The following is a 115,343-nucleotide window of genomic DNA, read 5'->3' as shown; positions in this document are numbered from 1 at the left end:
TTAACCATAATGATCAGGCATTAACACTGACCATTATTCCAAAAGATGATCATTTTAGGATTGTTTATTTAGAAGAGATTTTAGGCATTTTAAAAAAACAAGGATCTGACTGGATCTTAATGAAAGCAGAAGAGATCGATGCTGAAACATTAGTCACTGAGAATAAACTGACTGGAAGCGGTCACCACATTTCTTTAGGCGTAGCCGAGATCAACCAGATTTCCGGCGCAATAGAAAACCATCTGCAGTAATATATCCAATCCAATTTTCCTAACGATGAGTTGGGAAAGTCTATACATATTCCCCACCTCCCTAATTTAAATGTAGATTTTACTTCACCAGATGATATAGCCTGTTTACGTTAGCCAACAATTGTTAACATTTATTTTCGCCACGTTTAAGCGGCTTTTTACCAAGTTAATTCGGAAAATGAAAATAAAAAAGCTAGAATTAGGCAATTGGCTTTTGGCAAATGATGTACGAAATTCTAAGCTTCAGGGAATTGATTTTAGATGTTATTAAGATTAAAGTGGCAGGGCAATGCCATGACAATGAATCGCAACACAAAATTATAAAAGAAAGTAAACGGATAATGAGTTCCATACTACATCATGCAACGCTGGCTGAGCCTGATAGAGCGAAGGCTTACATCAGGCAACATCAAAGAGGATTGATGCAATTAATTGATGAGGCAGAAGCGCTAACGAATGAAAACGAGCCTTACGCTAATCAAAAAAGTAGAGACGGAATGATTAGTAGTTTAGTAAAGCTACTTAATCAAATGGTAATCGATCTTCAGCAGCATTTGCCATATTATTTTGACTTCGATTGCCCCATTTCAGCGGCAAGCCAGAAACAACTCATTTTAGATATTACAGCAAATTCCGGCCAGATCCTGAAAAAAGTTGAAGAATTGCATGCAGACAAGGAAACCATTAACCTGTTTAAACAGCTCTTTAAAAACCTGAACGACTATACAGGACGTTTCACTTTTGAACAGGCTAAATACCTGTACGCTTTTTTTGATTCCATAAAGATGGCTTTAAATACTTTTGTGCCACCTTTAGATTTTTCTGACATTATTCTTCTACTCGTATCATTAAATTTTAATCATCCCTTCTTTTATCACTCCTGCTGCAGCCACCTTAATCGCGAGCTTCAGAATTGCGAAAACATAAGCGAGCAATATAGATTAATCCATTTCTTTAAAAAACTGATTGGACAGGTTTTTAAAACCATCAGTTTACCATACCATAAAAATTTGCCCGATATTGATGAAGCCATACTCAGGTATATTGAAAGTGAAATCAGCTACCTGCAATCAATAGATACTATAGCCGAAGATCTGACGCGCGGTGGTATTCTAGAAAGCAATTTTAAGGTAACCTTCACGGTTAGGCAGCTTGCCCTATTTATCAACTTGCAAGTCGAGGCGGGCATTATTACAACAAAGAGTCCAAAACTGCTGCACCAATACATTACTAAACATTATAGCACGACTGAAAAAGAGGTTATATCAGAAAAAAGCTTCAAAAATGCATACTATGGCAATGTGGATAAGGATATCCAAAAGGTGATCGAAAAAATCGTTGTCATGTTGAACATTGCCCAGGATAAATGCTAACCGAGAAGATCTAATAATTCTTTCCTGTGTAAGAAATCTACAAATTCAAAATACCAGTGTTCTGAATAATCCTCAAGCGTAGATAATTCTTTTTGTTTTACGCCAATAATATCCTGTAGGGTAAAAAAGCCCATTAATTTACTTCTAAGCTTAAAATTCTCAGATAGTGGAAGTTCTGCAATGGGCAGATTGAGAAGAAAGTAATTTGACTGGGAGAAACTGTCCATAAAAGCGTGGGTTGACCCGATATCCGTTTTAGGGGCACCGCAAATGCCCAGACACAAGATAAACAGGCACCCACGCATAGCGTAGGCAACCATCTATTTTTTCCTGTGTCTTTTGAAGTTTTGCGGTTTTCTAAAACAGTGAAATAGCTAGTGCTACAATATCAATATGTAATTAGTTTTTATTTCATGGCTCAAATATAACAGATCTAAGGCTTTTATTTTCCTAAAACGAAAAAATAACGGGGTTGCTGAGGGTTGCTGGAACAGCAACTTGACAAACGTTGAAATATCCATTTCTTTACCTTCAAAAAAATGGTTATGGAAAAAGAACAATACCTCGCTAAATTATCATCCTATCAAAAACTTTCGGTCGGCCTCCGCGCCTACATTAGTTACGCGATGTACCAAACCGATTTCATGAAACTCGAAAAAATCGCACTCAACAACACAGCGCTTGGCCATTTTTGCTATCTGGCCAAAGGCGGTGGAAGAATATTTACTAATGACACCGAGAATGAGCAGGAAATCACCTTGATGTTTTTCCAAGCAAACGATATTTTACCAGACTTTAAATCCATCTCCAGATATGCAAAAGGGCAGTTTTTTATACAATTTTCAGAAGACACTACTTTGCTTGCCATACCCGTAAAACACGGCAATAACATGCACAGGCTATTCCTCGAATCGGCCATTTTAAGTGCTGAAATAAATGCTGAATTATTGGCCAAAGTAATCGTAATGATGATTGGATTAAAAACTCAAAGTGCCGATCAAAGGCTGAATAAATTACTTGCATCTTTTCCGGTGGTTTTTAGCCAGACTGCGGTAAAAGATGTGGCATCATACCTGGGCATTCATAGCAGTACGCTGAGTGCAATGAGAAATAGAAATTACAAACATACGCCATAATTTACTCAACCTATCGATCAACAGCAGCATGATCAACCCACATCTCTTTAGTCATTTTTGATTAAGATATTAGTTTTTCCCATGTAGATGTGAGGCGGTTTAGCAGAATATAATTCAATTTCGAAATAGCAAAGAAAACGGATATGAAAACATCGATAGTACAGGTTATTTCCGCAGCATTCATTTTACTTTGGGTATATACCGCGGGGAGCAAATTGACTGACTTCCAGGCTTACCAGCAGCAAATGAGTCTGCAAGTTTTTAGCCCGGGTGTAACAGTGGTGCTATTATACTTAATCCCATTCCTGGAAATAATTGCTGCTATACTGTTATTGATTAAAAAAACCAATAAGCTGGGTTTAGCCTTATCGCTCTTACTCATGTCGATTTTTACCGGATATATCATACTCATCATTTCAGGATACTTCCCGAAAGTACCATGTAGCTGTGGTGGCGTAATTAAAGCCATGGGCTGGAAAGCTCACCTCATTTTCAACATTTTTTTTATTAGCGCCGCAATGCTCTCACTATTTATTAAACTAAAGCCGGAGGTACGTGACAAAGATTAAGGTTAAATAATGGAACTGGCCAAGCCAACAGATCAAAAATTACAAGCTGTATTAATGGCCAAGAAAAACAAACAGCAGGGCTAGCTGCTTAAGCCTTATTTGATAAGCAGTAAATATCAAACTTAAAAAACATGTTAAAAAAAATCAACTTAGGCCTAGTAGCCCTCGTATTGGGGTTCGGCCTTATCGCAACACAAAGTGCTTTCACTACTAACAGAGCAACTACTTTCTGGGCTTATCAACCAAATCAAGACAATAATTTAAGAGATTACTCAAAGTATATGCATACCTCCGAGCCTTCGGCACAATGCACTGATGATAATGCGCCATTACCATGTGTTATCGAAGTTCCGGAAACAGTTACCACCCAATCAGATCTTCAAGCTTTTTTGGCGGGAAAAACTGACAATGAGATTCTTGCCTTATCGGCTCAACGTACACCAGAACAATAATTATAAAATTAGTGGGGAAACTCTTCCCCACTAATTTTATCTTGGATTTTGCTCAATACCACTTATTGCAATCACATCTTGCGGAATTTCCAGGGCATACCTCTTATCATTTGGTTTAAGTTCATAATTAATTCCATTGGCGATTCTTCTCAACGTAATGTTCGCACCTTCAAGATTAAACCGCTTTAAATCAGTCCAGCGCAAGCCTCTCATTACCAATTCCTTTCTCCGCTCTTTTAAAATCAAACCTAAAATATCCGGTGAATTGGCCGTGTAAGGAATGTAAGTACCACTTTTAAAACGTTTGATCAATAGCGTATTTAGATCATCTACCGCAATTTGTGAATTTCCTAAACGCGCATTACATTCCGCCCTGATGAGGTATTGCTCATCAACCGTAATACCCGGAAATGCACCCTGCCCTGCCCTGTAACTTCCCCTCCAGCCAAAGGTTCCGTTATTGTTATTCTTAAAATACAGGATTTTCCTTAGGTCGTTAGCCGCATATTGGTTAATCAAATCTGCAACAATCTTTGCCCTTGAATTATTCAGAATCTGCGGGATAGCAGCAGCAGATTCATAAATAACCTCAGCATTGAACCTGGCAAAGGGAAATGTAGGCGTAGCACTGATCTGGTTATAATCCAATAAAACAGCTTTAATCTTAAGACATGAATCTGCATATAAGGCTGCTTTTTCATAATCTCTCATACTTAAATAAACACGGGCAAGCAAGCCAAAAGATGCCTGCCTACCAGGGCGGAGCGGATGTACCGATACATTTGGCAGCAAGCGTTTGGCTTCAAAAAGATCAGCAAGAACATAATTGTAACCCCTGGCTACCGATGATCTGACTGAAGTTTTGTTAAAATCAGTAGATTCTCTTATCACAGGACCCAAATCACCATTTGCAGTACTGCTATTATAACCTACAGACCAAAGTTGCAAAACATTGTAATAAGCACGTGCGCGATTAAAATATGCCTGCCCTTTTATATTATCATATTGGGCAGCGTTTGATGAAGTCCGCTCGATTTTCTCCAGATTCTCTAAAACGGTGTTAGCGGTATAGATTAATGCATACAGGTACTCCCAATCGTTGGGAAAGTTTGCACTGGTAAATAAATTATCTTTTTCCCATGTATATAGCCTTCTATTTTGCTCATTTGATAAACTGTTCAAGTCTGCATCAGTCACAAAATAGTCATCAGCACTAACTTCAGCGGCGCCAGGATCTACCGCATTGTTTAAATTTTCGTTATTCAGCAGTGCCTGCAGATCGTCAAGTCGTTCTGGTACGGCCAACTTCATATCAGATTTTTCATCCAAAAATTTTTTACAGCCAGGTAATGACATCGTCAGCACAATAGCTACTAGATATAATATTTTCATATATTTTATTTAAGATTAAAAGCCGGTCCTTAGGCCAATTGAAACTGTTTTAGGAGGTACCAGACCATTTAAACCGATTTCATAGTCAGGATCTAAACCCTGTTTGTTTGCCACCCATATCAGGCCCAAATTTGAAATTGTAGCATAAACCGTTAAACTTCTGAATACTTTCGACTGAAGCTTTGGGCTGTAACTCAGATTAATGTACTGCAGGCGGATATGGTCGCCTTTTGAGATCAGCACTTCTGATCCCCTGTAAAAATTGTCTCTGGCACTAACTGTGGGATATATTTGAGAAGGTACATCCGTGTTAAGTTCATCGCCCGGCTGTTTCCAGCGCAAGCTATAATCAGCATGACCCTGTCCCGTAGTATTCAGGTTAGCATATTGGATGGAATTTCTTCTAAAAAAATAATCAAGCTTAAAGCTAAACTGAACATTAAGCTCAAGGTTACCATATCTAAACCCGTTGCCTAAGCCACCAAATATCCTGGGCACAGCAGAACCATAATAAACCAGATCAGAAAGCTGTGTACCTTGCCCTGTAATCAGGTTATAATCCTCACTTGCGTTGCCGTTAAGGTATCCGATGGGATCGCCGTTAGCAGGATCCAGGCCGCCCCACCTGTAACCATATATCGAGTAAACCGGACTTCCAATGATACCCGAGATGGATGGTCCCCCTGCAATTCCCAAAAAGTTGCTTCCCTGGTAATTTGACAATAAATATTTATCGATCTTATCTCTGTAACCGCTTATATTAAAACTGCTTTTCCAGATTAACCTGCCATCTGTATTGATAGAATTAAGCTGAATCTCCCAGCCATTCCCGCTCATCTCCGCCACATTTTTAACAATTGATTGTCCAACACCACCAGAATAATCTAAACTAGCAAAACCAAATAAATCTTTTCCCTTTTTATGGAAATACTCCAGGGAACCTGACAAGCGGCCTTTCAACATCGAGAAATCGACGCCCAGATTTGTCATTGCAGAAGTTTCCCACTTTAAGGAGGGATTTGAATAGGTATTGAATCTGGCATATGGCAGTCCGGTATTGGTAGAATTCCCTACATAAACAATCGTTGATACTGCAGTCATGGTAGGATCAATATTACCAGTAAGCCCATAAGTTGCCCTGGCCTTTAGCGAACTAAACAGGTCTTTATTGAAAAAAAGCTCATTTAATACATCCCATAATAGCCCTGCAGACCATAATAAATTCCATTTATCATTGGTGTTGACACCAAAAAGATTTGAGGCATCCCTTCTACCGCTTAGTGTAATAGTGTATCTGGATTTATAGGAGTACGAAAGATTTGAAAAAGCCGAAACGAATCTTGTATTTGTAGCTGTTATCCCATTTCTGTCCGTTATAAAAGAATTGTTTCCGGAGATAAGCGAAGGATAGGCGGTCGTATAGTCAACCACCCCGGCAGAAATAATATCATCTCTAAAACCATATAACCTGGAAGATAAACCATTAACCGACGATTGCCTTGTTTCTGCACCAATAAACCCTGCGATAACGTGTGCCGGTGTATTTAAGCCATAGTTAAGCTGACCTCTTATATTATGAACCTGCAAAGAATTGAGCGAATTATCCAGAATTCCTCCTTTCGGCACCTTATAGGTTACAACGTTATTTGCATATTGGGCAAAATCATTAACCAGGTTGCGGGCAAAATAACTTTGCCCATCGCTAAGCACCGAATTTTTCCTTTCCTGATTTTCATATTGGTATTTTAATGTTACAGAAAACCCAAAGGGCAATTTTTGCATTAAAGCGGCATCAAGAATCAGATCTCCTGTCTTAGTCTGGTTTTTAACATGTTCATAATCTGTTAACGGATAATACTTCCAATCGCCCAAAAGGCCACCCGCCAATCCACTTAAATATGATGCGCGCCTATCCTTTGGTATAGCAAGTGCATTGCCATCGGCATCAGCAAATTCTGCATACGGATAAAGATTGCCTGATACAGAACTGATACTTCCATAATCTGGCTTTCCTGTACGCGCAGTGCTATTGGTATAATAAAATCCGGTGCTAACCTCCATGCTTTTATAGGGCTTGTAGGTCATGCTCATTTTTGCATTTAACTTCCTGAAAACAGCATCAGTTACTGATCTGTTGTCGTCAACGCTTACTGAAGAATACCATTTGAATAATTCCTGCCCACCGGAAATATTTACAGAAGCCTGATTGTTCAATCCTGCTGAATAAAAATACTTTTTATACTGATCTCTTACATCCAGCGATTTTAACCGGTCAATCTCTGCCTGCGCGTCATTACCGGATACCGTTCCTTTCTCTTTTTTCAGCAACAGTTCTACAATGGGGCTTAAGGCCGGCTGTTGAGCATTATTGACCTGAGATTGATAAAAACCTTTAGAAAAAAGAAAAATTTCATTATCAATATATTCTGCCGGGCTAATCTGCTTTAACCTTGAAAGGTTGGGGCTTTGAACGACACTGGTATTGATATTTGCATCGATCTTGACTTTCGAATTAAACCGCCCGTTTTTAGATGTGATAACCACCACTCCGTTTCCAGCACGTGCGCCCCATATACTTGAAGCAGCTGCATCTTTCAAAATTGTGATACTTTCCACATCGTTGGGATTTATATTGTTGATGTCGCCCTCGTAAGGAAAATTATCCAGCACAATCAGTGGCGCTTTTGGCCCCTGTATCGAACTTAATCCGCGGATCATCAGCCTTCCACCGCTGTTGGTAGACCGGTCAACAATCAGCCCTGATGAAACTGCCTCTAATCTGGAGATAATGTTAGGCCCCACCTGTTGCGACAATAGTGTATTGTCTAAATTGGTAAATGAGCCTGTAGAGCGTTCCTTCGGCAAGGTCTGGTAACCTGTATGTACCTCTACATCATCCAGAAGCCTTACCACAGGTTGCAAATAAATTTTCAGATCAGCTTTTAAAGGTAAGCTCAGCTTGACTAAAGTTTTTTCATATCCCATTTGGCTTACTTCAAGGGTATATTCTCCAGCATATCCCTTTACCGACACTTTACCTGTGGTATCGCTAAAAAGGATTTTATTAATGGATGTAAATTTCAGCATCACCCCTTCAAGAGGTGTTTTTGTTTCTGCATTGAAAATCCATACCCCGGCTGACCTATCCTGGGCAACTGTGTTTAATGAGATGAGGAAAGCAGTTAAAAATAAGATGTACTTCATATTAGTTTGTTTTATCGGTTTTACTAACTACAAGCATTTCAAGTTCCTGGTGATCGGCCACCAGCGATAAACCGTAGGGGTTTAGCAATGCATTTAACGCTGCGATATCCTTTACTTCCGAAAGTTCCAGATCAACTAAAAAAGTAATTTTAGTATCATCAAAAACCGGGTTTTTAACAAAAGAACAGTCCTGAATATCATTTATCAGGTTGGCTATGGGTTGGTTGATTAATTTCGATCCTTTATGGAAACCCAAATTAGCTGGCCGTCCGCCCTTTGTTTTCAGCTGGCGGGCAGCCTTTGATGGTGAATACTTTAGCTTGTATACTGCGGTATTGATTACTTTTACCGCTGCAGAGTATCCTGAATTTTCGTTCAGGTAATTCAGGGTTAGTTTTTTTAATATAGCCGATTTTCGGCTTGGTACCCAAAAATCTACAGTCCAAAGGTCATCTGGCTTTAAAGATGGATTATTAAATCCGTCTGTATCATCGAAATCAAGCTTAAACCGCTGATCAGAGAACCAAGGGAATTCTGCCCTCGCCAGCACACTATACAGCCATCTTAGCGGATGGTTGAAAATGATCATTCCGGTATTTGGTCCGTTAGAACGGACCGTGGAACTCGAAATACCCGGTATTCTACCTTTGATTAACAGGTTAAACGATTGCATTCCCTCAGGATTCCGCTTCATCATTAAAACCGTATTTGGGTAAATGTAATTTACGGGCGTTAAACTTAAATTTCCGGATAAGACTGCCCTGATATTTTCTTCAGTTAATGCATCACCCTCGGTGGTATTCTTCACTATTCCCTGGTTATCGATCCAAACCAGATGAGGAATCTTGTTGTGTAGAAAGAGCCGGTTTAACGCTTTATCATCTACAATTGAAGTAAAATCCCTGCCAATAGGATTTCTTGCTGAAGAATAAAAAGTGGAAACCAGTTTCTCGTTATCTGTCGTTACGCTTAAGATATTGATCTCTCCACGAAACAACCTGGCAAGCCTTTCCTGTTCTGGCATCCCTTTAATACATGGAATACAAAAGGTAGCCCAAAAATCGATAACCAACGGTTTGCCTCTAAATTCCTGCATATCCTTCCGCACTACCTTACCATCCACCATAAAATTTCTGGGGCTGGTCCAGAAAGCATCTGGCACCCGATCACCCACTTGTAAGGCCATTTGGGACCCCTGGGCATGTAAAAAAAGAGAAAAAACAAGCATCATGCCTGTCGTAATAAATACTTTCATAAAATTGAGTTAATTAGCCTGAATCGGAATTTTTAAAAGGCTTTAGGCAGTTTAAAACTGCGCTAAAGCTTGCCGTACCTGCTTTGCGGATCAGGAGTACCGGCATCAGATAATTTGTTAATCCGCTTAACATTTTAAGGATAAAAATGCTACACCGAAATCGTTGCTAATGGTTTTATGGGTTAGTTGATATGTAAATAAAAAAGTCCTGCCAGCAGATTCAATTCTAAAAGATTGAATTTTGGTGAAATGTGAAAAGCAAGACTACAATTTTCGTTTGGCTTGAACTTCACAACATACAGCAATCAAGCAGAAACCACCTAATTTTTCCTATACGCTCCGCATTGATCAACTTTATAAAAAATAAATGGAATATGGCTATCGCTAAAATTGCAGCCTTGATGATTATGCCCCATGATCAACCAGCACGATGTGTAGGTAAAAGGCAGACATTCAAAATCCCCTGCCTCATCCATCTTATCAGTATGTGTATCCTTCGGAACAGCCGTGTTCAAATTTTCATTTTGTTCAAAAACATACCATATCGCCAGTGGACTGTACAACAAAGCCCAGCAAAAGAAAAAAAGCGGCAAATAAGCATTGTTGAATCTCATCGTTTAATTGGCGTGATCCGGTTAATTTGAACTTTAAAAATTAGCCTTATCGGATATTGATTTAAAAGGAAAAAAAGTATTTAGGCGAAAAATCTAGACATAACAATCCCATTGCAGCATAAGCCACTTAGTTTTTATAAAATATTCCGTCTAAACCAAAGTTTAACCGGCATATCAATAATCTCTGCAAAAAGGAATAAGGCAGGCCATCATCATTAAAAAACCTAAATTTCATTAACCTTTAAGGTTAGCCTGCCTTATCAAAAAACTATTCGGGATTTTTAGGTTTCAAGGCATAAAGCCTATCGAAAGGACAACTTAACAGGGATTGATATAGAAATATCTGCAAATAACAAACAAATAAACAAACATACTGGCGTACACCTACTTCGGTAAGCAACAACCTATTCATCTTATTTATTTTTTGCGTTCCCATAACTATATGTTATGAGTCTTGCCGGAGAGAAAAAAAAGTGGGCTTCCCAAACCATAACCTCATAATGTTTCTCACGCCTTACGTTGAAATGGAATTACAGCAGAAGCCCACTCTTATGTTGGAAAGCTAAAGATAGCAATTCCGCTATAAGAAATGGGATAAAATCTGCTGTCTTGCTCCAACGGCGTGAGATTTGAGGTTGCAAGACTCTTAATTTTACCTTTTACTGGTCTATTTTTTTTTGTTACGTAAATGTAAATAAAAAAAAGACAAATGTCAAGTAATTGCATGACGATTTTGAATAAAATATAAAAGACATTGCCAATTGTATTTTTATTAGCAATGAAATGATCAGTGAGAAAGAAAAAATAATTCTGAAAAGCTTTGGCGAGCATTTAAAATCCTTAAAAGAGAAACAGGAACTTTCTTATCGCGAATTTTATAAAAGAAGTGGGGTAAACACCGGCGACATCATTAAATATGAAAATGGCGAAACCAGCCCAAATTTTATTACTATTATGCGACTGGCCATCGGTTTAAAAATCCATCCGACAGTACTGCTTGATTTTGACTTTGGAATAGATTTCAGCGCTGGACTGGAATAAAATATACAACGGTAATTGCTGGAGTTTTTGATGGCAACCTCAGGATTGACACTGATATTAAATCAATCCAACCTGCATTGGCAAAGCATCCTCGGCTTCCTTCCTTATTTATAACAACCATTAGAAACAGCTGTCTGCAACCTGTAGCAGAAGAACGTTAAAAATATTTGCGGCTAAAATAACCCTGATAGTTGTGAGGTCAGCACACTAGTCCGCTCTCCATAGGTAAATGAAGATATTCACCCGCAAAAATAAATAGCTAAATTCAGCCTGCCAGTAGCGTTTTGAGATTCATCTGCGTATAAGCTGCAAATTAAACTTTATGAAAAAAATTTTATTCTTTTTGGCGGCTGTAGGCATGATCAATGCATCGTGCAAAAAATCAGACTATAGTAATGATGGCAAAGGCGAAGTTTACGGAAAATGGAAACTGACCGAAACCTTGTTCGATATTGGTAATGGACAAGGGAAATACACAAAGGTTTCAGGTGGTGCCAAATATTTGATTCTGGAGAAATCAGTAGATAAAGCCGGAATAATTAAGGGTGATGCAATCCCAAATCTGTTTTCCTTTAAAATATTGGACAGTGTACAAATGGAGGTTTATAGCGACAACAATAAAATGCCGGCAATTTTCCGATACCGGGCTTCAGCAAAATCGCTGGAACTTAACCCACCTTGTATTGAGGGTTGCGGGTATAGGTTTATAAGAGAATAATAATTTGGGGTCAAGGTTTAAAAAAGTATAAAAATACACATTGTCAGTCTCAGGGGTAATCTAATGGATAACATAAATATGAATGCCAGATAAAATTTAATTAGTAATATCCCCGGGGAATCGTCATTCCCAACTTGAGTGGAATCTTAAAACGTTTGCTTTAAGACGCCCAAATGCGCGGGAATCACGACCCTGCTAACAGACTCTGTTAATGGTAGACTGTCAAAGACTTTTCCTGGAAACAAAAACTAATTGCCATTCTACGTGCACGTTGATTGATACCTTAGAAAAAGTCGTTATTATAAAAAGGAATGACGAAGCTATCTTTCTTGGAGGCGATCTTTGCGATAAAAGATTGCTTCCAAGAAAATTCGGGGCTAGCTGTCGGCTGAAAAAGGCTTCTCGCAATCACGATTTTTTTTACAATATCATTGCTCAAAATCACAAACCCTAGCTGATCCGATTGCGATCGGATCAGTAGAATGATTACCTTTTTAAACCGTTAAACTATCCCAAATTACCTGATAAATATCAGGTGCCTGCAAGGTCTTATCAATTGCTTTTGAAGTAACCAGAACAGGTTTATATTGATCAGCGGTATTGATGCCGCCATGCGACCCTTTAACCAGCGTAGCGTCAAGCGGAATGACATCCATCACATAACGAAAGCCGGCCTTTTTTCTCAAAAGTTTATATCCTGCCCTAAATTTTGAGGTCATAAACATCTCTACCGGATCGTATCCAGGTTTTTTATGAATATCTACTACCCTGGCGTAATCCGGTGCCTTCGCATCATCTAACCAGAAATAATAAGTAAACCAGCTGTTCTCTTTTGCAACCAGTACCAGATCGCCAGAACGTTTATGGTTAACATGGTATTGTTCCTGCTCTTTTTTATCAAGTATCAAATCAATACCAGGTACATTTTTCAATAGCGCTTTAACCTGTTCGGTAACACTTTTATCATTAATATAAACATGTGCCACCTGATGATCGGCCACAACAAAGGCTTTTGAAGCTCCCGCATCAAGCAATTCCAGTCCTCTTTCTTCACGGATCTGGATCAGGCCATGTGTTCTGAACAAACGATTCAGATGAATGGGCTGATTTACAGGCGCAATACCATATTCAGACAGTAAAATGATGCGTGCACCCCTGCTTTCATAAAAATGCACCAGTTCTTCTACCACCTGGTCAATTTCTTTCAGCTCGTCGCTGATTTTTTCCAGCTCAGGGCCAAACTTTTGCAGGCAATAATCTAAATGAGGCAGATAAATTAAGGTAAGTGTCGGATTATGCAGTTTTTCGGTTTCCATCGAAGCATCTGCAATCCACTTTGTTGATTTGATATTGGCACCTGGTCCCCAGAACTGAAACAAAGGGAACTGGCCCAGCTTAGCCTGCAAATGATCGCGAAGTTCGGCCGGTTGCGAATAGCAATCAGGCAATTTACGTCCATCGGCCAGGTAATTAGGCCGTGGTGTTACCGAAAAATCAGCTGTAGAATACATATTGTACCACCAGAACATATTGGCACAGGTAAAATCTGGATCTTCCTTTTTAGCCTGATCCCAGATTTTTTCAGCATTAACCAGTTTGTTAGACTGTTTCCAGAATTTGATTTCCGCATCCTCATGGTCATACCAGCCATTGCCCACAATCCCGTTTTCTGAAGGAAATTTACCCGTCAGGTAACTCGACTGTACCGCCGTGGTAACCGCTGGCAATAAAGGTTCAATCGTACTGAGGTGGTGTTCAGCGATGTATTTCTGAAGAAAGGGTGTATGTTTTCCTATCACAGAATTAGATAAGGCTACAATATCGATAACAACGGTTTTATGCATATGCTTCACTTATAATATTTTTTTTACCCAGTCCAGTTCTCTGATAATGGAATCGTTAAGGGGCGCTTTTAACGCTGTAGGCAAAACTTCCCAGGTATAGGTTTCTACTTCTAAATGATCGGTAAACGGATTAGTTTTCTGAAGGTTCAGCACGGCTGTAATATCCGATTGCGTAGATTGGATCAGGCCCATGTCTTCTACAAAAATAGGCACATGGAAATGCGCCCGCCATTCCTCTACTGCATAGTTTTTACTTTCTGCCAGTGCTTCTTTAAGATCGGGATAACGAATTAAACTGCCATCATTTTTTTTGGCGATTACCTGATGAAGATAAACAGGTTCATCAAATCGGGCAAGCTGATCCAATACCACGGTTCTTTCTACCTCAGAAGAGGGCAATTTAGCTTTTAGCGCCGCACTGATCTGGATTTTCCCAATTTTGATACCTTTTTGCTGCAATTCTTTGATAATAGCGGTATGTGGTTCGTAACCGATTGCAAAATGGCAAACATCATAACATAAACATATGTGTTTTTTGATCAGGCTTTCATCTTTTCCGGCAGGTAAAAGTATATCTTCGTACCACTCAATAAATTCCCGTCCAGATTCAAGAAAACCATCCGGTTCGGGTTCAATATCCAAATGAATAACCTTGCCCCTCTGGCTAAAAATACGATGTAGACCTTCCGCCACTTGTATAATATTGGCCGTTGCACTTAATGTGGCGTTTTTTCTCGCCCCTATATCATTAAACCAGGGCTTATAACTTAATGGTGAGGTTGAAATACCACCTTCCATATCATCAGGAAGCAGCCTCGACAGGATTTCTGCTAAACGAAGCGTATATTCAACACGCTCTACCGTTGTCCAATCGGGCGCATGTACCTGATCTTTCACCCTGGTATGGTGAAAACCGCCGTATGGAAATCCGTTCATGGTAAAAACGTAACCACCTTCCTGTGCAAGCCACTGCTTAAATGTTTCAAGATGATTTCCCTCCAACAGTTCGATGCTGGCCAGGTTGGAAAGGCGTAAACCGATCCCCATGGGTGCATCTGGAGATAATTGTGCTTTTAGTATTGGGAAACTAGATTTTAACACATCAAAATGTGCCGCCCAGTTTTCGCCCGCGTAAATATTGGTACAGAAGGTTAAGTGCCCTGAAGTTAATTTCATAGCTTAAAGTTGAATACCAGCGGTCTGTTGATTTAAAATTTCTGCGGCCTGTTTTAAAATGTCGGCATCAATTTCATGGACTTCTTCGCCACTGCCCAGTCCGGTAAGCAAAGTAATGGTAAGCTGCCCGCCAAGATGCTCACGGAATTCTTCCAATCCATCCAAAATCAGACTGCTGCCTTCCTTAACCTGCAACAACGGGTGCGTGAGTTCAAAACCAAGTTGCTGAATCAGGTTAATCACCCGTTGTGCGTCTTCAGCACTGATCCTACCCGATAAATTTGAATATACAGTATCTAAAGCAATGCCCATGGCAACCGCCTCCCCGTGTCTCACTTCAAAATTGGTGAGGTATTCCAGTTTATGTGCACTCCAATGGCCGAAATCCAGTGGACGGGCCGAACCGTTCTCAAATGGATCGGCACTGCGGATATGTTCCATATGTAATTTCGCGCATTTCCAGATCTGGTAGTTCATCGCGGTGGTATCGCGATTTGCAAGTGCAACGGCGTTTGCTTCCAGCCATTCAAAAAATCCGGCATCTTTAATCAGCGCCACTTTAACCGCTTCGGCAATACCTGAACGCCAATCGCGGTCAGATAAAGTATTTAAAAATACTTCATCGTTAAAAACAGCAACGGGTGGTGAAAAAGTGCCCAGAAAGTTCTTTTTATTGAAATAATTGATTCCGTTTTTTACCCCAATACCCGAATCGTTCTGCGAAAGCACGGTACTCGGAATCCTGATGTGTTTAATGCCCCGGTGTGCAACGGTAGCCGCATAACCCACCATATCAAGTACTGCCCCGCCACCAATGGCCGCAACAAACGAATGCCTGTCTATACCATATGTATTAATGGCTTCTAATACCTGATCAAAATATCCCGTGTCATTTTTCACCTGCTCTCCACCTGGGATGACCAGCATATCCTGAACCAGTTGAGTTTGATGATACTGTAAAAAATAGGCTTTAATTTGCGTAGTAAGTCCTGGGTGTGCATCTGCTACCCCCTTATCAATCACAAATAAAATTTTCTTTATTGCAGCAGCCGGATTTAAGTTAACCAAAAAACTGTTCAACAATTCGTTTTCAGGCGAAAAAAGCGAAGAGGTGAAGAAAACGTTATAATGATACTGTACAGTAAAGGATTGATGTAAATGTTCCATAACAATTGCGAAGGTGTGTTTGATGGTTAAGTAACGGCAAATAATTTAGAAAGCCAAATGGATAAAGGCAATAAAGCTGCTATGATAAAAGCCAGAATCAAAGCATCAAAGGTTACCGCCCAGGCAGCATCCATCAGAATAAGTGAAATGACGCCGGCTTTTACTGCGCCACCGATATTTTTGCCAACAGGCTCTTTTATGGCTTTTATAAGTGGCCTGAAAATCATAAAGGCAAAAGGAACCAGGAACAGCAGCGACCATGCCAGCCTGTTGTTTACAAAAGCAAAATAACCAATTGCGAAAATCACTATGGCATACAAAAAGGCTGCTACATATAAATTTTTAGCACAGCCTCCATGAACTTCGCCACGGCTGGTCATGGTAATGGAAAAAATATAGATTACCGGAACAATAGCCAGATAATAATGGCTCCATAACATTTCTGGCACCACACTAAGGCCCAACAACAGGTTAAATCCACGGCATAGGCCCATATTCAACGGTCCGAAAAAAGAATGGTGTTTCCCAAATTTATTATAAACTAAGGCAAAAACAGCTACCAGAAGGGCCAATAATCCCGAGGTCAGACTGTTTAAAGCCGCAAAAGCAATTCCCGCAAACAGTAGCAGGCCTCCTAATAAGGTTGCATCCCGTAAACTGATTATGCCACTGGGAATAGCCCGTTCCGGACGTTCTATTTTATCCAGATCTGCATCAAAAACATCGTTAAAAACGATCCCTCCGCCATATAAACAGGCGGTTGATGCTGCCAATAACATAATAGACAGCCATGGGATAGGAAAGCCAATGCTTAAAACCCCTGAAATGGCAATCCCTGCCAGAATATCGGCTACCGAAGTAACGATGTTGGCCGGGCGCATCATGCGCAGATAGACAGTTATTTTTTTCAATACTTTAACTAATAATGATAGAAGATTTATCTGGTCTGGGCTGCTGTCCGCCTCTTAAGATGGTATTACCTTCAAACTTCTCTGTAAGGTCTATCTGTGCGTTAAAATCACTTTCATCAAGTTGTCCACTCTGTGCAAAAGCCTTTATGGCATTGTTGTAGGTAACCAATTGAATATCCTGATCGCTTAGTCCACGCATTTTCATCAGGGCGGCAGTTTTCGGTACCGCCAGGGAGTCGCTAATGCCCCAATCGGCAGCAGAATTGACCATAATACGCTCCGAACCATATTGCTTTACAATTTCTACCATACGCTCGTTACCCATTTTGGTAAAAGGATAAATGGTAAAAGCTGCCCAAAAACCTCTGTCTAATACCTCTTTTACCGTTTCTTCATTATTGTGATCGATAATCACGCTATAAGGATCAAGGCCATGCTCCAAAGCAATATCCATGCTGCGCTGGGTGCCCTTTTTCTTATCGCGGTGTGGGGTATGTACCTGAACAGGCAAACCTGCTTCCTTAGCAAGTTCCAGCTGCAAACGGTAATACTTTTCTTCGGCAGCAGTCTGATCATCAAAACCAATCTCGCCAACACCAACCACACCTTCTTTATAAAGAAACAAAGGCAGGATTTCCATTACCTGTTCGGCCAGGCTCTCGTTATTGGCCTCTCTGGAGTTAAGACCAATGGTGCAATAATGTTTAATGCCAAATTGAGAAGAACGGAAACGCTCCCAACCGATCAGGCTGCTGTAGTAATCCCTAAAACTATCCAATCCGGTACGGGGCTGGCCTAACCAAAATGCGGGTTCTATCAAAGCAACAACACCAGCATCGGCCATAGCCTGATAATCGTCTGTTGTTCTCGAAGTCATGTGCACATGTGGGTCGAAGAATTTCATTCCCTTTACCGCACTGATATCGAAAGCTTCAGGCTCGCCCATCATGGCTTTATCTCTTTCTATTGAACTGCTACAACACATATCTTTATCTTAGATTTTTTATAGGTTAAAATGAATTCCAGTTTAAGCTTCCATCGGCCAGGGCCAATTTAAGTTCAGGAAAAGTATTGATATAATCTTTTGCCGGTTGGTAATCAGACTGCGAAATGGCCAGCGCAATGGCGCGTTGTTCCATCTGGTTATAATGCTGCAAACCCGTTTTAAGGGTCTCAAAAATTTCAGGATTGATAAATCTACCCACCAGGCGCCACAACTGTGGATGTACTTCCCTACCCGCAGCCCAGCGTTCCTGAGCGTAATCTACCAGCGTTAAAGCAAGCTGCAGATTGGCGCGTTGATCTAACCCCACTATCAGTTTAATATTCTTCTCGGTAAAAAAAGCTTTCAGCACCAGCTGGTTCCATGCGGCTTCATCCAGGTTTGCTGCCGGATAAGGATTATTTTCCATAATGGCTTCGAGTACAGAACCAATATTGCTCCTGATCCCTTCAGCACAGCGTTTCGCCCAGATTTCGGGATGGGGTAAAAACGGAAGAGCCGAATATAAAGCCACAGCTTCGTTTACTTCTGCCGACAAAAATAAGCGGTTAATGGATGAAAATAAAAGTTCTTTATCTCCCGGATCCAAACCTGCCAATAGCCACACCCGGGCGAGCCTGTCTATTGTCCAGCTGTTGATATACCCAAAACCTGCCGCATTCAGCACTGCTTGCTGCTCATCAGAAATAGCAACCGGTAATTTACCCGTTTTGCGGGGCAGCATCACAAATACCTTGGCCAACAGTGTAGCTTGGTCTTTAGCTTGTGAAAATTCCTCCAGCCACTTTTCGGCTTCTACACTGATGTTATTTTTAACAACAGCTCCTATAATCTCATTCACGGCCTTCATATGCTCATTTCTCATAAATAAATGTCAAAAAAAGCTATTAGGCGGTAATACCTGCAGAAACAAAATAGTTGATCAGCAGCGCTCCTGCAATAATCAACAGGCCAAAAAATTCCCTTGTTTGCTCGATATAAGGTTTGGTAGCCTGCATGCTCTGCACCAGGCTCTCACGCCTGTACTTGGTGATCCAGTCGCGCACGCCATCTTTCGCAAAGAAAAGAATAACCGCATAAATTAAATAAAAAGCGGTTAAAAACAGGTAAGCAAACGGATAATACTTACCGGCAGCAGCCAATCCACAGCATATTGCAGCACTTAAATAAATAGACACCCATAAAAAAGCGTCGTTATCATTAAGGTTTACATAGGCAAAACCCAAAAAGGAGATACAGAAAATAATGTTGAGAATAAGTAAAAGCATTTTAATTATTTGGTTTAAACAAATCGATTCACCGATTTTTCAATAAAAAACAAAGTTATTTAAACTGGATGCTTTTTTTGCCTATAAAATGTAAATTATATACTGCAGTAAAATATTTTTTTGATTAATAACTGGAATCATAAAGCTGAATCTAAGTAGAGACCTATTTAACTTAACGAAGGGAAAATAATATCAAACATAATATTTGCCTGTTCCTTAAAGCGTCGTCACCCTGGCCAGCAGCGCTACGACGTAAACCGAGCCTTAAGCGAGCTCACCGAAGGTAATTCATTTCAGGGTCTTTCCAGCCTAAAAAAATGATGACCACCAAGGCTTTTAAAACAATAGAAAACGACTAATAAAATAAATCCGACAGCAATCGGATCAGCACGACGGATCGATATGATAAGGGTCAGTTAAAAACACTTTTTTTGTTTAATATCGATTAAGTTCGGGTCGGATCTTTATACTGGGCACTAAGATGGAATTATCTTTTATTCCTCAAAAACAAGTTTCAAAATATTGGCCAGTACAGGATTGTGATCATCGGAACGCCAATTAATCCATAAATCTGTTTTAAATGGTAGTGGGATAAAGCGCAAACCCGGACTTTGATGGTGCATATAGGAATCGGGTAAAATGGCTATGCCCAGGCCCTTTCTCACTAATGCGATGATGGCAGAACCAAATTCAGAGTGTAAAAACACATCCGGAACAAAATCGTAAAATTTAAATAATGCCTGGATGATCTCGCCATAACTGCTTCCCTCATCTTTGGTGGGCAGTATAAATTTTTGCTTTTTCAGGCTTTCGGTAGAAAGGTCTCCGAACACGTTAAAAGGATGTTCTACCGGAACCACCAATGCAAGGTGATCGGAATACAGTTTTTTAGCCCTTATCCCCGGTTCGCTGTTGATATCTCTAGTGATGGCCAGGTCAATCTTATAGTTTTTTAAAAAATCCAGTTGATTTTCAAATAAAACCTGTACCAACTTGATCTGAAGCCGGGGAAGTACTTGCGTGATCTTAGCCAGCATATCAGGCATGAGCGAAGCCGATATGGAATCGGGATGTGCAATGGTAATGGTTCCACGCTCGCCTAAGTGGAGCTGCTTAGCAAATTGATGGATATATTCCAGTTCATTTAATTCGATTTCCCACTTTTCTTTCAGGAATTTGCCTGCCGGCGTAAGTTTCACATTACGCTTATTACGCTCAAACAGCTGCAGGCCCAATTCATTTTCGAGCGATTGGATCTGGCGGCTGAGTGCTGACTGCGTAATGTTAACCTTCTCTGCAGTTTTCCAATAATGAAGCTGCTCTGCAAGGGCTAAAAAATATTTGATTCTTTGGAGATCCATTAATGCAAAATATGCATTAATAAATGAAATAATAACATTTTAAATCATTTAACAACTCATTACATTCGTAACATGAAAATCAGCATTGAAAAGGTGACCACAAACGACATCCCTAAACTTCAGGAAATTGGGAGAAGCACATTTTATGAAACTTTTGCCAGTGTAAATACGGAAGACGATATGAAAGATTATCTGGAAAAAAGTTTTTCGGAGGAGAAATTGAAAACGGAACTGAATAACAGGGATTCGCAGTTTTATTTTGCGATGGTAGATGATAATGTTGTGGCCTATTTGAAAATCAATTCTGGTGAAGCACAAAACGAAAAAATAGAAGATGCCATTGAAATTGAACGGATTTACGTACAACAAGCATTCCATGGCAAAAAAGTAGCCCAGGCCCTTTATCAAAAGGCTATTGATATAGCCTGCGAACAAGGGGCAAAATGGGTGTGGCTTGGAGTATGGGAAGAAAACCACAGGGCTTTACGGTTTTACGAAAAAAGTGGTTTCAAAGCATTTGGAAAACATGCGTTCTGGCTCGGTAATGATGAGCAAACCGATTTGTTAATGAAAAAAGAACTGGATCATCCAAACGAATTAAAGACATTATAATGGAAAAAAGAACCCTTTTCCTGATTTTACTCATCCTGGGCACCGCTTTCTGGGGCATTTCTTTTTCAGTTACCAAACTGGCCATTGGCCATGGTCAGCCACTTTTATTTTTATGCTATCGTTTCCTTTTAGCCACTATGGTTTTATCCGTAATTTTCTGGAAGCACGTAAAGAATCTTAATATAAACACGATTAAAACGGGTGCGGGCCTTGCAATATCGCTTGTATTGGGCATTTACCTGCAAACCCTCGGTATTACACATACTTCAGCATCGCAATGTTCCTTTGTAGCCGGCATCACCGTGGTGATCATTCCCGTAATCAAACTGATCATTTACCGAAAAGCTGCGCCACTGAAAATATGGATTGCGGCCTGCGTAGCGCTTACTGGCCTTTTCATCATATCGCTTACTGATAAATTGAGTATTGGTATCGGCGATTTGTATACCATTACCGGGGCTTTTTGTTTCGCCGTATATTTAATTCAGGTTGAAAAGAAATCGAAAGAAGGTGATATTGTACCCAGCATAGTGCCCATGTTTGCCACCTGTGCTCTTTTCACTTTTTTATTGGCCTACTTACAAAACAACACGGTCTGGATTCCCGACACGCAAACTTTTTGGTTCGGTATCATATTCTGTGCATTATTTTCTACTGCATACATGTATACCATATCAAACATCGCTCAAAAATACATCAGCGCCGAAAGGGTATCGATCATTTATCTTTTCGAACCGGTTTTTGGTGCTATTGCCGCACATTTTATGCTGGGTGAAGCCATTACCTCCCGCTTATTAATAGGAGGAGGATTGATTTTTACAGCCACGCTGATTTCGGAGCTTAAATGGAGGATACATGGCGAGATGGCAATAGCAAACTTATCCAAACAGAAAAAGGGTTAAGCAATATTTGATGCCTGATAAATGATCAATATCTTAGCACAATGGAAGCTATTGAACTTAGCAGATCGCAGGCACGGAGAATGATTTTACACGCAGCAGGACTCTCCGGAAAAGCGCAGTTTGGTACTGGTATTGACGCCGTTAACCGGGTAATTGACCATTTGGGTTATGTACAGTTAGATACCAACTATGTTGTAGAACGTGCCCACCATCATGCCCTGTTTACACGGGTTCCGGATTATCAAACAGAATGGCTTGCAGCCTTATGTAATGATGGTGATGTTTTCGAATATTTCACTTCCGATGCAGGATTTCTGCCCATGCACGATTTCCGATTTTCGCTTCCGGTAAAAAGAGCATTTGCAACGCAGGGTGGCCCCTTAACAAAAGTGCAATCGGATTTAATGACACAAATTCTAGATCAGGTTGAGCGGGATGGGGCGGTGATGGTTGGCGATTTTGAGAACGACCGTATAGAAGCCAGCTCGGGCTGGTGGGATTGGCGCCCGGCAAAGGTTGCATTAGAAAGGCTTTACCTGGAAGGCAAACTGATGATCAGCCGCAATAGCGCATTTCAAAAAGTTTACCAGCTTCCTTTGGATGTAATACCACATGATACCGACCAAACAGAACCTACTGACGAAGATTATGCACGTTACATAATTAAACGCACCCTCGGTGCACTGGGCATTTCATCGGTAAAAGAAATGGCCTGGCGTGCCCGCCGCGTAAAAGGCAACCTGGTAAAAAAAGAACTGGAAAAGATGCTTCAGGCGGGAGAAGTTAAAACGGTAATAGTAGATGGTGTGAAAGGACCGCTATACATACTTTCGGATACCGATGTTAATGTTAATATAGAAGACGAAGTTTTCATCCTCTCGCCTTTTGACATCCTGAATGTTTTTCGCGCCCGTTTAAAAGATTTTTTCGACTTTGATTATCAGATTGAATGTTTTGTGCCCGCACCTAAACGAAAGTTCGGCTATTTCTCTCTACCGATTTTGGCCGGAGAAAGATTTATTGCCAGAATGGATGCCAAAGCCGACCGGAAAAAGAAAACACTGATCGTTCAAAACCTCCATTTTGAACCTATTGAAATTGATGACATAACGATCGATAAACTTATCGGTCATTTAAAGGAATTTACTTTATTCAATAAGTGTAATGATGTGATCTTTAAAAAATCAAACCGTAACGATCTGCTTAAATTCATCAGTAAAGCATTTTCGGATGGATATTAAGTTTGAAAGATCTACATCTGAAAAAAACTAAACTCTTGCAATGTTAACGACCGTTTGGTAAAACCTAACCAAACAATATTTCAGCTTACTAAAGAATGTAAGTTAATTTTAGTAAAAAGAGTTTGTATAATACCAAACCCTTTTTACCGAATAGAAGAATTAAATACCTGGATAGCCTCTCACTGCGAAAGCATCCTACTTAAATTTAAGGTTTAGTGATAAGATATTGGAAACCAAACTTGTCGATCGCGAATAATGCCCGTATCTCAACTCCAGCATGTTAAGTCTTTGCCAGCCAAAAACACCTTTGGGCGGGGCAAAACGAATACCTGCACCATAAAAGTCGCTTGTTAGTGTAGACAGATCATAATCACTGGTAAAATATTGTTCAGACGGCGCATGCTGTCCGTAAGGTGCAAAATATTTGGTACCCACCTGGTTATTATAACGGTAGAAAGGACTGATCGAAAAGAAAGAATTGATCTTCACCGGAATCTCCAGTTCAGCTGTATGCGCCCTGATGCCCCAGTTATCCATATAGTAACGGTAAAAAGTGCGGATTACAAAATGATCATCCAGGAAATAGTTCATCCTTAAGCCGATGGGAAGTTTATAACGCTTATCGGGTAATGTTTCGGCACGGAGCGAACCATCCGTAAAATAATTACGCTGATATTTAGTCGCCAGCAATCCCTTCTGATAAGATGGCTCCAAAATCAAAGCGGCCTGAAACTTTTGGCTGATAACCTGAGACAAGGAAAAAGATGTACTGAACGAATTTCTTGGTGCGGTATCGTACTGTTCGTGCCCCCTGCCAGTATTGCCCGTTCGTAACTCTATCGGGAGGATTACTGTCCACTGATCCAAAAATGCCTGCAATTTAAAATCAAACTGGGTATTTTTATCTTTTGACAGGCGGGTTAAATTAAAAGCTGCACCCAGCGACTGGTAATCAAATTCCGTTGAGTATGAACCTGTGAAACCGAATGAATTACCGGTCTCCTCGTTGGAATGTGTCCAGTTTAGTGACGGATAAATACGGGTATCTGCAGAAGAAGCGGAAGAAATAGTATTCGGATCAATTTTATCTGAAGAAGCCGAGGTATAATGGTCAACACCAAGCTCAAAAAGAAAAGTATTTTTTTTGCCTCTTTTGTTGAACTTGGACATTTGAAGATCAATCGTGTTCGCAAAATCACTTAGTTTCTCGGTACCAATACCACCGGTTACCGCAGAATTATTGCCATCCTGATGATAATAAGCTGAAACCAGATTAATCTCATCTACTTTTAGCTTTCGAGACTGGTATTTGCTGCTATCTGCTTTTGCTGGTTCCGGTCTGCTTTGTGCATAAGTGCCTAATATACCGAAATACATAAAGAGCACATGGAGATATATTTTTTTCATTTCCGATCATTCATTAATTACAGCCGCAACCTCCACCGCTTTTGCCACCGTTGGCACCAGATGCACCTTCGCGGTAAAGCTGAAAACTCTGTTCAAATTTCTGCACCTTTCGGGCCGATAGGGTCATATCGGCATCGTTAATCTTATTTTTTTGATAAGGCTTTACGCTACTGCAGGCACCGAGCATACTGATTAGTGAAACAGCGCTAACCGTTGCAAGGAAAATTCTGGAAATTTTCATCTATCTATGATTTATTTTATTGACGATAGTTTATGTTTTTTATGGTATCAATGAGCTCGCAAGCTCGGTTTAAAGGTGATGAAGCGATCATGATTTTAAATATTGATTCCCGTTCGGGTTTTGGTAAAACATGATGGTTTCATATTATATCACATTAATATTTTTTGTGGTAAAAACCCGATCATCATCATCAATAACAATACAGGCTACTTGTTTAATCTGGTTAATGAGTTCGAGCCCCACCTTTACCCCCATTACCACAACAGGTGTGGCAAGTGCATCGGCCAGTTCAGCACTCGGGCAAATAATGCTGACACTTTTCACCCCGCTTACCGGAAGTCCGGTTTTAGGATCAATGGTATGCGAGTAACGCTTCCCATTAATGGTCACATATTTTTCATAACTACCCGAAGTTGCAATCGCCATATCACTAATTTTTAGTGCAGAAAACGGCCTGTCGGTTTGTTCAGGATCGGCAATGCCAACTGTCCAAGCGTGGCCCCCTATTTGCGTACCCCATGTTATCAAATCGCCGGCTGCATTTACAATTCCGCTTCTAATACCCAGTTGTTGCAGCACTAATTTTGCCCTATCGGCTGCATAGCCCTTTCCAATACCACCAAAGCCGATCCTCATCCCTTTATTTTTCAACAGTACAGTTGATTGCTTTTTATCGATGATCACATTCCGATAATCAATCAGTCCGACAGATTTGAGCGCAGTTTCTTCATCAGGAAGGCTGGTCATGCCCTGATCAAAGTTCCACAATCTTTTATCTATAGAACCATAGGTAATGTCAAAAGCGCCATCGGTAATTTCAGAGATCCTTATTGAACGCTCGATCAGGTTAATCACTTCTTCGTCAACCTTTACCGGCTTTAAACCCGCGTGCCTGTTTATCAAACTCGTTTGGCTAAGTTCGCTGTAAGTAGTAAGCAGCTGTTCTATCCGCTGCACTTCTTTTATGGCTGCATCTATTGCCTCATTTCCCACCTGCTCATGTTCGGCAATCACCGTAAACTCAAAGCGGTTTCCCATGAGTTTTAGTATCCGGTTTACAGAAACAGGTATAGCCATCTTGTTTAGGTTATTTTTTTAGCTTATCCAACTCAGATACAAATGCTTCAGGACTTTCGTTAGGAAATCCATCCCACGTTTTAAGCACCTTTCCATCTTCGTCAACAAGAAGGGTATATGGAAATTTACCGTCCTTATTGTATACCTCGGCTAAGGCCTCGTTAAGTTTAACCTGCTCTTTTGCCAGCTGGTTTTTCTTCTGCCTTGGAAAATCTGCCCTTACCAAAACCAGGTTCTTATCTGCATATTGCTCAAAACTTTCAGATTCGAGGATTTCTTTGCGCAGGCGGATACATGGACCGCACCAGTCTGAGCCCGAAAAATTAATTAAAATCTGTTTATGCGTGGCTTTAGCCTGCTGTTGTGCTTCCGAAAAGTTCTCCATCCATAATGCAGGAATGGTAAACAGCCCCAATAGGGCAACAAAAAGTAATTTCATTCTTCTTTTATAATTAAATCAGCAATACGATAAGATGATCCAACAGTGGCATGATAGCCAGGCTTTTATGATCAATAAATACAGCTTGAAAAATCTTTGTAAAATTGTTCATATAAAAACTTCTGATTTAAGTATGTCCTCAACTTTCTGTTTTGCGCAATAACAAAATCAGAAGGTTGATCTTTTAACAAAAGTATAAATCAAGTCTGAAGACATTCTGAAGTTCTGAAAGAAAATTGTTAAACATCTGTTAAAAATAAACCTTAAAATGCAAAAAAGCTTATGCAATCCATCTCGCAATCAAAAAGGCGGCACCTGCCGCAATGAGCCCGATAGCGGTAACTTTGAAGGCACCCTTCACTGCTGGCTGGCCGGTTAACCTGCTTTTAAAATAGCCAAATACGAACAAACAAATGGTAGTGAGTAAGGCAGATAACAGCAGTCCATCCTGTGGTTTTGACGTAAAAAAATAAGCTGAGAGGGGCAACATGCCGCCCACACAGTAAGATAAACCTATGGTAAGCGCACTGTTTCTGGCCCTGTTGATATCCGGTTTTTCAAGGCCAAGCTCAAATTTCATCATAAAGTCTACCCATTGGTCTTTGTTTTTACTCAATTGATCCACCAGAAGATCTTGTGCGTGATGATCCAGTCCGTATGCGGCAAAGATTTCTTTAACCTCTTTCTTTTCCATCTCCGGAACTTTTTCAACCTCCAGGTATTCCCGCCTCAGCTCGCTCTCATAATGTTCCTGTTCAGTCTTGCCAGACAGATAGCCGCCCAACCCCATGGCAATACAACCTGCAATGATCTCAGCAATACCGGCCGTAATAATGATCGAATTGCTACTTACTGCAGCACTTAAACCTGCGGCAAGTGCAAATGGTACGGTAAGCCCGTCACTCATCCCGATCACGATGTCGGATATAAATGCGGAACTTTTTAGATGTTCTTCTTTATGTGACTTTCTCATTTTTTAAAAAATAATGTCTGTCATGATGTGATGTTGCTCACCCCCCGTTGATCATATCTGAAACAATTCCTTTTCCATCTTTTCGTTCTGCCAGAAAAATGCCCGCCAAATGAAGAAAAATAAAGGCAAGGATCAGGTACATGCAGAAGCCATGGAATTCCTTGATGCTGTGATTTACATTTCTGGGAATGCCGGTATAATCTTCAAAGGCCAGCAATAAGCCCGTGACCACCATAATCGCTAACAAAACATAAAAAACCAGATAAAGCCCTTTTACTACCAATTCGTGCTTTGCTGCCTCCCGTTCTTTTTTTAAGATAAAATAAGCCAGGTAAGCTTTTTTAATTTTTGGAGAAATTCTCTGGGCAGCAGGCAGAAAAAATTCAGCAATCAACCTGAATAAAAAAAGCGTAGCAAGGGCATAGCCAAAGTAGATGTGGATGCCCCAAACCAGGTCCTCAAGCCCATGTGTTACCGCGCCTGCCTGCTTATCACTTACAGGTGCGCCGGCATTCATTAGCGCTGTTTTGACAAAACTGCGTTGCGCATGATCAAAAAGCGTAGCGTTGATGAGTACCGTAAACAGTGACCCGAAAAGCACAATAACATTTACCCAGTGCCAAAAGCGCAGGCTGGCCGGGTATTTCTTTCCGGTATTGATTTCCCCGATTTCCTGATTGATAGGTTCGATAATAGCCATATTAACTCAATGTTTAAAGGTAATAATAAAAGTATGCATGTCGTGATGATAGGTATAATCCAACAGGAAGTGCTGCCGGTTGCAGATCTGCTTCAGTATGGCAAGCCCCAGGCCTGTACCTTCAGAAGCATGATCTTTATAAAAACGATCAAATATTTTTTCAGGATCGAGCGCCGGATGATGGCTGGTATTGGCAAATACAATTTTCTCCGGGTCTAAACGGATCTCAACCTGGCCTCCATCATAATTATGCCGGATAACATTACTAAATAAATTGTTAATTAATATCTCCAGAAGTTGCTGGTTTGCATAAATGCTTACGTCGGCTAAAACAGATTCCACATGTATGTTCCGGCCATTGATAAGTTCCTGGAAATAAACGTATTTTTCTTCGATAAGCGACTTCAGGTTAATTTTTTCTTTATCCTGGAGCAAATTATTATCAATTTTAACCAACAGCAGCAAAGATTGATTAAGCTTCGTTAGGCGAGAGGTAGCCTTATACAATTCAACAAGGGCTTCTCCGTGCTCTTTCTCCAAAACATTTGACTGGAGCATATTATCAAGCTTGGAATTGATCACCGCCAGGGGTGTCATCATCTCATGCGATGCATTTTCAGTAAACAGCTTGATCTCATTATAGTCTGATTTAACTTTACCCGAAAGCTCCACCAATACTTTATTCAGCTGCCTGAATTCGGCAACAGGCATTTCTACCGGCTGATAGGGCACTTCATGATTAATATTGAATGCCGTAATATTTTTCAGCAGCTGTTCAAATGGCGTCCAGATTTTCTTAAGCAAAATCCGGTTCACCAGCAAAACCAAAGCAAAAAGCAGCATCACGGGGATGAGAATGATTAAGCAGATGTTCTGGATCTGCTCCTGGCGTTCAGCTTTTGAGGCGATCACCAGGATCTGATAGGGCTGGCCCAATAGTTCAAGTTCTGTTTTCAGGTATCTTGCGGTCTCCGTATGATGCTTTACCGGGTTGTAAAAAACGGTATCGGCATAGCTGCTGGAAGGATTGGCTTGTTTTATTTTTTTGTATTGAACAACCAGATCCTCAAATTCGTGCGGCTGGTAAAAATTTCCTTTTGAAGCATATTCTTTTACTTCCATAATCTCTTCTACCAGATCATGATCAATCTGCTGATCCAGGTAATAACCCAGCAACCGGTAAAAAAGAGAGCCAATCAACAGCAACCCGAAAAGGCTGATCGCAATCAATATGATATTATACCTGGTAAACAACTTCATATTTCCATAAATTTATAACCCACACCATATACAGATTGAAAATAATCGCCACTCCCGGCATCCGTTAATTTTTTTCTGATGTTTTTGATATGGGTATAAATGAAATCGAAACTATCTGCCATGTCTGAATCATCACCCCAGATATGTTCTACCGCCGCAGATTTAGAAATTACTTTTCCTTTATTGGCAACAAAATAAAGCAGGAGATCAAACTCTTTTTTGGTCAGGTAAACCAACTTACCTTTCACCAGAACCTCCTTGGCGTCTAAATCAATGCGAATTTCTTTAAACTCGATATGGCGTTCTCCATGCGCACTTTTCCGGCGTACAACAGCAAGTATCCTGGCATTAAGTTCAGAAAGATGGAAAGGCTTGGTCAGGTAATCATCAGCCCCCAAACGCAAACCTTCTATTTTTTGATCAATCGAATTTCTCGCCGAAATGATGATTACGCCCTCTGTCCTGTTCAGTCTTTTTAAATAGTTTAATAATTGAAGTCCTTCTCCATCCGGCAAACCAAGATCAAGCAGAATACAATCATAATCGTATAGCCCCAGGCGCTCAAGCGCCTGGGCATAAGTTGAAGCCATACTGCATTGGTTGCCTTCAGACATCAGGTATTGCACAATACTTTGTTGCAAACCCGGCTCATCTTCAATAATCAGAATCTTCATGATAAACAAATATGGTATAAGATACTGAAGACATGTTGAAGTTTTACATAAAAAACAAAGCTGGTGTAATTTATTTGGAAGATGTTATAAAATCAAGACGCATAAAATACATTAGAGCAAGCGCTGACCGCTGTTAAGTAAAATGGTTTTTCCAGATATCCTTTGCGGCGGTAGTGAGTGGTTATTTAAATTTACACCAAACGCAAAAGGTTTATATCCGGATGATGTATTGATAATGCAACGTTTATAACGCATACCTGTCTTATACACAAATCCATTACAACAATATGAAAAAAACAATTTTTAGCCGGTTGGCAGCCATAATTATTCCATCGCTGATTGGTATTTCATCCGTTTTTGCACAGCACAATCAAAATTTATCTTCAACAAAATCATATTTCCCTCAACAAAGCACAAAAGTGTTATTTGTCGGGACTTTTCATTTTCACTATCCCGGATTAGATGCCCATATAACCGCAAACGGTGATCAAGTGGATGTACTTTCAGCATCCAGGCAAAAAGAACTTACTGATCTGGTAAGCTATATCAAAAAATTCAGGCCTACAAAAATTGCAATTGAGGCTTTTCCTGAATGGAAAGCGGCAGAGAAATTAAAAGCATACAAAAACGGAGCCTACAGGCTGGAGCGGGATGAACGCTACCAGCTTGGTATGCGGCTGGCAACTGAACTGAAGCTGGATACCATTTATTCAATTGATGATAACTCAATGGTTTCTGCATTGAGCAAAATCGATCCGGAGTATTTTAAAGCTTTGTTTAAAGATTATGACTATAAAAGTGAAGACCCTTACTCCAAAATGTATGAGCAATGGTATAAAGCTGAAGACAGTTTACGCGCTAAAACTTCCCTTTTAGCATACTTCAAACATACAAACTCGAAGCGCTATCACCAGCTTGGGCATGGTGCTTACCTTGTGGGTGATTTTAAGTTAGATGATAAAAGAGGTGCAGATGCCCTGGCAATAAACTGGTACAGCCGGAACCTGCGGATTTTTAGAAACCTTCAGGAAATTACCGAAAGTCCAAAAGACCGGATTCTGGTCATATTCGGGAACGGTCATGGTGCTATCCTCCGGCAATTACTGGAGAGCTCGCCGGAATATGAGTTCATCGAATTCGACAGCCTGAAATAGAGCCAATGGATTAACTCCTGAAAAGCCAGGGTTTATACCAGTAGATAAAGGGCTGTGCCGATAATGAAACCAAGCAACAAAATGGTGGCAAAAAATATGGCCAGCAACCTTTCAAATGAATCTAAACTTTCCATGCAAATTAAATAACGTAATGGTTTGTAAAAATCAGATGAAAAATTAAGCCAGCTTAGCTAAGGTCATGCCGAGAATGGCGCTAACGACCAGACAAATGAAAAATACGTCTAAAATAATTGAAAGTAGCCTCTTAAAAGTTTCCATGTCGAAGAAACGGAATCTTAAGCATTTGGTTTTTGAAAATTTTAAAAAAATTACTTCCAATCCCTGTGTGCTGAATTGATGAACAGTTAAATTGTTAAAAAAATAAACGAGGCGCTATAAAATTTGAAATTTCACCTCTAATTTGTCAAGTTGAGCTCAGCCTGTACTGAGCATGTAAAAGTATCAAAACGCCTTTGAAGCATTTAAAAACATTGTTTTTCGAAAAGCTGCTATAGACACAGCCCGTAAAAAAGTCGTCACTGCGAGGAGGAACGACGAAGCAATCTTTCTTGCGAATGCCCCTCTTGCTATAAATATTGCCTGCCTGCAGCAGGCAGACTTCGTCGGCTGAAAAAGCCTTCTTATCATGACGATCTCAAGGAGATTTATTTCTATCAAATCTACTGTCATTTATATTGAGTTTTATTAAATAAATTACCCCTACCATTGAAAGACTCCAATAGAAAAATCGTCATTGCGAGAAACTAAGCAATCTTAATGCGCACGCTAGTAGCGATCGTTGCAAGATTGCTTCCCGGAAAAGTCGGGGCTAGCTGTCGGCTGAAAAAGCCTACTCGCAATGACGATGCCTCTTGGCCTTTCAATTTGCTAAATTAGCTGTCATTGTTATTGATTTTTATCCAATAAATTATCCTTCAGGATTGACAATTTTAACTATGATACAGCCCTTCTCATACCGATCTGCAGGCGTATTTTGAATATTTAAATTGCATGATTTGGAGTGGAAACCATTAATCACACTCCAAAACTTTACTCACTAAGACTGAATAAACGCTAAAATATCTTTATTAATGGTTGGCGCTTCGGTTGTAGGCATACCATGGGGGAAACCAGGATAAGTAATCATCTTTCCATTTTTCAACAGTTTGGCAGATTTTAACGCAGCATTTTGGTAAGGAACAATCTGGTCATCTTCACCATGAAGCACCAGGACCGGAATATCAACAGCTTTCAGATCTTCATTGAAATCAGTTTCAGAAAACGCCTTGATGCCATCATAATGCGCAACAATTCCGCCCATCATGCCCTGCCTCCACCAGTTTCTTTGCACACCTTCTTTTATAACTGCGCCCTCCCGGTTATAGCCGTAGAACGGAATGGTTAAATCGATATAAAACTGTTGCCTGTTGTTCAATGTTTGTTCTCTGATACCATCAAAAACAGACATGGGTACACCATCCGGATTGCTTTCACTCTGAACCATAACCGGTGGAACAGCACTAATCAATACTGCTTTTTTTGCTCTGCCATTGGCGTATTTATGAACATAACGAATCACTTCGCCACCACCCGTAGAATGGCCGATGTGAACCACATCTTTCAAATCCAGAAACTCTACCAGCTCGGCCGCATCGGCCGCATATTGTTCAATCGTATGGCCATAAATATCCTGGCTGGAACGGCCGTGGCCTCTCCTATCGTGCGTAATTACGCGATAGCCTTTCTGTAAAAAGAAAATAACCTGTGCGTCCCAATCATCTGATGATAAAGGCCAGCCGTGGTGGAACATCAAGGTTGGGCCCTGCCCCTGGTCTTTGTAAAAAATCTCTGTTCCGTCTTTTAATTTTAGTGTACTCATGGTTTTTAGTTTTTAGTTGGTGATTTAATGGTTATTATGGTGTTTTTTTATTTTGCTTTACCAAAGGTAGTCTGGCAAAAGGTAATCCGTCTTGACCTATGGTAAAATCATTTGTTTTTTAAAAGAACGGAACCGGATATATGGTGATTTACAGGGATGTTATTGGTATTCCGGAAAAATCGGCCGTCCTGTAGCTTTGTTTTTATATTTTATTTAAGAATAAGAAATATCTACTTTGCTTACATTATAAATGAGATTACCTCACACGTTAGCGGCACATTAATATGTCGTCAAGGTTTTTATAGCTAAGAAATGATGCCATCCGCTATCGTTTTTTCCCATATTCACCAGCTAACAATTAGGGTATTCCCCATTATTAAGGACTAGGATCGATGGGGCAAAATTAGGTAACCTTTACAAAAGGTAAAAAATAACGAATTGATTGCCACTACAAAATTCTTTATCGGTATAGATGTTTCCAAACCACACTTTGATGTTGCACTGATCGCTGTTGTGGATCATCTAAAACGGGAGGTAAATAGCACTTAGAGTTCCTGCAGTGATAAAAAGTCAAACCAGCTATAAAAATAACTAAAATATAGCCGCTGCAACCAGAATAATTAATATTTTCTTTGAGATTTGTGATTTTATTTCTAAATTGCCTATGCGAATTACTAATTAATATCATCATTCACTTAAACACAGGGTTAAAATTCAATTAAATTTCTTTAACAATATTCCTGGTCGAGTGGTAGCCCCACATTTTCAATCTCTCTGTGAAGAGTTATTTGGTAGTTCGCAGCGACCAGGATACTTTATTTACGGTTATGCGAACTACCAAAAGTAAAAAACAAAACATACAGCTCCCTGCTCAGGTTGCAGCTGTAACCAACAACATGAATGTATTACCTGCTATTTGCACGGTAAAGGCTACTCTACATCACATTGATGGGCATGTTTCAGAAATCACGATGACTTTGCCACGTTACAGCGGTTGGGCAGAATTTTTAGAAGATGGGCAAAATGCCGTTAGGGAATATGTGTATCAGCTTACCCGGCATTGGATCAAGATTACCCATTTCTTTATCGAAACCGGAACCCTCAACCCCAGCGGTACCATAGCTTCTTGTTTTTTGCCACGCCGGTTTGATATTCCTTTAGGCAAATTTTATAAACCGATGGTACCCGGCGCCTGGGTATCGGCCAATCAACACCCGCACCATCCAAAGTATCACCAAAAAGGATCAAGCAAAAGTTTATCCGCATTGATGGCTATTGCAAATAGTAGAAATGATGTGGTTTATCATCATGTGGAACCCAATACCATCCTTTGCGGCATTCCGATAGAAAGTCAGTCAGTCTACTTTGAAAAAGGTGATATTCCTATAGAACATTTTCAAAAGAACGGGATCGAGTATGTAGTGATTTATAGTTATGTAGTTGGGAAAGGGAGTTTTGAATGATAGATGGATAGTAAAATAAATTTAAGCCCTTGCGGATGTGAGGGCTTGAATTACTTACTAAGTAAAAGTTGAAGATTCTTTGAAATGTAAATTGATTTTAAAGTTATATTTATAGAGCCTTATTTGACAATATCATGTTCAAGAAAACAATAATAGCTGTAGGGCTTTCCATAGTAGGGCAGTATATCCACATCATCAACATCTTCCGAAACCTTATCAAGTAACATCAACTGTTTCCTGAAACGCTTCAGCTGATTAGCCCTGGTTTTATCCAGTCCCCTGAACTGGTTTCGGGTAGAATGGTTATTGCTAACCGCCCTGAAACCATTTGTCCAGCACATGGTCGGATCTGCAGTCCCGTAATTATGCAATTTTATCCGGCCGGCCGACATAGAAATCAACCTGTGATTAAGTGCAAACTCGAGTGCAGCGAGTGATTTCCGGGAATTCAGATTTAAATCTTCAGGATTCCTGAAGTCAATAGCGTTCAACACCCTATCGGTTTCTTTTTTCTGCTTTTCCTTTTCCTTATCAATCGAGCTTTTTCTTACCCTTATGCAGCCATCATACCGGATCTGATATCCAACAAAGGCAAGCCATGGAATTCCACCGGAGCTAACGGTAGACCATAAATAAGGTTTTTTCGACTTGGTTGCCTTTTCACCCCAATACTCGGTTGAATAACTGACCTCCTGCGGATCATGGATCAACAGCATCTTATGACCGATCGCAATGCTATAGCGGTCGAGTGCTTCTTGGCACCCGGATTTGTCCTTATGCAGGATAACCATGTCATCACAATATCTCACATATACCGAATCCGATCCCGCTTTATACACCTCCATGTCAACTTCATGGAGAAAAAGGTTCGAGATGAAGCAGGAAAGTGCTCCACCCTGTGGTACCCCTAACCTAAGGTTATCTATTCCGCCGGGATAAAACCGGTCGACCAGTGAATCCTTCTCCCATTTGAAAAAGCCATTTTTAATCTGGAACAGATCGAAATAGGACGTTCCATTGAGTGAGTATACATCGAAATTAAATGCATAGGAATTCAGATAAGCATAGAATATACACCTTGACCGCTTATCGACAAAAATGCCTTGGTGTTCAAATTCCAGCACATATCGGTCAAAAATTGATATCAGCAGTTCATGATTTACGCAATCAAAGAATTTTTTGATATCGCATTCAGCAGACCACAATTCTTTTCTGTTTACGGTACGGAACTTTAAGATATGATCGACAGCATCGTGATGGGTCTTTACCTTGGTAAAAAGCCCTGATCTGAACGCATAGGAGCAATCTGGTTCTTGAAAAACAGGATCAAAGAGATCCGTAAAATACTTTGAACAGAGTCCGATGATAATCTTATCCCGGTAACCATACATGGCGATTGGCCTGCATTCCCCTTTTGGAGAACGCTTAATCTTTTCTATGGGGACAATATCAGGCTTATTGAGCACAATATCTTCACTAAAAAGGGCGTCATGCCTAACCTTTTCAACAAAAAATCGAAGGTTCCGGTACCATTTAGGTGCCCTGACTAGCAGCCCCGAGGCTAAAAATGTTTCTGTTTGCTTAACCTTCCTGAGAATTGAAGCCATCGTGACCTCATGAGAAGATTTCAGCTTGCTCCGCTGATACCTGTGTGGCCGTATCCATTTTTTTCTTGGGGGCAGAATGGCAGAAAGATCTGTTGGGCACATGAACCGCTCATTCCCAATAAGATTGGTCTTTTCATGATAACTGATATCACGGATAAGATGGATCTTATGTCTTTTCTTTGCAGTGGCCATACGGAACTTGACCACCATCTTGATGATATTGTCCTCGCTAAAATACTCATCGAAAGATTTCATTAAAGAAAGGGTTGAGAGTAGTGGTTAAAATATACAAATATTCTATCATTAGATAATTGCGGGTTAAACTGAGATCGCAAGTCATTTTTCGGTATCAAATACCTATATTATAGTGCTTGCCCTATAATAGCCAGCTTACATGAGTGACATAAAATACACACTCTCACTACTCCCCTTTCTTAATTCTCTAAGTTATATATATATTTATCATTTTTGTAAAATAATTATAAATGATGAACCTCGGCGATATAATAATATCTAAATACGAAAATACTTTCGCGATGTCCAATACAGAGGTTTCGTTACTAGAGGAACTTGAATTGATCAGGAACGGTAAATATAGCGCTGAGATCCAGAAATGCCGGTCATTTATCGCTCAAGGAAATACCGAAAGCTACAAATTGGCAAAAAGAACACTTCCCGCGATCACCTTTTCGGGTACATTTGATGGTCCCCACAAAAAGGACAAATTAAAAAGGTACAGCGAACTGATAGTAATCGACATCGACCATATCGACGGTGATATTGATTCAGTAAAAAGAACACTGATAGATGATGAGCATGTTATTGCTGTCTGGGTTTCTCCATCCGGAAAGGGACTAAAAGCCCTTCTCGCCATACGAATTGCACCGAGTGAACATAAGGCCGCATTTGACCAGATCCTGGAGTATTTCAAAACAAAACATTACCTAGACATCGATAAGACCGGCAGCGACCTATGCAGACTATGCTATGTTTCCTACGATAGTGCACTGAAGATAAATGATCAATTCCGGGAATTTGAGGTATTGCCGGTTGAACAAACTATATCGTCTAAGAATAGCGCTATTAAAGCCAATCCGATCTTTGAGGACACCAAAGAGCCAAAATTTAACGCGGCATACAATAAGAGGCTTTTTGCAAGGCTGCTCAAATACCTTCAGACCAGAAAGCTATCCATCACTACATCTTATGACGATTGGTATAGAGTCGCCCTTGCTATTGCAAATTCGTTCAATGCTGATCTGGGAAAGCGTTATTTCCTTCAATTATCCGTCTTGGACGAGAATTATGATGAATATAAGTGCTTGGAACTCCTTGATTATTGCTACAGGCATAAACGAGTGGGAGCTATTACATTCCGAACAATTGTCCATATGGCTAAAGCACATGGATTTAAAGAATGATTATCAATACGTTACATATAAAATTCTGTTAAAATTGCTGTAAAACCTTATTGGGCTTTTAATGTCATATTGAACAACAATTTAAAAATAGCGAGCATGATATGCTTTTGAATTTAACTAAATGATAATCAAACAACTGCAATAACTAATAAAACATAATTAAGTCTGTATATGTCTTCCATATATTTATCGGACCGAACTACCCCGCCATTCCCAACTCCTGTAAAAACAAAAGAGTTTGGTAAAACCCAAACTCTTTGTACCCAGAAGCAGATTCGAACTGCCACGCCGTTGCCAGCGCCACCCCCTCAAGATGGTGCGTCTACCAATTTCGCCACCTGGGTATTACTATTTGATCATTCCCGAAGGCGTCTACCATCCCGATATTTATCGGGGTTGCCCACCTGGGTTTGAAGTTTGCAAATATATAAATTAACCCTAGTGCGCTGCAACATTCATAAAATATTTTTTGAACTAAATTAAAGAGATCAAATTTTTGACATCTGAAACTTATTCCCGTATCGGCAAATGGTAAACTTATTCCAGTATAGGACATAGCTAACTTTTTCAACGGACTTTCTCCGCACTTAAGCCGGGCTTTCGTCGGACTTATGACAATTATACCCGTATAAAAACCGATGAAAATCAAAAGTAAATATAACTTATTTGTTTATTAATCAGCCGTTTGCTATTTTGCATTACATAAATTAATACAATCATGGGAAAAATAGAAAACGGAATTAACGGCGGCTTCACCGGGACGGTGGGCGCCGTAACCGGTTATTACCTGAATGGTAAATGGGTGATCAGGAGTAAACGCAGAAAATCGATTAAAAACAAAACCGGTAGTGCTGATCAAAAGGCCTGCAGATCCCGTTTTACCATGATGCAGACCTTCTTAAGCCCTATTGTTGCTTTTATCCGGATTGGTTTTAACCTGGAGTCGAAAAAACGGATGATTACTGCCCATAATGTTGCGAAATCCTATAACATGCTGAATGCCCAAAATGCCGCCGGTGAAATCGACTATGCGGCTGTGCGTTTAACCTTTGGAAACCTCAGCGGTGCGGAGGAGGTTCAGCTGGAACATGACGATGCGGGTGTACACTTCAGCTGGATCGATAATTCAAAAGGCAATCACACCAGAAAATATGATCAGGCAATGCTGATGGTCTATGATGTGGACAACAAAACGGCTATCTTCGAAACAAGCGGCGCCAGGCGATTTAAAGAAAGAGAAAGCCTGGAAATTCCTGCTTTTTATAAAGGAAGAACATTTCACACCTGGATGGCTTTTATTTCAGATGACAGAATGGAAATATCAATGAGTAGCTACTGTGGCAGTTTTGTTTTTTAATAAAACAATTGACCACTAGCTTTATGATTTAACATTCAAAGACAGCCCATCATAAGCCAGCCTGATGTTGGATGGTAAATCTTTTTCTACCTCTGCATGTAAGCCTAAATTATGGCTGATATGCGTTAAATAAGTGGTTTCGGCACCTACCCTTTCGGCAAAGGCAATGGCTTCGCCCAAGGTAAAATGAGAAATATGAGGTTCTTTCTGCAATGCATTTAATACCAATATTTTTGATCCCTTTATTTTTTCAAAACTCTGTGCTGAGATGGTTTTTGCATCGGTAATGTAGGTAAAATCACCGATCCGGTAACCTGTAATGGGCAATAAATGGTGCATCACTTCGAAAGGTGTAATGGTGCTATCGCCAATTTTAAAATCTTCGCCATTGGTTACCGTATGCAGGTTAATCTGCGGCAAGCCATGGTATTTGGTTTCGGCAAAAATGTAGTAAAATTCCCTTTTTAAAGCAGTTTGTACCCTTTCGGTAGCATAAACATCAATTACCTTATGGAGCAGATAATTAAAGGGCCTGATATCATCTAAACCCGCAATATGGTCTTTATGTTCGTGGGTGAATAAAACCGCATCCAGGTCTTTTACCTTCTCGCGCAAAAGCTGATAACGGAAATCCGGTCCACTATCTACTACAATGGTTTTATCAGCCGTTTCCACCAATATAGAAGTCCTTAAACGGTTATCTCTTTTATCAGCAGATCTACAAACCTCACAATTACAAGCAATTACAGGAACGCCTTGTGATGTACCGGTACCTAAAAAAGTAACTTTCATCTGCTTAAACTTTCCTTTCTAAATAAGTAATCCCTGCTTTGTATCTTCATTAAAATAATTCGGTTTGTTGTAAAGATTGATAAAACTGGCGTCGCTTCTCGTCCAGCAGGTTTTCCTCGGCATTGGTCTGTTTTACCAATGTAACTAACGCAGCAATTTTGCCTTCCAGATTGGAGAACTTATTGACTACAACAACCTTATTATGTTCGAGCAGACAGGAACCTGTTTTAAAGTTCCCTTTCTCATAACGCACCTTATAACCCATGGCCAAAAGCAGGGCTTCTAATTTCTCTAAAGTATGGTTTGTTAGTGGCAATGACATTGGAAACAAACTTAGATAAATCTGCGCAGCATTCATAAATACGGGAGGAAAAAAATGTAGGGGTAATGTTCATTTCTAAAACAATTAGAAAATCAGGGCTATGGATCAATCGGTTGCGAAAGTCTTGCATCTGCTTTACTTATGCCCTTTCATTGACAGATTTAAAAAATCGTCGTCATTTCGACTGAAGCGAAGCGAAATGGAGAAATCTTTGAACTATGTTAAAAGATTTTGCTTCGCAGAGCCTTAGGGTTTTCGGCTATGGTCGAGATGATTCATTGTAAGCCTTTGATCCAAATCCTCTGGTTTGGCTAATAAAAACCTGTACGAATATCTTTCGTGAAAAGCTCTTTTTAGTAACAATTTTAGGCGTTTTGCTAGCTTCCTTAAATAAAAGCACTACGCTAACCGAAGAACGCAGTCAATCCGAGGAGCCAGAGAAATCAAAAAAACAGTTGTAGGAAAGAACAAATAGTACTGCCAAACCTAAGCGTAGTGGTTTTTTTTAATAGATATACCATTGTTGACAGAATCCATTAGTGCGGTCGTCATTCTCGCGAATGCGGGAATCTTAAAGCACTTGCATTACGATTCCCATCCGATAGCAATCGGATCAAGTTGGGAATGACGATCCCTATAAGAATCTGTGCTAAAAAAATAATCACTAGTATAAATATTTCCATACGAAAGATAAATATCGGGAACCATTTTCTCTCCTACCTATTTTTACTGAAATACGCTAACACATCCCGAAGAATTTCGATTTTAAGTGTTGGCTAAAAACCATTGTTTCTTAACACGACCAAGCCACTTAAACCCGACAGCAGCGGCAGCGCCCGATTTTTCATTGGGCCTATAGCGAATGGCGGGACTGCAACAACCTAAGAATTGCTGCAATTGCTTTTCAAAATAAGGCGATATATACCCTACGCTATACCTAAAAATCTAACTTCAATAAAACAAAAAAGGTTCAGCTGTTTTCCAGCTGAACCTTTTTACGGGGAGAGCAATTTTAGTAAATTCGGTTAAAAAGACCTTTTACATTACCAGAGCCACCGCTGCCTGTGGTAGTAATATGCCCCATGTTTCCGTTACCGTCGTAACCGCTTCCCTTGTTATTGCTGGCGGTACAATTGGTCACAGTATGTGCAACATTTTGGCCTGCGCTGCCCAGCTTAAAGCCATTTCCATCACCGTTTGTACTGTAACCATTATTGGTGGCCGTACAATTATTGATGACAACGGTATAAGGTTGTCCGTACAAATCCCATCCGTCATCAGAATTGTGGTAGGCATTGCAGGAATTAAACTGGTTACCAGCGCCTGCAGATAACTTACAGGCATAACCATCAGCGTTTTCACCTCCGTTGGCTACGTCATAATTGTCGTACGAAGTGGAATTATTGATGCTGTTGTGGTGGCCCCCGTTGTAGATCTGTAACCCGGAATCCTTATTTCCATGTGTAATAACCTTATTCACGTAGTTGTAACCGCCTGTCTGGAAAACGATCCCGCAGTCTGGTGCATTTCTAATGGTCATATTGGTGATATTCCAATAGCTTCCATTTACTTTTACCCCCCAGTTGGCACCAGAAATACCTGAACAATCCAGTATACCACCGGTAAAATTGATTTTAGAACTTGATGTACCACTTTTAAGCAACTGAAGGGTGCTGGTTAAGTAAATGGTACCGCTTACCGTAATCACGTCACCCGGCTGCGCATTTGCTATGGCCGTTTTTAAAGCAGCTTCTGTGCTTACTGTAGCACTTACTGCCGCTGTAGCAAGTTCCATTTTGTTTGGCTGTACGGAAGACTGACCATCTGCAAGATCAGCCGCTGTTGTATTGTCTTTCTTGCATCCGAACAATGCAATAGCCATCCCGAGTAGGAGAATACCTGATTTTTTTTTCATGTCTGTAGAATTATATTTGGTTAATACTGAGCATGAAATTAACAACTAAAATACAATTATGTATGATAAATCATATATATCTATGCAATCGTTCCCGTAATTAAATAAGGAATAAAAAATACAGCGTAAAATTCATGCTTGTAAGTAGTACTCATAAATCGTAAAAATCCGAAGGTAATTATTTCAGGGTCTTAGCAGCAGGAAAGATGAGGCTATACCAAAATAACAGATTTAGAGCTGGCAAAAGAATTAAATTTGGCAATGTCGCCATGCTCAGCTTGACTGGGCATCTTAATGATTTGGTAAGGAATTACTTATTTGCCGTTCTATCGTATTGAGATTAGCTTCGCTGAGCACTCCGTGGTTCCCATTTTAAGCTACCGTGTGAACACAATTAATTATGATATTTTTCTTCCGCTCTATGCCGCGGTGGCATGGCAGTTTTTCACAGTTAATATTGTTTTTAGTGGTGTTCAAGAATGCTGCGCATTTTGACGCGCCAAAGTACCCAAAGCGCTTTGTCAATCCAGCAATGAGCCTTTTGCACAATCTCATACGCATCAAAAAAACAGCGGCACTTCGTTTAATCAGTTGTGTTTGCGTCCTTTTTGGTCTGATTGAGCCCTGCGGGGTTTGTGTTCAATTCTTTCAAAAGCTTCGAATCATTTCTGATGAACACAAAACCACTGCGTTTCAGGTTTGTAAGTGCTAATTTGCCTGAACTGCAACTGTTTTTTTGATTTCTCCGGCTCTTGGGATTGACAGCGTCCTTCGGTAAAACCTGTGTGGTTATTAAAGCGAGCTAACATAATGCCGAAACTACGTTCAAAAAAGATCTCTCCCCGCCTGTACGGGCAGGCGCTACGGAGATGACGATTTCTTACTAAATAATCACTGATCTAAATTTGCCAACACGAAAGATAAACATCGGGAACAAATTTCGCTCTTGCCTATCTTTTTGAAGTGAGCTAACCTCATGCTAAGAATCTCTATTTTATAAATGTTGGCTAGAAAACGTTATATCTTAAAAGAACCAGGCCACTTAAACCCGACAGCAGCGGCAGCGGCCGGTTCTTCATCGGGCCTATAGCGAATGGCGGGACTGCTGCAAACCAAGCACCAATGCGATTGCTTTTAAAAAAAAAGACACCTTACTAACATAATTTAATCAAAGTACATCAATAACTAGCTAATAGATACAAATATCAATTCCAATTGAAGTTCCGTAAACAAAAAAGGTTCAGCTGTTTCCAACTGAACCTTTCAGGTTTCACGCCGCCCGGGCGGCAATAACGATTATCTTAAATCTACCACTTCAACACCAGGATATTTTTTGGCATCAAAAGCGAACGTAGTTTCCGGTACATTTACGTTAGGCGAAAATGTTTTCACATTATAAGTGTATTTGTTTCCGTTTTTATCAAACAACACCACATTTGCAATTTGCTTAGCGGCTTTATCAATACTTAAACGTACTTTAAAAATCGATTTTTTAGCATCTACAGGAGTTAAATCAATCATCTGATAAGTTTTAGCGCCTGCTTTTTGTTCTCCTGTATACACGTATTTAAATCCTTTTTCGTAAACCGTGAAAATCTTGGCTGGATTAATCGCATCACCACTGTTATCTACATTGCTTACCTGTACTTCTTTATCTTTTTTAAGGTAAGTCCACTGGCTTTTACCATCACTAAACAATTCCTGGTTAGTCATGGCTACTTTATACTTGTTAGAATTGGCTTTAACGTACAAAGTACCTTGCTGGGTTTCTTTAACCTTCGCTTTCGGATTATCCAGCGTGAAGGTGAAGTCTGTTTTCACTACATTATACGATTTGTATTTTTTACTCACTTCTGCTAAAATGGCTTTAGCTTTCGCATCAGTTTGAGCATAAGTTGAAGTTGTAAAAGCAACTACAACCATTAATGCCGAAATTAATTTCTTCATCTTTTCTTTTTTAAATTTTTCCTTTGAAACGTTAGAGTAGATTTATTGCTATTGGTTTAATCTAGTCTTTGTCATCCATACTATTCAAGAACTGTTCCAAAGAGTATTCGTCAGGATATAAAACTTCACGTGCTTTACTTCCTTCAAATGGCCCCACAATTCCGGCAGCCTCCAGCTGGTCAATAATACGGCCAGCGCGATTGTAACCTAATTTTAGTTTGCGCTGAATTAACGAGGTTGAGCCCTGCTGATGCATCACGATCAGCCTGGCTGCATCTTCAAAAAACTTATCGCGCTCGTTGGGATCAAAATCAGCTTTGCTTCCCTCTCCTGCTTCATCTATATATTCTGGCAGCTGGTAAGCATCTGCATAACCGCGTTGATTCCCGATATATTCAGATATGCGGTCTACCTCAGGTGTATCAACGAAAGCACACTGTAGCCTGATTAAGTCGCTGCCTGTAGATAAAAGCATATCACCACGCCCAATTAACTGATCGGCACCACCACTATCCAAAATGGTCCGCGAATCGATCTTTGATAATACCCTAAAAGCCAGCCTGGCCGGGAAGTTGGCTTTAATGGTACCGGTAATAATATTTACCGACGGTCTTTGGGTAGCCAGTACCAGGTGGATCCCGATGGCACGGGCCAGTTGGGCCAAACGGGCAATCGGCGCCTCAACTTCCTTACCGGCAGTCATCATTAAATCGGCAAACTCATCTACCACCAACACGATGAAAGGCAAAAAGCGGTGACCAAGATTCGGGTTAAGCTTGCGTTTAACAAACTTATCGTTGTACTCCTTTAAATTCCTCACCTGTGCATCTTTCAACAGGTCATAACGCTGATCCATCTCTATACAAAGCGAATTTAGCGTATTCACTACCTTTTTGGTATCGGTGATGATGGCGTCAGCCTCTCCGGGCAACTTAGCCAGGAAGTGCCTTTCAATCCTATTAAACAGGGTCAACTCTACTTTTTTAGGGTCAACCAGTACGAATTTAAGCTGTGCCGGGTGTTTTTTAAACAGCAGTGAAACCAGAATGGAGTTGATCCCTACCGATTTACCCTGACCGGTTGCCCCTGCCACCAATAAGTGGGGCATTTTAGCTAAATCAGCAATAAAAACCTCATTACTAATGGTTTTACCTAAAGCAATGGGCAAATCCATGGTATTTTGCGCCCATTTTTCGGTATTTAAAATACTGCGCATCGGTACCATTTCAGGATGCTGGTTTGGTACCTCGATACCAATAGTACCTTTGCCCGGCATTGGCGCAATGATCCGGATGCCGAGGGCCGCTAAAGAAAGTGCAATATCATCTTCAAGGTTTTTAATTTTAGAAATCCTCACGCCCGGGGCCGGAATAATTTCGTACAGGGTAACTGTCGGACCAATGGTTGCCTTAATCTTATCAATTTCGATATTATAATGATTAAGCGTTTCTACAATTTTATTTTTATTGGCCTCTAGTTCCTCCGCATTTACCGAAATTTTATTGGTGCCGTAATTTTCCAACAGATCAACTGTAGGGTATTTATAACCCGATAAATCCAGTTTTTCGTCATAATTGCCAAACTGTTCAACCAGGTCTTCCGATTTTTTTTCTTCTTCAGTTTTTTCGATCGTAAAGGCAGGTTCCTTTTCTACTTCAACCGCTGGCTCTACCGTTAAAGGCAATGAAGCGGCCGCAGCAGTAGCCAATGGCAAATTTGTCGCCAATGGAGAGAGCACTACCGGTGCTACCGTTTCCTCTTCCTCTTTTTCTTCAAAACGGCTTGGCTGTAATACAACATTCTGTTGCTTACGTTCGTTACTTACCGGCTTATCACGTACCGGAAATTCAATAGGTGCGGCAGGCTCTTCATAGGTTTTGTTTTTTACCACCTGCTCCCTGATGTCGTTTACATAATCAGGCGTTTCATTATCCAGGTAAACTTCCTTTGCTTTACCCTCCGGAAACTTAAAATCGATATTATAGGCAATGATTAAAATGGTTAATCCGGCAAAAGCGATTAATCCGGCAACACCGGCAGCGCCAATCTGGGCACTTAATAGTTTATTGCTCCAGTAGCCAAATTCACCTTCCAGATAATGTGGCGATTCTGACCAGAAACCATGTGCAAAACCTAAGGTCAATGAAATAAACAACAAAAAGAAAAAGCTATACCCTAATGTTTTAGAGATAGAAAGAATTTTTACCTTGAATAATAAACGGTAGCCGATAATAAAAAAGGCCAGAACGAACAGGAAAGATGCAATCCCAAACCATTCGTAAATAAACTGGTGCGATAACAGCGCGCCGAATTTACCCAGCCAGTTTTGAACCACCGGAATGGAAACACCCGCCTCTTTCAGTTCTTCGGATGTTTTAAAAAGATTGCTCCATCCCCCATTTGCATCAATTACATAACTCTGGTCATCCTGCCAGGTAAACAGATAGGAAGTAAAAGCAATTAAAAAATATAATGATAATATGACGAAAAACAGTCCTATAATTTTAACTGCACGGCCATCTGCCAGATCGAAGCTTGGCAAAAAATCCATTTTTCGCTTTGGCTGCCTGCCCAATGATGATCTGCCGGGTGCACTTTCTGCACCTTTATCCCTGAATGTATTGGCCTTAAACTGGTTACCCCTTACCGACATTTTCTATCCTTAATAATTTATTATTGAACAAACTTAGATAAAACTGCGCAGCATTAACGAAAGCCTGACAAAAAAAATAATCACATCTTGCAACCACCATTTATACACTTTCTGTTACGCTCCTCCGGTTAACAACAATAAATTAACCAGTAGTAGTATCCATTTCTTTTTTATAACATGCCTTAAATTAAATAAAAATTATTCATCAGACATTAAACCTTAAACAGAAATTCCTGTCTATTATTTTAACAACACACAAGTTGTAACGTTTTGTCAAATGAAACGGATTTTGTTTTAGGTTTTATCCCGTTTTGCCTGGAGAGGTGAAACGGATTTTTTTTGCGCTAATCTATTTTTTTCTCCATATTCCATGCTGAGGAATAATTTATGGTATAAAATCAGTATGAGGAACACTAGTCTTTAATGGAAATAAGGCTCTTCGAGAATCGTTGCGAGAAGGCTTTTTCAGCCGACAGCCTGCCCCGATTTTACGGGGAAGCAATCTTTATAACAAGGATCATTAGCGTTAAAGATTGCTTCGTCGTTCCTCCTCGCAATGACGACTTTTTTTAGGGAGTCTGTCAATGGTAGCCAGTCGAAGCACCATACAAAAGAATTATATCTTCAATATTTAAAAAAGTAGGTTCCTGTTCGTTTCGGTTACGGCAATCCAGCTATCCCTTCAAGTCCTCGCTACGCTCCGGGCTTTCCGTTTTATCAGGTTTGTAAAGCGATGATCAGGCGTTTTATATCACCATGCTCAACCTGCCACATTTTACTGCGATAAATACCGCGTTGGGGATTGTAAGGGTTCAGTACCGATCCTTCATCGGTACCGGAGCGAAGCGGAGCCCTGAGCCCGACTCTCTCCCGTATTTAACGGGATTGGGAACGCCCAAATTAGTTAACAGTCAAAGATTCTCAATATAAACCCATCTTTTAAAGATACTTCACTACGTTCAGGATGACAGTAAGCTAAAACAAGACAAATTTTCAGTATAAGCTATTAAAAATCAGTCATTTATTCATTTAAAACAACAACTTCACGACAAAATTTCCGATTTGAAAATCAAAATTAACATGGCATTTGTTTTGATTTAAAAGGGATATGAACTTCAACAATTTTACCATAAAAGCCCAGGAAGCAGTTCAACAGGCTTCTGAAATAGCCCAGGGCAACCAGCAACAGGCTATTGAAACGGCGCACCTGCTTAAAGGTCTGCTTACTGTTGATGAAAACGTGGTTTCTTATGTTTTAAAGAAATTAAACGTTAACCTAAATGTATTAAATCAAAATCTGGATGCAGAGATTGCCAGGTTCCCGAAAGTGAGCGGAAGCAATGTATATCTATCATCTAATGCCAATAGCGTTTTACAAAAGGCGCAAACATTTTTAAAAGAGTTTAAGGATGAATTTGTATCTGTAGAACATCTGTTACTAGGTGTCTTATCTGTTAATGATAGCACCGCTAAGTTGTTAAAGGAACAAGGCGTTAACGAGAAAGACCTTAAAAAAGCCATTGTAGCGTTACGTGGCGATAACCGGGTAACCGATCAAAATGCGGAAGCCACTTATCAGGCCTTAAGTAAATATGCACGCAATTTAAATGAATATGCGGAAAGTGGGAAGCTGGATCCGGTAATCGGTCGCGATGAGGAAATCCGCCGTGTGATCCAGATTTTATCGCGCAGAACCAAAAACAACCCGATACTGATTGGTGAACCTGGTGTTGGTAAAACCGCCATTGCAGAGGGTATTGCCTTTAGGATTATAAAAGGCGATGTGCCAGAAAACCTAAAAAGTAAAGTGGTTTATTCACTTGATATGGGTGCATTAATTGCAGGCGCTAAATATAAGGGAGAATTTGAGGAACGTTTAAAGGCCGTGGTTAAGGAGGTTACCCAGAGTGATGGCGATATTATCCTTTTTATCGACGAGATCCATACTTTGGTGGGTGCCGGTGGCGGTGAGGGTGCAATGGATGCGGCAAATATCTTAAAACCTGCCCTTGCCCGTGGAGAACTCCGCGCTATTGGTGCAACTACTTTAGATGAATATCAGAAATATTTAGAAAAAGACAAAGCTTTGGAACGCCGTTTCCAAAAGGTAATGGTTGAGGAACCAGATACCCAGGATGCCATTTCGATCCTCCGTGGGTTAAAAGAACGTTACGAAACCCACCATAAAGTAAGGATTAAAGATGAAGCGATTATTGCAGCCGTAGAAATGAGCCAGCGCTATATTTCTGATCGTTTCTTACCGGATAAAGCCATCGATTTAATGGACGAAGCTGCTTCTAAACTACGCATGGAAATGGATAGTGTACCTGAACATGTAGATGCGCTAGACCGTGAAATTATGCGATTGGAAATTGAACGCGAAGCGATTAAACGCGAAAAAGACGATAGAAAAGTTGCAGATCTTTCAGCAGAAATTGCTAACCTGTCTGCAGAGCGTGATGAATTTAAAGCGAAATGGCAAGGCGAAAAAGACCTGGTAGATGCAGTGAATAATGAATTGGAGCAGATTGAGCATTACAAATTAGAGGCCGAACAGGCAGAACGTGCCGGAGATTATGGCAAGGTTGCCGAAATCCGTTACGGTAAGATAAAGGAAGCCCAGGACAAGGTTGAAAAACTTAAAGCCGATTTAGAAAGCCAGCAAACCGATAGCCGCATGCTCAAAGAAGAGGTTACGGCAGATGATATTGCAGGTGTAGTTGGCCGCTGGACCGGTATACCGGTTACCAAACTGATTGCCAGCGAGCGCGAAAAGCTGTTGCACCTGGAAGAAGAACTACACCAGCGCGTAGCAGGTCAGGATGAAGCCATTGAAGCCATTTCTGATGCCATCCGACGTTCGCGTGCCGGTTTGCAGGATAAACGTAAACCTATTGGTTCTTTCATCTTTTTAGGTACTACCGGTGTGGGTAAAACAGAACTTGCCAAAGCCCTGGCTGAATTTTTATTCAACGATGAAAATGCACTTACCCGTATTGATATGAGTGAGTACCAGGAGCGTCATGCCGTGTCGCGATTAATCGGAGCGCCTCCGGGATATGTGGGTTATGATGAAGGCGGACAGTTAACCGAAGCCGTTAGACGCAAACCTTACTCAGTAGTATTGCTCGATGAGATTGAAAAAGCACATCCGGATGTATTTAACATCCTGTTGCAGGTATTGGATGACGGCCGTTTAACCGATAATAAAGGCAGAACGGTGAATTTTAAAAACACCATCATCATCATGACCTCTAACATTGGTGCACATTTAATTCAGGATAACTTCAAAGATTTGAGCGACGAAAACCGCGAAGAGGTTATTGCGAAAACGAAAAACGAACTATTTGAGGTATTGAAGCAGACCATTCGTCCGGAGTTTTTGAACAGGATTGATGAGCTGATTATGTTTACCCCATTAAACCGCAGCGAAATCAGAAATATTGTAAGCTTACAGTTTAAACAGGTACAGCAAACCTTAGCCGAAATGGGTATAGAGATGGATGCCAGTGATGAAGCTTTAGATTGGCTGGCACAACTGGGTTACGATCCGCAATTTGGTGCAAGACCGTTGAAGAGGGTCATCCAGAAAAGAATCCTGAACGAGCTATCGAAAGAAATCCTGGCAGGAAAAGTTGACAAAGACAGCAAAATTAAATTAGACATGTTCGATCATAAATTTGTGTTCCTGAATCAAAACGTTGATTAGTACATTCCGGTCAAATCCCGTCTCAATGAAATTGGGGCGGGATTTTTTGTTTTAAACTTTAAGGACTCAAAGAAAACAATTGAGGGACTGTATCATTAATTACAATTCAATAGGGTTTGTCACGTTGAGCCTGGCCTGTGCTGAGCTTGACGAAGTATCGAAACGCCTTGCAAGACATTTAAATAGGTCCTTTGACAAGCTCAGGATGACCATTCTATATTGATGCAACAGCCTCTTTTTTTTTACCAATATTATCTATAGAACTTAAAATATGATTTATTTAGCGTTTTTTAACATAAAGTGTGTTGCAGCAATAGTTTTAGATACTTAAAATTGCAGATATAACCGCCTGAAAATGAATCTAAAAACCACGCTTCTTCTTATTTTGGCCTGTCTTGCCATCCAAAGTTTCGCTCAAAAATTTCAAAAATCAGCACTTTTAAAAGGCATTAATACCTTACCTATGCCTGATACGGGAAAATTTGTTTCTGCGTTCTTTAGCACTAATGAACAACCTCAGATCATAGCCACACACAACCTTGCCCCACAAGTAGAAGTTTCGGCTACAGTAATCATAACAAGTAGCCTGGGTAAAGGACAGATTTTTGCCATAGGCTCATCCGAGTATTTTGAAAGCAAATTATTGGGTGATCAAAATGTTCAACATTTGTTAAAAAACATTATCCAATCGGCAAGAAACCATCCTAAGAAACTTAAAGTAGCCGTCACTAAAACTGCCGATGCATCATTGATCAATGCATTGAAAGCCAACAATGCTCAAGTTTACATCGCTGATAGCAGTAAAATACAACCAAATACCGACATTTACTTTTTAACCAATGATGTGAAGGATACGGCAGCGCTTAAAGTCATTGAAAAATATATCGCTAATGGTGGAAGTTTGGTTTATGGCTCCCCCTATCCATATATTTTCAAAGACAGAGATCCCAATAAATCATATTTAAATGATCTGATAAAAATAAATGCTTTATTAAGTAAGGCAGGAATATTTAATGCCTACACCATGTTTACGGCTGAGCATGCCAAAGATAGTTTGACGTTAACAAAAGAACCATTTTATCTTCATTTAAGGAATATTTTAACTGAGCTGGCAAAACCTTCTCCTAAACAGACCAGCCCCACCGAGTATGCTTATGGAATAGAGCCTACATTAGAGCTGGCTTTTTCGAATAATGCAGATACCAGTATTTTGATCAGGAAAATAAAATCGACACTTTCCATCAGCGATTCACTTCCGATACCAACACTAAACAAACCACTGGATATTTCCACTGCCGCTAAAAAAGCGGGCTATCAATTTTCAAAATATATTTATGAAAAATCTCACAATAAAGAAAATTCAAGCGATTTTGTCTATCCGGAAAGTAAGTCGTTTCCTGGAGAGGTACCCAAAAACGCCAGACGTAGCACAGAATTGATTGATATAGCCGTACAGGTAGGTTCGCAAGGCTTAGCTGATCCTTATCCAAATTATTTCAGGTTACACAGTACAGGCGTTTATGTTCCGGCCGGCGAAAAAGTGAGGATCGTGATCAACCCAAAATATAAAAGCCAATATTTAAAGGCACAGATCGGCATTCATAATGATGATTTAAGACATCTGGATCAGCTTGTAAGATCGGGTTTTGACCTAACCAGATCATTTGAACTGGAAAAAGATACCACAACCATTTTTTCACCATATGGTGGATTATTGTATATCAGAATTCCTGATAGTTCTACATTTAAATCGATCAGCATTATCGCAAAGGGTGTGGTAAAAGCGCCCTATTACAAACTGAAAAAAAATAAGCTGACAGAGTGGGCAAGCATTAAAAATAATCCTGCACCATGGACAGAACTAGCGACGGATAAAATTATACTTACCGTACCCACCTATCGCATTAAAAATTTGGAAAATCCTGACTCCTTACTAAATTTATGGGACCAGATAATGGATGCAGATGCCGATTTAGCCATCATTAGCCGTACCAGAACACATCCTGAAAGGATAGTCATTGATAATCAGGTTGCCTATGGCTATATGTTCACCGTCTGGGATAAAATTGTGGCCCCCAATGATGAAAGTTGCGCATTAATGCTTAATGAAAAAATGCTGAAAGAAAAAGGAAGCTGGGGCCATTTCCATGAGCTCGGCCATCGCCATCAATTTTGGGGGCTTGATATGGATGAAGTTGGTGAAGTAACCACCAACCTTTATACCATGTATGTATATGATAAGGTACTAAAAAAGGGCCTCTACAATCACGAGGGAATGGAAAGTAAAGATGAAGTAAAGCAGAAAATTGATAGTTATCTTCAAAACCAGCCTACCTTTGAAAAATGGGGAAAGGAACCCTTCACCGCTTTGTGCATGTATATCCAGCTTATTGAACATTTTGGATGGGAGTCTATCATCAAAGCCAATAAGATATACCGTGATATGGATCCGAGAAAATATTACGAAAACGAATTGAGCAACAAAGAACGGATAGATCTTTGGTTTACATCCATCAGTAAAGCTACGAATTCAGATTTATCATCGTTTTTTAAAATATGGAAAATACCTGTAAGTGAAAGCGTAAAAAAAGAGGCTAAAGTATATAAAACCTGGATTCCTGAAGAGTTCGCCACTTATCTGCCGTACCACACTGGCAATCATTAAATAACAACTCCCACAGCACTTATTTCTGTGGGATTTTTCGTTTAAAAATTAACTAACACAGCAGTTCATTTTTCTTGCTTTTTGTTTCGATAATGATTATTATTGATTACACACAAAAACACAAATAAAATGAAACCTAAATTAATCATTATGGCACTGCTATGCGCCATTAGTTGGCGCAGCTATGCCCAAACCGAAAAAGGCTCCGGCTTTATTGGCGGAAGCCTGAGTTTTGGAACCTCCAGACAAAACAACTCATCCCCCAGCTTAAACACTTTTACCTTAACACCAAGGGGCGGCTATTTTTTAGCCAATAATTTAGCCATTGGGTTGGAACTCCCCTTAAATCTTTCGAAGCTCAGGGGCGAAAACTATATCGCATGGAATAGTGAATACGGATATTACGAAGAACAGCGCGGCGTAAAAGAATTCAGCTTTGGTTTTTCTCCCTTTGTACGCAAATACATCGATGTTAAAGATCGTTTTAAGTTTTTTATGCAGGCCAACCTGCTCTTACAGATCAATACTTTTAACCGCATTGATGATGAAGGTTACCTGATCCGCACCGATGCTAAAATAAAAGGATGGGGTGCGAGCATTAGTCCTGGTTTTAGCTATTTCATATCTAAACATGCAGCTTTAGAGTTTTCCGTACCTGTGCTCTCATTCTTCCATCAAAATTATTATGCTGAAGAATCGCTTTACAACTATGATAAAACCAATAACTTAAAGCTCGCCCTACAAAATTTCACACCAACATTTACCTTCAATTATCATTTTTAACATTCAATAAAATGAAAAATAGATTTACCTGGCTAAAATTAATTGTTTTAAGCTTAGCCCTGCTTTTAACTTATCCATTTAATTTAAAAGCACAAACCGAAGCAAATACAGAAATAAAATATTACAGAAGCATTTTCCCCGAAGAAAACGGAAAGATCAAATCAATCGGCAACACCAATTTTGAATACTACAAAAGCATCTTTCCCGAAGAAAACGGAAAGATTAAATCCATTGGAGATAAAAAATTTGAATACTACAAAAGTATTTTTCCCGAGGAAAATGGTAAAATTAAATCTGTGGGTGATCAAAAAATTGAATATTTCAGAAGCATCTTTCCAGAAGAAAATGGGAAAGTCAAATCAATCGGAGATACGCCTATCGAATATTATAGAAGCATCTTCCCTGAGGAAGATGGAAAAATAAAATCAATTGGTCATGTTACGATCGAATATTACAGAAGTATTTTCCCCGAAGAAAACGGGAAGATCAAATCAATTGGCGGTGCTCAGATTGAATACTACAGAAGCATCTTTCCAGAAGAAAATGGGAAGCTCAAATCAATTACAGGTAAGATAGGCGGCGATGTCAATTTCTCTCCTACTGAACTTTATTACTTTATCCTGAATGCAAATTTAAAGTAAAATACAAACTATTCATTCTTATCACCAAACACCGATCTAATAATAAGGTCGGTGTCTTTTTTTTAACACTGATAATCAAAACATTCCTATTCGATAACTATCGGATCGGGTTGGGAATGACGATCTTTTGCAGTACTCCGATCGTTAAAACTTCCTGTCATCACATTATTTTATCTTTTCTTCGTTTCTATATTCGGCAAAAAGCCAGTCAGCAACCCAATCAAAGGTAAAAAGGCACAAACATTAAATACATATTCGATACTGGTAGAATCTGCCAGTTTACCCAATAAGGCCGATCCTATGCCCCCCATACCAAAGGCAAAGCCAAAAAACAAACCTGCAACCAAACCTACCTTCCCGGGGATTAATTCCTGTGCATAAACCAATATGGCAGAAAAAGCCGAAGCTAAAATCATCCCGATGGGAACGATAAGGACGCCGATCCAGAACAAACTGGCATGCGGAAGCAATAAAGCAAATGGCGCGGTACCCAATATAGATACCCAGATAACATATTTTCGTCCTATCTTATCTCCTATTGGTCCGCCCAGTAACGTCCCGGCAGCTACCGAGAATAGGAAAACAAACAAATAAAGCTGTGAGGTTTGTACGGAAACCTTAAATTTATCGATCAGGTAAAAGGTAAAATAATTCGTTAAACTCGCCATATAAAAATATTTCGAAAAGATTAATAACAGTAAAATACACACTGAGAAGATCACCTTTCCTCTTGAAAATTGATTCACAACGGCTTGAATATTGATCTTTTTACTTCTCGAAAGCATAAAACCCTTGTACCAATTGCCAACATAGGTTAAAATAACAATGGCCAAGAGCGCAATAACCGAAAACCAGATGACGCTGATCTGCCCATAAGGCACAATAATCCAGGCGGCTAACAGCGGACCCAAAGCACTGCCTGCATTACCGCCCAACTGAAAAACCGATTGTGCCAGTCCCCTTTTCCCTCCAGATGCAGCATGTGCCATCCTTGAGGCTTCGGGATGAAATACCGATGAACCGATGCCGATAAAAGAAACGGAAATTAATATGGTGTAAAAATGGCCGGATAGCGAAAGCGAAATCAAACCAAGCAGGGTAAACCCCATGCCTATCGCCAGTGAATATGGCTGAGGTTTTTTATCGGTGTATAAACCCACAAAAGGCTGTAACAGTGATGCGGCTAATTGAAAGGTTAAGGTAATGAGCCCGATCTGCGAAAAACTTAAGCGATAGCTGTTTTTAATGATGGGATAAATTGCCGGAATTAACGACTGTATGGTATCATTTAACAGATGCGAAAAACTTAAGGCAAAAAGTATCGGGAAAACGGTTTTTTCGATGATGGCAGTAGTAGATGTATTTTCAGTCATAGCGGGTAGCTTATCTGCCAAAATTAGCGATTATATTTTTTAAGGGTATGGGTTGCTTTGCAAAACCAAACATTTTGATCGAGTGCTGGTTTTATAACCATGGAAAAAAACAAAAAAATTGTTGGCTTATGTGGAAGCTTAAGGAAAGGCTCTTACAATGCCATGTTACTTAAAGTTGCAGGCAGTTTAATACCGAAAGATATTGAATTTGAAATCGTTGGTTTTGATGACCTTCCAGTTTATAATGAGGATCATGATCTACCTCAGGTGGAAGAAAGACCAGCAAGTGTGGTAAAATTCAGGGATGCCCTGGCTACCGCAGATGCCTTTATTATTGTTTCTCCTGAATATAATTATTCCATTCCCGGGGGATTAAAAAATGCAATTGATTGGGCCAGCCGTGGAAAGGACTCACCATTGATGCATAAACCGGTTGCCCTGATGGGTGCAACGCAGGGCATGTGGGGCACAGTTAGGATGCAAGCTGCATTTTTACCTGTTTTTACTTTTTTAAATATGAATCCGGTTTTGCAGCCAGAAGTTTTGATTGCCCAGGCTCAAAATAAATTTGATGAGGATGGGAATTTAAGTGATGAAAAAACCATTTCCATTATCCAAAAGAAAATAGATAACCTTATCGGCTTGTAAGGTTTAACTAAACCTTACAAGTTACTTTAAAACCTGCCATTTCTGCCACCTCAATATCTGACATTTCTACAAAAAAAGTCAGATTGTCAATTTGTCACACCTAAAAAATTAATCAATCGATTGATTTTTCGTCACACGAAAATAATATTGAATTAACACTGAATTTACATCTGTTTGTAAGCTAACAAGTTACCCAAAAACTGATTTTTTGATGACTTTAACAAAGCTTTTTGGCATAAGTGTTGACTTTTAGGCAAATATAGTCAGAAATTAAAATAGTAAAATTGACTATATTTTTATAACAAATAAATCATAAAAAGATGAAAAAATTATTATTATCTTTAGTAGCAGTAGCTGGTTTAGTTTATGGTGCACAGGCACAAACTGAAAAAGGAAATTTTATGTTAGGTGGTAATGTAGGTGTAAATTCTACAAAAGTTGATGGCGCTCCGAAAGCAGATTTCAACTTCAGCATAGTACCTAGTGTTGGCTATTTTGTGGGCAACAACTTTGCGATCGGTACAGGTGTTGGTTACGAATACGATAAAAAAGTAAGCAACAGAACACAGACTGGCGCTTTTAAAGTTGCCCCTTTCGGACGTTATTATGTAGGTTTATCAGACCAGTTTAAATTCTTCGGACAATTATCGGTGCCTTTGGCTTTTGGTGAGTTAAAAGCAACTGATGCCAATGGTGATAACGCGGTTAAATTAGGTACTACCACCAATATCGGCGTAGAACTTGCTCCAGGTTTTGCTTTCTTCCCAACCAAAAAAATCGGTATTGAACTTTCAGTTAGAGGTTTAAGCTACGACAATTATACTGTTAAAGCTGAAGGAACCGGTGCTAAAGCTAAAACCAATACATTTGGCTTAAACGCTGATACTTTTGCACCAAGATTGGGTGTTCAGTTCTACTTTTAATTAATTCTCCCTCGGGAGGCAATTATTAAATGACTTTTTTTCAGAGAGCGTCACGGTTGAACATCGTGACGCTTTTTGTTTGTTGTACCATTCGGTAAAATGAACCTGATTTTTTGCTGATCCGGCAGAGGAGAATTTGGTAGCTGTCCGTCCATCCGTTCCGGAATGGTTTCATTCTGATAAGTATTCCATGCAAAAACAGGTCTGAATTAAATGAAAGCAATAGCAATCATCTACTTTTGATCGGTTTCAAAAGTGATGATGATCCCCGATCCGTTTGGTGAACCAGCAATAACCGCTTACCGGTTAAGTAGTGGATTAAGCCAGATGGCCCATGAATTGTGGTTATGCCCTCCTGTTCCTTCGGCGCGAAGCTCGATTTTATTTATATTCTCAATACTGATATCTATCCGGTTCTGCTCTCCAACTCTTAACGCCGGCGATCGGTAAAGTTCTTTACCATCGCCGATAATGGTAAATCTTGCCGACCCTTGCTGGTGGGCATAATCTCTCAAACCTACAATAGCGGAAAACCTTGTCCATTTTTTATTTAACAGGAACAAATAAACAGACGGCGAATGCGCAAATAATCCCTTTTCATAAATCTGACCCCGGTTAGCAAGAAAAAAAACATATTCCGACTCGGTAGTAAAATAATTACGTGCAGGTTTTTCCCAACCCACGCTGGCAAGCTCCCACTTCGCGTCTGAAAGGTAAAGACTATCACCTGTATACGTTGCAGGATCGACAGGCGGGATGGGATTAATCACACTTTCAAGGATGCTAAGCTTTTTATTTATTTCCCCGGTCTTCTGCATTACGGATAAACGGCTATATAGTTCTTTGACTTCTAATGCCTTTCCTGTTGGAATTTCCATCACCTCTGCATGGTTACGCCCCACCATAAAAAGTTTGTAAAAAGGATATACCATCCCATTAGGAAGCATAAAGATTAAATACATCCGGTAGTTCCCTTCTTTCCATTTTTTTAATGGTACAGCGATCGATCCAGTACTGTTAACGGGGTAAATAGTACTTTCATTGAAATATTCTGTTTCATTCAAAGGACTAATCAGCACTGAAAGGGCATAAGGTGTTAAATTACCGGCAATACCGGCTTTCAATAGGATGCCATTATCAGTATAGTTGCAAGAAATGTGATTTAATGACAGTTGTGTATCAGTCTTACTGTATTTAGCATATCCGGTAAATACGGGGTGACTGAGCAGCTGCAGTATTCCGGCGGCTGAAATATAAGAAGTCTGGGTATCGCCCCAAACGCTTCCCTTAAAATGGCGGCTTCCATACTCTCCCATTAAGGATATTGATGACGGCTTCAATTCGGATGGATTACCAAAATCGTGATGCAGGCCAAACATGTGTCCCATTTCGTGAGCAATCCCCCCTATATACCAGCTGTTAAACTCCGCTATACTGCACTCCCTGTCGGCCCTGCCTGGTTCAGCGTACTTAATCCGGTTCACCTTATCCGTTAGTAACGTTGGATCGAGCAGTGAGCAATCGGCGGCAAAGCTTACTCCGTTAACTGATGAACCAATTCCCATATAAGGCGAGTCAAAAACATAGGTTGTACTATCTTTCCTATAATATAACCCGGTTATGATCAGCACATGATCTTTGTAAAAATCAATTTTGTCACCTGCTTTGTTCGATATTTCCGCTTGCAGCTGATAAGCGGAATTGACATTATAGCTTTTTGAATCGAAATCTCCTTCAACTGCAGTGAGCATATATTTATTCCCTGATTTCTCAAAGTTTACGCCATCGGATTTTATTCCATACCGCTGGAACTCGTCTCTGTAAAAATCACTCACCGCGCTCAATACGCGGTTTAAGCGCTCTTCCCAATTAGCGGATAGCTTTTGGCCTTTTCCATAAAAATACACCACCTTAACTACATTATTAGCTTTCGGTGTGTCCTTATTATAAGTTTTAATTATATTTTTTGAAGCCGATATTATACTTTGAGCAGTTTGAGGTAGCTGCGAATAGCCATTGATGGCAAGGAAGCAGGAAAGGACTACAATTATTACTGATTTGATTTGGAGAGTCATTAAGAAAGTTGATCTGGTTTATCGCTAATGTAGTAAAAAATATCAGCACCCATGTCGACTAATATTTTACCCCTATTGGCTAGCGGCTTAGCGTGGCACTTCTTAAGTTGTTACATGCGGATTATTACGGTTTGACCGAAAACAAGTTTTATATTAATTACTTCTTAATCAGCTTAAATTTTTTCAGTTGTTGCCCATTTTTATTGATCACACCCACATATACCCCTGTTGATAAAGCATTAAGTGCAAATTTATTCGAACTGGTGGCTTTTTCTTCAAAAACTTTCTGACCTAACATGTTAAAGATAGACAGGCTGTAATCTTCAAATGAACCGCTCAGAATTGTTAAATAATCGGTTACCGGATTAGGAAAAAATGAAAATTCATTTTCTTTCAGGTACACTACCGATACGAGATCGCTCTGTACCTGACCGCTGGCCGTTTCGAACGTAACACGGTAAAACTGGATTCCGGTTTTTGGCTTATCATCAAAAACCGTATAATCCAGCTGATTTGAAACGGGCCTGGTTTGCTGCAAAACACTAAAAGTATTTGGGCCGGTCTGTTTTTCCCAGATGATGTTCTTTATATCCAAAGTGGTACCCACACTCAGTTCAATTTTTACCCGTTTATCATCGGTTAACGAAGCAAACAAATTTCTCACGTAACAGGCAATGCCCTGCTGGGTATAATCGATGGTATAACTTTTTAAACCCGTAAAACCCACACCATTTGCCGCCACGGCAAAGTAATTACTATTGATTTTGCCGGCATCAAGCTTAACTATGGTATCAGCAAGCGTTAAAACAGGTGAAAGGATATTATCAGTAATATTATACAATGTATAGTCCTTTGCTCCGGGCTGTGGGTTCCAGCTGAGTACCAGGCCATCTTTACAGGCATAGCCAACGTTCAACACCCTCGGACGGGAAATAACAAACGACTGACTCAGTATGACCTTACCTTCGACTTCCATTTTTACCATGGCTTTAACAAACAGGTTTGGTGGAACCCAATGGTGAAAACCTTTACTTAAATCAACACCGGCGGCAATAGATTTCCAGGTATTACCTTCGTCATAGCTAACAGACAGGTTTCCTGTTTTACCCGTATATGTATTTTCCCATCGGATATAGTTATCTTCATTAGCAAAAAAATATTCGTTTTTCACAGGACTAACAAAGGAAAAATCATTTTTGAATGTGTAACGATAAGCCAATGCGAAAGGTTGATTATTGCCCTGTTTAATCCGATCTCCTTTAACATGAATAGTATAAGTACCAGCAGATGGTTGATTGAGCGTAACCTGTTGAACGTTATTGAGAAGATCGGCCTTACGCACCGCGGGTTTTGAAAGGGAATCTAAATGAGGAAAGCTGCTTAATACCCAGGGAAGCATCAAATTCCCTGCAGGTGTTTCCAGGCTTAAATCCAATCCATTAACCAGGCTTTGTGCAGCATTTACAATAGCAGGAGGATCATTCCAGGCAATAGTCAGCTTTACTTCCTCCACATTAACGGGAATAGTTAAGGGGATCAGTAAATCCTGGTTTTTGGCTACCTCATACAGTGATGCCCTGTTTTCGTCTAAGGTTTTTAAAGACTGGCTCACGTTTAATTTTCCGTAACCATACACAAAATCGACCTGTGCAGTACCTAAATCATCAGCAGAATTGATTAAGGTTGCCCTGATGAGCGAAGCAGATGCCGCTTTTTTATATTTCTGCTGATAAAACTGTTCTACCAATGCAACAGATCCACTGGTAATGGCTGCAGCCCCCGATGTTCCGTCTTCGCCCAGGGCAACCAATTCAGGTTTTACACGTCCATCGTAAGCAGGCCCCTTGCTGCTCAGGTTTTCAGCCATATTTTCTCTATTAATCCCTCCTATCACCAATAGATTTTTCGCCTGTTTAAAATTGCCCGTTAAATTGGCCCGGGCTGCTATACCCTGATAAAACCCTGCAGATGGTGTGGCGGTACCTTTATTTCCAGCCGAGAAAACATGAATCAAGGTATCGGTTTCAAAAATCTGTTTATCGTATGCCGCAGCCTCCATTCCATAATCGTTATCGATATCAGTCCCATAAGAATGATTTTGAACATTAACCCGAAGCCTGTTTAAATCGGTAGCCAGATCGGGCATTAAATTTGCGAAATCAGAATAGGCCAGTCTGGCCTTTGGTGCTGCACCCAGTCCACGGATAAAGGAATTACCATTCCCTAAAGCAAGGGTAGCCATAATGGTAGCATGGGTAGTTGGCGTTTTACCAATAGTGGCCCCCACAACGATTTTCCCGATTAAGTCAAGATCAGCAGCATCATACATTCCTTCTTTAAAGGACACATTTATACCAACACCATCGATACCAGGATAAAGGCTTCGGGCGTTAGAGATCTGGTTAAGGGTAAGGTCGAGACCGTTGATTACAACCTCCTCCTTAGCTACAGGCAAAACATCTGCATATAAGAGATCGCCAAGCTCCAGCAAAAACATTAAATCTTTTGGCGAGAGGTAGGCTGTACAGATGTGATTGATGTTATCGATTGATTTTATTTTTAAACCTGCCAGCGCCACTGGTAGCGGATTTACATTTTTAAAGGCTAACCGAACCAGGATAGAATCATTCCTTTTACTGCTTTTATTGAGCACTTTCATCAGTCTGTCACTAACTTTCCAGAGCCCATTAGCTTGTTCCTGATCAATGATACTGTTGGAAAAGTTAGAAACACTCGATTTTTCGACGATAAAATGGTCACCAGAGAGCATTTTTTGGGGCTTTAACCGCTGAATTTCTTCAGCTGTTAACACCTGTTTAAATCTTACCAAAATAGACTGACCATCACTTAATTTTGTAACACTACCCGTTTTTGAAATATATTTTTCATTTTTTTTATCTATTCCACCAGGTTGTATCTGTGCGTTTAAACTAAAAACAGACAGACAATAACATAAAACTAAAAATACAGTAATGACTTTCAAAAAATATTTTATTATAAAATTTTGGTTACATGATATATCTTCCCTAAATTAGGATTTATAAGGTAATCCACAAATATTATTAACTAACTTATTCAACCTAAACTAATTTTATTCTAACTAAGATGAAAACAACCAACTTTTTATCGATTGCAGCCGCCTGCATTCTACTCACAAACCTATACTCTTGTAAGAGTAATAATACAGAAAATGCCGTAGAAAATAAGAGCGAAATTTCTGCAAGCAAATTATCACAGATCAAATCACTCGGTTTCAGTACTGACAATATCCGTAAAACAGATGAAGGATATCTGGTAGAGGGAGATATTCTTTTAACCGACGACAATTTAGCTGAGCCTTCTACCGGGGCAAATCTAAATATCGCTGAAACAGAACAGTACAGAACCACAAACATTGTAAAATCGTTGCCACGTGTAATTACGGTATCGGTAACCAACCTGCCTCAGGTATATAGCGACGCGGTGAACACCATGATTTCGAGATACAACTCGCTGGGTTTACGCATCACTTTCCAAAGAGCCAGTGCAGGTACAACCGGAAACATTAATGTTGTAGGTTTTAACGAAGGTCCGAGCGGTGGTTTTATTACCTTAGGCTCTGCCGGTTTCCCTACTTCATCAGGCCAGCCATTTAATCAGATCAGAATGAACACCAATTCAGCGGCCTATGGTTCAAACCCTAATTTATTATATCTGGCTTCTGTAATTCAGCATGAGGTTGGCCATTGCATTGGTTTCCGTCATACCGATTACATGAACCGTGCCTTTAGCTGTGGTTCTAGTGGTGCCGGCAATGAGGGCGCATCAAACGTTGGCGCAGTAAGAATACCAGGAACACCTGCCAATCCAGATGCAGCATCATTCATGCTGGCCTGTTCAAACGGCGGCAACCGTACTTTCAATGCTAATGATGTTATCGCTTTAAATTACCTTTACCAATAAGATCAAATAAAAGGATTACCTTAAATAAAAAAAAGCCTTCTGATTTGATCAATCGGGAGGCTTTTTTTATTTAAAGAGAGTAAAGATGATCGAAAGTTAACGGACCATACGCTACAAAAGTCAGGTTTTAGTAATATTGAGTTTGGAGCGCGCAGCCAATGCAAAACAGTTAATTTCTTCCCGTTTTACGCTTATACGCTTCGGTGCCTCGTGCCTCGTTGCTGCAGGGTATCACTTCAACCGGGGCTAAGTGGCCAGAACGGTTCGTGAAGACACGAACCACGGCGGAGTGAAAAAAAAATTGATACTGAACGGTTTTATCGGGAGCACAAACCCCATTTATATAAACCTGATAGCGCCAGATAGCTCCCGATTTAGAATAAAATTGTATTTAAAAAGATTCGATCGGGACTATGGGCAATAGCAGGACTGAAATAACCGAAGAACCACCGGAGCCTGCTTTCCCTGAAATCAAAATTGATGGAAAATAAAATGGTTGGTGAAGACACGAACCATCGCGGAAACGATACCAATTCCCTAAAACATTAAATAATTTATAAGTGGTTCGTGAGGACACGAACCACGGTTTTAGTATTATTTTTTCAACAAAGAATCCTAACGCAGATAATAATCCCGATCTGTGATCATCTTTTTCATCTGTGGTTAATCATCACTTTCCGTTCTGCTCAATATCCCGGTCCATTTCTACCAGATCAACATCGCTCGGTTCAGAAAAATCACCAATTAAATATTTGTTGAAATGATCAGCCAGTTTCCAGAAAGCATATTCTGTCATATCACCAAAACCATGGCGCTGCCCCGGAATAATCAGGAAATCGAACCGTTTACCTGCTTTCATTAACGCATTGGCTACCCGGATCGAGTTTGCCGGGTGCACATTGTTATCTACGTCACCATGCATCAATAACAAATGTCCTTTCAGGTTTTTTGCCAGATCAGGATTTTTATCAATGCTGTATTTAAATGATGTATCGCCTTTTAAAGAGATGGTTTCCTTAACACCATGGTGTTTTTCGCTCCACCAGCGGTTGTAAATGCTGTTATCATGATTTCCGGCATTCGAAACCGCCGCCTTAAAGAAATCGGGATATACCAGCATGGCGGCGGTAGACATAAAACCACCACCCGAGTGACCGGTAATACCCACTTTTGATTCGTCGATAAATGAATATTTAGCGGCAAGTTGCTCCACAGCTGTTTTTTTATCCGCTAAACCATAATCGCGCAGGTTGCCATAACCGTAAGTATGGTACCATTTAGACCGTGATGGATTTCCGCCGCGGTTGCCCACGGTAATCACGATGTAACCAAACTGAGCCAAACGTTCAGTGCGGTCCATACTTTTGCTGAAAGCTTTATTTACCGCTTCGGTTTGTGGCCCCGGGTAAACATATTCAATGATTGGGTACTTTTTATTGGGATCAAAATCGAAAGGTTTATACATCACGCCATACAGATCGGTTATCCCGTCATCAGCTTTTACTTTGAAAGGCTCAGGAAATTTGTAACCCGCTGCCATGAGCAAGGAAAGATCAGTTGTTTCCAGATCCATTACTTTTTTGCCCGTTCCATCATAAAGTGTGGCTTTTGGTGCTGTATTTACCCTCGAATAGTTATCTACAAAAAAAGTGTTGTTATCATTCATATTCGCCAGGTGATCAAAGTCACCGGCATTTAATAATTTCATATTCGAACCATCGAAATGGATGCTGTATAAATGTAAGTAATAAGGATCTTCTTTGCCTTCCCTACCATTGGCCGTAAAATACAGTATGCGTTTTTTCTCATCGATATTAACAATACTTTCGCAGTGGAAAGCGCCCTTTGTAATCTGATTTTTCAGTTTTCCGTTTTCATCAAAAAGATAAAAATGTGCCCATCCATCTCGTTCACTCCAGTGAATCAGCTCTTTACCATCGTTAACCAAACCCGGGCGGTTAACTTCGACATAAGTATTAAAACGTTCATCAATTAGCGGGGTAACCTTTCCCGTGGCAATATCAACAGTACCAATGTCGATCCGCTTTAAATCTCGGCTGGTACGCGAAAAATAGAATCTGTTATTGTTACCTAACCAGATAGATGGACGGAATTCGTTATCACGGTCTTTATTTAAGGCTGGTTTGCTCCAAACGGATACACTTTGATCTTTAAATGCAGATACATTTAGTTTTTTATAAGATTTTGCGGAAAAATCGAACAATAAAATTTCATCCTGAGGAGCTTCGGACTCTCCGGGCATCTGGTATTTATAAGTTTCTAAAGTGGGGCGGCCAGGTGTAACGCTGTTGATCACCCAAAGGTCTTTTACCTTACGCGAATCGGTGCGGTCTAACACAAAATATTTAGAATTTGGCGACCACAGCACATAAGCACCGCGGCGTTTCTTATTGTTTTTTTCGTTCTCCACATTGTTCTCGCCATCGCCGTCACTTCCATAAGAATAGAATTTAACCCCATCTTTAGTAAGCTGATGCTCTACAATGGTACTATCTTCTTCATTTTTAACTGCTTTTTTGTAGTTTTCTTTATCCATCCAGTACAAATTATAATTGCGGGAGAAGATAATGGCTGAAGAATCGGGTGCTACAGCCCCCCATGATGGTTTAGGCTTCGGTTTACTGAAATTTGGCACCTCGGTTAATTTTGCACTTGCCAGCTCGTATTTGAAAGAAAATATTTTCTTCTGCATAGAATCCGCAGCTTTTTTATCTTTTCTGTCTTTTTTCAACTCATCAACCGTGCTTTTGATTTCGAAAGAAATACTTTTTTCGTCAGCTGCAAATTTTAAATTCTCAAGAGGTAAATGTTCTGCATCAAATGGATCCCGCACAATCAGCGTAATGTCTGCAGCCAGTTTAGCATTATCAAACATTAATTTTTTGCTTTTGGCAGCAGGATCTACCAGGTACCAGAATTTTCCCTTCGGACTTTCAAAAGTATACCAGAAACGGTTACTCAATTTTAACCAATGCGGATCTACAGCAGTAGAATACACCATTTTTTTCAACTTATTTGGCGAAAAACGCGAAGCAAGCTGATAATTTGCTTTTGGCTGTGGCTGAATGTTTTCGGTTAGGGTAAATGTTTTATTTTGTGCTGCAACAGTTAGTGACAAAAACTGTGCGCCCAGCAGGAATTTGTAAAGTTTCTTCATTAAAATTTGTTTGAGTTGCTAAATTATTTAATTAAAGGATATTAAGCAGGCTTTGATATGTAATAAATGCGATAGTTACTATAATTTCTTACAACTAAATTAATTATTAACACAATTTATTTTGATAGATAAATAATTGAGGGATTTTATAGTTTTGTACCCATATATACTAACAATGAAATACAGCTTTTTAACCTTAATAACAGCCGGTGCAATCTTATTGTCCAGCTGCCAATCTAAATCACAAACAGACAGTTCTACAGGAAAAGATTCGACTGAGAAAACAACACAAACCAGCGAAAATTCCAAAGCTGCTGCCATTGATGTTTCAAAAATAAAAGTGGCTGATGCTAAAACCATCCTGGCCAGAAAACAAGTCCCGATTTTATGTTACCACCAGGTTAGAAACTGGAAACCAACTGATGGCAAGGTAGGCAAAGATTATATTGTAGAAATCCAGAATTTTAAAGACCAGATGAAAATGCTGGCCGATAGCGGTTACCATACCATTTTACCCGATCAGCTTTACGCCTACCTCAATACGGGTGCCCCCCTACCGAGTAAACCCATTATGTTAACCTTTGATGATACCGACATGGACCAGTTTACCGTTGTGCGCCCAACCTTAGAAAAACTGGGCTATAAGGCGGTTTATTTCATCATGACCGTTTCGATCGGCAGAAAAGGCAAGTTTGTGGATTATATGACGAAAGAGCAGATCAAACAACTTTCAGCTGAAGGAAATGTGATCGGAAGCCACACGTACGACCATAAAAACTTTAAAAAATACGCCGGTAAGGACTGGGAAGAACAGTTAGATAAACCAACCAAAAAACTGGAAGAAATTACGGGCAAAAAAATGACCGAATTTGCTTATCCATTTGGTTTATGGAATGCAGAGGGTATCCCCGAGCTTAAGAAACGCGGCTTCAGGATGGCCTTCCAATTATCAACCAAACGTGATGAAAAAGATCCGCTGTTTACCATCCGCAGGATTATTGCCAGTGGTTACTGGTCGCCAAAGACGTTAAGCAACAGCATCAAGAATAGCTTTTAAATCAATATAGTCATGATCAAAAGTTCTCTGCTCTATGCTGCAGTTTCTTCGCTACTTTTAACGTCGTGCCAGCCGTCAAAGGCTTCAAAAGAAAAAGTAGCGGTTAGAAATGCTTCCGAAAGGGTTAAAATAGATTCTGCAAACACCAAACCGGCCGATAATAAAACCATTTTGGCCCGCAGAGAGGTACCCGTTCTGTGTTATCACCAGATCAGAAACAATATTGCCAGCGATAGTAAAAGGGCACACGATGATATTATTGCGCCCGATAAATTCAGGGAACACATGAAAATGCTGGCCGATAGCGGCTACCATTCTATTCTGCCTGATCAATTGTATAATTACCTGGTTTATGGTGCCAAGTTACCTGAAAAACCCATCATGATCACGTTTGACGATACGGATCAAGATCAATTTACAGTTGGCAATGCTACACTGAAAAAATATGGCTTTAAAGGCGTTTATTTTATCATGACGGTATCCATCGGCAGAAAAGGACGGATCAATTACATGACCAAAGAGCAGATCAAACAACTGTCTGACGAGGGAAATACCATTGCCAGCCATACCTACGACCATAAAAATTTTGCACAATTTACTGATGGGGATTGGAAAACCCAGATTGATGAACCCACAAAAAAACTGGAAGAAATTACCGGCAAAAAAGTAGCATATTTTGCATTCCCTTATGGTGTTTACAAATCATCTACCCTGCACAAGTTAAAGGAACATGGATTTAAGGCTGCTTTTATCCTGTCGACAGCTAGAGATGAAAATTATCCGCTTTACACCATCAGGAGGATAATTGATCCGGGAAGATACACGGCAAAAAACCTCTATTACAGCATCAATAAGAGTTTTAATAAAACAAAATCTTAGTAAAGGGGTTAAATACTAAACGTTGAAATGTTTGAAGGTGAAAAAGTTGACTGTAACATCATAACCTTTAAACCTTAAAACATCATAATCACTACCCTATGAAGTATTCTTTTCTTTTTTGCCTTTTTGGATTAGCGATAATATCAGCTTGTAATAACAATAACAACCGGAACAATAATAGTGAAGCAACTGATGGTACAACCATTACTAAAAAAGCGCTTACGGGTAATTTCTACAAAAGATTGGAAGGCACCATAGCAGGCAAAAAGGTGGTGATGCACCTGCAAAAAGTTGATGATGATGATGTGAGCGGTTCATACTATTATGACGGATCATGGCTTAATCTCTCAACTGATACGGTAGTAGGAAAAGATAGTTTAATACTGGCAGAGTACAATTTTTATGAATCATACTTTAACCAGAATTCAAAGTCGCCACTTTTAAAGTTAAGATGGAACGGAAACGGTTTTGATGGTACCTGGGAAAGTGGCGATAAAACAAAAAAATACCCGGTAGCTTTAACAGAAAAATATCCGGAAGGCAGCTATCCGTTCAGTGCCGGAATTTACCAGGATTCAGCTAAAGCATTTGCTGACCGGCCAAAATCACCTGCGGCCGAAATCAGTTTCGAATATCTGGAAAGTAAAAGCAAGGATGAAAAGGGCAAATGGCTGGACGCAGAACTTAAAAAAATCTTCGGTCTGGCACAGGTAGATCGCTCAAGCGGATTCAGAAATATTGCTTCTGACTATTTTAAAGATTATAAACTGCAGGTTGCTGAACAATCAAAAAATGGCCGCGGAGATGATTTTGAGGCCTGGATGAATTACACCAATAATAGCCAGCAAACAATTAACTATAATGATAATGGCTATGTGGTGATCGATTTCCTTGCTGATGCATATACCGGCGGCGCACATGGCAATTATAGCAGCACGATGTTCTGTTTAGATGTACAGAACAAAAAACAACTGGTACTTAGCGACATTGTTAAAATTGATTCGAATACCTTACAGGGCATTTTAGAACGCAATCTTCGCAAAGAATACAACATAAAGACTAATGATGCTTTAAGCACGGTTCTTTTTGATGATTTTATTAAACCCAATAAAAACTTTTATTTCAATGCCAATGGTATTGCTTTTATGTACAATCCATATGAAGTGGCCAGTTATGCACAAGGGCAAATTGTTATATTTATCCCTTATTCAGACGTAAAGGCTTATTTGGTGCCGGCTTTTGCACAGCGGATGGGCATCAAGTAGTTTGCAGTTTAGGAGTTAACAGCCGATCATCAAATATCGGTTAATCCGTTAATGGTTAAACTGGTTAACTGTAAATTGAAAACCGCCAACTGAAATCTGTTACAGTATCTCCTTTACGATATATTCTTTTCCATTAAACTTAAAACTGTCATTTACAGCTTTTCCGACCAAAAACCTGCCAATCGGCGAAACCTGAGAAACAGCAAAAAATTTCTGTCCATCGGTATTGAGTTCCCCTGCACTAATGCTGATGTAAAAATTACCTTCAGTAGTGAGTACTAAACTCCCGTTTTTAACCAACCGATCTGATGCGACATTTTCAATCTGTTGTAAAGCAATTTTCTGCTGACCGGCTTCGTACAATAATTTATTGTTGCGATCCATCTCCTGCTGCATCATTTCTCGTGTAGTTTCATATTTGTCGCCAGCACTGCTTTTGGTGTCATCATTCGATGCCTGCCTGGCCTGTCGCAGCGAATATTCTATATTTTCGATCCTTTTTTGGATGAAAGAAAAACAGAGCTGGTAAAGTTTAGATTTTAAAGCAGACATATAGGTGACGGAGATGGATAATGTAAAAGGGTTAACGGAAAATGGTTAATGTAGGACGACCGGTTAATCATGGTATAAAGACTAAAAACTATCAAACTTCAACAAAGAACTAAACGACAGAATCAAGACTTTCTACTCAGAACTGCAAACTAAGAACTGCAGATTCAGGACTTAAGACTCAAGACTGAGGACTAAACTACTCCTCTATCCACCTCACCTTTTCTTCCATTGATGTCCGGTTTGGTGTCCAGGGTTTTTCGTTATGATAACCCATGTAAAATAAGCCAATACATTTTTCATTTTCACCAAGGCCTAAAAAATCGCCTAAATGATCAATTAACGGTGGTGAACTCCAGTATGCGCCAACCCGCAAGCTCTCTGCGGTTAAAGCCATATTTTGTACTGCGCAGGAAACTGCAGCCAGTTCTTCCCACTCAGGTATTTTCCCGCTTACCTGCATATTGATGGCAATAATACAATCGGCCTGACTTGTTTTTTCGGCAAAGCTGTCGTACTTTTTCTGTAAAAACTGTTGCGGACTAACCAATTCTTTATATAATCTTCCTAATTCTTCGCCTAATCTGGCCAATCCAGCTTTTCTGATGACAACAAAGCGCCATGGCTGGGTTAATTTATGTGTGGGTGCATAATTGGCTGTTTCTAAAATCTGGTTAATCACCTCAACCGGAATTTCTTTTTTGATATAGCTGGCAGGGAAAATACTGCGACGTTCTTTTATAACTTTCGAGATGATATCGTATGTAGTACTCATGTTGTAAAAATAGCTAAAAGGTGGAAGATTTTATAAGGTGGAAGGTTGAAGGTGTAGGGTTTAGGGCTAAAATCACCAAGATTTGACTTTGCGACAACTAAAAATTGGTTCATTGAATTATTGGTCAGTAGCTGATTGGTCATTAGTTCATTGGTCATTGGTAATTGAAAACCGTCAACTTCGAACCAAGAATTGCTTCCTGATCTGTTTAACCTTTGCAAAAAAGCCAATGCTTTCCTTATCAACCAGAAAATCCATGGTCTGTAACAATTCTTCCTTAATCCAGTTGTGTTTTACATTTAAATTGGCCAGGATATTAAGGCAGTGCGATTTTATAGCCACAGGAATTTTTTCATCAATCAACCAGGCAAAAACAACTTCAACCAAATAATCAGTATCATAATGTTCGATAATTTTCTTGATATCTATTGACGCATTTCTTTTCGTTATAAGGGCTAAAATCTTAACGTAATGCCTTAACGCCGATAAATTGTTCTGTTTCGGAAATTGCTCCAGGAAATAGAGCGCATGAGGTAGAAACTTTTGTTGATGGTTGATAAATACATTCTCCAAAATCCACGCCGCCCGAAATCCGATCTGTTGATCATCATAAAAACTTAAATCGATCAGTTCTTTTACCGAAAAAGTTTCTACTGAAGCGATGGCTGCTAATTTTTCTACTTTGCTTTTTTGAAGGGTAGTTTTTATGGTTTCGAGCAAGGTTTGATTTAGCATAAGGCTAAAATAAGCCTTTTGCTGGAGATAAACAGATCAAAGTCATTTAATAAATTCTATTTTTTGCTGCAAATTACCTTAAGATAGGTCGTCATTCCCAACTTGATTGGGAATCTTAATGCCTATGCTGCGTGCATTAAGATTCCCTTATGTGCTCCATCGTGTGGACAAAATTAATTATAATATTCTTCTATCGCTCTATGCCGCGAGGCATAGTACTTTGGAGCGCCAAAGTACTCAAAGCGCTTTGTCAATCCAGCAATGAGCCTTTTGCACAATCTCACGCGCATCAAAAAAACAGCGACACTTCGTTTTGTGTTCAATATTTTTTTAAAATTAAATCATCGGTTATGAACACAAAACCACTGCGTTTCAGGTTTGTTAGTGCCATTTTTTACTGTTGTGCGCCTGTTTTTTTGATTTCCCCGGCTCTTGGGATTGACAGCGTCCTTGGTTAAAATCCGTGCTTTATTAAAGTTGGTTAGCAAAACGCCTAAAAATACTTAAAAAAGGTGTGTACACACGATAGGCCTACGCGAGAATGACGTACTCCTTAATTTAATTTGCTTATTAAGTTTTAATTTCTGGAACTAAATTTTAAGCCATTGGCCAAAAGCTTCTCCCCGCAGTGAACTAAACCCGGTAGCAGCGAACACGGAGTGCAACGGAGTAAAGCGAATAACGGGACTTCATCTGCCACCAAGAACCAAACCATTCGTTTGCTAAAATATTTCAACTTTCTAAACATACAGCATTTAAACTTTCCAACATTAAAACCTTCAAACTTTACAACAGGCAAATGCCTTTCTACCCTCAACCTTTTTGCGTATCTTTGCGGCTTATTTCAATTATAGCATGATTTCAGTTTCTAATTTATCTTTACGGTACGGCAAACGCACATTATTTGAAGATGTTAACCTCAAATTTACCCAGGGCAACTGCTATGGCGTAATTGGGGCTAACGGCGCAGGCAAATCTACTTTTCTTAAAATTTTATCAGGAGAAGTGAGTCAAACCTCTGGTAGCGTAGCTTTTACTCCAGGCGAGAGAATGGCGGTTTTAAAACAAAATCACTACGAATTTGATGAGTTTTCGGTGCTTGAAACCGTAATGATTGGTCATAAAGAACTTTATGCCATCATGAAAGAGAAAGATGCCATTTATATGAAAGAAGATTTCTCGGAGAAAGATGGTGAACGCGCCGGAGAACTTGAAAATCTTTTTGCAGAAATGGATGGCTGGAACATGGAAAGCAATGCGGCAACCATGCTGAGCAACCTGGGCATTACCGAAGATAATCACTATAAATTGTTAAAGGAACTGGATAACACACAAAAAGTACGTGTGTTATTGGCACAGGCACTTTTTGGTAATCCGGATATTTTGTTACTGGATGAGCCGACCAACGATTTGGACATCGAAACCATTGCCTGGCTGGAAAACTTCCTGGCTGATTATCAGAATATTGTATTGGTGGTATCGCACGACAGGCACTTTTTAGATGCCGTTTGTACGCACATTGTGGATATCGATTTTGCTAAAATGAGTATCTATACCGGTAACTATACTTTCTGGTACGAATCAAGTCAGCTGGCTTTAAAACAGCGCAGCGACCAGAATAAGAAAATGGAAGATAAGGTGAAAGAACTTCAGGAATTTATCCGCAGGTTCAGTGCAAATGCTTCCAAGTCAAAACAGGCTACCTCACGTAAGAAAGCTTTAGATAAGATTGATATCACCGAAATCAAAGCTTCGAGCAGAAAATATCCGGCCATTATATTCAACAATACCGGTCGCGAGGCCGGCGACCAGATTTTACAGGTAGAAAACCTTGGTAAAAGCGGAAATGACGGCATATTGTTCGATAAAGTTACGTTTATGGTAAACAAGGGCGATAAAATTGCTATTTTATCTCAAAACAGTTTAGCTACCGCCGCATTTTACGATGTTTTGACGGGTAGAGATACCGATCATAAAGGTGAATTTAAATGGGGCGTTACCATTAGCACTGCAGATATCCCAAATGATAATACTGAATATTTTGCTGGTAAAGACGAAAACCTGGTAGACTGGTTGCGTGAGTATTCTGGTACCGATGCTGATGAGCAATTTGTTCGCAGCTTTTTAGGCCGTATGTTATTCTCGGGCGAGGAAGTATTGAAAAATGTTAAAGTATTGTCAGGAGGTGAGAAAATGCGTTGTATGTTTTCGAGAATGATGTTGCAACAAGCCAACTTACTGATGTTTGATGAGCCGACCAACCACCTGGATTTAGAATCGATCGAGGCCTTAAACAATGGCATGAAAGATTTTAAGGGGACCATATTATTTACCTCACGAGATCACCAGTTGACAGAAACTGTTGCCAACAGGATCATCGAAATTACACCAAAAGGTACTATCGATAAGTTAATGACTTACGATGAATACATTAACAATGCGGATGTTGCCAAACTCCGCGAAGAAATGTATTCCTAAATAAAACGAAAAAGAGTTTTGAAATGATATCAAAACTCTTTTTCTTTATATAACCAATTTAAATTATGAAAACGCTTCTCTCCGTCCTTCTCTATTTTATTTCTTTTACTGTTGTAGCCCAAAAAACAGACTCTACACACACGCATTACCGCTATGTACGCGGAGGTTTTATTGAGCACTCTACCGAGTTAAAATCACAAAGGGGAATCAAGAATGGCATAGCGACCATACTTGCAGGTAAAAAGAAATTTGCCACAGGCATGTATAAAAATAATGAACGAATAGGCCGCTGGCATTTTTTCTGTCCTTTGGATACCCTTGAACAGATATATAATTACTCAACTAAAAAGTTAGAATACAATGTACCAATTAAAGAGATAACATACGAAATTGATTCGCTAAAAGAGGGCGATAAAGTTAGTTATCCGGCAAAAATTGGTGGTAATTTATATGGAATGTACTTTTTAACTGAACGCTTTCGTATCCCTAATGAATTAAAACATATTAAAGGATTTCACAAATTGAACTACATCTTTACTGTTAGCGATAGCGGTAAGCTACTTAATTATGGAGTAAAAATTATTTCTCCATCCTACAACAAAACTGAAATTATTGACCTTGCTAAGTTTCACCCGGATGATCTAGCCTTCGTACCTGCGAAAGTTAATGGTAGAGCATTAAAAAGCAAATTAATTGTTAACGGTGATGTAACCGTCGATTAAGTCAAAATTCTTTAGCAAACCCAATATTATAAAAAAATAATTTCAGCTGTAGCGTTTTCATTCCCTTAATCGTTTTACAAGAAAAAAGCGTTAATGGCCATTAACCAGTTTTGTTCAGAAATTGATTTAAACATTAAAATGAAAACGGATTTGAAAAATTTTAGCACTGCGACAAAAATTATACTCTCTCTCCTTGCGATTACTTTAACAATAACAGCCTGCAAGAAGGATTTTAACAACGATCCGATAGAGGCTGCCGGTATTGGCTTTGTGCATGCATCACCGGGAACGGGTGCGCTTGATTTTATTTTGGATAACCAAAAAATAAACAGCTTTACGTACACAAAAGATCTTGGCTACTATGCGGCTTATCCAGGCATCAGATTAGTGGGAGTTGCCAAAAAGGATACCTTAAAATATTTAACGACAGCTAATGCCACTTTAAAATCAGGATCTTTTTATTCGGTTTTCGTAGTGGATACTTTAAAATCAACCAAACTTTTAATCCTTGAGGATGATTTGAAAGCACCTGAAACTGATAAGGCCAAAGTTCGTTTTGTAAACTTAAGCCCGGGCTCTGCGCCATTTGATTTGGCCATTGCAGGTACAGATGCACCATTGTTTACGGCAAAAGCTTTTAAGGAGTTTACCACTTTTAGCAATATAACACCAAATGACAGTTATACTTTTCAATTAAAACAAGGTGGAGCAGTTAAAGTGAGCTTGCCTGCGGTTAAAATTGAAAAAGGCAAAATTTATACCATCTGGGCTAAAGGTTTATCAAGCAAAACCGATAGTACGGGCGTTGGCTTGTCTGTGATGACGAACAAATAATATTTTCTCTACCTGTGAAAACGAAAATCGACACCGCCCAAATTGGGTGGTGTTATTTTCTTAAATTTGCCATCAGTTAACCATGATAAACCTTTTATAAATAGTCCCTTACAACGGTGATCAAAAAAATACTCAGTTTTGAGGAAATTTTAAAAGGCTGTGTAAAAAACGACAATAGCTGTAAAGAAATGATGTATAAATCATTTTACGGCTATTTAATGGGCATCATTTTAAGGTATACCAAAAACCCTTCAGATAGTGAAGAGCTTGTAAATGATAGTTTTATCAAGATTTTCAAACACGTTGGCGGATTCAAGGCACCCAAAAACCCGGAAGAATTACAACGATCGTTTAAAGGATGGATTGCGCAAATTGCTTCGCGGACAGCGATAGATAAGATCCGGAGTGCCAAAGTCCAGTTTTATGTTGATGATTTAGCAGAAAGTGAACATCCGGTTACGCAGGTATCTGTTGCCTCTGAATTACACGTTAACGATATTTTAAATTTACTAAATCACTTACCAGATACGCAGAGACTGGTATTTAACTTATATGAAATTGAAGGCTTCGCTCATGATGAGATTTCGAAGATGTTAAACATTCCTGAAAGTTCCAGTCGTGTTTACCTCACCCGTTCTAAAAATAAGTTACGTACCCTTTACCTAAATACCATGGTTAACTCATACGAAAAAAATGGATAAGGAATTAATTGAGCAGATTACCGCACAACTCCAAAACCATGAGGAAGCTTATTCTAGTGGTGCCTGGGAGCGCTTTTCGGAGAAAGAAAAAAAGAAAAGAGGCATCGCTTTCTGGCCTTTATGGGCTGCTGCTGCCCTTATTTTTATTGTTGCAGGTGTATTTTTTACGTTAAACAACACGGCTCAAAAGCAAATGGTTGTCATCACTAAGCCTAAAATTAAAAACAATGCTGCTCATGGCGGGCATACCGACACTCATCTTCATTCTAAAAATGATTTCGCGCATTTAAATAACAATACTAATCCCTCAACCAATTTAACCGCTGGTCGCGCCATTCAAACTTCATCAATTGCAAAACCTTCAACAGAACAGCGAAACGATTATTCACTTTTAAATGCATCTGAAGCGTTAGATCCAGTTAATCATAACCTTTTGGAGAATAAACTATCTGCGATAAATCTTTCAGGTTTAAAATCAAAACAGTTTGAAATCTTAACGGAAAAGAAAAAACCTCAGCCCTTCACTACACCAACAGATTTTGAGAAACTGCTGGCTCATGATAGCTACGTAAACCAACAGAAACCTGCCGATAAGTCGAGCGGGAACTCCAAATGGCAACCAGATGTGTATGTTGCCCCGGCTATGGGTAACGACAATAAGGTAACCATGAATTATGGGTTTTCTTTATCGTATGCCATCGCCAACAAATTATCGATCAGTTCTGGTGTATCTTATGCTTCTATTAGTACAACAGAATCATTAAATGCTTCTGCACCACAAACCTTATCGGGTAAAAATTTAGCATCAGTTGATGCTAAAGTGCGCGGAATTAATATTCCTTTAGAATTAAAATATAACATTAGTGATAAACTTTATACCAACGTTGGGGTTTCTGCCCTTGCTGTTTTAAATAATTCACAGCAAAACAGTTATATCGTCAATCAGGTTCAGAGTTTTTCTGCTCCGGCAGTTAATGGTTATGCCGATTCTAAAACCATGATTGTACAAGAAAAAAAGGTTGAGCCTCAACCCGAAGCGAGTATAGATCCTGATAAATATATCGGATTCTACAATTTTTCTTTGGGCTATAAGCAGAAAATCTCTAAAAAGAATAACATTGCCATCGAACCTTTTTTACGATTGCCCATGAAAACTTTCTCTAAAGAAAACCTTAACCTGACCAATGGTGGACTGCGGTTGAAAATTGATTTTTAAAAAAAACTAAGATATTTAGTATATTTGGTTAAACGCCTTATATATGAAAAATATCAAATCCTATCCAACCGAAGATGAACTACCTCCCGTTAAAACCCTTAACGAGATAGATTTTTCTGCTACTTACAGTTACGCAGATTATATGCGCTTCGAATTTGAAGAACGTTTAGAGATTATAAAGGGATACATTTTTGAAATGAGCCCTGCCCCTTCCAGGATGCACCAAAAAATATCTGGAAGGATTTTCAACCCTATTTACAATGCCCTAAATGGTCATCGATGCGAAGTTTATTCCGCGCCTTTTGATGTACGTTTAGCTAAAAAAGCGCAAGCTGACAGAGAAGTTTTTACCGTAGTGCAGCCCGATATTGTAGTAATTTGCGATCCGACTAAACTGGATGAGCGTGGCTGCATTGGTGCCCCGGATATCGTGGTAGAGATTTTATTACCCGGAAATAATAAAAAGGAACTGATCAATAAATACGAAGTCTACGAAGAAGCAGGTGTTAAAGAATACTGGATTGTGAGTCCTTCGCATAAAACATTTTTCAGGTACATCCTTGATGAAAATGGCAAGTTTCAGCCTACCAAAATGCTCACCGAAGGTGAAGAGGTGAACACATCAATTATGCCTGGTTTTAAACTCATACTGGATGAGGTTTTTAAAGATTAAGGTATGAAAAATATTAAACCATACCCAACTGAGGATGAACAACCTGCGTACAAGACGCTTAATGAAGTCGATTTTTCTGCTTTATACAGTTACGCAGATTACATGCGTTTCGAATTTGAAGAGCGCTTGGAAATTATTAAGGGACACTTGTTTAAAATGAGTCCTGCTCCTTCTCGAATTCACCAGGGTATTTCAGGCAATATTTTTGGACCAATTTATAATGCGCTAAAAAGTAAACCTTGCCGAGTTTATTCAGCACCTTTTGATGTACGCTTAGCGCAGAAATCGCAAGATGATAAAGAAGTTTTTACCGTTGTTCAGCCCGATATTGTGGTGGTTTGTGATCCCGCTAAATTAGATCAACGTGGATGCATTGGAGCTCCGGATATCGTGGTCGAGATTTTATCACCTGGAAATAATAAAAAGGAACTGATTAATAAATATGAAGTCTACGAAGAAGCAGGTGTTAAAGAATACTGGATTGTGAGTCCTTCTGATAAAACATTTTTCAGGTATATCCTGGATGAAAACGGCAAATTTCAGCCTACCAAACTGCTTACCGAGGGTTAAGAGTTGACTACGTCAATTATCCCTGGCCTAAAACTGATTTTGGAAGAGGTTTTTGAGGATTAAAAATGGGTATTAAAAAAAGAAGTCAAGTTTAAACTGCAATTTGCCATTCAAAACCTGACTTCTTTAATATCATTTATATTTTATTTCTTAGTGACCTGAATGACCGTCAGCACCGTGTGCATGACCGTGAGCCAATTCGTCTTGAGTAGCTTCACGAACATTTAAAATCACACCGCTAAACATTAAGTTTTTACCAGCCATTGGGTGGTTCAAATCTACAGAGATCGTTTCATCATGTACTGCAGTAACACCAGCTCTAAATTGGTTACCATTGTTATCCTGTAACGGAATCACATCACCAACATTTGGCAATTCGCCACCAGCCTCGGTAAACATCGTTTTTGGAAGATCGGCAAAAGCACCTGGATCAATATCACCATAACCATCTGCAGCAGATAGTTCAAATGAATATTCATCACCAGTTTTTAAACCAGTTAAATGCTCTTCAAATTTAGGCAACATCATGCCAACGCCATATAAAAATACTAAAGGATTTTGTTCGTCAGCTTTTTCTACAAAAACTTGTTGTCCTTCTTCGTTAGTAGTATGCAATTCGTAAGTTAACGCTACTACAGAGTTTGGTGAAATATTCATTTAAATTTATTTATTGTACATACAATAATGCTTCCTCAACAGTGTTAACCGGCAACTGGCATACTTTACTTCGGCAAATATAAACTTTTGTTTCATTGCTTTGCTTACCTTTTAACAGCGGTAAGTTACTTTTTGTTCCGCCCAATGTAATTTTGTTCGGAATATAATGGCTGCTTAATTCCAATTTAACAACATCCGTTTCTAAACCGGTAATGGCAATTTCATTTATGCCATAAATTTCATTTAGCAACTGGATGGCCCAATTGGAGTACGCAGAGCCATAACTTTTAATCTTGGGATGAACTGCAGCAAGCATTTCAGAAGCTTTTTCATTATATTTTTCAATATCAAAAAGCAATCCCAGTTTTTTTAAGTTTTGCGCCATTACGGAGTTCGAAGCAGGAATTACATTGTCCATCACTTCGTGTTTACGGGCAATTAAATCTTCACTTTCTGCAGACGTATAAAAAAACATGGGCGAATCTGGATCCGTAAAATTAGCGATCACATAATCGGTCAGGGATTTTGCCTCTTCCAACCATTTTTCATCAAAATCATATTCGTACAATGCAATTAAAGCCTCAATAAAAAAAGCGTAATCATCCAGGAAACCGGTAATAGAGGCCTTTCCGTTTTTATAGTTCCGGTATAAGCCGCTATTTTCTGATTTTAAGTGATTTAAAATAAAACGGGCTGCAGTTGAGGCTTTTTGATAATATGGTTCATGATTCAACACATCTGCAGCATCGGCCAGTGCTTTAATCATCATCCCGTTCCATGCTGTTAAACATTTATCATCCAAACCCGGCCTGATCCTTTTACTCCGCACAGCCATTAATTTTGTTTTGGCTGAGTTTACCTTATCGTAAAGCACCTCCGCCGTAATATCAAATTTTGCAAGTAAATCGTCATCGCTGATGGTTTTGCGCAAAATATTGGTTTGTTCTTCCTCCCAGTTACCCTCTTCAGTAATGTTATAATAAGCGCCAATTAGTTGGGCATCGTCTCCCAAAACCTGGTCGAACTCCGCTTTATCCCAAACATAGAACTTGCCTTCTATGCCTTCACTGTCTGCATCCAATGCCGAATAAAACAATCCATCTGTAGAAGTCATCTCCTCAGAGACCCAATTTATCGTTTCTACTACAGTTTGTTTAAAAGAATCGAACCTGGTACATTGATAAGCTTCGGCATACAAACTGATTAGTTGCGCATTATCATATAGCATCTTCTCGAAATGCGGCACATGCCATTTATCATCAACTGAATAACGGGCAAAACCACCACCAATCTGATCATAAATACCTCCCCTGCTCATTTCTTCAAGGGTATGACAAACCGCTGTAAAAACAGATTCATCATCTTTTAAAAAGCCATAACGCAATAAAAACACCCAATTATTGGGCAAAGGAAATTTTGGGGCACGGTTATAACCTCCGTAACCAATATCGAAATGTCGCTTCCAGGGATCGATAATTCCAGTTAAATGTTCCTGGGTATATTCCTGGGTAATATCTGCAGCGATGAACTTTTCACTGTCTTTAATGCCCGAAGTTAATCGCTCGGCATACTGAATGGCTTTATCAGGCTCATTTGCCCAAAGTGCAGCAACATTTTCAAGGATATTGATCCAATCGTTTTTCCGGAAATACGTACCACCATAAATCGGACGCTGATCGGGTAAACAAATACAGTTTAAAGGCCAGCCGCCGCTCCCCGTCATAAGTTGAATGGCATACATGTAAATCTGATCAATATCCGGACGCTCTTCACGATCTACCTTGATACAGATAAAATGACGGTTCATCACCTCGGCCACTTCATGGTTTTCGAAACTTTCCCGCTCCATTACATGGCACCAATGGCAGGCAGAGTAACCAATGCTTACCAGAATCAGTTTATTTTCAGATCTGGCTTTTTCCAGCGCTTCTGCCCCCCACTCATACCAATCAACCGGGTTGTGGGCATGCTGTAGCAAATATGGTGATGAAGCGTGGATTAAGTTATTGGTTTCAGACATGACTTGAAATGTAAAATGTAAGAAGGAAAATGGATTTTTTATTTCGAGGCGTAAATCTATTAATAATCTACAAACCTGTTCCGATTTAGTTTTTGTTTTTATACTTTAGTTGGAAATCTACCTGACGGAATGGAATTGAGCAAAAATGAGTTATTTGATGCCATAAAAGCGATTATCAGCCAATCTCGTTTGAAAGTATTTCGTGCGGCAAATTCTGCATTACTTGAATCTTACTGGCAAATTGGAAAACTTATTGTTGAAGATGAGCAGCAGGGAAAATTGCGAGCGGAGTATGGTGCTGCGACCTTAAAGACCCTTTCAAATCAATTAACTTTGGAATTTGGGAAAGGTTTTGATGAAAGCAATCTTCGAAATATAAGAGGCTTTTACAAGTCATTTCCAATTCGTGACGCAGTGCGTCACGAATTGAGTTGGACACATTACAGGCTATTATCCAGATTAGATTCTGAAGAAAAAAGAAAATTCTATATAGAAGAATCAATAACATCAAATTGGAACAGTAGAGAATTACAAAGGCAGATCAACTCTTTATCATACGAACGCTCCCTAACTGTACCAAACACGAAAAACCAGAAACCAAACATCCAGGATTACATAAAAGACCCTTATATTTTTGAATTTTTAGGATTGGATACTAATACTAAAAATACAGAGAAAACTTTAGAATCTGCAATTATAAACCATCTTCAGAAATTTTTACTGGAATTTGGAAAAGGTTTCGCTTTCGTTGCCCGTCAGCAACACATTGTAACAGATACTTCAGATTTTTTTATAGACCTCGTTTTCTACAATTACATTTTAAAATGTTTCGTAATCATTGATCTTAAAACAACCAGTTTAAACCATCAAGACATCGGACAAATAGATATGTATGTTAGGATGTATGATGATTTGAAAAGAAATGATGGCGACAACCCAACTATTGGCTTATTACTCTGTACCGAAAAGGATGAAACAATCGTAAAATATTCAATTTTGAATGATAAAAATCAGTTGTTTGCCAGTAAATATCTATTGTACTTACCAAAGGAGGAAGATTTAAAAGCAATTATAGAGCAAGACAGGCAGCGTTTTGAATTAGACAACTCCTAAACCCTAAACCTTACACCCTCAACCTTACACCCTAAACCCTCAACCTTCAAGCCTTCAACCTTAAAACCATGAAAATCACCCATACCGAAATATACCGCTTTAGCATCCCGATGGAACCTTTTGTAATTGCCACGGGAACCATGCATTTTGCACAGAATGTGTTGATCAGGATTTATACGGATACAGGTATCCACGGCATTGGAGAATGTTCTGCTTTCCCGATGATTGTTGGCGAAACACAGGAAACCTGCATTGCCATGGCCAAAGATTTCGCCGCGATTTTAAAAGGTAAAGATCCTTTAGAAATTCCGGAGCGGATGAACGATTTATTGGGTTATGCAGATCATAACAATACCATTAAAAGTGCTTTCGATATGGCTTTGTTTGATATTGCAGCAAAAAATGCAAACTTACCCTTGTATAAATTTCTTGGCGGAACCAAACGCACCATAGAAACGGACATGACCATTGGCATTGATACGCCAGCGGGAATGGCTACTACAGCTTTAAAATATAAAAGTCAGGGTTGCCGGATTTTGAAAATCAAACTGGGCAAAAAGGTACATGATGATATAGAAAGGGTAAAACACATCCGCGAAGCCGTAGGCGAAGATTTGATTTTACGCCTGGATGCCAACCAGGGCTGGAGTTTTGATGACGCTTTGTTTGCATTGGGCGAATTGGAAAAATACAATATTGAATTTTGCGAACAACCCATGCGCACCTGGTACGATGATCAATTACCTGAGCTGAATGTAAATTCGCCAATTAAATTAATGGCCGATGAAAGCTGCTATAACCACCACGATGCCCGAAAACTGATCAACAGCCAATCAACAACTTATTTAAATATTAAATTTTCTAAGTCTGGCGGTATACTAGAAGCGCAGAAAATCCATGAAGAAGCCTTAAAACATGGTGTTAAGTGTATGATCGGCAGCATGCTCGAAACCCGGATTGCTTTAAGTGCCAACCTGCATTTTGCATTGGCCAGTCCTAATGTTGAGTTTTTTGATTTAGATACAGCGCTATTGGGGCATTTAGTTGATCCAGTGGTTGGTGGCCTTACCTATAACGGTTATTTTCTGGATGTACCCGAAGAAATCGGTATCGGCGCCAAAGCTGATGAATTTTTCTTAGAGAAATGTGAAAGCTGGCTAGTGTAGTTTGGAGTTGGGTGTTTGGCGTTTGGAGTCGATTAACCGATTAAAAAAATTAAACTCCAAATCAATATCTATTCATTATTTATTAACGACGTACTGAACCTCTTAAACAGATCGCTTATCCTAAGGCTCCCAGCGTATGTACATATCTCCGGCATTTGTTTTTAGGCATTATGTTAGCTTGCTCTAAAAATACGCAGGTTTTACCGAAGTATGCCTATTTACCGATAGCAAGCAATCGGGACCAAGGGCCAGCGAAATCAAAAAAACAGGTGCAGACTTGAACAACTAGCATTACCAAACCTCAAACGCAGTGAGTTTTGTGTCAAAAGGAACCCACAACGTTCATCAACCGCAACCCGACAGAAAACAAAGTGCCGCTGTTTTTTCGATGCGTGCGGAATTGTGCAAAAGGCTCATTGCTGGATCCGATAGCTATCGGATGACGAAGCGCTTTGGGTACTTTGGCGCGACAAAATGTGCAGCATTCTTGAACACCGCTAAAAACAATATTAACTGTGAAAAACTACCATGCCCCGCGGCATAGAGCGGAAAAAATTAGGCTTATCGTTAATAAATAATGAACTAATGACTAACGAACCAACAACCTATCCAACGCCAAACTATCACCATTAAAAGCATTAAAATCAACCACATGGCCAATACCATTAATTTTGGCTTTATCCGAGTGTTGCCAAAATTTCCAACGGCTTTTATCCATTCTCAATTTTGGTTGATAATAGTGGGCAATCCATAAAGGATAATCATCAAAATGATCACCCAAATAATCTTCATAAAATTTAAGCCCGGTATAAATAATTGGCCTTACCTTGGTTTTCATTTCTACATAATTAAGGAAATCAGCAAGTTCAGCCCGCATTTTTAACGCCGAAACGCCATCTAACGATTCAATATCCACAACGGGTGGTAAATCACCCTTCTCGATATTTACCACTTGTAAAAAAAATTTAGCCTGCGTTTTACCATCCTTTTTAGGCCTGAAAAAGTGATAGGCTCCACAAATAATGCCTGCCTTTGGCGCTTCGCGCCAGTTACGCTGAAAATATGGATCGACCAGCATTAAGCCTTCTGTCGCTTTGATAAAGGCAAAACGGATGCTCACCTCATCCTCTTTCATTTCCTTTACCTTTTGCCAGTTTATTTTACCCTGATAATATGAAACATCAATGCCGTGAACGGTATATTTTTTAGGGATTTTAATGTTAAAACTTTCATAAGTTCGGTAATTCGGATCCTGCCCCCAGTCTCTAACCCAGCGCCAGGTAGCCACAAAACTTCTTAATACATAACCGTAATAAAATGGAGAGAGCAAAACCAACAATAAACCTGCAATAACCAACTTCAGCTGAACCGAAATACCACCTTTCTTTTTTCTGCTTGTTGAGGTTTTTCTGTTTACAGGTTTCCTAACGGCAGGTTTCTTGGCAACTGGATTTTTGCTTATTGGGGTTCTTTTCTCTGGCGGCATAGGTAATTTAATGCTGCTAAGTTGGGGAAAATGTGTGGAAATAAAAAAGGCGAGTTCTGTATGTGATCCCAAAGCTATCAGATGACAACGGTATTATAGCGAGTGCCTTAAACCCCTATCCGCCTATTGGCACCTTTCCACTGAAAGGGAAAGGACTAAAAACAAGTTACCGCACCCTGCAATATGCCCCATGCTATCTGCGCCCTGCTACCGGCCTCGCAGATTTCCGCCGGAAAAAGCACGGAAATCTTTGCACCCCCCCTTCATACACCACAGCCCAAGGCAGGATCAAAGCGAGCGCGAAGGAATCAATCAAGAGCTAAGAGCCTCGATGCTGCCGCAATAAAGATTTCCGTAGGTTTTTACAAGGAATTGCGTAGCAATCTTTTATACCTATAAAAATAACATTATCAGATAAAAAACGATGCAAGCCTTGGGTTTATGACCTTTTATCTGTTGTTTTTATCGGTTGTCATGCTTTCGCTGTGCTCAGGTTTGTTACTTTTGGGCCAAGCCAACCTGCGAAGCAAGCTTGAAGACCAATAAAAACATATACAAGCACTGAAAAAAGTAAGAGCCCTTCGGTGGCTAACCGAGGCAAGACTGGGCGAAAGGCAAAAAATAGCGAGCGCATTAAGATTCCCGCCTGCGCGGGAATGACGACCGTGTTATAGCGAATGCCGTAAATCCCTGTCCGCCAGTATGCAATTTTTCCCTAAAAAGGAAAGGATTAAAAGAGGATTCCATTCCTAACCACCCCCGCCCCTCCTAAATCAGGAGGGGAGTTCCCCTCAAAGTTCCAAATCGATTAATCCATGGATGTTATTGAATTAAAATGATTAAATAACAGCTGGCTTTTGGTATTTTTACCCCATCTAAACCCACCATGTTCAAACTTATCTTCAACACTTACAAAACATCATTCAGCGGATTAAGCAAAGAAACCTGGCTTTTAAGTATTGTGATGATGTTTAACCGTTGTGGCAGCATGGCGGTTCCGTTTATGGGTTTATACGTTACCCAAAGCCTGCATCGGTCTGAAATGGATGCCGGTTTAATCATTACCTTATTTGGTGTGGGCTCTATTCTAGGTTCTGCAACCGGTGGTAAACTAACCGATATGATCGGGTTCAGGCCGGTACAAATCCTTTCCTCTGTTATTGGCGGATTATTATTTATCTTATTTTCTACCATCAGCCATTTTTCTACGCTATGTGTGCTGGCTGTGGTGATCAGTTTCTTTTCTGAAGCTTTCCGGCCCGCCAATTTCACCGCTGTGGCACATTATGCAGCAGAAGGGACCATTACCCGCTCCTATTCACTTAACCGGCTGGCGGTAAATATCGGTTGGTCTGCCGGGATTAGTATGGCAGGGATTATTGCCTCCATTAACTACAAGCTTTTGTTTATCGTAGAGGGTTCGGTGAGTATAATCGTTGGACTGTCGATCTTGCTTTTACTACCTAAAGTGCAGGATTTTATCAAAAAAGCAAAAGAAAGCCGCAGCACGATGGTGATTTTAAAACCCTGGCAAGATGCCTTTTATGTAAAATTTATCCTTTTAACTACCCTTTTTATTACCTGCGCTTTTTTAATGTTCAGGGTAGTACCCGTATTTTTTAAAGAGGAATGGCATATTAACGAATTTGCCATTGGCATTATTATTGGCTTAAATGGCGCCATCATCGCCCTTTTCGAAATGATTATGATCAATAAGATTGAAAAGAAAAGATCGCCCATATTTTTCATCATTATTGGTTCAATTTTCTTTGCGGTATCTTACCTGGTGTTAAGTGCACCGATTATTTTTCATGTGCTATCGGCTGTGTTAACCATTGTAACCTTTACGGTTGGCGAAATGTTTGTACTGCCATTTATCAATACCGTGGTTATTAGCCGAAGTAACAAACATAACCGGGGTTTATATGCAGCGGGTTATACTTTAAGCTGGTCTTGCGCACAAGTGGTTGGCCCACTGGCTGGTTTTTATATTGCCAAACACCTGGGTTACAATTGGCTCTGGTTTGGGTTGGCCTGTATTTTATTGCTTTGTGCCTATGGTTTTAGCGTGATAGATAAACGCCAGCAACAAACGGTATTGGAAACAAATTAGTTTACAGTTAACCATCTGCTAACTGTAAACTACAAACTGATAATTGGAGATTACGGCTATTTAAATTTCTGTGCCTTAACGCCTTCTTTAGTAATTTTTACCGGTAAAATCATTCCATCTGCATCAAATTTCATTTCATCGATACAGGTTTCGCGATGGTTGCCATCCGTTTCGGTTAATGGCCTGCGGTGGTAAACAATGTAGTATTTATTCTTTTTCTCATTGATGATTAAAGAGTGGTGCCCCGCTCCTCTGGCAATGGTAGGGTCTTGCTGCAAAATTTTACCTACCCTTTTAAACGGGCCAAACGGAGAATCGCTTACCGCGTAGGCTACCGAATAATCTGGTCCGGTCCAGCCGCCTTCGCTCCACATGAAATAATATTTACCATTTCTGATGAACATATACGGCCCTTCTACATAATTATCGGGTGTGATTTCTTTAAAAATCTTACCATCATCAAAAGGCAAAAAGCCGGTAAAATCTTTATTTAGCTTGGCAATATTACAGTGTTTCCAGCCCCCATAAATTAAATAATACTGTCCGTCTTTGTCTTTAAACACAAACTGGTCAATCGGTTGTGCACCATTATGAAATTTATCTACCAAAGGTTTGCCCAAATGATCTTTAAATGGACCTTCTGGTTTATCGGCCACCGCTACACCGATTCCGCCCACCTCATTGTCGCTCTGGATATCGTTAGCACCGAAAAATAAATAGTATTTTTTATCTTTTTGCATAATGGCTGGTGCCCACATGGCTTTATTGGCCCACTTCACCGCGGCAGTATCTAAAACATGAGGATGTTTTTTCCATTTAACCAGGTCATCAGAAGAAAAGGCATCTAAAAAAACCTGTTCTTTGTACTTGGCAGAGTAGGTTGGGTAAACCCAGTATTTATTGTTGAAAACAGCGGCTTCAGGGTCTGCATACCACCCCGGAAATATTGGATTTCCAGATTGATTAATCGTTTTAGTATCCTGCGCAAAAGAAGTGAGCGCGGATACAAATAAAAGAGATGAGAATAAATATTTCATGGGTACAATTTAGAAAAAAATATGTGGTTTTAAAATTTGGTGATCGGTTTAACCGCAAAGCGCGCGAAGAAGAAACGCAAACAAAGCAAAGTTGGGCGCATATTGTTTTAACCACAGAGAAAACTGAGACGAGACACAGAGAAAACTGAGTTTGGCCATAAAGGGCGGTTTAACCGCAAAGCGCGATAAGAAGAAGCGCAAAGCATGCAAAGTTGGTGCATATTGTTAACCACTGAGGTAACAGAGATGAGGCACAGAGAAAACTGAGTTCGGCCATAAAGGGCGGTTTAGCCGCAAAGCGCGATAAGAAAAAGAGCAAAGAACCCAAAGTTGGGCGCATATTGTTTTAACCACGGAGAAAACTGAGACGAAACACAGAGAAAACTGAGTTCGGCCATAAAGGGCGGTTTAGCCGCAAAGCGCGATAAGAAAAGGTGCAAAGAATGCAAAGTTACTGAGTTTGGCCATAAAGGGAGATTTAACCGCAAAGCGCGACAAGAAAAGGCTCAAGGAATGCTGAGCTTCCAGTTTATAATGTTTTAGGAAAGCAAATGCAGTGCTTATCGGGTTCGGCAGCCCCGCTCCCGTTCCTGCTCCGATGAAGAATCGGGAGCATCCACTCAGATCGGGTTTAGGTGGCGAGGAATAGCAAGACTATCAATGTTTTAAGCAAATACCAGGAACAGGCCTTGCCTATCAGAACAGGCGACTGTTAAATAAACCCGACAGCAGCGGATAGCCCGGAATGGAGCGCAGCGAAATGAGGACTATAAGCGAATGGCGGGACTAAAGCACCCGTGAAACACAGACCGCTCATTTTCAAAAAATGGCAAAAAAATCCCTGCTGATTAAAAAATAGGCAGGGATTGGTCTTCGACTCCGCTACCATTGACAGACTCCAATAGAAAAATCGTCATTGCGAGGAGGAACGACGAAGCAATCTATCACGCTTATGATCCTTGCTTTAAAGATTGCTTCGCCGGCTGAAAAAGCCTTCTCGCAATGACGATGGCTCTTGGCCTTTCAATTTGCTAAATTAGCTGTCATTGCTATTGATTTATATCCAATAAATTATCCCTCAGATTGACAGTATCGACTTCGATCAGACTGACCATAAAATGAAGTTTATTAAAATCTTTCGGAATCAAATGAAAACGCAGCGGAGGAGTGTTCTACTAAAGATAGATCTACCGACTACGCTGCGCTTTGCTCGAAATAACAGATTTTATTATTTACTCAATTCAGCAAAATATTTGTGGAATAAAGGCAGCGTTTCTATTCCTTTATAATAGTTGTAAATATCATATTTCTCATTAGGCGAGTGTAGTGCATCGCTATCTAAACCGAAGCCAAAAAGTACCGATTTAATACCCAATACATCCTCAAACAAGGCTACAATAGGGATACTGCCTCCGCCACGGGTTGGAATAGCAGTTTTGCCAAAGCTATCTTCAATGGCTTTTTCTGCAGCTTTGTAAGCAATACTGTCTGTTGGCGTTACCACAGGTTCGCCACCGTGGTGCGGCGTAACTTTTACCTTAACATTTTTAGGGGCAATGCTTTCAAAATGTTTGGTAAAGATTTCGGCAATTTCTTCTGAGCTTTGGTTCGGCACCAAACGCATCGAAATTTTGGCATTGGCTTTACTTGGCAATACGGTTTTGGCACCTTCTCCGATATAACCACTCCAAATTCCGTTTACCTCCAGTGTTGGGCGTGTACCGGTACGCTCTAAGGTAGAATAACCTTTTTCGCCCCAAACTTCCTCAATATCAAGATCTTTTTTGTATTCTGTCTCATCATAAGGAGCAGCATTTAATGCTTTTTTCTCTTCATCTGATAGTTCTACCACTTTATCGTAAAAAGCAGGGATGGTAATATGGTTATTTTCGTCGTGTAGAGAAGCAATCATTTTACAAAGAATAGTAGCCGGATTGGCCACTGCACCACCGTAAACGCCGGAGTGCAAATCACGGTTTGGTCCCACTACTTCAACTTCCATATAAGCCAAACCACGTAAACCGGTTTCGATAGAAGGATGCTCCATGCTGATCATTGAAGTATCAGAAATTAAAACCACATCTGCTTTTAAACGTTCCTTGTTCTCATTTACAAAAATACCCAGATTGGCAGATCCCACTTCTTCCTCACCCTCAATCATGAATTTAACATTGCAAGCCAGCGTATTGGTTTCCATCATCAGTTCAAATGCTTTTACATGCATGTAAAACTGGCCTTTATCATCGCAGGCGCCGCGGGCATAGATTTTACCATCGCGCACGGTTGGCTCAAATGGCGGGGTATGCCAAAGCTCCAACGGATCAGCAGGCTGAACATCATAGTGGCCATATATTAAAACAGTTGGTAAAGCAGCATCGATAATTTTCTCGCCATAAACAATCGGATATCCGGCTGTTGGACAGATTTCTACGTGATCAGCTCCTGCATCCTTTAATTTTTGTGCTACATAATCGGCAGTTTTTAAAACATCACCTTTATATTTAGGATCTGCACTAACCGATGGAAAACGCAATAATTCAAACAATTCATCTAAAAAACGTTGTTTGTGCGTTTCTACGTATTTTTTAATCTCTTGCATAACAAAATTAGTTTGGGCAAATATAGGCTTTAGCAAATAAAAGGCACAGTAAACCATTAAATTATCATACACGCCGCCATAAAGCTAGTCGGATGGCTTATATTATACTGCAATTAACGATGTAAATAATGAATCATCCTATTATATTAAAATTTAAAAACCGTCTTTTAAAAGATACAAATCGTTTTATGTTTGTAAAAAAGAATAGCACAAACATTTTTTATATTTACTTTTTAGTAAATTGCGCAATTAAAAATATCCTTTAAATCCTGTACGAAAGAATTTTAACAATGAAGTTTAGCACGAAAGTATTTCTAACTCTGCTGCTGCTTCTTGTCATTCGTATTTCTTCGTTCGCACAAGGAACACCACCCCCTACCCGGGTGAGTTGCCCTGAAGCGGCGCAATATTATTCAAAAGACAGTATCAATATCGTAACTTTTGGCGCCAGCACCGTAGAGGGCGTAAAAGGTCTTGGTTTCCAGACCATGCTCCAGAACAATTTTATTAATTGTTATACCAACAAAATAGTCGATATTACCAATCATGGTATTGGTGGTCAGACTACTTTTCAGGGATTACTCAGAATAGACAACGCCATAGCCAACAGAACTGGTTTTATTGTAATTGATATGGGCATTAATGATGCTATTGCCATGACTACGGGTAAAGGAAGCGTAGCTGAAACCGTTGCCAATATGCGGTCGTTAATTACCGTGAGCCTCAAACAGAAGCTGGTTCCTATTTTGTGCACGCTACAGTTTGTGGATGACAGAACCATTAAGGGTAATATTGCGGTAAATATCAACATCAGGAATATCAATGCGGCTTACAGAAAATTAGCGGCAGAATATAAAATATACCTGGCTGACGTAAATGCAGCCATGAGAAGGGATTTTTCACTTTATCAGGATCCGTTTCATCCAAATGCGCGCGGTTACAGATTGATCAGTTATGTCATTTTCGACGCGATCAACAAGGCGATTTTTGATAAATTCCTGAAATTTACCGTTACGCAGAATTACCCGAATCCTGCATCCATGCAAACATTTATTGATCTTGTATTGCCTGAAGCGGATAAAATTAATGTGCAGATTTACGATTTAATGGGAAGATTGGTTAAAACAGTCGTAAATGAATACCTGAATGTAGGGAAACATACTTTAGACATCAATACCTCTACCTTTGTTCCAGGCATTTATTTCTTTAAGATTTCTTCCGATTCCGGCCAATACAACACCACCAAAAAGTTTATCGTGGCGAGGTAACAAAAGATTTGAATAGGAGTCTATATCCAGGGAATATGTTTTATACCTTTAACTATGCACACGGATACCACTTTCACCAACGAAGTTATAAATCTCGACCTTCTTCCAAAATATGAGCACATTCAGCTGAACCAGCCACATCGGGATTATTGGAAAATTATTTGTATCAATCTGACGATCTTTTTTGGTCTGCTGGGCATTCTACTGAGTATGCTGCTGTTTTTTGTTGATGAGTTAAAACCAAACGCTAAGTGGATGATTCCCCTTTATCTGGTGCTTTCGGTCAGCTTCTTTTTGCTTTTTAGGCTGAGTTTTAAAAAACGGGGATATGCGATCCGTACACACGACGTCATTTATAAGAGTGGGATTATTGCCGAGTCGACAACAATTGTTCCGCTAAACCGGATTCAACATATTGAATTGAACGAGGGTCTATTTTCAAGAATGTACAAGCTGGGATCGCTACAGTTATTTACCGCAGGTGGACAAACCGGCCATATCCATATTTCAGGTATTGCAATTGACGAGGCCAAACGCATCAGAGACTTGTTATTGAACAAATTAGAGCAGCTTGAAACCCCAACAACAGCATTGAATACCAATGAATAATGATTTTAGCAAACCACAGCGCGAATCGGCTTTGGGTATCGTCATCATGGGTGCGCACATGATGCTGAAAATTGTCAAGGCAACTTTTTTCCTATTCGTTATTGCCTTCGTCAAGATGTCGGGCACTTCTTTCGCCTACCTCATGTTGGGTATTGCTGCAATAATCGTATTCAGTTTTATATTTGCATATTTATGGTACCTAAAATTCACGTTCTTTTTAGATCAAGAAAAGCAGGAATTCGTGGTAAATAAAGGCATATTCAACCGCGATCAGGTCATTATTCAGCTTGACAAAATACAACAGGTTAACATTAACCAGAACATTTTGCAAAAAATTATAGGTGTTTATGGGCTGAAAATCGACACGGCCGGTGCGCATGGAGAAGAAGTAAGTATAAAAGCCATCGATGAAACTTCGGCCTATATCCTGAAAGAACACCTGTTGAACAGCGATACCACAACCGAAACACAACGGCAAGTTGACCTGAAAAATAACAAGACAGCAGAAGCACCATTTTTAAAAATAAGCTCCTGGACACTGTTTAAAGTTGGATTAACCTCTAACTATGGGCAAAGTTTAGCTTTAATTGTTGCTTTTTTTTATACCGTTATTTATGAGGGCAGGCAATTACTTGATGCTTTTAAAATTAACCAAGATCAAATTCAGAGCACAGTAACCGGGATGCTGACCATCGTTACCATTTTTATCTTAGTTGCGTGCCTGTTAATTGTACTGTTGATTGTTAACCTGGTTAGAACTTTTTACAAGTATTTTGAACTCGAAATTAGCGAACATTCCAATACGCTCTTGCTCTCATCGGGATTAATTGCCAAGAAAAACACCCTCGTTAGTCCAAATAAAGTTCAGATTACAAAATACAGCCAGAATTACTTTCAGAAAAAACTGAACATGCTGAATATGAGTTTAAAACAGGCTCATTTTGGTCAGAGTAAAAAAGGGCACGAAATGCAGGGAAACACCTTAGAAATTCCGGGGTGTAATGCTGGCGAACGCGATGAATTGCTGAAAATGATCTTGGGCAAGGTATCATTCAAGGAAAAAACCTTTATTCCCGACTGGCGTTTTCTAAACCTGCCTATTTTCTTTAAACTGGTTGTACCTGTATCAATCTTTTTGATCATTACCTTTAATGTACCGGAACTGAAACCTTATATTGGCTTTTCAATTGCCTATCTAATTATCGGTGTATTGATGATTTATATCAGTTACCGCCGGCACCGGATTTCAGTAAGTCAGGATTTCATAATCAAAACCAGCGGAATCTGGGACATTGCTAATGAAATTGTAATGCCTAATAAAATTCAGGCCATTACCACCTTTCAATACCCCTGGCATAAAGGAGTGGATGTTGGCCACCTCACTTTACATACCGCCGCAGGACAGATTCACTTTAAGTATGGCAATTACACCGAAATTAAACAGCTTGTTAATTATTGGTTATACCAGGTGGAAAGTAGAAATGAAAATTGGATGTAAACAAACAGTTGTCCGGCTGCCGGACCGAACAACGGTTATGCTTTAATTAGTTGTGATATGCTGAAGCAAAATCTTTGGCAAAATCTTCAAGTTTAATGTTCCCTAAAACAGGTCTGTTTTTGTAATAATCTACAAACAGTTTATTACTTCTGATCGCATCGCCCATTTCTACATAGTTTTTGGCTATTTCTTCGGGTAATCCTGCCCCTACCATTCCGTTAAATGCCTCTTCATCGCTAAATTCAACCCATGGTAATGTTGGCTTACCAACAGCCATACCCAATGCTTTTGCAACATCAGCTGGCGTGCTTTCATCATCACTGGCTACATATTGGATGGTTTTACCTGTAAAATTACTTTCCAAGACTTCTGCAGCTGCCACTGCAATATCAGCAGGATGTACCAAAACAAGTCTGGCATCAGCGCCAAAATTAGAACCCAGTATATCTGCATGTTTAACCATATCGATGTTGGCTAAAAAGTTGATGTAAAAGTAACCGGCACGCAAATGTTTAACATCTACCCCATTTAATTCGGCAAAAATATTTTCTACGTCGTGCAAGCCAGCTATAGGACCGGTTCCATCAGGCAGATCTGCACCTACACTACTTAAATTCACCACTTTTTTAACCCCCGACTTTTTTATGGCAGCAGCATAATTTTCGCCAATACCTTTAATATATTCCCTGAATTTTGGCGCAGCAAAATTTGGCGGAACCATGGTGTAAATGGCATCAGCCCCTGCGAAAGCATTTGTTAAAAATTCTGTATCGTCTACACTACCAATTAAAGGTATTGCGCCCAGGGCTTTAATTTCTTCGGCTCTATCGGCATTGCTGCTGATCACTTTTACTTCATGGCCTTTGGCCACCAATATTTTGGCCAGCGGCTTTGTAATATTACCTGTTGACCCTGTTAATGTTATTTTCATGATTTTTTATTTTTAATTACTGAGTACAAAGCTATATTTGTGCTTACTTTTATACAAGTACTTACCCCAAAGTATGTAACCATGACTGCTGTTAAAGAAAGTTCGACCCGTAATTTCAATAAAGGCGTAGCGCTAACCAGCTGCCCTGTTACTTTTGTAATGGAAAAAATTGGTGGTTATTGGAAACCGATTATTATTTTTCATTTGATGAGCGGGCCAAAACGCTATAGTGAGCTAAAACGAGCCATACCACAGATTACAGAAAAAATGCTGATACAACACTTAAAGCAATTGCAAAATGACGACCTGGTTCACCGTGATGCACAAGCGGTTATTCCGCCTGTAGTGACTTACAGTCTCACCAAATCAGGGCAGGATCTTTTTCAGGTATTGGATTCGATGGTAGATTGGGCCATTAAAAATGGCTCTGTTTAACCTCATTATAGACAAAATAAGGGTTTGAGTAAAACTTTGGCTCATTTTACCATTTAAGACACATAAGGTACATATAAGCCAATACAGGGTAGATCATGAAATAAGTTTAGCATGATGGCTTTATGTGTAATTGATCATTAGGCGATATATTCTTTTTATTGATTGGAAATGAAAGGATGGTTTTTCATCGGAAGCTGCAGTCCTGCTGTTCACTGTAGCCCTCATGCTTCGGGGCTGCCGCTGCCATCAGGTTTACGAACAGCGTAGCTGCAAACGGCGACCTTGAAAATGAAAAACGCATCTATACATCGAAACGGCCTAAAGGATCATAATGCCTTTGATGTTTCCAGCCTGCTTGTAAACTGCAATCACCTCATCCGCATTTTGCACTGGTTTCTTTACCGTAATGGAAACATATTTCCCTGTTTTTGAAGGCTGCTCCATAAACTCATCGTTAGGTAAAATGGCACGTAACTCCTGTATTTTATCTAAACCTCCGGTAATGATAAATTTAAAATGGTAAACACCCGGAAATTTTTCAACGCTTTCCAGTTTCTCTTTTAAATTCACATAAATATCCTGGCTGGCCCCTTCCGGGATATCGGTAAACTCAATATCCTTATTTGTTTTTTTCTCTTCCATTATTGTACTATCTCAAATTCTATACCTAAAAAATCAGTATGAAATTCTGACAGTATACACAGTTATTCGATTGAAATAAACATCAATTTGGGTTTTGAACCTTTAATAGCAGCATAAACTCAATTTACCTAAACCTTGGCGAAGCGGATACCGGCCTGGGCGTAAGGCCTGCAGGCGTATGAGCAAAGCAAAGGGCTATACAACCCTATGAAATACAGGTTTGGCTTTCCCCTAAATTATCGAAGGTACAATTCATACCCAAATTTAAGCTCACGATCTTTTTATATTATTACCCAATAAAGGAAAGATGCTGACCACCAAGTAGCTTTTAGACCTAAAAACAATAAGAATAGCTAATAAAATAAGTTCAGCATGACGAATGATTTGCACGAGCCATTGGATTTTTAACTAATTACCAACACCTTTGGCAAAAAGCCCCGGGAATTGTTATTTTTGAACCTCAAAAAAACAGGAGCCGATTTGGATTATTTAGCAGGATTAAACCCACAACAAAGAGCAGCAGTAGAGAACACAAAAGGACCGGTAATGATTGTTGCAGGTGCAGGTTCGGGCAAAACCAGGGTAATTACTTTTCGTGTAGCCCACCTGATCCAAACCGGTACCGATCCATTTAACATCCTGGTTTTAACCTTTACCAATAAAGCGAGTAAAGATATGCGCGAGCGTATCAGCAAAGTGGTTGGCGCAGAGGCGAAAAACATTTGGATGGGTACATTTCACTCTGTTTTTGCAAAAATTTTACGCGTAGAGGCCGAAAAAATCGGTTATCCGAACAATTTTACCATTTACGATACCGACGACAGTAAAAGTGTAATCCGTGCCATTTTGAAAGAAATGCAACTGGATGATAAATTATATGCCCCAAATTTCGTGTACGGCCGGATTTCTTCGGCAAAAAACAACCTGATATCATGGGGAGAATACCAGGCTAATGACCAGATTCAGGCTGAAGATATCCAGAACAAACGCCCGCTGTTAGGCCAGATTTACGAAACCTATGCCAAACGCTGTTTCAGGGCAGGTGCAATGGATTTTGATGATTTATTGTTCAAAACCAACATCCTGTTAAAAGAACATCCGGATGTTTTAAATAAATACCAGCAAAAATTCAGGTACCTGATGGTGGATGAGTACCAGGATACCAACTTTTCACAGTATACGATTGTGAAAAAACTGGCTGCCGCTTATCAAAACATTTGTGTAGTGGGTGATGATGCACAAAGTATTTATGCTTTCCGTGGTGCAAATATCCAGAACATTCTGAATTTCGAACGCGATTATCCCGATTTAAAGGTTTACAAGTTAGAACAGAATTACCGTTCTACCCAGAATATTGTTGACGCAGCAAGCAGCATCATTGCCAACAACAAAAACCAATTGGAAAAAAATGTATTTTCCGAAAATGATCCGGGCGACAGGATTAAAGTTGCCCGTGCTTTTACGGATAATGAAGAAGGAAAACTGGTTGCCGAATCCATTATCCAGGAGCGCAGCCTAAAAGGTTATACCTATCACGATTTTGCCATACTTTACCGTACCAACGCGCAGAGCCGTGCAATGGAAGAAGGTTTGCGCAAACTGAATATTCCTTATAAAATTTACGGGGGCACCTCTTTCTATCAACGTAAAGAGATTAAAGATTTAATTGCCTATTTCAGGTTAACTTTTAACCCGAAAGATGAAGAAGCCATTAAACGGGTAATCAACTATCCAAAACGTGGTATTGGCGATACCTCAATCGATAAAATCATCGTTGCAGCCGATCAGCACAACCTCACCATGTGGGATGTGATTTCGAATGCACACCAATATGTTGATGGACGTTTGGCCAATCAGCTCAATGATTTCGCCATGATGGTGCAGAGCTTTCAGGCGGAAGCTAAAAAGCTTGATGCCTATGATTCTGCACTCTTTATTGCTCAACATGCAGGTATCTTAAAAGAACTATATACCGATGACAGTGTTGAAGGACGCGCGAGATATGAAAATATTCAGGAATTATTAAACGGTATTAAAGAATTTGCGGAACGTGAAGATATTGAGGAAAAAGGCCTTGATATTTTTATGCAGGATGTTGCGCTTTTAACCAACGATGATAAGGACGGCGATAAAAATAAGGATACCGTTTCTTTAATGACGATCCACTCGGCCAAAGGTTTGGAGTTTAAGAACGTGTTTATTGTGGGATTGGAGGAAAACCTGTTCCCATCACAGATGTCGTTAACCAACCGCACCGATTTAGAAGAAGAGCGCCGTTTGTTTTATGTAGCCATTACGCGTGCAGAAGTAAAACTGACCATCACTTATGCCACTTCACGCTATCGTTGGGGCACTTTAACCAATTGCGAACCCAGCCGTTTCATTAACGAGATTAATCCGAAATTTCTAGAACTGGATGTTAAACCAGCCAAATCAAACAGTTTTGAAGGTAGTTTTGACGGCGAGCGTAAATCGTGGACATCGCAGCCACGCGATTTCATAAGTAAACCAAAACCGGGGGCCGGTGCAACTACTTCCGCCCCAGCCGCACGTCCGAAAACAACTTCATTACTGGCAAAAGCACACGTGCCAACACCTGGGTTTACGCCATCACAACCGCACGAGTTTCAAGGTGGTATGGAAGTGGAACACGAAAAATTTGGCTTTGGAAAAATTATTAGTTTAGAAGGCACTTTACCAGATGTAAAAGCCACTGTATTTTTCCAGGGCTTAGGTAATAAACAGTTGCTGCTTAAGTTTGCAAAATTGATGATTGTGAAATAAACGTAGATTTTAATTTAGCCGCCTAAATTCAGAGACGCTGAAACAATTAGATTCTTCATCCCGAACTCTTTTCAGGACCTTTAATAGATAGTCAGCAGATTGCCATTGACAGAATCATTCGGGTGGTCGTCATTCTCGCGCATGCGGGAACCACGAAGTGCTCAGCGAAGCTAATCTTAAAGCACTCTGCAATAGCATTAGGATTCCCAATTAAATTGGGAATGACGAACTATCAAAATATAATTTGCTTGGTAAGCCAGCATAAATCTTTTTGATACACCCCCTTTTATGGATAAACATTTAATCAGATGCTGGTTCAAATCCGATAACTAACTATCGGATCAGCAAGGCGACTGCTTTTGAAGATTATGCCCAACCCTGTGCCCTCAGTGCTTTCTTTTCGTGGCCTCTGTGGTTAAAAACACGCTTATTAAAACTTGAAAAACCATAAAATTATCCTTAATATTGGGTCCGGTTCTCCCGATTACAAACCATGCAGCTTACCAGGTTAGAAATTAAAGGCTTTAAAAGCTTTGGCGATAAAGTGACCATCAACTTTAATGAAGGGGTTACGGCTATTGTAGGACCTAATGGTTGTGGAAAATCGAATGTAATTGATGCCATGCGCTGGGTGCTGGGCGAACAGAGTACCAAAGCATTACGCTCTGAAAAGATGGAAAACATCATTTTCAACGGCACTAAAAACCGTAAACAGGCACAGCTTGCCGAGGTTTCATTAAGCTTTGATAATACCAAAAACATCCTTCCTACTGCCTACTCGCAGGTTACGGTAACACGCAAACTGTACCGCAATGGCGATAGCGAATACCGCTTAAATGATGTGCAGTGCAGGTTAAAAGATATTACCGACCTTTTTCTGGATACCGGGATCGGCTCTGATAGTTACTCGATTATCGAGCTGAAAATGGTAGATGAAATTATCACCAACAAAGAGCATAGCCGCAGGTCGCTGTTTGAGGAAGCATCCGGCATCTCTAAATACAAACTCCGTAAGAGACAGACTTTCAGTAAATTAAAAGATACAGAAGCCGATTTGGAACGGGTAGAAGATCTGCTTTTCGAAATCGAAAAAAACCTTAAGACCTTAGAAAACCAGGCACGTAAGGCTGAGCGTTATTATAAACTCAAAGAACAGTACCGCGAGTTGAGTGTACAACTGGCCACGCATCGCATTGCTTTTTTCCGTACTGATTTAACTGCACTAGAGGCCCAGGAGCAGCTGCAAATGCTAAACCGTACCGAGCTAAGCACCAAAATAGATACCGGTGAGGCCGAGCTGCAGAAGCTTAAACTGGGCAGTATCAGTCAGGAGAAAAACCTTTCGGTACAGCAAAAAGCCACCAACGAGTATGTTTCCAAAATCCGCGCTTACGAAAGTGAGAAAAAAGTAAAAAATGAGCAAATGCGTTTTTTACAGGAAAAAGAAACGCGTTTATCGGGCGAACTGGAAAAAGATAAAAACCAGGTTAACCACATCAAATACAACATCAAACGTTTAAATGAAGAAGTGGTAACAGAAGCGGAAGTATTTAACCGTCTCGAATCTGACTTAAAACAGTTAAAATCGACGCTTGATACCTTGCGTGAGCAGCAGCAGATTGAAAAAAACCGGATCGACAACCTGATCAAATCTGTTAACGACCTGCAAAACCAGGTATACCAGTCGCAAAAAGAAATTGATATCCTCAACATCCAGAAAGATGCCCTGGTACAGGAAAGCAACCGCAATGTAGATGATACCGAAACGAAAACGCTGGAATTAAAGGCTTTTGATCACGCCCTGGCCGAACTTGATATCCAGGTAAGAGAAAAGCAGGCCAATATTAAAAACCTGATTGAAGCAGAAGAGATCTTAAAAGAGAAATTAGCCACTTCAGAAAGTAACTTAAGTTCCAATAAGGAAAAACTAACGGCCGAAAACCGTAAAAAAGATGCCAGGCAAAACGAATATAACCTCACCAAATCACTCGTTGATAGTCTGGAAGGTTTCCCTGAATCGATCCGTTTTTTAAAGAAAAGCAATGCTTTTGCTAAAAATGCCTTGCTCCTTTCCGATATTTTATTCTGTAATGAAGATTACCGCATAGCCATTGAGAACTATCTCGAACCGGTAATGAACCATTATGTGGTTGACCTGTATACAGATGCCGTTCAGGCGATTAACCTCTTAACCGATGCCAGCCGCGGAAGGGCAAACTTTTTCGTTTTAGAAAATGTTCCGGATAAAAACCCAATTCCCGTTAGTCAAGAAGGATTGACACCTGCTTTATCAGTGGTAGAAGTTGATAAAAAATACCAGAACCTCTGCAATTTGCTTCTGCAAAATGTTTACATCGCTGAAAACGAACAAGAAAACCGATTTAAAAACACACCGACTGACAGTTTAACCATATTAGCTAAAAATGGAAAATATGCCCAAACCAAATTTACCCTGGCTGGTGGTTCAGTAGGTTTGTTCGAAGGTAAAAGGATTGGCCGCGCCAAGAATTTAGAGAATCTGGCAAAAGAAATTAAAGCTTCAGAATCGCTGATCAATCAGTATAATGCCGCCATAAAAGCCGAAACAGATAATATATTTAACCTGAAAGAGGCTTCAAAAATTAATCAGATCAACGCTTTACAACAGGAAATGAATCGTTTAAATAACGAGCATATTTCAGTACAAACGCGCCGCGACCAGTACCAGGAGTTTATTACCACCAGCGAAAACCGAAAAACAGATATTGCGCAAAAAATCGTATCGATAGAAAAAGCCTTATCAGAGAAATTACCGGCCTTGATTCAGTTGCAGAAAAACCAGCGGGAAGCACATGTGAATCTACAGGAGCAGCAACTGAACTATCAGGAAATTGCCGACCAGGTAAACGAAAGTGCCGGTAAGTACAACCAGGATAATATCCGTTTCCACCAACAACAAAATAAGTTATCGGGCTTAGAAAAAGATTTAGATTACCGTTTTGTACAGGAAGAAGCCTTAAATAAGCGCATTGCCCAAAATGATAAAGAATTGCAGGAAACCCTGGTACAAATAACGGCAACTTTGCAACACACCGATCTGAGCGACGATACACTTTTAGAGATGTATCAGCAAAGGGAGGAGATGGAAAAAGGGCTTGCAGAAGCAGAAAAAGAGTATTTCGAAATAAAGGGCAATATTAACCAGGTAGAAACCGATTTAACCAACATCCGTAAAAACCGCGAAGAAACCGATTTCCTTCTAACTGAAATCAAGGATAAAAAGAACGCTTTAAAAATCGACCTGAATGCTTTAAAAGAGCGTTTGGCGGTAGAATTCAATATTGATATCAACGATCTTTTAGAAACAGATACCGCTATTGAAGCGCTGGAAAGTGAATTTGAACTCCGCCAGAAAGTAGAAAAAATGAAACGCCAGTTGGACGAATTTGGCGCCATCAACTCTATGGCCATGGAAGCCTTTAAGGAAATGGAAGAGCGTTATACGTTTATCCAGAACCAGAAAAAAGACCTTAACGCGGCCAAAACCGATCTTTTACAAACGATTAAAGAAATAGACGATACCGCAAAAGATAAATTTATGCAGGCTTTTACCCGGGCCCGTGAACATTTTATCGTGGTTTTCCGCTCCTTATTTAATGAAGAAGACAGCTGTGACCTGATTTTATCCGATATCAATAATCCTTTAGAAGCTGACATTGATATTGTTGCCCGCCCCAAAGGGAAAAGGCCATTGTCGATCAATCAGCTATCCGGTGGCGAGAAAACGTTAACGGCTACCGCGCTGTTATTTTCGCTTTACCTTCTAAAACCTGCGCCTTTCTGTATTTTCGATGAGGTTGATGCACCCCTGGATGACACCAACATCGATAAATTCAATAATATCATTCGTAAATTCTCCGATCAGTCGCAATTTATCATCGTATCGCACAACAAACGCACCATTGCCAGCACCGATATCATTTACGGGGTAACCATGGTAGAACAAGGCGTTTCAAGGGTTGTAGCAGTAGATTTAAGGGAAGTAGCGGCTTAGCGCTGTATTTTCGTCATTGCGGGGAGGTACGACGACGCAATCTTTTATTTGCATTTTTTCAATTAAGAAAACGAAAGCCACAACCATTGGCGGTCTGCAGTAATGTTGTACACTTTACCCGTTTTCATTAGGTTTAGCATGCAATACAGTACAAAAAACAGCGTTGGAATAGCGTACTGAAAAATGTATATTTGTTAATAACACCAAAGATATGTTAGCCACAGTTAAAGGATATTACGAAAAAGGAAAAATAACGCTGAAAGAAAAAGCGCCTGTACAGACCAAAACGGAAGTTATAGTGACCTTTTTAATGGAAGATAAACCAGTCCCAGCCAAAAGGATTCCTGGTGCGTTTAAAGGCAAGATATCAATTCCAGATGATTTTAACGATCTTTAAACCTGCGTTTGACAATTAATTATATTAAAAGATTTCCAATTAAAACTGAAATTTAGATCCGTCACCCTGAATTCATTTCAGGGTTCTATATTGCAGGAAAGATGCTGAAATAAATTCAGCATGACGATTCTATCATACTATAACCCTAAGACATGAAAATTCTATATATCCTACCCTTAGCCATGACGCTCAGCTGCTGTTCATCAGTAAAGAACCAGACGGGGTCTACAGATTCCGGCAAATTAGATACCCAGTTATTAAAAGATGTTGAAGTATTATCATCAGATGCTTACCAGGGGCGTAAAACAGGTACTAAAGGTGCTGAAATGGCCAGAGCTTACATTATAGAAAGATTTCAAAAACTAGGGTTAAAATCTTACCCACAGCATGTAAACTATGCCCAGGAATTCACCTTTAATGATAGAAATAGTGCGAAAGTAAACGGAACCAATATTATCGGCTACATTCCAGGCAAAGGAAACAATGTGATCGTGGTTTCTGCGCATTACGATCACCTGGGTGTGATAAAAGATGAAGTTTTCAACGGTGCAGATGACAATGCATCGAGTACTGCCGGATTATTAAAAATTGCCGCCTATTTTGCAAAAAACAAACCCAACAATACCATTATTTTCGCTTCTTTTGATGCGGAAGAAATGGGTTTACAGGGTGCAAAAGCATTTGTAGGTAATCCACCTGTGCCCATTAATACCATCGCTGTTGATTTAAATATGGATATGATCAGTCATAGTGATAAAGGTGAATTATATATATGTGGGACTTTCAAATATCCCGATTTAAAGAAATATGTAGATACGACTAAAACCAATATCAAATTACTTTTTGGCCACGACGATCCTAAACAAGGCCATGATGACTGGACCAACCAAAGCGACCAGGGTGCATTTAATGCTAAAAATATTCCCTTCCTATATTTTGGCGTCGAAGATCATAAGGATTACCATAAAGCCAGTGATGAATATTCGACCATTACCAAACCATTTTTCAGTAATGCAGCGAGTGCCGTATTAGATGTCGTAAAAAGTATCGACAAACAAACCGGTTTACAGCAATTGTTAAAAGATAAAATGATCATGACGGACAATCCGCGAAAATCGCAAAAATTCTAATAAGTTTTAAGTGTAAATGGTAACCTGCCCTATCGGCAGGTTTTTTTATGCTTTATATTTTTTTATAAAAAATTAAAATACTGATTATCAAATATTTAAAAATAAAACTATAAAAATAGTTTGAAAACTATTTTTATAGTGGTAACTTCAATTAACCAAACTACAAAAATAGTTGCTATGATAAAAGAACTCACAAAAGCAGAAGAACAGGTGATGCTTATCCTTTGGGAAATGGGCGAAGCCCTGGTGAAAGAGGTCATCGAAAAAATGAATGAACCCAAACCCGCCTACAACACGGTTTCGACCGTAATCAGGGTGCTGGAAAGTAAAGGCTTTGTTGACCATAAGGCGATCGGTAATACACATATCTACTACCCTATCATCAAAGAAACTGATTACAAACGTTTTGCATTCGACAAGGTAATGAACAATTACTTCGAAAATTCTTATGAAAGCCTGGTTTCCTTTCTGGTGAAGGAAAAAAGTATGAGTAACGAAGAGCTCAACGAAATTATTCAATTGGCAGAGAAACTTAAAAAAGACAAGTGATGAGCTGGCTATATTATTTACTCGAAGCAAATCTATACCTGATCCTGTTTTATGGATTTTATAGATTATTTCTCCACAGGGAAACCTTTTATGTTTTAAACAGATCTTACCTGATTTTCAGTTCGATGCTGGCTTTTATACTTCCATTTGTTCAGCTGGGGTTCTTAAAGAAGGAAATCGTTTTCCACTATACAGGATCTATCAGGATTGACGAACCTACATCCTATTTTACGCTGGAAAACGTCCTTTTAGTATTATATCTGGCAATTTCATCAATTTTAATACTAAAATTTTTGTGGGGGCTAAGACACCTTGCAAAATTAATGCAAAATGCACATAAGCGTAAAGAAGATAATATCACTGTTATTGACATCAAACATTCAAAAGTGGCATTTTCATTCTTCAATCTACTTTTTATGGATCCGGAGATGAACCAAAAAGCTACTGTGTTAAAACACGAAATGGTGCATATTAAACAAAAACATAGTCTTGATATCATGTTATTCGAACTGATACAGATTTCCAGCTGGTTCAACCCGGTTATTTACTTCATTAAGAACGATATCAGGCTTGTACATGAATACCTTGCTGATGAGGCTACTACCAGAAAAGACGTTGCGAAATATGAGTATGCGTTGTTTCTGATCCAAAATTCGTACGGGAATGACAAAATTACCCTTAGTAACCATTTTTTCAATTCTTCATTACTAAAAAATAGAATAAATATGTTAAACCAAAAAAAATCAGCAAAATGGGCCAGGCTCAGATTGTTATTTATCCTTCCGTTAACCGGATTTATGCTATGCCTATCTACAATGGCATTTACAAAAGATTATGCTACCATCCAATTTGGACAGAAAAAGGAAAGCTTAAACATTGTTTTACAGGATACGACGAAGAAAAAATCGGATAAAAAGAGACTGCCTCCTCCACCTCCAAAAGAACCAAGCCCAGCCAAAGTCAAAAAGAGGAAAGAAATAAGGATAAATGAACCCGTTATCATCAATTATGACAAAAGATTACCACCGCCGCCCCCAGTAGAACCAGTTCCTTTAAAAGCAAAAAAGAATAATGAGTCAAAAATAAATAAAGTTCAGTTTGCTTCACCTACTGTTAAAAAGGACAGCAAAAAACTACCTTCGTCAATAATGATCACTCCGGATACAAAGCCTGTCCCTCCACCTCCGCCTGCAGAACCAAAAGCAACAAAAGGTGAAGTAATGAGAATCACCTTAGATGCACCAACTCCAACTGAGACAAAGCCAGCTAAGAAGGGTTAATAGAATACTTATTGCGGTACGTAAACCACATATTTGGTTTCAAAAAAATCTTCCTCAAAATAAGCTGAAAGCGGATATAATTCTGCTTTCAGTTTCGACTCCCTGATCTCTTCTGCCAAATCGCCACCTTTTAGATACAAAATTCCATTTGGAATAGCATTTATTGAATCTTTTTTAAATTTACCCTGTATCCATGGATAAAATTCGCCTAAACGGGTAACCGCCCTCGACACCACAAAATTAAACTTTTCTTTAACCTGCTCAGCCCTCAAATGATCGGCACGCAAATTTTCTAAACCTAGTGCCGAAGCCACTTCTTTTACCACTTTGATTTTTTTCCCGATAGAATCAACCAGGTAAAACTGCGTTTCAGGGAATAAAATGGCTAAAGGAATACCCGGGAAGCCGCCTCCAGTTCCCACATCCAACACAGACTCTCCTGCTTTAAAGGTACAAATTTTAGCTATTCCCAATGAATGGAGCACATGGCGCTCGTACAACTCTTCAATATCTTTTCTCGAAATTACATTGATCTGTGCATTCCAGAAGCTATATAACTCAAACAACCGGGAAAACTGCCCAAGCTGTTTTTCAGTTAGATCGGGAAAATATTTTAAAATGATATCTGGCTTTACATCTGGCATATTGCAATAACTAAAAGATTATGAACTATTTCCATTTTACATTTTTCTTCCCAAACATGGATAAAAATCCGTTTAAGGTTAAAAACAGAAACAAAAGTATATCTAAAATCGGGAACCACCAACGTAAATCGCCATAGTTTAACCGTTTAAGTAATTTAGGATAGATAAAACATCGGATCACAATGCTTAATCCGAGGATGCCGAGTGCTACATATTGCGCTTCGCGACTTAAAAACATACAAGCAGCAAAAAAGGCATAAAACAGAAACTGGGAAATAATCTGAAGGCTCAAAATAAATTTATGTTTCGGTTTATAAAACTTACCAGCACCAAAATGGCGTTTTTTCTGTCTCAAATAACCTGCCCAGTTTTTATTTGGCTCACTCCATACGTGGCTATCCGCATGTATGCGAATCTCGGTATTATAGATGTTGGCGTGTGCATTTACAAACAAATCATCATCTCCGGATGGAATATGCATATGCGCTGCGAAGCCCTTATTTTTAAAAAACAGCGATTTTTTATAAGCCATATTTCGTCCAACCCCCATGTAAGGCATGCCTTTCAGGGCAAAAGAAAGGTAGTTAACCGCAGTAAAAAAGGTTTCGAACCGGATCAAAGCATTCAACAGGCTGCGCTTTTTCATATAAGGCGAATACCCCAATATAATTTCCGTTTGCTCATCGGCGGGCTGCTGCATATCCATCAGCCAGTTGTCAGATGCCGGCATACAATCGGCATCTGTAAATACCAGCCAATCATATTTGGCTGCTTTTATGCCCATGGTAACGGCGAACTTTTTACCGGCAATAAATTTATCGTTATCTAAAATTTTTACTACCTTGATGTTACGATGCTGCTTTTCTAAAGCTTCTAAAAAGTCCTCGGTTCCATCCCAGGAACGATCATTGACCACCACCACCTCAAATTCAGGATAATTTTGGCTGAATAACGAAGGAAGATATTTTTCCAGATTAACAATTTCATTTCGGGCACAAACAATAACACTGATCGGTTTACGCGCCGAAAACGGTACTTCCTCAACGCTTACCCTGGCCAGCTTCAAATGAACAAATAATACATAATAAAGCTGAACCAAAAGGCAAAAAACCAATATGGAGAGCAGAATAATTTCAAGTGGGGTTAATATCACGATGGTAAAATAAATAGGCGCAAATTTCTCATTTTTAATCTGTAAATCACTTTTATGTGGATAAAAAATTAAACAAAAATATGCCCTCAATTTTTGCTATTTTTGGCAGATTTTTGACGAGGAAAAATACATGATGAAATTTAGTTTACAGGCTAACGACCCCCTATCTAAAGCCAGGGCCGGAACGGTCACCACTGCTCATGGCGAAATACAAACACCTATTTTTATGCCTGTGGGTACTGCCGGAACGGTGAAAGCCGTACACCAGCGTGAGCTTAAAAATGATATTGACGCAAAAATCATTCTCGGAAATACTTACCACCTTTATTTGAGACCAGGACTTGATATTCTTGAAAAGGCAGGTGGCCTGCATCAATTTATTGGTTGGGACCGCCCGATTTTAACTGATAGTGGAGGTTATCAGGTATATTCATTAAGTCAGGTACGTAAAATTAAGGAAGAAGGCGTTACTTTCCGTTCTCACATTGATGGATCAAAGCACCTTTTTACCCCTGAATATGCCATGGATATCCAGCGTACCATTGGTGCCGATATCATTATGGCCTTTGATGAATGTACCCCGTATCCATGCGACTACACCTATGCGGCCAAATCGATCAAAATGACCCACCGCTGGTTAGAGCGCTGCTGTACCCATTTTGACAATACGCAGCCTAAATATGGTTTCGACCAAACACTTTTCCCTATCGTTCAGGGCTCTGTATATAAAGATTTAAGAATTAAATCGGCAGAATTTATTGCTGGTATGAATCGTGAGGGCAATGCAATAGGTGGCTTATCGGTAGGTGAGCCTGCCGAAGAGATGTACGCCATGACGGAAGTGGTATGCGATATATTACCGGCTGAAAAACCACGTTATTTAATGGGCGTTGGTACACCCATCAATATATTAGAGAACATCGCATTGGGCATCGATATGTTCGATTGTGTAATGCCAACCAGAAATGCAAGAAATGGCATGTTATTTACCAGGAATGGCATTATCAACATCAGGAATAAAAAATGGGAAAATGATTTTTCTCCTTTGGATGCAGAAAGCGATCTGCATGCCGATCAGGTAACCACAAAAGCTTATTTAAGGCACCTGGTCCATAGCAATGAAATGCTTGGCGCTCAAATTGCTACCTTACATAACCTGCATTTCTATCTCTGGCTGGTAAAACAGGCCAGGGAAAAAATCATTGCAGGCGAATTTTATGAGTGGAAAAACAAAATGGTTAAAGTGTTAGGCAATAAGCTATAAAATGAATCTGTTAAAAGGGAGAATAAAAATCATCGATCAGTATATCATCGGGAAATACCTGGGTACATTTATTTATACCCTTGCCATTTTCGTGATCATTATTGTTGTTTTTGATCTGTCGGAAAAAATGGATGATTTTATGAAAAGTGGCCTAAGTTTTTGGGGAATCCTTTCCAAATATTACGCTGGCTCCATTCCTTTTTATGTGAATATGCTTTCGCCACTGATTAATTTCATTGCCGTAATTTTCTTTACGGCTAAAATGGCCGATCAGACCGAGATTGTGCCGATTTTAAGTGGTGGTGTGAGTTTTAACCGGTTTTTATTTCCTTACCTGGTGTCGGCCTCCATTATTTTTTCGGCCAATCTACTTTCCAACTTATACCTTCTTCCCTATACCAATACCTTAAAAAATAGCTTCGAGAATACGTATGTAAAGCGTAATGATCCCTCCACAAAGTCCAAAATCCATATGAAACTGGACGACAAAACCTATATTTATATTGATAATTTCGACAACAAAACGAATTCAGGATATCGGTTTTCTTTGGATAATTTTAGCGGAGATGTACTGACCAAAAAAATCGTTGCAGAAAATATAAAATGGGATTCGCTTAAGCGTAAATGGCAGTTGAGCAACTACTCTATCCGTAAAATTGATGGTCTGAAAGAAACCATGATTTATGGTAACGGCAAACTTAAAGATACCATTCTGGATATGCGTCCTGACGATTTTTCGGCCTATGATAACGTGGTGCAAAACTTAACAACCAGAGAACTTTCAGAGAAGATCAGGAAAGAAAAAATCCGTGGCACAGGTGTAATGAACGACCTTCAGTTTGAAAAATACAAACGTTACCTGCACCCACTTTCGGCTTATGTGTTAACGCTGATCGGTGTTGCACTCTCCTCGCGTAAAGTTCGCGGTGGGGTTGGTGTATCTTTAGGTATCGGAATCTTCATTAGCTTTGCTTACATCGTATTTAACCAGTTTACCCAAATGTTTTCGACCAAAGGCGGATTACCTCCTTTCGCAGCCGTTATCATGCCTACACTATTCTTTGGCTTACTAGGTTTTTACCTGTTAAGAAAAGCACCAAAATAACGATGGACATTACCAAAAAGAATTTACTCATCCTCCATCTTACCGTATTTGTTTGGGGCTTTACAGGCGTGCTCGGTAAGTTGATTTCTATCGATGCAGTACCCATGGTTTGGTACCGTGTAATGATTGCCGCAGCCACACTCTTAGCGTGGTTTTTAATTACCAAAAAGAACATTAAGATCAGCAAAAAACAGTTCATTCAATTCTTTTTAACAGGAGGAGCTGTAGCTATCCATTGGATATTTTTTTTCCATGCCATTAAAGTTTCTACGGTTTCGGTAACCCTGGTTTGCCTGTCTTCTTTTACTTTATTTACGGCAATTTTAGAACCGCTGATCAAAAAACAACCCATACAACCTGGCGATATTTTAATCGGCTTACTCATCATTCTGGGAATATATATGATCTTTAAATTCGAAGGTCAGTATACATTAGGAATAATTTTTGGTCTTTTGGCTGCAGTTGCATCCAGCCTTTTCTCGACGATAAATTCCACGCTGGTACAAAAAAGCGAACCTTCCATCATCAGCTTTTATGAACTTGTTGGGGCATTTTTCTGGATCACCCTATATCGTTTATATGATGGTTCGCTGCTCAATACGGGGTTCAATCTTAGCGCTCAAAACTGGTTCTACATTGCGTTGCTAGGCACGCTTTGCACATCTGTTGCATACGTTGCAGGTGTTGCCGTAATGAGAACTTTATCTGCTTTCAGAGTTGCTTTAATTACCAATCTTGAGCCTGTGTACGGCATCGTATTGGCCTTTATTTTTTTTCAAAGCAAGGAGCAAATGACAGGTGGATTTTATATCGGCGCAACCATTATATTGGCCTCGATTTTTCTTTATCCCATTTATAAAAAGAGAAAGAACCAGCTCTAAAACAAAGCCTAGTAATAGGATATATTTTTGAAAAAGCTAACCGTTTTTTATTAAGATAATTTAAGCTGAACGATCTATTGTATCTCTATATTTTGATGGCCGATTTTTTTTTCAGATCTGATTACCAACAAAAGCATGATCGAAAATTTTTAAAAGATAGCGCAGAACATCAGCTTCAAACGGCTCAAAACAAACTACCACAATACCAATTTAGAAGTAACCAAACTTGTCAAAAACCAATCGTTAAAACCTATCAAAATACTTTATCCAAGCGATAGCAGTTCCATATAAACAGGCGTAATTAAAAAAGGAAACTGAGATTAAAAAAATGTAATTTCCCAACAAGATAGGAATCTAAGACACCTCTACTTCGCCGCTAATTTGCCACCTCGAAAAAAAATACGTTTGCCAAAAACACCTAATGTGATCGCGTCTTCCTTTCAGAACAAGGCGATATCAATTAACTGTCTGAAGTTGTAATTATAGCATAACAAAGCTGAATTATTATATCCTTAGATTATACCTTTTTTACCGATAAAACTTAGGAAGAGTTCAGCAATATCAGATGAGCAAAAACGTAAAAAATACCATCTGGATCAACCTCAAAACAGAACTATAAATCAAGCTTTACAATATAATTTTAACTTATCAAAAATGAATATTTTCTAAACGAAATTCCTTTGATAGCCATCTAAATAAATCTTTAAAAAAGAGACTAAATATAAAGCCAGTAAAGCACAAATTTCGAGTATAAAATAGATTACAAACAATCAATCAATATATATTAAAAACAGGTCTGAAATCAGGAAAATATAAAAGTTAAAAGATTAAATTTTTCAATGAAAAATTCACTGACAAAACAGCTTCAAATCAACGATAGAAACTACCAAAAACCCAACATGAAAATACTGAAAAAACTAAGGATTTATTAGCGAAAAAATCTTATAAAAAACTCGTTAAATCCCAAATAAAAAAATACTACTTACATCTTAAAAAAGCAGCGATAAAACAATATTAAATCCAGAGATTTTTATACTAAAATTCAGATAAGTAAATGCCAACGTATCTTCCTGAAATAAGATAGAACTATCTCGAAGATGATATACCAGTTCTCAGCATAGTTTTCAATTTGAAGTACAAACAGTTTCTATGCAGCCACAAAACAGCGTAGTTTTTTGTAATTAATCATTATCAAAACACTAAAAATTCAGGCGGTAAAAACTAAATTGTTGGACCACTTTTCACGCCTAAAGATGAAAAATTATCAGATTCCACTATTACGATCTGAAAATACGTTCTGATCAAAAAAAATGCGTTTAAACCACAATAAAGCAGCTTTTTACTTCAAAAAATGAAATTTCGATAAAATATCAGGAGAAAGCCTTTATTCACGAATATCGCAAGGAAACCGCATTATCCAGGCAAAATTTTACGGTTTTTTAGGCTTAAAGTCAACAAAAAATATACAGATCATTAAAATTTAAGCCGAATTTATACCTAAAATTTAAGCTCCAAAACCTGGATTTGTACTCAAAAATTACTGTTTTAGGAATACATGAACTTCCATATTAATATTTTAAATTGATCTAAACCCGATTAATTCGGCCAAAATCGGGATTCAAAATACCTTAAAATTAAGCTGATACCTCAGCAAAAAAAACAGACATTATGTCATTATAAAAATCTTAGGCCACCATAATCTGATTTTTTTCGTTTCCAAAAATTTTAAAAACTAACACAACAAACGTTTCAATTATTGATTATCCCGGTCAGTTTTTCGTATTTAAAAATCAATTTCGCTGTCGAGAATTCCTTTAATTTCCCAGGCATTTGTTAATCTTCCAGAATCATCCATTGACGTTATAAATTCCATAGCGCCTGGCTTAGCTCAGAGAACTGAACTCATCGTCTTAAAGTCATACATAATTTAAAAATGGAAGAAAAAATTTTCAGGAAAATCGATTAATAAGTGTAAATTAATTGAATAAAAACTGATGAAATTAAGAATAGGCCTTTAAGCAACAATCAGTAGTATATTTATGCAAATTTTTATTGATAAACGAACATTTTACCAATTCAATTATATTACAATAACATTTGTAAATCAGATATTTAAACAAATTTATATAAATTAAAAATTCACAATTTTAAACAACTATAAATTTTAAAAGACTAAATATTTTAGCAAAGATTTTAGATGAACTTAAAAAAATCAAACAAAAAACTAATTATCAGCTATTTAAGCACAATTACTTTAAGTTTTGTTTCATTATCGATTTATGGGCAGATTTTCAGCACTGCGCAAAACCCACTTAGTGTAAGATGGAACTACATTTCATCCGGCGGCTTCAAAATCATTTATCCCAAGGAACTGGAGAAAGAAGCCCAAAGAATGGCTAATACCCTACCCTTTATCTATAGCAAAATCGGGGTAGGCCTGAACCAGCAACAAACCTCTATCCCACTACTTCTACAGAACCGGGGAACGGTAGCTAATGGCTTTGTTCAGTTAGGACCGAAGAAGTCGGAGTTCTATGCTACGCCTCCACAGTTTTTTGACAGCCAGGATTGGCTGAACAACCTTGCTGTGCATGAACTCAGGCACATTGCACAGTTTGACAAATTGACAGGAACACAGGCACACCCTTTTCCTGAACTGGTTTACTTCGCATACTTTGGCGCGGGTATACCCATTTGGTTTTTCGAGGGCGATGCTGTGGTGAACGAAACTGCTTTGACGAATTCGGGCCGGGGCCGGCAGCCAAACTGGATCATGCCTTACCGGGCTTCACTTCTGGAAGGAAAAAAATTTACCTACAGCAAAGCCTATTTTGGCTCGAACAAAGAAGTAACACCGGGTTATTATCAAACAGGCTATTTGATGGTATCTGACATGAAGGAAAAATATGGTCAGTTCATTTCAGACAGTTTACTTGGCGACATCAGGAAAAGACCATGGAGACCGTATCCATTTTCTAAAAGCTTAAAAAAATATACCGGAGAAAACACGCGGCAATATTTTTTATCTACCCAGAACAAGCTGGCAGAAACATGGAAAAAACAGGAAGAAAAATCTTCCACAGAAAAATATGAAAGCTTAAATAAAAAAACAAAAATAGCAACGCATTATTTCTTACCGGTAAGATTAAATAAAAACCAGGTTTTAGCCCTTAAAGAAAGTAAAACTGATGCCCGATATTTCGTCATTATTAATGAGGATAAATCGGAGCAAAAACTATTCGGAATCGGTTATCAGGAACAACCCTGGTTTAGCTTAAAAAATGATCTTTTGGTTTGGGATGAAATCCGCTATGATCCCAGGTACAAACAGCGGAGTTACAGTATAATCTGTTCGTATAATTTAAAGACCAAAAAATTCAATAAATT

General features: G+C 39.5%; 91 protein-coding genes and 1 tRNA gene (2 of these 92 cut by a window edge). 48 read left to right on the top strand and 44 right to left on the bottom strand.

What is annotated here, in order from left to right:
- Together ACIQXP_RS04350 and ACIQXP_RS04345 are read left to right on the top strand one after the other, a co-directional pair.
- Positions 1 to 251: the 3' portion of a hypothetical protein gene (locus ACIQXP_RS04350; protein ID WP_293743739.1), read on the top strand. The gene continues 22 nt to the left of window position 1, outside the view; only the last 251 of its 273 coding nucleotides appear in the window; the start codon falls outside the window, past its left edge; it ends in the stop codon at positions 249 to 251.
- 221 nt (positions 252 to 472) lie between these two features.
- Positions 473 to 1,624: a hypothetical protein gene (locus ACIQXP_RS04345; RefSeq protein WP_387504612.1), complete on the top strand. Its 1,152-nt coding sequence runs from the start codon at positions 473 to 475 to the stop codon at positions 1,622 to 1,624.
- Here ACIQXP_RS04345 and ACIQXP_RS04340 read toward each other — a convergent pair.
- On the bottom strand, positions 1,621 to 1,851 hold the full coding sequence (locus tag ACIQXP_RS04340; RefSeq protein ID WP_387504611.1) for a hypothetical protein: 231 nt from the start codon (positions 1,849 to 1,851) through the stop codon (positions 1,621 to 1,623). The two genes, ACIQXP_RS04345 and ACIQXP_RS04340, sit on opposite strands and share 4 nt — an antisense overlap.
- A gap of 318 nt (positions 1,852 to 2,169) precedes the next feature.
- Here ACIQXP_RS04340 and ACIQXP_RS04335 point away from each other — a divergent pair, with 318 nt between their 5' ends.
- The 3 genes from ACIQXP_RS04335 to ACIQXP_RS04325 all read left to right on the top strand — a co-directional run bounded on the left by ACIQXP_RS04335 (position 2,170) and on the right by ACIQXP_RS04325 (position 3,781).
- Positions 2,170 to 2,760, top strand: a complete 591-nt coding sequence (locus tag ACIQXP_RS04335) for a cyclic nucleotide-binding domain-containing protein (protein WP_293743742.1) — start codon at positions 2,170 to 2,172, stop codon at positions 2,758 to 2,760.
- 143 nt (positions 2,761 to 2,903) lie between these two features.
- A complete protein-coding gene (locus ACIQXP_RS04330; RefSeq protein WP_387504610.1) occupies positions 2,904 to 3,329 on the top strand; it encodes a MauE/DoxX family redox-associated membrane protein in 426 nt (141 codons plus the stop codon).
- Between the two features lie 131 nt (positions 3,330 to 3,460).
- Entirely contained in the window at positions 3,461 to 3,781 is a 321-nt protein-coding gene (locus ACIQXP_RS04325; protein WP_293743744.1) for a hypothetical protein, read from the top strand.
- A 36-nt stretch (positions 3,782 to 3,817) separates the two neighbouring features.
- Here the strand turns inward: ACIQXP_RS04325 and ACIQXP_RS04320 are convergent, their stop codons facing one another.
- The 3 genes from ACIQXP_RS04320 to ACIQXP_RS04310 are packed head-to-tail and all read right to left on the bottom strand — an operon-like array spanning position 3,818 to position 9,632.
- Positions 3,818 to 5,173 (bottom strand): RagB/SusD family nutrient uptake outer membrane protein, encoded by a 1,356-nt coding sequence (locus tag ACIQXP_RS04320; RefSeq protein WP_293743745.1) that lies wholly within the window; start codon positions 5,171 to 5,173, stop codon positions 3,818 to 3,820.
- A gap of 15 nt (positions 5,174 to 5,188) precedes the next feature.
- Positions 5,189 to 8,377, bottom strand: a complete 3,189-nt coding sequence (locus ACIQXP_RS04315; protein WP_387504609.1) for a SusC/RagA family TonB-linked outer membrane protein — start codon at positions 8,375 to 8,377, stop codon at positions 5,189 to 5,191.
- Between the two features lies 1 nt (position 8,378).
- A complete protein-coding gene (locus ACIQXP_RS04310) occupies positions 8,379 to 9,632 on the bottom strand; it encodes a TlpA family protein disulfide reductase (RefSeq protein ID WP_387504608.1) in 1,254 nt (417 codons plus the stop codon).
- A gap of 1,397 nt (positions 9,633 to 11,029) precedes the next feature.
- Between ACIQXP_RS04310 and ACIQXP_RS04305 the strand changes: the two genes are divergently transcribed.
- Positions 11,030 to 11,287: a helix-turn-helix domain-containing protein gene (locus ACIQXP_RS04305; RefSeq protein ID WP_090987986.1), complete on the top strand. Its 258-nt coding sequence runs from the start codon at positions 11,030 to 11,032 to the stop codon at positions 11,285 to 11,287.
- A gap of 322 nt (positions 11,288 to 11,609) precedes the next feature.
- Entirely contained in the window at positions 11,610 to 12,005 is a 396-nt protein-coding gene (locus tag ACIQXP_RS04300) for a hypothetical protein (protein WP_293743749.1), read from the top strand.
- Between the two features lie 494 nt (positions 12,006 to 12,499).
- Here the strand turns inward: ACIQXP_RS04300 and ACIQXP_RS04295 are convergent, their stop codons facing one another.
- From ACIQXP_RS04295 to ACIQXP_RS04260, 8 genes are all read right to left on the bottom strand, one after another.
- Positions 12,500 to 13,849 (bottom strand): alkaline phosphatase family protein, encoded by a 1,350-nt coding sequence (locus ACIQXP_RS04295; RefSeq protein WP_387504607.1) that lies wholly within the window; start codon positions 13,847 to 13,849, stop codon positions 12,500 to 12,502.
- A 9-nt stretch (positions 13,850 to 13,858) separates the two neighbouring features.
- Positions 13,859 to 15,025: a metabolite traffic protein EboE gene (gene eboE, locus ACIQXP_RS04290; RefSeq protein WP_387504606.1), complete on the bottom strand. Its 1,167-nt coding sequence runs from the start codon at positions 15,023 to 15,025 to the stop codon at positions 13,859 to 13,861.
- A gap of 3 nt (positions 15,026 to 15,028) precedes the next feature.
- Positions 15,029 to 16,192 (bottom strand): 3-dehydroquinate synthase, encoded by a 1,164-nt coding sequence (locus tag ACIQXP_RS04285; RefSeq protein ID WP_387504605.1) that lies wholly within the window; start codon positions 16,190 to 16,192, stop codon positions 15,029 to 15,031.
- Between the two features lie 26 nt (positions 16,193 to 16,218).
- Positions 16,219 to 17,103: a UbiA-like protein EboC gene (eboC, locus tag ACIQXP_RS04280; protein ID WP_387504603.1), complete on the bottom strand. Its 885-nt coding sequence runs from the start codon at positions 17,101 to 17,103 to the stop codon at positions 16,219 to 16,221.
- Positions 17,104 to 17,107: 4 nt separating this feature from the next.
- Complete coding sequence (locus ACIQXP_RS04275; protein WP_387504602.1) at positions 17,108 to 18,088, bottom strand: TatD family hydrolase; 981 nt, start codon at positions 18,086 to 18,088, stop codon at positions 17,108 to 17,110.
- Between the two features lie 25 nt (positions 18,089 to 18,113).
- Positions 18,114 to 18,971 carry an EboA domain-containing protein gene (locus ACIQXP_RS04270; protein ID WP_293743755.1) on the bottom strand — a complete coding sequence of 286 codons (858 nt, stop codon included), beginning with the start codon at positions 18,969 to 18,971 and terminating at the stop codon, positions 18,114 to 18,116.
- A 22-nt stretch (positions 18,972 to 18,993) separates the two neighbouring features.
- A complete protein-coding gene (locus ACIQXP_RS04265) occupies positions 18,994 to 19,374 on the bottom strand; it encodes a transmembrane 220 family protein (protein ID WP_090987998.1) in 381 nt (126 codons plus the stop codon).
- Between the two features lie 494 nt (positions 19,375 to 19,868).
- Positions 19,869 to 20,735 (bottom strand): LysR family transcriptional regulator, encoded by an 867-nt coding sequence (locus ACIQXP_RS04260; RefSeq protein WP_293743756.1) that lies wholly within the window; start codon positions 20,733 to 20,735, stop codon positions 19,869 to 19,871.
- A gap of 72 nt (positions 20,736 to 20,807) precedes the next feature.
- Between ACIQXP_RS04260 and ACIQXP_RS04255 the strand changes: the two genes are divergently transcribed.
- From ACIQXP_RS04255 to ACIQXP_RS04245, 3 genes are read left to right on the top strand one after another with little or no spacing between them, the layout of a single operon-like run.
- Complete coding sequence (locus ACIQXP_RS04255) at positions 20,808 to 21,347, top strand: GNAT family N-acetyltransferase (protein WP_293743757.1); 540 nt, start codon at positions 20,808 to 20,810, stop codon at positions 21,345 to 21,347.
- Positions 21,347 to 22,249 (top strand): DMT family transporter, encoded by a 903-nt coding sequence (locus tag ACIQXP_RS04250; RefSeq protein WP_387504601.1) that lies wholly within the window; start codon positions 21,347 to 21,349, stop codon positions 22,247 to 22,249. The genes ACIQXP_RS04255 and ACIQXP_RS04250 overlap by 1 nt, the downstream gene beginning before the upstream one ends.
- 41 nt (positions 22,250 to 22,290) lie before the next feature.
- A complete protein-coding gene (locus ACIQXP_RS04245; protein ID WP_387504600.1) occupies positions 22,291 to 23,490 on the top strand; it encodes a winged helix-turn-helix domain-containing protein in 1,200 nt (399 codons plus the stop codon).
- 195 nt (positions 23,491 to 23,685) lie between these two features.
- Here the strand turns inward: ACIQXP_RS04245 and ACIQXP_RS04240 are convergent, their stop codons facing one another.
- The 8 genes from ACIQXP_RS04240 to ACIQXP_RS04205 all read right to left on the bottom strand — a co-directional run bounded on the left by ACIQXP_RS04240 (position 23,686) and on the right by ACIQXP_RS04205 (position 30,261).
- Positions 23,686 to 24,897, bottom strand: a complete 1,212-nt coding sequence (locus tag ACIQXP_RS04240) for a DUF3570 domain-containing protein (RefSeq protein ID WP_387504599.1) — start codon at positions 24,895 to 24,897, stop codon at positions 23,686 to 23,688.
- A gap of 13 nt (positions 24,898 to 24,910) precedes the next feature.
- Positions 24,911 to 25,138 carry a DUF4266 domain-containing protein gene (locus ACIQXP_RS04235; protein ID WP_387504598.1) on the bottom strand — a complete coding sequence of 76 codons (228 nt, stop codon included), beginning with the start codon at positions 25,136 to 25,138 and terminating at the stop codon, positions 24,911 to 24,913.
- A 144-nt stretch (positions 25,139 to 25,282) separates the two neighbouring features.
- A complete protein-coding gene (locus tag ACIQXP_RS04230; protein WP_387504597.1) occupies positions 25,283 to 26,215 on the bottom strand; it encodes an FAD:protein FMN transferase in 933 nt (310 codons plus the stop codon).
- Positions 26,216 to 26,225: 10 nt separating this feature from the next.
- Positions 26,226 to 26,654 carry a thioredoxin family protein gene (locus tag ACIQXP_RS04225; RefSeq protein WP_293743763.1) on the bottom strand — a complete coding sequence of 143 codons (429 nt, stop codon included), beginning with the start codon at positions 26,652 to 26,654 and terminating at the stop codon, positions 26,226 to 26,228.
- 280 nt (positions 26,655 to 26,934) lie between these two features.
- Complete coding sequence (locus ACIQXP_RS04220) at positions 26,935 to 27,627, bottom strand: VIT1/CCC1 transporter family protein (protein WP_293743764.1); 693 nt, start codon at positions 27,625 to 27,627, stop codon at positions 26,935 to 26,937.
- A gap of 37 nt (positions 27,628 to 27,664) precedes the next feature.
- The gene (locus ACIQXP_RS04215; protein WP_387504596.1) at positions 27,665 to 28,327 is read right to left on the bottom strand and encodes a cytochrome b/b6 domain-containing protein; all 663 of its coding nucleotides are present in this window, start codon (positions 28,325 to 28,327) and stop codon (positions 27,665 to 27,667) included.
- Between the two features lie 6 nt (positions 28,328 to 28,333).
- Positions 28,334 to 29,587: a PorY family sensor histidine kinase gene (gene porY / locus ACIQXP_RS04210; RefSeq protein WP_387504595.1), complete on the bottom strand. Its 1,254-nt coding sequence runs from the start codon at positions 29,585 to 29,587 to the stop codon at positions 28,334 to 28,336.
- Positions 29,584 to 30,261, bottom strand: coding sequence for a response regulator transcription factor (locus tag ACIQXP_RS04205; protein ID WP_090988018.1), 678 nt, complete (start codon positions 30,259 to 30,261; stop codon positions 29,584 to 29,586). The genes porY and ACIQXP_RS04205 overlap by 4 nt, the downstream gene beginning before the upstream one ends.
- Before the next feature lie 287 nt (positions 30,262 to 30,548).
- On the opposite strand from ACIQXP_RS04205, the gene ACIQXP_RS04200 reads away from it, so the two are divergent.
- Positions 30,549 to 31,415, top strand: coding sequence for a DUF5694 domain-containing protein (locus tag ACIQXP_RS04200; protein ID WP_387504593.1), 867 nt, complete (start codon positions 30,549 to 30,551; stop codon positions 31,413 to 31,415).
- A 1,057-nt stretch (positions 31,416 to 32,472) separates the two neighbouring features.
- On the opposite strand, the gene ACIQXP_RS04195 is transcribed toward ACIQXP_RS04200, so the two are convergent.
- Complete coding sequence (locus ACIQXP_RS04195; protein ID WP_387504592.1) at positions 32,473 to 33,294, bottom strand: alpha/beta fold hydrolase; 822 nt, start codon at positions 33,292 to 33,294, stop codon at positions 32,473 to 32,475.
- 827 nt (positions 33,295 to 34,121) lie between these two features.
- On the opposite strand from ACIQXP_RS04195, the gene ACIQXP_RS04190 reads away from it, so the two are divergent.
- Complete coding sequence (locus ACIQXP_RS04190) at positions 34,122 to 34,757, top strand: hypothetical protein (RefSeq protein ID WP_387504591.1); 636 nt, start codon at positions 34,122 to 34,124, stop codon at positions 34,755 to 34,757.
- A gap of 119 nt (positions 34,758 to 34,876) precedes the next feature.
- Here the strand turns inward: ACIQXP_RS04190 and ACIQXP_RS04185 are convergent, their stop codons facing one another.
- Positions 34,877 to 36,619: a reverse transcriptase domain-containing protein gene (locus tag ACIQXP_RS04185; protein WP_387504590.1), complete on the bottom strand. Its 1,743-nt coding sequence runs from the start codon at positions 36,617 to 36,619 to the stop codon at positions 34,877 to 34,879.
- A gap of 230 nt (positions 36,620 to 36,849) precedes the next feature.
- Here ACIQXP_RS04185 and ACIQXP_RS04180 point away from each other — a divergent pair, with 230 nt between their 5' ends.
- Positions 36,850 to 37,785 (top strand): BT4734/BF3469 family protein, encoded by a 936-nt coding sequence (locus ACIQXP_RS04180; RefSeq protein ID WP_387504589.1) that lies wholly within the window; start codon positions 36,850 to 36,852, stop codon positions 37,783 to 37,785.
- Between the two features lie 260 nt (positions 37,786 to 38,045).
- On the opposite strand, the gene ACIQXP_RS04175 is transcribed toward ACIQXP_RS04180, so the two are convergent.
- A tRNA-Leu gene (locus tag ACIQXP_RS04175) sits at positions 38,046 to 38,129 on the bottom strand.
- Between the two features lie 374 nt (positions 38,130 to 38,503).
- On the opposite strand from ACIQXP_RS04175, the gene ACIQXP_RS04170 reads away from it, so the two are divergent.
- Complete coding sequence (locus ACIQXP_RS04170; protein ID WP_387504588.1) at positions 38,504 to 39,142, top strand: DUF6266 family protein; 639 nt, start codon at positions 38,504 to 38,506, stop codon at positions 39,140 to 39,142.
- Positions 39,143 to 39,163: 21 nt separating this feature from the next.
- On the opposite strand, the gene ACIQXP_RS04165 is transcribed toward ACIQXP_RS04170, so the two are convergent.
- The 5 genes from ACIQXP_RS04165 to ACIQXP_RS04145 form a co-directional block, all read right to left on the bottom strand.
- Entirely contained in the window at positions 39,164 to 39,934 is a 771-nt protein-coding gene (locus ACIQXP_RS04165) for an MBL fold metallo-hydrolase (protein WP_387504587.1), read from the bottom strand.
- A 49-nt stretch (positions 39,935 to 39,983) separates the two neighbouring features.
- Positions 39,984 to 40,256 carry a hypothetical protein gene (locus ACIQXP_RS04160; protein ID WP_387504586.1) on the bottom strand — a complete coding sequence of 91 codons (273 nt, stop codon included), beginning with the start codon at positions 40,254 to 40,256 and terminating at the stop codon, positions 39,984 to 39,986.
- A 1,012-nt stretch (positions 40,257 to 41,268) separates the two neighbouring features.
- On the bottom strand, positions 41,269 to 42,171 hold the full coding sequence (locus tag ACIQXP_RS04155) for a right-handed parallel beta-helix repeat-containing protein (protein WP_387504585.1): 903 nt from the start codon (positions 42,169 to 42,171) through the stop codon (positions 41,269 to 41,271).
- 1,296 nt (positions 42,172 to 43,467) lie between these two features.
- Positions 43,468 to 44,118, bottom strand: coding sequence for an outer membrane lipoprotein periplasmic chaperone LolA1 (lolA1, locus tag ACIQXP_RS04150; protein WP_132401030.1), 651 nt, complete (start codon positions 44,116 to 44,118; stop codon positions 43,468 to 43,470).
- A gap of 61 nt (positions 44,119 to 44,179) precedes the next feature.
- The gene (locus ACIQXP_RS04145) at positions 44,180 to 46,771 is read right to left on the bottom strand and encodes an FtsK/SpoIIIE family DNA translocase (protein ID WP_387504584.1); all 2,592 of its coding nucleotides are present in this window, start codon (positions 46,769 to 46,771) and stop codon (positions 44,180 to 44,182) included.
- 1,108 nt (positions 46,772 to 47,879) lie between these two features.
- On the opposite strand from ACIQXP_RS04145, the gene clpB reads away from it, so the two are divergent.
- The 4 genes from clpB to ACIQXP_RS04125 all read left to right on the top strand — a co-directional run bounded on the left by clpB (position 47,880) and on the right by ACIQXP_RS04125 (position 54,569).
- Positions 47,880 to 50,480 (top strand): ATP-dependent chaperone ClpB, encoded by a 2,601-nt coding sequence (clpB, locus tag ACIQXP_RS04140; protein ID WP_387504583.1) that lies wholly within the window; start codon positions 47,880 to 47,882, stop codon positions 50,478 to 50,480.
- A gap of 355 nt (positions 50,481 to 50,835) precedes the next feature.
- Positions 50,836 to 53,145 (top strand): M60 family metallopeptidase, encoded by a 2,310-nt coding sequence (locus ACIQXP_RS04135; protein ID WP_387504582.1) that lies wholly within the window; start codon positions 50,836 to 50,838, stop codon positions 53,143 to 53,145.
- Between the two features lie 129 nt (positions 53,146 to 53,274).
- Positions 53,275 to 53,928, top strand: a complete 654-nt coding sequence (locus ACIQXP_RS04130) for a hypothetical protein (protein ID WP_387504581.1) — start codon at positions 53,275 to 53,277, stop codon at positions 53,926 to 53,928.
- A gap of 11 nt (positions 53,929 to 53,939) precedes the next feature.
- On the top strand, positions 53,940 to 54,569 hold the full coding sequence (locus tag ACIQXP_RS04125; RefSeq protein WP_293741565.1) for a hypothetical protein: 630 nt from the start codon (positions 53,940 to 53,942) through the stop codon (positions 54,567 to 54,569).
- 170 nt (positions 54,570 to 54,739) lie between these two features.
- Here the strand turns inward: ACIQXP_RS04125 and ACIQXP_RS04120 are convergent, their stop codons facing one another.
- Positions 54,740 to 55,942 carry an MFS transporter gene (locus ACIQXP_RS04120; RefSeq protein ID WP_293741564.1) on the bottom strand — a complete coding sequence of 401 codons (1,203 nt, stop codon included), beginning with the start codon at positions 55,940 to 55,942 and terminating at the stop codon, positions 54,740 to 54,742.
- A 99-nt stretch (positions 55,943 to 56,041) separates the two neighbouring features.
- On the opposite strand from ACIQXP_RS04120, the gene ACIQXP_RS04115 reads away from it, so the two are divergent.
- Both ACIQXP_RS04115 and ACIQXP_RS04110 read left to right on the top strand, forming a co-directional pair.
- Complete coding sequence (locus tag ACIQXP_RS04115) at positions 56,042 to 56,590, top strand: NADPH-dependent FMN reductase (RefSeq protein WP_387504579.1); 549 nt, start codon at positions 56,042 to 56,044, stop codon at positions 56,588 to 56,590.
- Between the two features lie 320 nt (positions 56,591 to 56,910).
- Positions 56,911 to 57,513: an outer membrane beta-barrel protein gene (locus ACIQXP_RS04110; RefSeq protein WP_090987768.1), complete on the top strand. Its 603-nt coding sequence runs from the start codon at positions 56,911 to 56,913 to the stop codon at positions 57,511 to 57,513.
- A gap of 299 nt (positions 57,514 to 57,812) precedes the next feature.
- Here ACIQXP_RS04110 and ACIQXP_RS04105 read toward each other — a convergent pair whose 3' ends face one another.
- The gene (locus ACIQXP_RS04105) at positions 57,813 to 59,588 is read right to left on the bottom strand and encodes an NPCBM/NEW2 domain-containing protein (RefSeq protein ID WP_387504578.1); all 1,776 of its coding nucleotides are present in this window, start codon (positions 59,586 to 59,588) and stop codon (positions 57,813 to 57,815) included.
- A gap of 157 nt (positions 59,589 to 59,745) precedes the next feature.
- Complete coding sequence (locus ACIQXP_RS04100; protein ID WP_387504577.1) at positions 59,746 to 62,571, bottom strand: S8 family serine peptidase; 2,826 nt, start codon at positions 62,569 to 62,571, stop codon at positions 59,746 to 59,748.
- A gap of 122 nt (positions 62,572 to 62,693) precedes the next feature.
- Here ACIQXP_RS04100 and ACIQXP_RS04095 point away from each other — a divergent pair, with 122 nt between their 5' ends.
- A complete protein-coding gene (locus tag ACIQXP_RS04095) occupies positions 62,694 to 63,530 on the top strand; it encodes a M57 family metalloprotease (RefSeq protein WP_293741553.1) in 837 nt (278 codons plus the stop codon).
- A 670-nt stretch (positions 63,531 to 64,200) separates the two neighbouring features.
- Here ACIQXP_RS04095 and ACIQXP_RS04090 read toward each other — a convergent pair.
- A complete protein-coding gene (locus tag ACIQXP_RS04090; RefSeq protein ID WP_387504576.1) occupies positions 64,201 to 66,708 on the bottom strand; it encodes a S9 family peptidase in 2,508 nt (835 codons plus the stop codon).
- 175 nt (positions 66,709 to 66,883) lie between these two features.
- On the opposite strand from ACIQXP_RS04090, the gene ACIQXP_RS04085 reads away from it, so the two are divergent.
- The 3 genes from ACIQXP_RS04085 to ACIQXP_RS04075 all read left to right on the top strand — a co-directional run bounded on the left by ACIQXP_RS04085 (position 66,884) and on the right by ACIQXP_RS04075 (position 69,909).
- Positions 66,884 to 67,765, top strand: coding sequence for a polysaccharide deacetylase family protein (locus ACIQXP_RS04085; protein WP_387504575.1), 882 nt, complete (start codon positions 66,884 to 66,886; stop codon positions 67,763 to 67,765).
- A gap of 12 nt (positions 67,766 to 67,777) precedes the next feature.
- Complete coding sequence (locus ACIQXP_RS04080; RefSeq protein WP_387504574.1) at positions 67,778 to 68,644, top strand: polysaccharide deacetylase family protein; 867 nt, start codon at positions 67,778 to 67,780, stop codon at positions 68,642 to 68,644.
- A gap of 98 nt (positions 68,645 to 68,742) precedes the next feature.
- Complete coding sequence (locus ACIQXP_RS04075; protein ID WP_387504573.1) at positions 68,743 to 69,909, top strand: RsiV family protein; 1,167 nt, start codon at positions 68,743 to 68,745, stop codon at positions 69,907 to 69,909.
- Positions 69,910 to 70,008: 99 nt separating this feature from the next.
- Here ACIQXP_RS04075 and ACIQXP_RS04070 read toward each other — a convergent pair whose 3' ends face one another.
- From ACIQXP_RS04070 to ACIQXP_RS04060, 3 genes are all read right to left on the bottom strand, one after another.
- Positions 70,009 to 70,461 (bottom strand): 3-oxoacyl-ACP synthase, encoded by a 453-nt coding sequence (locus ACIQXP_RS04070; RefSeq protein ID WP_293741546.1) that lies wholly within the window; start codon positions 70,459 to 70,461, stop codon positions 70,009 to 70,011.
- A gap of 196 nt (positions 70,462 to 70,657) precedes the next feature.
- On the bottom strand, positions 70,658 to 71,233 hold the full coding sequence (locus ACIQXP_RS04065) for a nitroreductase family protein (protein WP_293741545.1): 576 nt from the start codon (positions 71,231 to 71,233) through the stop codon (positions 70,658 to 70,660).
- Between the two features lie 174 nt (positions 71,234 to 71,407).
- Positions 71,408 to 71,968: a hypothetical protein gene (locus tag ACIQXP_RS04060; protein ID WP_387504572.1), complete on the bottom strand. Its 561-nt coding sequence runs from the start codon at positions 71,966 to 71,968 to the stop codon at positions 71,408 to 71,410.
- A gap of 855 nt (positions 71,969 to 72,823) precedes the next feature.
- On the opposite strand from ACIQXP_RS04060, the gene ACIQXP_RS04055 reads away from it, so the two are divergent.
- From ACIQXP_RS04055 to ACIQXP_RS04025, 7 genes are all read left to right on the top strand, one after another.
- Entirely contained in the window at positions 72,824 to 74,446 is a 1,623-nt protein-coding gene (locus ACIQXP_RS04055) for an ABC-F family ATP-binding cassette domain-containing protein (protein ID WP_090987794.1), read from the top strand.
- 65 nt (positions 74,447 to 74,511) lie between these two features.
- Positions 74,512 to 75,168 carry a hypothetical protein gene (locus tag ACIQXP_RS04050; protein ID WP_293741543.1) on the top strand — a complete coding sequence of 219 codons (657 nt, stop codon included), beginning with the start codon at positions 74,512 to 74,514 and terminating at the stop codon, positions 75,166 to 75,168.
- Positions 75,169 to 75,306: 138 nt separating this feature from the next.
- Entirely contained in the window at positions 75,307 to 76,002 is a 696-nt protein-coding gene (locus ACIQXP_RS04045) for a DUF4397 domain-containing protein (protein WP_293741542.1), read from the top strand.
- 116 nt (positions 76,003 to 76,118) lie between these two features.
- The gene (locus tag ACIQXP_RS04040) at positions 76,119 to 76,703 is read left to right on the top strand and encodes an RNA polymerase sigma factor (RefSeq protein WP_293741541.1); all 585 of its coding nucleotides are present in this window, start codon (positions 76,119 to 76,121) and stop codon (positions 76,701 to 76,703) included.
- Positions 76,696 to 77,919, top strand: coding sequence for a hypothetical protein (locus ACIQXP_RS04035; RefSeq protein WP_387504571.1), 1,224 nt, complete (start codon positions 76,696 to 76,698; stop codon positions 77,917 to 77,919). Before ACIQXP_RS04040 ends, ACIQXP_RS04035 begins: the two co-directional genes overlap by 8 nt.
- A gap of 43 nt (positions 77,920 to 77,962) precedes the next feature.
- Complete coding sequence (locus tag ACIQXP_RS04030) at positions 77,963 to 78,592, top strand: Uma2 family endonuclease (protein ID WP_387504570.1); 630 nt, start codon at positions 77,963 to 77,965, stop codon at positions 78,590 to 78,592.
- A gap of 3 nt (positions 78,593 to 78,595) precedes the next feature.
- Entirely contained in the window at positions 78,596 to 79,162 is a 567-nt protein-coding gene (locus tag ACIQXP_RS04025; protein WP_387504569.1) for a Uma2 family endonuclease, read from the top strand.
- 150 nt (positions 79,163 to 79,312) lie between these two features.
- Here the strand turns inward: ACIQXP_RS04025 and ACIQXP_RS04020 are convergent, their stop codons facing one another.
- Both ACIQXP_RS04020 and ACIQXP_RS04015 read right to left on the bottom strand, forming a co-directional pair.
- Positions 79,313 to 79,819, bottom strand: coding sequence for an FKBP-type peptidyl-prolyl cis-trans isomerase (locus tag ACIQXP_RS04020; protein WP_090987807.1), 507 nt, complete (start codon positions 79,817 to 79,819; stop codon positions 79,313 to 79,315).
- A gap of 10 nt (positions 79,820 to 79,829) precedes the next feature.
- On the bottom strand, positions 79,830 to 81,839 hold the full coding sequence (locus ACIQXP_RS04015) for a thioredoxin domain-containing protein (protein WP_387504568.1): 2,010 nt from the start codon (positions 81,837 to 81,839) through the stop codon (positions 79,830 to 79,832).
- 129 nt (positions 81,840 to 81,968) lie between these two features.
- On the opposite strand from ACIQXP_RS04015, the gene ACIQXP_RS04010 reads away from it, so the two are divergent.
- Positions 81,969 to 82,952: a PDDEXK nuclease domain-containing protein gene (locus ACIQXP_RS04010; RefSeq protein ID WP_387504567.1), complete on the top strand. Its 984-nt coding sequence runs from the start codon at positions 81,969 to 81,971 to the stop codon at positions 82,950 to 82,952.
- Positions 82,953 to 83,020: 68 nt separating this feature from the next.
- Complete coding sequence (locus tag ACIQXP_RS04005; RefSeq protein WP_387504566.1) at positions 83,021 to 84,118, top strand: mandelate racemase/muconate lactonizing enzyme family protein; 1,098 nt, start codon at positions 83,021 to 83,023, stop codon at positions 84,116 to 84,118.
- 589 nt (positions 84,119 to 84,707) lie between these two features.
- On the opposite strand, the gene ACIQXP_RS04000 is transcribed toward ACIQXP_RS04005, so the two are convergent.
- Entirely contained in the window at positions 84,708 to 85,604 is an 897-nt protein-coding gene (locus ACIQXP_RS04000; protein ID WP_387504565.1) for a glycoside hydrolase family 25 protein, read from the bottom strand.
- Between the two features lie 886 nt (positions 85,605 to 86,490).
- Between ACIQXP_RS04000 and ACIQXP_RS03995 the strand changes: the two genes are divergently transcribed.
- A complete protein-coding gene (locus tag ACIQXP_RS03995) occupies positions 86,491 to 87,717 on the top strand; it encodes an MFS transporter (protein WP_387504564.1) in 1,227 nt (408 codons plus the stop codon).
- A 56-nt stretch (positions 87,718 to 87,773) separates the two neighbouring features.
- Here ACIQXP_RS03995 and ACIQXP_RS03990 read toward each other — a convergent pair whose 3' ends face one another.
- On the bottom strand, positions 87,774 to 88,754 hold the full coding sequence (locus tag ACIQXP_RS03990; protein ID WP_387504562.1) for a glycoside hydrolase family 43 protein: 981 nt from the start codon (positions 88,752 to 88,754) through the stop codon (positions 87,774 to 87,776).
- A 1,228-nt stretch (positions 88,755 to 89,982) separates the two neighbouring features.
- Positions 89,983 to 91,353, bottom strand: coding sequence for a dipeptidase (locus ACIQXP_RS03985; RefSeq protein ID WP_387504561.1), 1,371 nt, complete (start codon positions 91,351 to 91,353; stop codon positions 89,983 to 89,985).
- A 290-nt stretch (positions 91,354 to 91,643) separates the two neighbouring features.
- On the opposite strand from ACIQXP_RS03985, the gene ACIQXP_RS03980 reads away from it, so the two are divergent.
- The 3 genes from ACIQXP_RS03980 to ACIQXP_RS03970 are packed head-to-tail and all read left to right on the top strand — an operon-like array spanning position 91,644 to position 94,728.
- A complete protein-coding gene (locus tag ACIQXP_RS03980) occupies positions 91,644 to 92,621 on the top strand; it encodes an SGNH/GDSL hydrolase family protein (RefSeq protein ID WP_387504560.1) in 978 nt (325 codons plus the stop codon).
- A 54-nt stretch (positions 92,622 to 92,675) separates the two neighbouring features.
- Positions 92,676 to 93,230, top strand: a complete 555-nt coding sequence (locus ACIQXP_RS03975) for a PH domain-containing protein (RefSeq protein WP_387504559.1) — start codon at positions 92,676 to 92,678, stop codon at positions 93,228 to 93,230.
- On the top strand, positions 93,223 to 94,728 hold the full coding sequence (locus ACIQXP_RS03970) for a PH domain-containing protein (protein ID WP_387504558.1): 1,506 nt from the start codon (positions 93,223 to 93,225) through the stop codon (positions 94,726 to 94,728). Before ACIQXP_RS03975 ends, ACIQXP_RS03970 begins: the two co-directional genes overlap by 8 nt.
- A 46-nt stretch (positions 94,729 to 94,774) precedes the next feature.
- Here ACIQXP_RS03970 and ACIQXP_RS03965 read toward each other — a convergent pair whose 3' ends face one another.
- Positions 94,775 to 95,659, bottom strand: coding sequence for an NmrA family NAD(P)-binding protein (locus tag ACIQXP_RS03965; RefSeq protein WP_387504557.1), 885 nt, complete (start codon positions 95,657 to 95,659; stop codon positions 94,775 to 94,777).
- A 39-nt stretch (positions 95,660 to 95,698) separates the two neighbouring features.
- Here ACIQXP_RS03965 and ACIQXP_RS03960 point away from each other — a divergent pair, with 39 nt between their 5' ends.
- Positions 95,699 to 96,094, top strand: coding sequence for a winged helix-turn-helix transcriptional regulator (locus ACIQXP_RS03960; RefSeq protein ID WP_387504556.1), 396 nt, complete (start codon positions 95,699 to 95,701; stop codon positions 96,092 to 96,094).
- 318 nt (positions 96,095 to 96,412) lie between these two features.
- Here ACIQXP_RS03960 and ACIQXP_RS03955 read toward each other — a convergent pair whose 3' ends face one another.
- Positions 96,413 to 96,736: a DUF493 family protein gene (locus ACIQXP_RS03955; RefSeq protein ID WP_387504555.1), complete on the bottom strand. Its 324-nt coding sequence runs from the start codon at positions 96,734 to 96,736 to the stop codon at positions 96,413 to 96,415.
- A 480-nt stretch (positions 96,737 to 97,216) separates the two neighbouring features.
- On the opposite strand from ACIQXP_RS03955, the gene ACIQXP_RS03950 reads away from it, so the two are divergent.
- The 6 genes from ACIQXP_RS03950 (at position 97,217) to ACIQXP_RS03925 (ending at position 106,909) form a co-directional block, all read left to right on the top strand.
- Positions 97,217 to 99,520, top strand: a complete 2,304-nt coding sequence (locus ACIQXP_RS03950) for an ATP-dependent helicase (RefSeq protein WP_387504856.1) — start codon at positions 97,217 to 97,219, stop codon at positions 99,518 to 99,520.
- Positions 99,521 to 100,013: 493 nt separating this feature from the next.
- Positions 100,014 to 103,553, top strand: a complete 3,540-nt coding sequence (smc, locus tag ACIQXP_RS03945; protein WP_293741524.1) for a chromosome segregation protein SMC — start codon at positions 100,014 to 100,016, stop codon at positions 103,551 to 103,553.
- 211 nt (positions 103,554 to 103,764) lie between these two features.
- Positions 103,765 to 103,950 carry a hypothetical protein gene (locus tag ACIQXP_RS03940; protein ID WP_205058253.1) on the top strand — a complete coding sequence of 62 codons (186 nt, stop codon included), beginning with the start codon at positions 103,765 to 103,767 and terminating at the stop codon, positions 103,948 to 103,950.
- A gap of 152 nt (positions 103,951 to 104,102) precedes the next feature.
- Positions 104,103 to 105,080, top strand: coding sequence for a M28 family peptidase (locus ACIQXP_RS03935; protein WP_387504554.1), 978 nt, complete (start codon positions 104,103 to 104,105; stop codon positions 105,078 to 105,080).
- A 177-nt stretch (positions 105,081 to 105,257) separates the two neighbouring features.
- On the top strand, positions 105,258 to 105,629 hold the full coding sequence (locus ACIQXP_RS03930; RefSeq protein WP_145860721.1) for a BlaI/MecI/CopY family transcriptional regulator: 372 nt from the start codon (positions 105,258 to 105,260) through the stop codon (positions 105,627 to 105,629).
- A 125-nt stretch (positions 105,630 to 105,754) separates the two neighbouring features.
- Entirely contained in the window at positions 105,755 to 106,909 is a 1,155-nt protein-coding gene (locus tag ACIQXP_RS03925) for a M56 family metallopeptidase (protein ID WP_387504553.1), read from the top strand.
- 8 nt (positions 106,910 to 106,917) lie between these two features.
- Here ACIQXP_RS03925 and rsmG read toward each other — a convergent pair whose 3' ends face one another.
- A complete protein-coding gene (rsmG, locus tag ACIQXP_RS03920) occupies positions 106,918 to 107,553 on the bottom strand; it encodes a 16S rRNA (guanine(527)-N(7))-methyltransferase RsmG (RefSeq protein ID WP_387504552.1) in 636 nt (211 codons plus the stop codon).
- A 25-nt stretch (positions 107,554 to 107,578) separates the two neighbouring features.
- Positions 107,579 to 108,796: a glycosyltransferase gene (locus ACIQXP_RS03915; RefSeq protein ID WP_387504551.1), complete on the bottom strand. Its 1,218-nt coding sequence runs from the start codon at positions 108,794 to 108,796 to the stop codon at positions 107,579 to 107,581.
- Positions 108,797 to 108,839: 43 nt separating this feature from the next.
- Here ACIQXP_RS03915 and tgt point away from each other — a divergent pair, with 43 nt between their 5' ends.
- From tgt to ACIQXP_RS03895, 4 genes are all read left to right on the top strand, one after another.
- Positions 108,840 to 109,970: a tRNA guanosine(34) transglycosylase Tgt gene (gene tgt, locus ACIQXP_RS03910; RefSeq protein WP_378934141.1), complete on the top strand. Its 1,131-nt coding sequence runs from the start codon at positions 108,840 to 108,842 to the stop codon at positions 109,968 to 109,970.
- 1 nt (position 109,971) lies between these two features.
- Positions 109,972 to 111,075: an LptF/LptG family permease gene (locus ACIQXP_RS03905; protein WP_293741519.1), complete on the top strand. Its 1,104-nt coding sequence runs from the start codon at positions 109,972 to 109,974 to the stop codon at positions 111,073 to 111,075.
- Between the two features lie 2 nt (positions 111,076 to 111,077).
- A complete protein-coding gene (locus ACIQXP_RS03900; RefSeq protein ID WP_387504550.1) occupies positions 111,078 to 111,956 on the top strand; it encodes a DMT family transporter in 879 nt (292 codons plus the stop codon).
- 2,197 nt (positions 111,957 to 114,153) lie between these two features.
- Positions 114,154 to 115,343: the 5' portion of a TolB family protein gene (locus ACIQXP_RS03895; protein ID WP_387504549.1), read on the top strand. It continues 1,615 nt past the right edge of the window; 1,190 of the gene's 2,805 nt are visible here — the first part of the coding sequence; it begins with the start codon at positions 114,154 to 114,156; the stop codon falls past the right edge of the window.

Source organism: Pedobacter suwonensis (genome assembly GCF_044762335.1).
Taxonomy (GTDB): Bacteria; Bacteroidota; Bacteroidia; order Sphingobacteriales; family Sphingobacteriaceae; genus Pedobacter.
Note: the sequence above shows the minus strand (reverse complement) of the source record. Positions and strands in the feature narration are given on the sequence as shown.

What these genes read in the sequence shown, in the direction of transcription:
- ACIQXP_RS04345 (WP_387504612.1), top strand. Translation starts at nt 473, where the DNA reads ATGATGTACGAAATTCTAAGCTTCAGGGAATTGATTTTAGATGTTATT.
- ACIQXP_RS04340 (WP_387504611.1), bottom strand. Translation starts at nt 1,851, where the DNA reads ATGGACAGTTTCTCCCAGTCAAATTACTTTCTTCTCAATCTGCCCATT.
- ACIQXP_RS04335 (WP_293743742.1), top strand. Translation starts at nt 2,170, where the DNA reads ATGGAAAAAGAACAATACCTCGCTAAATTATCATCCTATCAAAAACTT.
- ACIQXP_RS04330 (WP_387504610.1), top strand. Translation starts at nt 2,904, where the DNA reads ATGAAAACATCGATAGTACAGGTTATTTCCGCAGCATTCATTTTACTT.
- ACIQXP_RS04325 (WP_293743744.1), top strand. Translation starts at nt 3,461, where the DNA reads ATGTTAAAAAAAATCAACTTAGGCCTAGTAGCCCTCGTATTGGGGTTC.
- ACIQXP_RS04320 (WP_293743745.1), bottom strand. Translation starts at nt 5,173, where the DNA reads ATGAAAATATTATATCTAGTAGCTATTGTGCTGACGATGTCATTACCT.
- ACIQXP_RS04315 (WP_387504609.1), bottom strand. Translation starts at nt 8,377, where the DNA reads ATGAAGTACATCTTATTTTTAACTGCTTTCCTCATCTCATTAAACACA.
- ACIQXP_RS04310 (WP_387504608.1), bottom strand. Translation starts at nt 9,632, where the DNA reads ATGAAAGTATTTATTACGACAGGCATGATGCTTGTTTTTTCTCTTTTT.
- ACIQXP_RS04305 (WP_090987986.1), top strand. Translation starts at nt 11,030, where the DNA reads ATGATCAGTGAGAAAGAAAAAATAATTCTGAAAAGCTTTGGCGAGCAT.
- ACIQXP_RS04300 (WP_293743749.1), top strand. Translation starts at nt 11,610, where the DNA reads ATGAAAAAAATTTTATTCTTTTTGGCGGCTGTAGGCATGATCAATGCA.
- ACIQXP_RS04295 (WP_387504607.1), bottom strand. Translation starts at nt 13,849, where the DNA reads ATGCATAAAACCGTTGTTATCGATATTGTAGCCTTATCTAATTCTGTG.
- eboE (WP_387504606.1), bottom strand. Translation starts at nt 15,025, where the DNA reads ATGAAATTAACTTCAGGGCACTTAACCTTCTGTACCAATATTTACGCG.
- ACIQXP_RS04285 (WP_387504605.1), bottom strand. Translation starts at nt 16,192, where the DNA reads ATGGAACATTTACATCAATCCTTTACTGTACAGTATCATTATAACGTT.
- ACIQXP_RS04275 (WP_387504602.1), bottom strand. Translation starts at nt 18,088, where the DNA reads ATGTGTTGTAGCAGTTCAATAGAAAGAGATAAAGCCATGATGGGCGAG.
- ACIQXP_RS04270 (WP_293743755.1), bottom strand. Translation starts at nt 18,971, where the DNA reads ATGAGAAATGAGCATATGAAGGCCGTGAATGAGATTATAGGAGCTGTT.
- ACIQXP_RS04265 (WP_090987998.1), bottom strand. Translation starts at nt 19,374, where the DNA reads ATGCTTTTACTTATTCTCAACATTATTTTCTGTATCTCCTTTTTGGGT.
- ACIQXP_RS04260 (WP_293743756.1), bottom strand. Translation starts at nt 20,735, where the DNA reads ATGGATCTCCAAAGAATCAAATATTTTTTAGCCCTTGCAGAGCAGCTT.
- ACIQXP_RS04255 (WP_293743757.1), top strand. Translation starts at nt 20,808, where the DNA reads ATGAAAATCAGCATTGAAAAGGTGACCACAAACGACATCCCTAAACTT.
- ACIQXP_RS04250 (WP_387504601.1), top strand. Translation starts at nt 21,347, where the DNA reads ATGGAAAAAAGAACCCTTTTCCTGATTTTACTCATCCTGGGCACCGCT.
- ACIQXP_RS04245 (WP_387504600.1), top strand. Translation starts at nt 22,291, where the DNA reads ATGGAAGCTATTGAACTTAGCAGATCGCAGGCACGGAGAATGATTTTA.
- ACIQXP_RS04240 (WP_387504599.1), bottom strand. Translation starts at nt 24,897, where the DNA reads ATGAAAAAAATATATCTCCATGTGCTCTTTATGTATTTCGGTATATTA.
- ACIQXP_RS04235 (WP_387504598.1), bottom strand. Translation starts at nt 25,138, where the DNA reads ATGAAAATTTCCAGAATTTTCCTTGCAACGGTTAGCGCTGTTTCACTA.
- ACIQXP_RS04230 (WP_387504597.1), bottom strand. Translation starts at nt 26,215, where the DNA reads ATGGCTATACCTGTTTCTGTAAACCGGATACTAAAACTCATGGGAAAC.
- ACIQXP_RS04225 (WP_293743763.1), bottom strand. Translation starts at nt 26,654, where the DNA reads ATGAAATTACTTTTTGTTGCCCTATTGGGGCTGTTTACCATTCCTGCA.
- ACIQXP_RS04220 (WP_293743764.1), bottom strand. Translation starts at nt 27,627, where the DNA reads ATGAGAAAGTCACATAAAGAAGAACATCTAAAAAGTTCCGCATTTATA.
- ACIQXP_RS04215 (WP_387504596.1), bottom strand. Translation starts at nt 28,327, where the DNA reads ATGGCTATTATCGAACCTATCAATCAGGAAATCGGGGAAATCAATACC.
- porY (WP_387504595.1), bottom strand. Translation starts at nt 29,587, where the DNA reads ATGAAGTTGTTTACCAGGTATAATATCATATTGATTGCGATCAGCCTT.
- ACIQXP_RS04205 (WP_090988018.1), bottom strand. Translation starts at nt 30,261, where the DNA reads ATGAAGATTCTGATTATTGAAGATGAGCCGGGTTTGCAACAAAGTATT.
- ACIQXP_RS04200 (WP_387504593.1), top strand. Translation starts at nt 30,549, where the DNA reads ATGAAAAAAACAATTTTTAGCCGGTTGGCAGCCATAATTATTCCATCG.
- ACIQXP_RS04195 (WP_387504592.1), bottom strand. Translation starts at nt 33,294, where the DNA reads ATGAGTACACTAAAATTAAAAGACGGAACAGAGATTTTTTACAAAGAC.
- ACIQXP_RS04190 (WP_387504591.1), top strand. Translation starts at nt 34,122, where the DNA reads ATGCGAACTACCAAAAGTAAAAAACAAAACATACAGCTCCCTGCTCAG.
- ACIQXP_RS04185 (WP_387504590.1), bottom strand. Translation starts at nt 36,619, where the DNA reads ATGAAATCTTTCGATGAGTATTTTAGCGAGGACAATATCATCAAGATG.
- ACIQXP_RS04180 (WP_387504589.1), top strand. Translation starts at nt 36,850, where the DNA reads ATGATGAACCTCGGCGATATAATAATATCTAAATACGAAAATACTTTC.
- ACIQXP_RS04170 (WP_387504588.1), top strand. Translation starts at nt 38,504, where the DNA reads ATGGGAAAAATAGAAAACGGAATTAACGGCGGCTTCACCGGGACGGTG.
- ACIQXP_RS04165 (WP_387504587.1), bottom strand. Translation starts at nt 39,934, where the DNA reads ATGAAAGTTACTTTTTTAGGTACCGGTACATCACAAGGCGTTCCTGTA.
- ACIQXP_RS04160 (WP_387504586.1), bottom strand. Translation starts at nt 40,256, where the DNA reads ATGTCATTGCCACTAACAAACCATACTTTAGAGAAATTAGAAGCCCTG.
- ACIQXP_RS04155 (WP_387504585.1), bottom strand. Translation starts at nt 42,171, where the DNA reads ATGAAAAAAAAATCAGGTATTCTCCTACTCGGGATGGCTATTGCATTG.
- lolA1 (WP_132401030.1), bottom strand. Translation starts at nt 44,118, where the DNA reads ATGAAGAAATTAATTTCGGCATTAATGGTTGTAGTTGCTTTTACAACT.
- ACIQXP_RS04145 (WP_387504584.1), bottom strand. Translation starts at nt 46,771, where the DNA reads ATGTCGGTAAGGGGTAACCAGTTTAAGGCCAATACATTCAGGGATAAA.
- clpB (WP_387504583.1), top strand. Translation starts at nt 47,880, where the DNA reads ATGAACTTCAACAATTTTACCATAAAAGCCCAGGAAGCAGTTCAACAG.
- ACIQXP_RS04135 (WP_387504582.1), top strand. Translation starts at nt 50,836, where the DNA reads ATGAATCTAAAAACCACGCTTCTTCTTATTTTGGCCTGTCTTGCCATC.
- ACIQXP_RS04130 (WP_387504581.1), top strand. Translation starts at nt 53,275, where the DNA reads ATGAAACCTAAATTAATCATTATGGCACTGCTATGCGCCATTAGTTGG.
- ACIQXP_RS04125 (WP_293741565.1), top strand. Translation starts at nt 53,940, where the DNA reads ATGAAAAATAGATTTACCTGGCTAAAATTAATTGTTTTAAGCTTAGCC.
- ACIQXP_RS04120 (WP_293741564.1), bottom strand. Translation starts at nt 55,942, where the DNA reads ATGACTGAAAATACATCTACTACTGCCATCATCGAAAAAACCGTTTTC.
- ACIQXP_RS04115 (WP_387504579.1), top strand. Translation starts at nt 56,042, where the DNA reads ATGGAAAAAAACAAAAAAATTGTTGGCTTATGTGGAAGCTTAAGGAAA.
- ACIQXP_RS04110 (WP_090987768.1), top strand. Translation starts at nt 56,911, where the DNA reads ATGAAAAAATTATTATTATCTTTAGTAGCAGTAGCTGGTTTAGTTTAT.
- ACIQXP_RS04105 (WP_387504578.1), bottom strand. Translation starts at nt 59,588, where the DNA reads ATGACTCTCCAAATCAAATCAGTAATAATTGTAGTCCTTTCCTGCTTC.
- ACIQXP_RS04095 (WP_293741553.1), top strand. Translation starts at nt 62,694, where the DNA reads ATGAAAACAACCAACTTTTTATCGATTGCAGCCGCCTGCATTCTACTC.
- ACIQXP_RS04090 (WP_387504576.1), bottom strand. Translation starts at nt 66,708, where the DNA reads ATGAAGAAACTTTACAAATTCCTGCTGGGCGCACAGTTTTTGTCACTA.
- ACIQXP_RS04085 (WP_387504575.1), top strand. Translation starts at nt 66,884, where the DNA reads ATGAAATACAGCTTTTTAACCTTAATAACAGCCGGTGCAATCTTATTG.
- ACIQXP_RS04080 (WP_387504574.1), top strand. Translation starts at nt 67,778, where the DNA reads ATGATCAAAAGTTCTCTGCTCTATGCTGCAGTTTCTTCGCTACTTTTA.
- ACIQXP_RS04075 (WP_387504573.1), top strand. Translation starts at nt 68,743, where the DNA reads ATGAAGTATTCTTTTCTTTTTTGCCTTTTTGGATTAGCGATAATATCA.
- ACIQXP_RS04070 (WP_293741546.1), bottom strand. Translation starts at nt 70,461, where the DNA reads ATGTCTGCTTTAAAATCTAAACTTTACCAGCTCTGTTTTTCTTTCATC.
- ACIQXP_RS04065 (WP_293741545.1), bottom strand. Translation starts at nt 71,233, where the DNA reads ATGAGTACTACATACGATATCATCTCGAAAGTTATAAAAGAACGTCGC.
- ACIQXP_RS04060 (WP_387504572.1), bottom strand. Translation starts at nt 71,968, where the DNA reads ATGCTAAATCAAACCTTGCTCGAAACCATAAAAACTACCCTTCAAAAA.
- ACIQXP_RS04055 (WP_090987794.1), top strand. Translation starts at nt 72,824, where the DNA reads ATGATTTCAGTTTCTAATTTATCTTTACGGTACGGCAAACGCACATTA.
- ACIQXP_RS04050 (WP_293741543.1), top strand. Translation starts at nt 74,512, where the DNA reads ATGAAAACGCTTCTCTCCGTCCTTCTCTATTTTATTTCTTTTACTGTT.
- ACIQXP_RS04045 (WP_293741542.1), top strand. Translation starts at nt 75,307, where the DNA reads ATGAAAACGGATTTGAAAAATTTTAGCACTGCGACAAAAATTATACTC.
- ACIQXP_RS04035 (WP_387504571.1), top strand. Translation starts at nt 76,696, where the DNA reads ATGGATAAGGAATTAATTGAGCAGATTACCGCACAACTCCAAAACCAT.
- ACIQXP_RS04030 (WP_387504570.1), top strand. Translation starts at nt 77,963, where the DNA reads ATGAAAAATATCAAATCCTATCCAACCGAAGATGAACTACCTCCCGTT.
- ACIQXP_RS04025 (WP_387504569.1), top strand. Translation starts at nt 78,596, where the DNA reads ATGAAAAATATTAAACCATACCCAACTGAGGATGAACAACCTGCGTAC.
- ACIQXP_RS04020 (WP_090987807.1), bottom strand. Translation starts at nt 79,819, where the DNA reads ATGAATATTTCACCAAACTCTGTAGTAGCGTTAACTTACGAATTGCAT.
- ACIQXP_RS04015 (WP_387504568.1), bottom strand. Translation starts at nt 81,839, where the DNA reads ATGTCTGAAACCAATAACTTAATCCACGCTTCATCACCATATTTGCTA.
- ACIQXP_RS04010 (WP_387504567.1), top strand. Translation starts at nt 81,969, where the DNA reads ATGGAATTGAGCAAAAATGAGTTATTTGATGCCATAAAAGCGATTATC.
- ACIQXP_RS04005 (WP_387504566.1), top strand. Translation starts at nt 83,021, where the DNA reads ATGAAAATCACCCATACCGAAATATACCGCTTTAGCATCCCGATGGAA.
- ACIQXP_RS04000 (WP_387504565.1), bottom strand. Translation starts at nt 85,604, where the DNA reads ATGCCGCCAGAGAAAAGAACCCCAATAAGCAAAAATCCAGTTGCCAAG.
- ACIQXP_RS03995 (WP_387504564.1), top strand. Translation starts at nt 86,491, where the DNA reads ATGTTCAAACTTATCTTCAACACTTACAAAACATCATTCAGCGGATTA.
- ACIQXP_RS03990 (WP_387504562.1), bottom strand. Translation starts at nt 88,754, where the DNA reads ATGAAATATTTATTCTCATCTCTTTTATTTGTATCCGCGCTCACTTCT.
- ACIQXP_RS03985 (WP_387504561.1), bottom strand. Translation starts at nt 91,353, where the DNA reads ATGCAAGAGATTAAAAAATACGTAGAAACGCACAAACAACGTTTTTTA.
- ACIQXP_RS03980 (WP_387504560.1), top strand. Translation starts at nt 91,644, where the DNA reads ATGAAGTTTAGCACGAAAGTATTTCTAACTCTGCTGCTGCTTCTTGTC.
- ACIQXP_RS03975 (WP_387504559.1), top strand. Translation starts at nt 92,676, where the DNA reads ATGCACACGGATACCACTTTCACCAACGAAGTTATAAATCTCGACCTT.
- ACIQXP_RS03970 (WP_387504558.1), top strand. Translation starts at nt 93,223, where the DNA reads ATGAATAATGATTTTAGCAAACCACAGCGCGAATCGGCTTTGGGTATC.
- ACIQXP_RS03965 (WP_387504557.1), bottom strand. Translation starts at nt 95,659, where the DNA reads ATGAAAATAACATTAACAGGGTCAACAGGTAATATTACAAAGCCGCTG.
- ACIQXP_RS03955 (WP_387504555.1), bottom strand. Translation starts at nt 96,736, where the DNA reads ATGGAAGAGAAAAAAACAAATAAGGATATTGAGTTTACCGATATCCCG.
- smc (WP_293741524.1), top strand. Translation starts at nt 100,014, where the DNA reads ATGCAGCTTACCAGGTTAGAAATTAAAGGCTTTAAAAGCTTTGGCGAT.
- ACIQXP_RS03940 (WP_205058253.1), top strand. Translation starts at nt 103,765, where the DNA reads ATGTTAGCCACAGTTAAAGGATATTACGAAAAAGGAAAAATAACGCTG.
- ACIQXP_RS03935 (WP_387504554.1), top strand. Translation starts at nt 104,103, where the DNA reads ATGAAAATTCTATATATCCTACCCTTAGCCATGACGCTCAGCTGCTGT.
- ACIQXP_RS03930 (WP_145860721.1), top strand. Translation starts at nt 105,258, where the DNA reads ATGATAAAAGAACTCACAAAAGCAGAAGAACAGGTGATGCTTATCCTT.
- ACIQXP_RS03925 (WP_387504553.1), top strand. Translation starts at nt 105,755, where the DNA reads ATGCTGGCTTTTATACTTCCATTTGTTCAGCTGGGGTTCTTAAAGAAG.
- rsmG (WP_387504552.1), bottom strand. Translation starts at nt 107,553, where the DNA reads ATGCCAGATGTAAAGCCAGATATCATTTTAAAATATTTTCCCGATCTA.
- tgt (WP_378934141.1), top strand. Translation starts at nt 108,840, where the DNA reads ATGAAATTTAGTTTACAGGCTAACGACCCCCTATCTAAAGCCAGGGCC.
- ACIQXP_RS03905 (WP_293741519.1), top strand. Translation starts at nt 109,972, where the DNA reads ATGAATCTGTTAAAAGGGAGAATAAAAATCATCGATCAGTATATCATC.
- ACIQXP_RS03900 (WP_387504550.1), top strand. Translation starts at nt 111,078, where the DNA reads ATGGACATTACCAAAAAGAATTTACTCATCCTCCATCTTACCGTATTT.